Below are 115,343 nucleotides of genomic sequence, written 5' to 3' on the forward strand. Positions count from 1 at the left end.
ATGTCCAGTTCGGGAAACGAAGCGCTTAACTGATCGGCAAGATCGTTCAGGCTTGCCTCCCCATGGTGTTCCGGCACTCGTGCCTGTGCAACCGTGTTAAGAGCGCTGAGCTGCGTTTGCATCTGATCGCTTGCGCCCAATATCTGTTGCAGCAATGCGTGATCCTGCTCCGAGAGCGTTTCGGCCTCGGCCAACAACTCTCCTGCCGCACGGATCGCGGTGACAGGGGTTTTCAGCTCATGCGTGACATGATCTGCAAAGACGCGGATCGAAGCTTCGCGCCGTTGCAGTGTATCCGCCATGCTCAGAACCGAACCGGCGAGGCGCGACAGTTCTTGTGTGCCGTAGTGATCGGGCGGCTCGGCGCGTTGCCCTTGTTCAATGGCCCCTGAATAGGTCGCCAGCGACGTTATGGGGCGGAGCAGAAGCCGAACCATAAGGTATCCGAATACTCCGGTCGCACATCCGATCACGATCGCCAGCAAGCCCGCAGCGTTTCGAAACCCGATCTCAGGTCCAAGATACCGCAGCGCGATCAGACCCAGCAGAGACAGGGCGAGCGTACCCGCGAGACCTCCGCCAAGAACAAAACCCAGCGAAGGGCGCCATTTGCGTCTCAGCCCGGCCATGCACCCATCCGCAATCCGATCCCATGCACGGTTTCGATGGCACCGGCCCAGCCTTGATCCCCCAACTTGCGTCGTAAGTTCCGCAAATGACTATCCAGTGTCCTATCCGAGACCGGACTGCCTGCGCCATAAATCGCATCAACCAATTGTGGTCGCGAGACGATGGCGGCGGGCGTTTGCATCAGGCGACGCAAAATCGACAGCTCGGTTGCGGTTAAGGCAAGCGCATTGCCGTCGACCCGAACCAAATGCGCCGACACATCCATTTCAACCGGGCCATGCCGCAGGAGAAGCTCTGCAGCACCCGGTTTGCTGCGTTTCAGGATGGCTTTGATCCGTGCAACCAACTCACGGGGGCTGAAAGGTTTGGTCACGTAATCATCCGCTCCCAACTCGAGGCCCAAAATGCGATCAATCTCGTCATCACGCGCGGTCAGGAACAAGATTGGTACGTCCGAGCGTGCCCGCAAGCGGCGACAAACCTCAAGCCCATCGATCTCAGGCAGGCCGACATCCAGCACGACAAGATCAGGCGCTTCCCGCATCGCGTGGGTTAGAGCCATTTGGCCATCGCGGGCGGTAACCGTTTGGTAGCCCGCGCGCTCAAGCGTGATCGAGACCAGCTCTCGCAGGCGTGGATCATCATCCACGACGAGGATTTTCATCTACCTTCTCCGGCATGGGTTCGACGGCCAGATTACGGATCACCCGATCTGCGCGAAAGCCCCAATTCCTCCAATTGTCGACGACCGGAGGGGTTACGCAATTGCGTACCCGTTTGTCCTTCAGCAACTCTGCCGCCGCCATCTCATTGAGCTGACATGCGTAGTAGGCATCAAACCGTATCGGATTTTCCAGATTCCAACGGGCGATTAAGGCTGAAAAATTCACGAAGCAGCATGCATAGAGCACGCCAATCCCCAGGATCGCAGATCGCAGCAATAACCAACGGTTCGATTTACCCAGCAAAATTTGCCAACCGGTCAGACACAAGCCCACAGCAACCAGCGCCATCCATATTGCCGCATGAACACGCAAATAGGTCAGCCCGTAGAAATCAACGTAAAGCGACAGGCGCATCAGCGATGAGATCACCAGCAGTACATTCTGCGCCAGCCACAGCATCATCCATCTTGTCAGCCCCTGCCGCTCGTTCAGATAGGGTCGCGCGGCCAAGGCAAATGCGCCCGCCAGCAAAGCTGTGACCAAGAGTGGGTATGCCCCGCGATGAGCATATTCAGCATAGGTCATCCCCTCGGGCAACTTGGCATTGCCCCAGAGAAAGACCATGTCCATCCCAGTTTGCACCGCCAGCAGCAAGTTGAACACCATTAGCGCATTAGCAACGGATTGGGCATTCAGGCCAAAGGCAGGCAATGGGCGCTTGCGTCCGGGGCCAAATCGGGGGGTAAGCAAGTCAGGCCGCAAGGTGACCGCAAGAAAGGGCCAGATCGTGATTGCCGCCCCGATCCAGAATAGCAGTCGGTCGAACCGCATATCAAATCGCCAAATCCGATCGATCCAATCAGACAAGACCGGATTGGCCGCAACCATCAGCGAAGCAAGGATCAGTGCGCCTCCGATCGGGAAACTCCAGTTGCGCAGTGCACGAAGGGCAACCCCGTCAACGCGGGAAACCGAATGACCTTTCTGAACCGCCTCTATCCCGTGTCTGAGCGCCAATATTGGAAACAGAGACAGAAACCGGCGAACCGAAGCGACCTCATGATTGCCCAGCACGGCCCAACACAGCGCAATGGTCGATCCACCCAGCAAGAAAGCTACGGACAGGGCTTGAACATATTCCACCACCGGAAGAATGCTAAGCAGCAAAAGAAGGGCTGGCCCGACAAGTCCACCACGGCGGCGCAGCAAGGCAAACACGACAGCGGAAACCGCCAACACAAAGAAGGCGATTGAAAGGCCAGGAGAATGGTCGAAAAACAGAAAATCGGCGAGCGCAACCAGAAACACCAAACCCAAAAAAGCGTGGCGATTGCCGGGTTCCGCTAAGCCATCGGCTCGGTTTGTGCCTCGATCAGGGGTGTCCAACCACCAACTATCTTGTAAAACTGATGCCGGTACACCGCGCACGATGAACTGTCCCATTTAACTGCTCCTTGTTTGTGTTGGTTCTGTCTGGCCTAGGCAGGTGCAGATCACCGCGTAAGGGTCGTGCATTTTTTGTGCAGAGGTGCTTTTCGCAGCGCAGCCTCTTCCCCTTGTGCGTGCCGGTGGCTAAGACGATCTTCCAACCGCAAGTCAGGAGGCCCCTTTGGACCGTATCGCCCGCACCATCGCCACCGAGATTAACGCCCGCGCGGAACAGGTTGGGGCCGCGGTCAGGTTGTTGGATGAAGGTGCGACCGTGCCCTTTGTCGCCCGTTATCGGAAGGAAGTGACCGGCGGGCTGGATGATACCCAATTGCGCACCCTTTCCGACCGACTGAATTATCTGCGTGAGCTTGAGGCCCGGCGCGAGGCGATTCTGTCCTCGATCAAGGATCAGGGGAAACTGACGGACGATCTGGTGAAATCGATCGCCCAAGCCGAAACCAAGGCGCAGTTGGAAGACATTTATCTGCCGTACAAGCCCAAACGCCGGACCAAGGCGATGATTGCCCGCGAGAATGGTCTGGAGCCGCTGGCCGATGCGATTCTGTCGGACCGGTTGGCAGAACCAGAAGGGCTGGCTGAAGGGTATCTGATTGAGGCTGTTCCCACGACCAAAGACGCGCTGAATGGTGCACGGGACATCATCACAGAGCGGCTTACCGAAAACGCTGCTTTGCTGGGAGAGCTCCGAACCTTCATGCAACGTGAGGCGTTGCTGAGCGCAAAGGTCGTCGAGGGCAAGGAACAGGAAGGTGCCAAGTTCAGCGATTACTTTGATCATTCCGAGCTTTGGTCAAAAACCCCGTCACATCGAGCGCTGGCAATGTTGCGCGCCTCAAAGGAAGGGATCGTAACGCTCGACATTGCTCCCGAACCCGAAGCGGGCGCCGCGCGGGCCGAGGCCATGGTTGCGGCTCATCTGAACACGCGCGGTGATACTCCTGGTGACAAGTGGCTACGCAAGGTCGCGGGCTGGACATGGCGGGTCAAGCTATCGCTGTCGATGATGGTCGAGCTGATGGCCGACCTGCGCAGCCGCGCACAAGACGAGGCAATTCAAGTGTTTTCGCGCAACCTAAAGGATCTGCTATTCGCTGCTCCGGCGGGGGCACGTCCGACGCTTGGGTTGGATCCCGGCATTCGCACCGGGGTTAAAGCCGCCGTGGTGGATGCAACCGGCAAGGTGGTTGCAGCGGATACGCTATATCCGTTTCAGCCCAAGAATGATCTGCGTGGTGCACAAGCGGCAATCCTGAACCTTATCGCTACACATAAAATCGAGCTTATTGCCATCGGCAACGGCACAGCCAGCCGCGAGACTGAGCGTTTGGTGGCCGATACGCTGTCGCTTCTGCCCAAGACCGTCAAAGCACCGACCAAAGTCGTCGTTTCCGAGGCTGGAGCCTCGGTCTACTCGGCATCCGAGCTTGCCGCGCGCGAATTTCCCGACCTCGACGTCTCGCTACGTGGAGCGGTCTCGATTGCCCGCCGGCTACAGGATCCCTTGGCTGAACTGGTCAAGATAGAACCCAAGAGCATCGGCGTCGGCCAATATCAGCACGATGTGGATCAGCACCGCTTGTCACAGTCACTGGAATCGGTGATCGAAGATGTGGTGAACGCTGTGGGCGTGGATCTGAATACCGCTTCAGCCCCCTTGCTTTCTCACGTCTCGGGTCTGGGACCGGGATTGGCCGAGGCGATCGTCACGCACCGAGATATTCATGGTGCCTTTGCGTCTCGCAAGGATTTGCTGAAGGTGGCCCGCCTTGGTCCGCGCGCCTTCGAGCAGTGTGCAGGTTTCCTGCGAGTTCGTGACGGGTCGGAACCTTTGGACGCCTCCTCGGTTCACCCCGAGGCTTACGATGTCGCCCGTCGGGTAGTGGCAGCATGTGGGCGCGACATTCGCCAAATCATGGGGCATGAAGGCGCGCTGAAAGACCTGCGCGCCGAGCAGTTTGTGAGTGACACCTTCGGCTTGCCTACGGTTCGCGACATTTTCACCGAATTGGAGAAGCCCGGCCGAGACCCGCGACCCAGTTTCAAAACGGCGTCGTTTACGGACGGGGTTGAGGAAATCACGGACCTGAAGCCCGGCATGGTGCTGGAGGGTACCGTCACCAACGTCGCCGCCTTCGGCGCGTTTGTCGACATTGGCGTGCATCAGGACGGGTTGGTTCATGTCAGCCAACTGGCCGATCGGTTCGTGAAGGACCCGCATGAGGTGGTCAAAACCGGGCAAGTTGTCAAAGTGACGGTGGTCGAAGTCGACGTTCCACGTAAGCGCATTGGGCTGTCCATGCGCAAGGATGGTGGTGCTTCGGCACGCGAGGGCAATGCACTCCGTGGCAAGGGCAAACCGGCACGAACACCCAAGCCAGGGGAACAGCGGCGCAGCCATGGGGGTCAGAGCACCCAAAACGGGGCCTTTGGTGACGCTCTTAGAGACGCCTTCAATAAACGTTAGGCGGCAACCCTGTCATAGGGCTAAATACGAGGCGTGTTTCTGCAAGACCTACATTCACCTAAGCCCCGGCAGACAGAAAGAAAAGCAGGGCGCTAACATTCGGGTGTTGCAACTCGGACCATGATCTGGATGATGCTGGCCCATGATGGCCGAAAAATTCGGCCAACCGTATGAAAATGCGGCCACAACAAAAATGGGGAGACGACTTATGTCATTCAAAACTCTGATGCTTGCCGCCAGTGCAACGGCGATGATCGCGGCGGGCGCTTCGGCGGAGACGCTGCGATGGGCCCGTGCAGGTGATGCGCTGACGCTGGACCCGCATGCGCAAAACGAAGGCCCGACCTCGGCCATGGCGCACCAGATCATGGAAACGCTGGTGATGCGTGATCACTCAGGTGCACTGGTTCCATCGCTGGCGACCGAATGGGCACCATCGGAAGAGAATCCGAATGTCTGGGTGTTCAAACTGCGCGAGGGCGTTACCTTCCACGACGGTGCCGAGTTCGACAGCGAGGATGTCGTGTTTTCGCTGAACCGCGCGATGACGCCGGATTCGGATTACAAAGAACTGCTGGCGTCTGTGAAAGAGGTGCGTGCGCCCGACAAGTTCACGATCGAGATCGAAACTGACGGCCCGAACCCGATCATGCCCAACAACCTGACCAACATGTTCATGATGGACAAAGGTTGGGCCGAGGCAAACAACGCTGTCAAGGTTCAGGACTATGAGGGCGGCGAAGACACGTTTGCGGCCAAGAACGCCAATGGCACCGGTCCCTACAAGCTGGTCAGCCGCGAGCCGGACGTGAAAACCGTCCTGGCCGCCTATGACGGCTATTGGGGCAAGGATGAGTTCCCGCTGCAGGTGACCGAGATCATCTATACGCCGATCCAGAACGCCGCGACCCGTGTTGCCGCGCTGCTGTCGGGTGAGGTTGATTTCATTCAGGACGTGCCCGTACAGGACCTCGAGCGTGTAGCCGGAACCGATGGTCTGGACGTACGCACCGCGCCGCAGAACCGGGTGATTTTCTTTGGCATGAACATGGGCGATGCTGATCTGCCCTCGGACAATGTGGATGGTAAGAACCCGCTGGCTGATGTCCGCGTTCGACAGGCGATGTCAAAAGCGATCAATCGCGATGCGATCAAACAGGTCGTGATGCGTGGTCAGTCTGCTCCTGCTGGCATGATCTCACCTCCATTTGTGAATGGTTGGGATGCAGATATGGATGCGTCCTCGTCAACCGATATCGAAGGGGCCAAGGCGTTGATGGCCGAAGCAGGCTATCCTGATGGATTCTCGCTGACCCTGAACTGCCCGAATGATCGCTACATCAATGATGAGGCGATCTGTCAGGCAGCGGTTGGAATGCTGGCCCAGATCGGCGTCACAGTTAACCTGGACGCCAAACCGAAAGCCCAGCACTTCCCGTTGATCAACAACCTAGAAACAGATTTCTACATGCTGGGCTGGGGTGTTCCGACTTATGACTCGGAGTACATCTTCAACTTCCTCGTCCATTCGAAGGGCGAAAAGTACGGCTCGTGGAATGGCACACGCTATTCCAACCCGGATCTGGATGCCAAAATCGTGGCCCTTGCCTCTGAAACTGATCTGCCCGCACGTGATCAGCAGATCGGTGATATCTGGCAGGTTGTTCAGGACGAACAGCTTTATATCCCGATCCACCATCAGGTGCTGAACTGGGGCATGAAATCGGGCGTGGGTACCATCGTCGAGCCGGAAGATTCACCGAAGATCAAATACTTTGAGATGAACTAAACTATCCTCTGTGATGGTATGCAGGGCGCGGAAACGCGCCCTGTTCTTGTTTGCGCCGTCGGTAACGGACCTGTGATCTCGGCGCAGGAACGGCTTTACGTGGCAGCGAAAAAGCTGGATTGTTTCAGCGCTAACAGGGAGATTTCGCCATGATCCTCAGAAACAGTGCAATCGGCCTGACCATGTTGCTTGCAAGCGCCGCACAGGCGGCCGAATTTAAGTGGGCCTCGACCACCGATCCGCAGACGATGGACCCTCACGCGGTCAACTCGGCCCCAGTTCTCGGGTTCCTGAACAACGTCTACGAAGGGCTGGTCCGCCGCGGAAAGGATATGAGCGTTGAGCCCGCGTTGGCTGTCAGTTGGGAGCCGATCGGCGACGGCGAAGGATGGCGGTTCAATCTGCGTCAGGGCGTGACCTTTCACGACGGAAGCAGCTTTGACGCGCAAGATGTGCTGTTCAGCTACCAACGCGCCTCGGGTGAGGCGGCGGACACGCGCAGTTGGTTCGCTCCTGTCAGTGACGTCATTGTAGTTGATGACTACACCGTTGATATCATGACCACAGCACCTAACCCGCTGTTTCCGTCATCGATTGCCAACTGGATGATCATGGATCAAGACTGGACTGAGGCCAACGACGCCGTGGTCCCCGACAAAGAAACCGGAAACTACGCCACCATCAACGCCAACGGCACCGGCGCGTTCAAGGTGACCGAGCGCGAGCCGGGTCTTAAGACCGTGTTGGAACCTTATGAAGGCTGGTGGGGGGATGTTGAACACAACATCACCCGTGCAGAATTTAATCCGATCCAAAATCCTGCCACGGCCGTAGCGGCGCTGCTATCGGGCGATGTGGACATGATCAACCCGGTCCCCATTCAGGACGTCGCACGGCTGCAGCAGAACGCAGAGGTCGATGTCATCCAGGGCATTGAAGCGCGTGTGATCATGCTGGGCTTCGACCACGAGGCTGACACGCTGAAATACACAGACGATGCGGGCAAACCCAACCCGTTCCGTGACGCGCGCGTGCGGCAGGCAGTTGCGCAATCGGTGAATGTTGACGCCATTCTGGCCACGATCATGCGCGGAAATGCCGAGCCCGCATCGCAGCTTGTCAGCCCAGCCATGAGCGGGTTTTCCAAAGCGAACGCCGGGCGCCCCGCGTTCGATGTGGAATCGGCAAAGGCGCTGCTGGCCGAGGCCGGATATGCAGATGGTTTCTCATTTGGCCTGAAATGCCCCAATGACCGCTACCTTAATGACGAGGCCGTCTGTCAGGCCGTCGTTGGTATGCTGGCTCAGATCGGGATCACCGCCGAGCTGGACGCGATGCCAGTGCGGAACTATTGGCCGGAACTGCGCGAAGATAATTACGACATGTACCTGCTGGGCTGGAGCCCCGGTACGTTCGACGCCGAGCATCCGGTCCGGTTCCTTGTCGCAACCCCCAACGAAGAGAAAAAGCTGGGTAGCTGGAACTTCGGCGGCTTCTCGAATGCACGTGTCGATGAGCTGTTGCCGATGATCCAGTCAGAACTGGATGAGGCCAAGCGTCAGGCGATGCTGGACGAGGTTACCCAAATCTATCAGGACGAACACGTTTATGTGCCGATGTATGTCCAGCCGTTGGTTTGGGGCACGCGCAGCAATGTCGAGGTCACGCAGCGTCCGGACAACTTCTTCCTGCTGCGTTGGGTGAATGTGAATTGATCGGCGGCAACGTCGCGTTGGGTTGACAGCACTCTCTTGACCATCTGGTCAAGGTCGGCCTAGAGAGACCGATCTACGAGGGAAACATATGTTCGCATATATCGTCAGACGGATGTTCCAGTCCGTCATAGTGCTGTTGGTCGTGGGGTTGGTCGCCTTTTCGATGTTCCGATTTGTTGGCGACCCGATCGACAACATGCTGGGGCAGGAGCGCACGCAGGCCGACATTGACCGACTACGGACCGAACTTGGGTTGGACCAACCCTTTGTTGTGCAATACGCCAAGTTCCTGCAAGGCGCTGTTCAGGGCAATTTCGGTGTGTCTTATCGCCAGGGGCGACCGGTCTCGACCATCCTGGTGGAACGCGCCCCGGCGACGTTGGAATTGGCCTTTGTGTCCGGCTTTCTTGCGATCACGATGGGCATTGCCCTCGGTGTCTTTACTGCAATCCGACGACAAGGGATCGCTGCCAATGTGATCATGACCGTTTCCTTGATCGGGGTTTCGCTGCCGACGTTCCTCATAGGTATCCTGCTGATCTATGTTTTCTCGGTTGAACTTGACCTACTGCCCAGTTTCGGGAGGGGCGAGACGGTTATGATTGGCAGTTGGTCCACCGGGTTTCTGACGACCTCGGGGCTCAAGGCGTTGATATTGCCTGCAATCACGCTGGGCCTCTATCAAATGACACTGATTATGCGGCTTGTCCGGTCCGAGATGCTGGAGGTTCTGCGCGCTGACTATGTCCGCTTTGCCCGCGCCCGAGGGCTGTCGGACCGGGTGATCAATTTCCGCCACGCGCTGAAGAACACTCTTGTGCCGGTGATCACCATCACGGGCCTGCAGCTGGGGTCGATCATCGCTTTTGCCATCATCACCGAAACGGTGTTCCAATGGCCGGGCGTGGGACTGCTGTTCATCAACGCGATCCAGTTCGTGGATATCCCCGTTATGGCTGCCTATCTGATGCTGATCTCGGTGATGTTCGTGACAATCAACCTGATTGTCGACCTTCTGTACTATGCCATTGACCCGCGCCTGCGTGTCGACGCGAGGGCCACATGACCGAAACGATGGAAACCCCGAAAGTCGCGCCTAAATCGCGCACGGCCAAGTTCTGGGATAGCGATTTCGCTTGGTCGTTCCGGCACTCTCCCGTAGCCATGATCGCATCTTTGGTCGTGGTCATTCTGGTGCTGGCGGCGATCTTTGCCCCGCTGATCGCGCCATATAACCCGTTCGATCCAGCAACACTGAACCTAATGAACGGGTTCACACCACCAGGTACGCCCAATGCGTTTACGCAAGAGACCTTTTTGCTAGGCACAGATGACCAAGGGCGCGATGTGTTCTCGACCATCCTCTACGGGTTGCGCATTTCATTGTTCGTAGGTGCCTCTGCTGTGCTTCTTGCCTTGATCATCGGCGTGATCCTCGGTCTGATCGCTGCGTATTTCGGAGGTTGGATCGAGACGCTGATCATGCGTATCGCAGACGTGCAGCTGACGTTCCCGGCCATTCTGGTCGCAATGCTGATCTTTGGGATCGCCAAAGGGATCACTCCGCCGGAATACCGCGATGAGATGGCAATCTATGTTCTCATCATCGCGATTGCGTTGTCGGACTGGGTGCAGTTCGCACGCGTCGTCCGTGGTGCTGCTCTGGTTGAGAAAAACAAGGAATATGTACAAGCCGCGCGCCTGATCGGGCGTGGATCGTTCCCGATCATGTTCCGTCACATCCTACCCAATGTCCTCAGCCCTGTTCTTGTTATTGCGACCATCTCGCTGGCGCTGGCGATCATTGCTGAGGCCACATTGAGTTTTCTGGGTGTGGGCGCCCCCCCGACCCAGCCGTCGCTGGGAACACTAATCCGGATCGGGCAAGGTTTCTTGTTCTCGGGCGAATGGTGGATTTTGTTCTTCCCGGCCTGCACGCTTCTGGCCCTCGCCCTGTCGGTCAACTTGTTGGGCGACTGGCTGCGCGACGCGCTGAACCCAAAACTGCGGTGATTTCATGAGCCTTCTGACCATCCAAGACCTCACCGTCGAATTCCCGACCCGCCGCCAGCTGTTTACTGCAGTGGACCACGCCAGCCTTTCTGTCGAACCCGGTGAAATCCACGGACTTGTGGGCGAATCCGGGGCAGGTAAATCCACCATCGGCGCTGCGGTGATGGGCCTTCTGGAACGCCCAGGTCGCATTGCCAGCGGTCAGATTAAGCTGGGCGGCGATAAGATCAGCGGCATCGATGCCGATGCGATGCGCGGGCTGCGCGGCAAGAAGATCTCGATGATCTTTCAAGACCCGCTTACGTCGCTGAACCCGCTATTTACAGTGCGCGAGCAACTGGTCGAGACGATCCAGACCCATCTGGGTGGATCCGAGGCCGAGGCAAGCAAGCGCGCCCGTGATTTGATCGACCGCGTTGGCATCCCAGACCCGGATACTCGGCTGGATCAGTACCCGCACCAGTTCTCGGGCGGCATGCGGCAACGCGTGGTGATTGCTCTGGCACTTTGCACCGAACCGGATGTGATCATCGCCGATGAACCCACGACGGCTTTGGATGTTTCGGTTCAGGCCCAGATTCTGGACCTGATCAAGGAACTGGCACAAGAGCGTCAGGTGGGTGTCATCCTGATCACCCATGATATGGGCGTGATCGCCGATACAACTGACCGCGTGACCGTGATGTATGCGGGCAAGGTGGTTGAAAGCGGCACCACGGCACAGGTGATGGGCCAGCCGCAACACGAATACACCAAATCCCTGATCGCCGCGGTACCACGCCCGACGCTGAAACTGCATCGTTTCCCTCAGATCAGCTATGGCGGGCGTGAAACGCGTTTCGCGATCGAGGATATGGCACGCCACTGGCCCAAGGTGGATAACGACGCCAGCAAACCGATCTTTGAAATCCGCAACCTGACGAAGAAATTCCTGCAAAAGCGTGGATTACTGCCTTGGGATCGTACCTACTTCACCGCTGTCGACAACGTCAGCTTTGACATTCGTGCAGGTGAGGTCTTTGGGGTTGTCGGTGAGTCCGGATCGGGCAAGTCCACCGTCGCGCGGATGATTGCAGGGCTCTATCCTGTGGATGGTGGTACCATCACCTTTGACGGACAACTGGTAAGCGATCTGAGTAATCGTACGGTGCAGGAAGAGTACCGCAAGAACATCCAGATGATCTTTCAGGACCCCTACTCGTCTCTCAATCCGCGTATGCGGGTGGATGAAATTGTGGCGGAGCCGATCCGCCATCACCGCCTGATGGAAGGTGCCGACGTCAAGCGCCGCGTGGACGAATTGCTGGATCAAGTGGGGTTGGGGTCAGAGGCCGGGCTGAAATATCCACATGAGTTCTCGGGCGGTCAGCGCCAGCGTATTTCGATTGCCCGCGCATTGGCGACACAACCCCGGTTCCTGATCTGCGATGAGCCCACAAGCGCGCTCGACGTTTCGATCCAGGCGCAGATATTGAACATCCTGAAAGACCTGCAAGAGCATCTGGGCCTGACCATGCTGTTCATTAGCCACGACCTACCGGTGGTGCGCCAGATGTGTGACCGAGTTGCGGTCATGAAACAGGGACAAATCGTCGAGGTTCAGGACACCAGCGATCTGTTTGCCAGTCCGAATACCGAATACGCGCAAGAACTGTTGCGGTTGATGCCGAAACTCGATGACCTGTCGACTGACGGGCTTGGGGTCGAAGCAGAATAAGGCCGCGACACCCGTTGCAGGCGCTCCGTGACTAGAAGCCTTGTTCGAATGCCCGGAACTCGGCAGCGATAGCCGCAGCTGCTATCGCCAGCAGACGCTCGCCATCCTGAGGATTGGCCAAAGCTGAATGCGATCCAACGCGGCCATCCGGGAAGTCCGCGCGATGCTCGTCGGGTGGACCATGGCGATCCCCTGCGTGATCCCGGATGTATTCGGCGCTGAGTTTCTGGGGCGGCTCAGCGGCCTGATTGGCAGGCAATGGTCCAAGCAAAGACTGGGTTATGGCAATCTCCGAGGGGGTGGCGTGCATCCCTTCCCAATCTCCATAGAGCTGCTGTCGCAGAACATTCACTGCGTTCGGCTCCCACCAGCTACGGATCAGCAATTGACCACCGGCAATTTCGCTTTCGATCTGCCGAAGAGGCGCCAGATTGGCCCCGTGTCCGTTCACTATGAACACTCCAACGAAACCTTGCTTCAAAAGCCCCCGGATCACCTCATCTGCGATGGTGCGAAAGGTTTCGGCTGAAATAGACACCGTTCCGGGAAATCCCGTGTTAAAAGGCGCTGGCGTGTAGGCCAGCGCCGGAGCGACGATACCCTCGCATTGCCTAGCAGCAGCGAGCGCGACAGCCTCGGCGCAAATCGTGTCGGTGCCAATGCGACCCATCGGGCCGTGCTGCTCGGTCGATCCAACCGGCAGCAACACGGCCGCACCGGCATTGATACGAGTGTTAACCTCGTACCATGTCATGTGCTCAAGTTTCATGACTTTGAAAACTCTCGCAGGCGCTCCAGTTATTAGGGCCTCTGATCAGAGACCCCAGCGTTCCCGGTTTTCGTCAAAGAAGCCTTGGGCTTTTTTCACTTCAATCCAGTTGTTCACATAGTTGATCCAGACCTGATCACTTTGCGGCAACAGCATCGCGATGGGAGAAGGAGAACGTGGACCGGCATTCTTGACGCGGACGACCGGGAACTTTGCTTCAAGGGTCGATCCCTCGATATTCGAGGTTATGAACACATCTGCACGACCGGCCAAGACCTCCTGAAAACCACGCGCAGGAGCTTCGACCACTTTGATATCCGCATCGGGGAACCATTCGCGCACGCGCTTTTCAAAGGTGGTGCCCAGGGTAGTAGCAACCTTCACGTCTGGCTTGTTGATCGAGTCGTAGCCATCAAATTTGTCGGCCTTTTCCTTGGTTGTGTAGGGAAACAACTCAACCGCGATGTAACTGTCGGAAAACCCTGCAACTTTCATGCGCGGAGGTGAGATCGAAGCCGAACCGGTGATGTGGTACTTCCCCGCCACCACACCATTGACCAATGTTTTCCAGTCGGTGGGCACATATTCGACCTCAACACCCAGATCAGCGGCCAGCGCGTTCATGATGTCGATATCATAGCCTTTATAGCTGTTAGTCGCCGGGTCGCGCAGTGACATCGGATTCCAGTCACCGGTTGTCCCCACTTTCAGCACGCCGTCATCCAAAATTTCATTCAGAGCCGACTGTGCTTGCGCAGCGCCGCTGATCACAAGACCGAGCGCAGCCGCAGCCGCGACTTTAACAAAACGTTTCATGTGGTTCTCCCGTTGGTGGCGTTAGTCTTTTATCACGACATTGCTTCTTGATTTAAGCGTAAAGAAAAAGATAACCTCAAGCAACTAATTAACTCATAGTAATCACAAGTGGGCCAGCAGATGCCAAACGCAGCGATCGAGCTTGTCGACGTAGACAAGTGGTTTGGCACATTTCACGTGCTCAAGAACATCAACCTGACAGTCAACAGTGGTGAAAAGGTTGTGATCTGCGGCCCATCCGGATCGGGTAAATCAACGGTCGTAAGATGCATCAATCAGCTTGAGAAACATCAAAAGGGCACCATCCGCATCGATGGGGTCGAACTGAACGATGATGCCAAATCTGCAGCCACCATCCGGTCAGAAGTTGGCATGGTGTTCCAGCAATTCAATCTGTTCCCGCATCTAACAGTGCTGGAAAACCTGACCCTTGGCCCCATCAAGGCCCGCGGGTTGAGCCGAAAAGAAGCCGAGGACAAAGCGCGCCACTACCTTGAGCGTGTTCATATACCCGATCAGGCCGACAAGCGCCCGATACAGCTTTCAGGTGGACAGCAGCAGCGAGTGGCAATTGCCCGTTCGCTTTGCATGGAGCCCCGGGTCCTTTTGTTCGACGAACCCACCTCGGCGCTCGACCCTGAGATGATCTCCGAGGTGCTCGACGTGATGGTCGAACTTGCCGAGGAAGGCATGACCATGGTTGTGGTGACCCATGAGATGGGATTTGCCCGAAAAGTGGCCGACAACATGGTGTTCATGGATGCAGGCGAGATTGTCGAACAAGGTAAGCCCGAGCATTTCTTCACCAATCCAAAGTCTGAGCGGTGTCAGAAATTCCTGAGCCAAATTCTACAGCATTGAGTTGGGTCCGATGAAAAAATCACTTCTCTTCCTTCCCCTTTTCTTGCTGATCACGGGCTGTTCGTCCTCACAGACCTGGGGTTGGTACGTCATTGACCCAACCACGGCTTCAGGCTGGACCAATGTAAAATTCCTGATTTCGGGCATGGGTGCGACCATTCAGATTTCGCTGATTGCGGCGATTTTGTCGATTGTCATTGGATTGCTGGTTGCCCTGCCGGGTCTGTCGGAAAAGCGCGGCTGGCGGCTGGTAAACCGGGTATATGTCGAATTTGTCCGCTCGATCCCTCTGTTGCCTATGCTGTTTTGGGTGTTCTACGGGTTGCCGATTGTCTTTCAGTCGATGGGTATGGACATCCCAATCGATCCCTTCTGGGGCGCAATTATCACCCTTGCGATATCGGACAGCGCCTTTACCGCCGAGATCTACCGTGCCGGTATACAATCTATCGCAAAAGGGCAAAGCGAGGCGGCGCAAACGATTGGCCTGAACTATTTTCAGACCATGCGCTATGTGATCCTGCCGCAAGCAATCCGGCGTATACTGCCACCGCTCGCCAACCAATTTATCTACATTGTGAAGATGAGCGCATTCGCCAGCGTCATCGGCATGCAAGAACTGACACGCCGTGCGAATGAGCTGGTAGTGACGGAATACCGCCCGCTTGAGATCTATACCTTGTTGATCTTCGAGTATCTGGTGCTGGTACTGATCATCAGCGCCGGTGTGCGTTGGCTCGAACGCCGGATGGGTGCAGATGAGCGCGGATAAGGAGCATAAGATGAACTGGAAAGACTTCATGGCCGAGACCGAGGCCAATATTGGTGCATTCTCGAAAGAAGTGCCTGAAACCGTCCGTGGTTTTGGCATCATGGGTAAGGCCGCCAAAACAGATGGTGCGCTGAGTGAAAAGACAAAGGAATTCATGGCGTTGGGGATTGCCATCGCGACGCGCTGCGACAGCTGCATCGGTTTCCATGTCCGCTCATTGGTGCGGCTGGGTGCGACCCGCGAAGAGCTGTGCGAAGCGCTGGCTATGGCCACCTATATGGGCGGCGGCCCGTCTTACGCCTACAGCGCCAAGGCGTTGAAGGCGTTTGATGTGTTTTCAGAGTAATAGACCGGTACGCGGTCCGATTTCATTGGATGGTTCTTGCCATGGCAGTCACCGAAATCCGTGATGAAGGGATGCGAATTGGTGGCGAGATCATCTTTACCGCTGAGACCATCCCGGTTCACTACCCCTATACCAATGAGGTCGTGGGCCATGTGCCCGCAGGGCAGGCTGAACACGCGCGCCGCGCCTTCGAAATTGCGGCCCACTACAAGCCCGAACTGACCCGCTATGAACGCAGCCAAATCCTGCAACGGGCTGGAGAGCTGATTGGTGAACGTCGCGATTACCTCGCCAAATGGCTGGTGCTTGAGCTTGGCATCTGCCATCAACACGCGATCTACGAGACCAAGCGCGCGCAGGATGTCTTTCAATTTGCGGCGGCCGAGGCACTGAAAGATGACGGCGAAATCTTTGCGTGCGATCTGACCCAAAACGGTAAAGCCCGCAAGATTTTCACGATGCGCGAGCCTGTGACCGCAATCAGCGCGATCACTCCATTCAACCATCCACTCAACATGGTCAGCCACAAGGTTGCTCCGTCGATCGCCACCAATAACTGCATGGTCTGCAAACCGACCGAGTTGACGCCTCTGACCTGCCTGACGCTGGCCGATATCCTTTATGAGGCAGGCCTGCCGCCTGAGATGTTTCAGGTGGTCACTGGCTGGCCACAGGACATTGGGGATGAGATGATCGTCAATGAGAACATCGACATCATAACCTTCACCGGTAGTGTTACCGTGGGCAAGATGATCGCAGAAAAGGCGGTTTACAAACGTCAGGCGCTGGAGTTGGGCGGTAATGATCCACTGATTGTTCTGAATGACCTCAACGATGCCGATCTAGACAGGGCCGCAACGATCGCCGTAGCCGGGGCCACCGGCAATTCGGGACAACGCTGCACTGCGATCAAGCGAATACTGGTGCAAGAGAGTGTCGCGGACACCTTTGTGCCTTTGGTGCTGGAGAAGGCCAAAAAGATCAGGTTCGGAGATCCGCAGGATCCTGAGACCGAGCTGGGTTGCGTGATCCACGAGGAAGCGGCCAAGCTTTTCGAAGATCGTGTTCACTTGGCCCAGAAAGCGGGAGCAGAAGTCCTTTACCACCCCGGACGTCAGGGCGCGCTGCTGCCGCCGATCGTGGTCGACGACGTTCCCCACGACTCTGCGTTAGTGATGGAGGAAACTTTCGGCCCCATTATTCCCATCATTCGCGTGCCCGACGACGATGACGAGGTCATGCGCATCTCGAACTCTACTGTGTACGGCCTGTCGTCGGGGGTATGTACCAATGACCTGAACCGCGCAATTGCCTATATCAATGGGCTGAGCGTGGGCACCTGCAATATCTGGGAACAACCCGGATACCGTATCGAAATGTCCCCCTTTGGCGGCATCAAGGATTCGGGCAATGGTGTCAAAGAAGGGGTCATCGAGGCAATGAGGTTCTTTACGAATGTCAAAACCTACTCGCTTCCTTGGCCCGGTTGAAGACTTGTTGAAGATTGCAATGCACACCACCAGTGATGCATGCTCGCTCAGCCAAGAAATGACCGCTTGAGCCCTTCGGCTCTTGGCGTCATATGTGCCTTCGAACGCACGCGCGATGCCCCGAAACAAGGAAATACCTCATGCAAAAGGTTCTGATCACAGGTACTGCCGGATTTATCGGGTTCCATCTTGCCAAACTTTTGCTTGAGAACGGTTGCCGGGTTCATGGCTTTGACGGGATGACTGATTATTACGATGTCCGCCTCAAACAGAGCCGACATGCGCTGTTGCTGGAGAACCCAAATTTTTCGTGCGATGAAGGGATGCTGGAAGATACCGCCAAGTTCGACCAGATCACTGATGCTTTTGAACCGGACGTGATCATCCATCTCGCAGCGCAAGCTGGCGTCCGATATAGCCTGGAAAACCCGCGCGCCTATGTCGAAAGCAATGTTGTCGGGACGTTCAACGTGATGGAAGCTGCGCGGCGGCACAAAGTGCGGCATCTGCTGATGGCTTCGACTTCGTCGATCTACGGGGCAAATCCTGACATGCCCTTCGACGAGTGCGAAAAAGCAGATCATCAACTCACTATGTACGCAGCCACCAAAAAGGCAAATGAAGCGATGGGACACTCCTATGCCCATCTTTGGAATATTCCGACAACAATGTTCCGCTTCTTCACAGTCTACGGTCCTTGGGGGCGCCCGGACCTTGCGTTCTTCAAATTCACGGACGCGATCCTCAACGACCGCCCGATAGACATCTACAACCATGGCGACATGTATCGTGATTTCACCTATGTGGATGACCTGGTGCGCGCAATTTCTCTGCTGATCGACGTTGTGCCTGTTCGCCCCAAAGCCCCCGAAGACATCGCCGAAGGTGACAGCCTGAGCCCGGTCGCTCCCTATCGCATAGTGAACATTGGAAATTCGGACAAAGTGCGTTTGTTGGATTTCATCGACGCCATCGAAGAAAGCCTCGGCAAACCCGCTATCCGAAACTATATGGAGATGCAGTTGGGCGATGTGCCTGCAACTTGGGCCAATGCCGATCTGCTGCACCGCCTGACCGGTTATCGCCCAAAAACCGAAATCAGGGACGGCATTCAGGCCTTCGTGGACTGGTATCGCGCATATTACGGTAAATAGAACCTGCGAACCTGCCTAAACCTGAATTCGCCGGCCACAGCACCGATTAAACCGTCAGCGCGATCAGATCGCTTTTTTCAGTGCCGCGATTATCTGCTCTTGCGAATTCTCCTGCAGATACGGGTGCATCGGCAGGCTAATCACTGTTGCGGCGGCCTGATCGCCAACAGGCAAGTCGGCATTTGGGTCAGAAACAGCTGGTTGCTTGTTCAACGGCAGTGGATAATGCACGGCGGTCGGAACCCCGGCGTCTTTGAGCTTAGCTTGCACATCCTCACGATTGTCCACGCGTATCGTGTACTGCGCCCAGGCGCTGGTCGCCCCCTCCATCAGCGTCGGAGCGGCGATATTGGTTTCCTTCAGTAGCACTTTGTAACGGTCCGCGACGGTGTCTCGCAGGACCAGTTCATCCTCGAAAACATCCAGCTTGCACAGCAGGATCGCAGCCTGCAACGTGTCCAGACGGCTGTTAACGCCAACCCTGATATGGTGATAACGCCGGTCCTGCCCGTGCCGGGCAATCTGGCGAAGAATGACGCTCAGATCATCGTCCGAGGTGAAGATCGCACCACCATCGCCGTAGCAGCCAAGGGGTTTCGATGGGAAAAAGCTGGTGCAGGAAATCGTTGACAGGTTTCCTGACCGTTTGCCACGCAACGATCCGCCAAAGCTCTGAGCAGCATCCTCGATGACAGGTAAGCCGTTTGCCACAGCTACCTCGTTAATTCGTTCGAAATCAGCAGGTTGGCCATACAGCGACACCGGTATAATTGCCTTTGTCCGGGGTGTGATCGCAGCGTCAAGCTTGTTGGGATCAATGTTATAACTAGTCTGGTCAATATCGACATAAACCGGCTTTGCGCCCAGCAATCTGACGGCTTCAGCCGTGGCGATATATGAAAATCCGGGCGTGATGACCTCATCCCCCGGCCCGACCTCAAGCGCCATCAAGGCAATTTGCAATGCATCCGTTCCATTGGCGCAAGTGATGCAATGTTTGGCACCCGTAAAGGCAGTCAGCCGTGCCTCTAGTTCAGCCACTTCTGGGCCAAGAATGTACTTCCCATGCGCCAACACATTGGCAATGCCGGCATCAAGCTGATCCTTGATACGTTTCTGTTGTTCCGCCAGGTCAATAAATTGCATCGCTAAAACGCCCTATTGGTTCTTGAGGAATTTCTGCAAGCTGTACCTCTGCAGTTTCCCATACATAATCCGGCACCGCTCGACCATGTTTATTCGTCGGCAAAGACTTAATACAACGGGTCTGTTTGGCACGAATTACCGCAGTACTAATAACTGGGCGGACCGTTTCCCTGTATTGCCCAGTGCCCAAAACGTCATGGGTGGTGGGATAACATGCAGACGATCCGTTTGATCAGAGTACCTTGCTGCTCATCAGCTTCGGATGCTGCTCACCTTTGCTTGCTTCGATCGAGGCATTGCGGATATGGCTGACCATCGCAATTGCAGGCCGGTTTTCATTCAATCCAAACCCGTTCCCGTTCAGAATCTCTTCGTAGCTTCGCGTGTGCAAGTCGGCAAATCCGCCCGAGAATTCGATCTCTTCCCCATCAATAGTGATGGAGCGATAGGTTCTGGCTCCGGTTTCTCGCGCCTCTGCCGGAACGTCATTTACGTCCAGCGACAAGAACCAACGGCACCGGGCGTGTTCAAACTCAAGATAGCCCGCGGCCTTGGTCGGGGCATTGAGATGCACATGGTTCGCCTGAAGATCTCCGAAGAGGAAGTGCAGCATGTCAAAGAAATGCACGCCGATGTTGGTGGCAATACCGCCAGATTTGCGGACATCCCCCTTCCAGCTCTCCAGATACCAACGTCCACGGGACGTGATGTAAGTCAGATCGACCTCGTACTTGGTATCCTTGGGGCTGTTTCGAATCTTGTCCCTCAGAGCAATGATCGAGGGATGTACGCGCAACTGCAGGATCGTGTTTACGGTCTGTCCAGTCGCTTGCTCAATCGCTTCCAGGCCATCGATATCCTCTGGGTTCAACACCAGCGGCTTCTCACAGATCGCATCGGCGCCAGAACGCAATGCAAACCGCATGTGGCTGTCGTGGAGGTAATTCGGCGAGCAGATCGAGACATAATCAATTTTGCCCGCTTCGCTGCGACGTAACATGTCAACATAGCGATCAAAACGCTCAAACTCTGTGAAAAAATGTGCATCGGGGAAGTGGCTATCGATAATCCCAACGGAGTCGCTTGTGTCCAGAGCAGCCAACAACGTGTTTCCGGTATCCGTTATCGCCTTCATGTGGCGCGGCGCGATGTATCCTGCGGTTCCTATTAGTGCGAAGTTGCTCATTCGGTGCGTCCCAAGTGCTCAAATTGTGCTACAGCGCTTCCAAGAATTTCTTTGGGAAGTCAATAGACGCAGGCATTTCAAGCATCGCCAATCACGCTGGAAACCCCCATCAACCTCTGTTAGAGCGGTTCGGAATTGTCAGAGCTAGATTGATCTTCGACCGATGTCAGACACCCGCCCCAAATCTCAAAAAACCGTTTTCTGTCTTACCTACCACGAGATAACGGCGGATGCGCGCGTTCTTAAAGAAGCGCGCGCGCTTCAAGCAGCGGGCCATAACGTACATATCTTCTGCGACTGGCCAGGGGGCTTGCCGCAAGAAGACAGCATCGATGGCATTCGGATCACTCGATTCAACTGGCAGTCTTGTGAGAACATCACTGAAAAATTGCTTGAACGTTTCTCGTTTATGGAGCGCACGTCCGCTCAAGTCGAGCAGCGTGTCGTACCGTATGTCGAATCCGCTATTCAGCTGAATTCTTTGAAAACCTGGTTGAAGACTTTCCTCACGGACGAAGACGTCCAAAAGCTTGACCCGATGTACTACAAAAACTTCGGCGGCGATGAAAGGCGGGCTAGAAAACTCGTACACAAGCGGCTGCTTTGGAAAACACGTCTTGGACTTGGATTCGGAAAAGGCCCGAAAAACCTCAAGTCATTTATGCTGATGGCCCGAAAAGTCAGAGAGAATTTCTTTGAACTTTATCAGTTGGAATCATTGATTTACGCAGAAAACATTTGCCACCTCAAATTTGATGAGATCCCTGATGTCATCCACGCTCATGATATATATTGTCTCCCAGCAGGCGTCGTACTTGCCAGGCAGTTCAACGCAAAACTTGTTTATGACGCCCATGAGTATGAGCCCGCGCGCGCTACAAAGAACCCGTCGAATGGATCGAACTTCGCCGAAAGCCTAGAAGACGATTGCCTCCCCTTCGTCGACTATATGATCACCGTATCGTCGTCCATCGCAGATTTGTATGCCAAACGCTTCAAAGATAGTCCGACACTTATCCTCAATGCTCCAGAGATAGATGTCGATTACATGGAGAGTCGTAATAAACAGGAGTTGGATCAGCTTTCAATCCGTGCTCAGGCAAACGTTGCTGACGGGTCGCCCTTGATTATTTTTACTGGCGGCATTCAAACGTCGCATCGTGGGCTAGATAAAGTCCTTGAGGCTCTGGTTCAACTTCCTGAGGTCAAGTTAGCTACGATGGGGCCACGAAACCATAGAAACGACAAGTGGTTCATGAGTGTCGCTCATGACTTAGGAGTGGATGATCGCGTTACCTTGCTTCCACCAGTGGCTGCTCCAGATGTACCCATAGCGATTAGTACCGCAGATGTTGCCGTCATTCCGATTCAAGATGCGTCATTAAGCTATCGGTTTGCAATGCCCAATAAGCTATTCGAAGCCGCGTTTGCAGGATTGCCGATCTGCGTCTCCGATCTTCCCGACATGCGCCGTTTTACAGAATCGCTCGGTTTGGGGCGAGCAATGGATGAAACCGACCCCCAGAGCATTGCTGAAGCTATTCGGGATGTCCTTGATCATCCTGAACGCTTTACGTTGAGCGCCGACAACAGAATGAAGCTTTGGGAGTCCTACAGCTGGCCCGCGCAAGCCAAGAAGTTGGCGGCGCTCTATGACGGTATTTAAGCTCGCGCGGCCAATATCTGTGCGATTTGTTGTGATGCGGTTCCATCACCATAGATTTTCACCTGATTTCCGGTAGTCCCTATCGTACTGACGGTTCCACCTTCGATATTCCCTTCCATGGGCGAATCGATACGATTCCAGCCGCTTTCATCAAGCTCAATTGACCCTGTTTCCGTTCTAATAGTGACGCAGGGGACGCCGTAGAGATACGCTTCTTTCTGCATTCCGCTAGAGCCCGTAGAAACCAGCACCGCATTGCTTTCTAGAGCGACCATATCCAAGTACCCGACTGGGTTTATCGTTTAGACATGTTCGAATTTACGACCGATTCCATTTATCCTTGCGGCAGTATGTTAATGAAATAGCAAGACAACCGGATTTTGTTTCGCAACCGCCTCCAGACCATCCACAATGCTTGTCAACGTTTCTAGCGAACCCGTATTTTTAGCTCTAAGGATCGTCGCGAGTATGAATCCCTTTGCGTCAACCCCAATGTCAGTCGAGATCGTTGATTTCTGCTTGGACTCACCTCGCAGATCGCGGCTCTGATGCAAACCAGTTCAGGGAGTCTTCACAAGACAAGGGGATACGCGCTGGCATTCCAGGCCGAAAGCAACAAAGTACAACTTCAAATACGACAAACGCAGATGCAAGCGGCAAAACCTCGTTGAAATCATGTTCAGCAGGCTCAAGGGCTGTAGACGCGGCGCAACGCGCTATGAAGGCTGCCCAAAGGTCTTTCTCGCAGACATCGCTCTCGCGGAAACCGTCATCTATTGGTTGAGGATCATGACCCTACTGAAATGGCCAAAATCTCTTACCACAATACAAGCATTGCCAAACTTATCGATTCAGAATGGGTTCTATTAAACAGCATAAGGCCGGTGCGCCTTAGCGGCGACCGGCCTTCTCCAATCAGAAATGTGCCGAATTGGAATTTGCGGGCTTGGCGACCGGAGGTGCAAAGCGGGTCAGGTCGATCCCTTCGACAGCGGCCTTGTACTCCTCGATTTTCGGAGTTCGCCCAAGGATGGCAGACAGTACAACTACTGGTGTGGAAGCCAGAAGGGATTCACCTTTCTTATCTTCCGAGTCTTCGACAACACGCCCTTGGAACAAGCGGGTAGATGTCGCCAGAACAGTATCACCTTTCTCAGCCTTTTCCTGATTACCCATGCAAAGGTTGCAGCCCGGACGCTCAAGATACAGCGTATTTTCGTATTCGGTTCGCGCTGATGTCTTGGGGAAAAGATCGTCGAATTCGAAACCGGAATATTCCTGAAGAATGCTCCACTCACCTTCTTCCTTTAACTCATCAACGATGTTGTAGGTTGGCGCCGCGACGACCAGAGGGGCCTTGAATTCAATCTTGCCCTCCTTCTTCTCAAGGTTCTTAAGCATCTGCGATACGATGATCAGATCACCCTTGTGGACCATGCAAGACCCGACAAATCCCAGATCCACTTTCTTTTCCCCTTTGTAGTAGGAAACAGGCCGGATCGTATCGTGCGTATAACGCTTGGAGACATCCGCGTTGTTCACATCAGGGTCGGCGATCATGGGCTCGTTGATCTCGTCCAGATCAACGACCAGCTCGGCAAAATACTCGGCATTTTCATCCGGCCTCAGGGCTGGAACTGCGCCGGATCTGATCTCGGCTATACGTGCGTCGGCTTTGTCGATCAGGCCTTGCAGGGTCCGTGCCTCATTCTCCATTCCCTTGTCGATCATGATCTGAATCCGACCTTTGGCGATTTCCAGTGACTCGATCAGGGTCTCGTCTTCGGAAATACAGATCGAAGCCTTCGCCTTCATCTCGGCCGTCCAGTCGGTGAAGGTAAAAGCCTGATCCGCCAGCAGGGTTCCGATATGAACTTCGATAATACGCCCTTGGAACACGTTATCGCCGAACGCCTTCAGCATCTGCGCCTGTGTCGCGTGGACCACGTCGCGGAAATCCATGTGATCGGCCATTTTGCCTTTGAACGTCACCTTCACGGATTCCGGAATGGGCATGGTTGCTTCGCCCGTGGCCAGTGCCAAGGCAACGGTGCCCGAATCCGCCCCGAAAGCCACACCTTTGGACATGCGCGTGTGCGAGTCGCCCCCAATGATGATGGCGCGATCATCCACGGTGATATCGTTCAGAACCTTGTGGATCACGTCGGTCATCGAGTGATATTCACCCTTGGGATCGCGCCCTGTGATCAGGCCGAAATTGTTCATAAACGCCATCAGTTTGGGGATGTTGGCTTGCGCCTTCTTGTCCCAGACCGAGGCGGTGTGGCAACCGGACTGATACGCACCATCGACGGTTGGAGAAATCACGGTCGCCGCCATCGCCTCAAGCTCTTGCGAGGTCATCAGGCCAGTGGTGTCCTGCGATCCTACGATGTTGACCTTGACCCGTACGTCCGACCCGGCGTGCAAGACCGTGCCTTCCGCTACTCCCAAAGCGTTGCGGTTAAAGATCTTTTCAACCGCGGTCAGGCCCTGCCCATCTCGGCTGATCTCTTTCGACGGCGCAAATGCAGACTTCAGCTCGACTCCCAGTGTCTGTGCTGCAAATGTTTGCAACTTCTTGCCGAACACTATGGCGTAGGATCCGCCGGCCTTCATGAACTCCTGCTTTTGCGGAGTGAAGGACGAGGCAATATCAACAAGCTCATTGGCGCCATCGGCGTCATAAAGCTTTTTGTCTTTCGTATTGATCGTGAGCACTGTCCCGGTTTCGACCGAGTACTTTTGCTCCAGGATAGGGCTGTCGTCATTGTTGAGGATCGGATTCCCCTCGGAATCGACTTTTTTGACCCAGTTTTTCAGATCGATACCAATCCCGCCCGTCACACCAACGGTGGTCAGAAAGATCGGAGAGATACCGTTCGTGCCGGCCACGATCGGGGCAATGTTTACGAATGGCACATATGGGCTGGCCTGCTTGCCTGTCCAAAGCGCAACGTTGTTGACACCCGACATCCGGGACGAGCCAACGCCCATTGTCCCTTTCTCAGCAATCAGCATCACGCGTTTATCTGGGTGCTGGCGCTGTAATTCTTGAATCTCATCTTGCGCTTGCTGCGAGATTAAGCACTTGCCATGCAGCTCCCGATCCGAGCGCGAGTGTGCCTGGTTGCCCGGCGAAAGCAAGTCAGTCGAAATATCGCCCTCGGCAGCGATATACGTGACAACTTTGATCTCTTCCTCGATATCGGGCAGCTTGGTAAAGAACTCGGCCCGCGCATAGCTTTCAAGAATGTCGCGTGCGACCGGATTTCCGGCAGAAAACGCCTCCTTCAAACGATCCGTATCAGCCTCATACAGGAAGACCTGTGTTTTCAGCACTTCGGCAGCCTGCCTTGCGATCTCGGGATCACCACCCAATGCCAGATCAAGAAGAACCTCAACCGAAGGACCGCCTTTCATGTGCGACAGCAGTTCAAAGGCAAAGGGTACTGAAATTTCGTCAACCAGCGCTTCGCCCAGAATGATCTCTTTCAAAAAACGTGCCTTCTCGCCAGCGGCGCTGGTCGTGCCGGGCAGCGTATTATAGATGAAATAGTTTAGAGAATCCGCACGATGCGCATGATCAACGTCCTTGATCTGCGTAACAAGCTCTTTGACAAGCGCGCCGTCATCAATCGGTTTCGGATGCAGACCCTGCGCTTTGCGGGCTTCAATTTCGTCGAGGTAGTTGGTGTAAAGGCTCATGGCTCGTTCCGGTATATGTGGCTCGATTAGCAGGGGCTTAAAGACGTTATGAACGCCCGAGGATCCTAATTGTATGCGGCGGTATACTAAATGACCGGAACTTGCAAGCCTTGCACCTGTGGCGCGATGTCCCGTCTAAAAGCAACACTTCACAAAGGATTTTGTGCCGGCAAATGATTTTCGATAAGTCCGCTATGTCCTTATCTGAACCCTGTTCCCGGACGATATGCATATAGACCGCCGAGATAATGAATAGCCATAAGGCGTAAACCGCCCCTGCTTCGAATTGCGTCAGGCAGTTGCTCGGGTCAGATAATCCTGAACCATGTCGCCAAAACTCTGTTCAACCGCAAACTCAAAACCAGCCTCGCAGCGCATCACAAGTGCTTTTAGGCCAAACAACTCGGAATAGGTTACTGCGTCTTCATCAAAAGCAGTGACATGCAGATCAAGCGGGCAGGCAATAGCCATCACTTCAGCGGCTTGGGGTCCGGCGACACTAAAGAAGGTAAGGGTGTCCGATATCCGCACTATACTGATGTCCGCAGGGCAATCCGTTGGTTTGAGCTGTGCTTCCAGTGCCTCTTCCAGTTCCAGCGAAGCACGTACAATCCAGTGATTGCGTCCAATGTGATATACCTCAAACGCTTCCTGCATCGCCCTTGTGTTGGGGCGGTTTGGCAGAGAAAATTCGGCCCAATTTTGAACAACCTCGGGATCCCCTTTGAGGTCAAACAGCGCATTCAGGGTTTGGCGTTCGATCTTGACGTCGTAGCTCATCTCAGGACCTCAGGCGCTGACCCTCGGGGTCATGGAATACAGGCTTTGTGATGGTCACCGGGATCACCTCGTCTTTCAGCCGAACATGCGCGGTTTGCCCGTGTCGCTCCTGCCCGTTCTTCAGCAACGCCAGGCCAACCCAGCGATTGTTGACGACGCTCCAGACGCAGGCGGTAACCAATCCTTCGGTCGCTTCTTTGCGACCTTCAGGCGTCAGTGGCGCGCCTTCGGGCACTTGCTTGTCAGGGTCTTCGGGCAAGATGCCGACCAATTCCCGGCGTTCCCCTACCGCTTCACGGCGCAAGTGGACCGAGCGCTTGCCTAGGTAGTCGGGCTTTTTCTTCGACATTGCCCAGCCCATGCCCAGGTCATAGGCGTCCACGGTACCATCGACCTCGTGCCCCAGCGAAAGAAAGCCTTTTTCCACACGCAAGACATGGCTGGATTCCGATCCTACAGGCAGGATACCAAGGGGTGCACCAGCCTCCATCACCTTGTCCCACAAGGCGGCCATGTGGCGTGGGGCAACGTTGACCTCATAGGATAGCTCACCGGTGAAGCTGACGCGCACAACCCGCGCAGGGAACCCCGCAACCGTACCGTCCCGGAACGACATGAAGGGGAATGCCTCGGGCGACAGATCGATATCCGTACACAGCGCGAGCATGACATCGCGCGCGCGGGGTCCACAAATGGTGGCGTTGTTCCACTGGCTTGTCACAGTTGTGATCATGACTTGCCAGTCAGGAAACTCGGTCTGAAGCAGCTTTTCCATGTGCTGGTTGACGGCGTCCGCGTGACCTGTTGAGGTCGAGATTATCCAGCGGTGCTGATCCAGCCGAAAGGCCACCCCGTCATCTATGATCAGACCGTCATCCGACAACATAAGACCATAGCGACCATCGCCGGGCTTCAGGCTGGACATGATGTTCGAATACAGAAAATCCAGAAAGCGCGGAGCATCGCGCCCTTTAAGCTCGAACGTGCCGAGCGGCGAACCGTCGTATACGCCAACGCCTTCACGCACCGCGCGGCATTCCCGGTTCACCGCCTCTTGCAGGCCCTCACCGGGTTTGGGAAAAAACCCCGGACGGCGCCATCGGGCACCAGCCTCATACATCACTGCGCCATAATCCTTGTTCCATTGGGTCACCGGCGTGTGCCGGTAGGGGAACAACACCGAGTCCTCACGCAGCCCCCCAATCGCACCGAATGAGACCGGCGTGTAGGGAGAGCGGAATGTCGTCGTGCCAACATCTTGCAATAGAACGCCCTTTTGCAGAGCAACGGTGCCAATAATGTTGATATTGCCCGTCTTGCCCTGATCTATGCCCATCCCGCCAGTGGTGTAGCGTTTGACATGTTCCACGTTGTCATATCCTTCACGCAGCGCCAGATGCACATCGCTGACCGCAACATCGTTCTGAATATCCAGGAATGCCTTTCCACGTTGCCCTGGCACATTTACGCGCCATAGCGGTTCAATCGAACAAGGCAGCTCTGAACCGTCATCGATGATCCGATCCAGTGTGAGATCCCCCGCCGCCGCGCCGACGGCCCGACAGGATTGAATCGGTTGATCGGGCAAAAACGCAGCGAGTTCTTCATCAAACCGAAGTGTGCTGCGGGACTGAGACCACAGGTGCACCGTCGGATTCCAACCGCCGGAATGAGCCAGCAAGTCGCAGTCGATCCAGGTGCCTGCGCCCCCGGACTTGGGAACGGCCTTGACAGCACGGATGCTTTTGTACCCTCGGATATCGGCGGCTACTGTTCCGGCATGGACAGTTATCCCCAACACCAGATCAAGAGCTTCCCTTGGAACCGTGTCGCGGCTATCGAGGATCGCGTTAACCGTTACCTCAGCTGCGACCAGATCGGCGGCCACTGCGTAAGCGCTGTTGTTGTTGGTGAACAGAACCACACTCTGACCGGGTGTCACGCCCCAACGATTAACATAGGCCTGCACGGATGAGGCCAACATGACGCCCGGCCTGTCATTATTGGCAAACACCATCGACCGTTCCGTGGCCCCGGTGGCAATCACCACCTCAGCAACACGGACCCGCCAGTTGCGTTCTAGAATGCTGGCCTGATCCGGCTCGCGTTCATTGACGATCACTAGGTTGTGTTCGCGATAGGCCCATACGGTCGCGTTCTGAAGATGGGTGACGTTTGCCATTTGGCTTAGTTCTTCAACCGCTTCGTCTACCCAATCCATCGCCGAACGCCCGCCAATGGTCAGGGTGCGGTTCAGGAGGCTGCCGCCCGCTTCGGTTCCCTCGTCTGCGAGGAAGACTCGCTTGCCTGCCAGACCAGCCTCAAGTGCAGCTTGCAGGCCGGCGGGACCTGCACCTGCAATCAAGACATCTGCATGAGCGTAGCGCGCTTCGAAATGCCCCGATGAAGGCGGTTGCGCAGGCGCTGCTGCCAGCCCCGCCGCCTTGCGGATGTATGGTTCAAACAGATGCCAGTTAGGCCATTTGAAAGTTTTGTAGTAGAAGCCCGCAGGAATAAAACGGCCAATCAATTGATTGATCCCGCCCAGATCAAACTCGGGCGATGGCCAGCAATTGACCGAGCGTGCATTCAGCCCTTCGCGCAATGGAACCGTGGTCGCTGGACGGTTGCCCGAGGCGTCCTCGCCTTCCAGCTCCACAAGGGTTCCCGGCTCTTCAGGCCCGTGTCCGACAATGCCGCGTGGGCGGTGGTACTTGAAACTACGGGCTGTTACTCGCACCCCGTTCGCCAGCAGGGCCGAGGCCAGAGTGTCCCCTTCGAACCCTTCGTAAGTTTTCCCATTGAACTGGAACGTCAGAGGGCGGCTTCGATCAACACGACCACCCACCGCGCGGCGATTAATCTGAGCCATCGGGCACCTCCACAATGTCATGTGTCACGGTATCCCGCCAGATTGTCAGCCACTCGCCGCAGCCCCGTGCGTGCCACCACCGCTCTTGCACAGGCCCCATCGGGTTGGGCGTTATGGTCAGGTATTCGACCCAATCAGCATCGCTGACGGCGTTGGTATCGGGTCGAGCAGCTCCGACCGGGCCGCCATAGACGAACTCGCTTTCATTGCGCTTGCCACAGAATGGGCAGGGGATGAGCATCATGATCCTGTCCCTTCCTATCTCGCCGTTGTGGTGCCGGCTTCCATCACAAACTCTAGATGGCGGAAGCGGTCCAAAGTGAACGAGGCCATCAGCGGATGCGGCTCGCCTTTGGCGACCAGATGCGCAAGCGTCAGTCCGCCCGCAGGAATGGCTTTGTATCCGCCCCACCAGCCAGCGGTCACGAACAGCCCCGGTACCTCAGTCTGATCCATGATGGGCGAGGCATCATGGGCAATATCAAGATGCCCACCCCATTGGCGCATTAGTTTGAGTTTCTTGAAGCTCGGGAAAAGCGACAGCATCGCGGTCACAGTGTCTTCGAACACATGTTGCTTGATGTCGCGACGAAAGCTTTGCCCCATATCAGGAGCGCCGCCGATCACCATCTCGCCCTTGTCAGACTGGCTGAAATAGAACCCACTGTCCGGGCAATTTACAATGACATCCACCAAGGGCTTCACTGGTTCGGACACAAAGGCCGTCAGGTTCATCGTGCGCAATGGCAGCTTGAGCCCCGCTGTCTCGGTCAATGTCGTGGTATGGCCCGATACGGCCACCACAACCTTTTTCGCCCGCACGGTGCCGCGATTGGTCTCGACACCTTCGATGCGCCCATCAGCGCCACGGATCAATGCTTGCACGGCGGTCTGCTGGTGCATCTCGACCCCCATCGCATCCGCCGCGCGGGCGTAGCCCCAGGCCACCGCATCATGCCGGTTTACACCCGCATCTGTGTGGACCATGCCGCAGATGATCGGCAGTCGCGCATCTGGCCCACCGCCTGTCAGAGCAGGTATGCGTTTGCGCAATTCGTCTGTCGTGATCTGTTCATATGTCGAGCCATAGATGTCCATGACCAATTGCCGACGCCGCAACTCTCGCAGTTTGGGCCAGGTCTGCACCACATCCACCATGGTGCGATTGGAATGCATCATGTTGAAGTTCAACTCATGCGTCAGCCGTTCGTACATCTCGACGGATTTGACGTAGAACGGGATCGATTCGTCACGCATGTAATTTGACCGAATCGTAACCGTATTGCGCGCTATGTTTCCGCCACCCAACCAGCCCCGTTCCAGTACGGCGACGTCGGTTATGCCAAACTCTTTGGCCAGATAATAAGCCGTGGCCAGCCCGTGACCCCCTGCCCCGATCACCACGACTTCGTATTGATCTTTGAGCGGAGGGCTTCGCCAAGCCCGAGCCCAGTTTTTGTGGCCCGAAAGTGCGTTTCGCGCGAGTGAGAATGCCGAATATTTTTGCATAGCAATCATAATATTTACTAAAAATAATCTATCATCAATAAATATATTTACCGTTAAGCAAAAATTCTTGGGTAAACAATGATCTCGGGTACTATGGGACGTGTCCTTCTGAATTGAACAGTTTCATTGGAATCTTGCTGGCAAATGGTCGGCCCGTTCCCGTCAGCCATGCTTCATCTTAAACTGCCGTAGCCCACCCGTTCTCTAGCTCCAAGCAGACCTTGTCGCTTTACGCCTGATTTCGAAGCGGATCGCACCAAATATGACATATTCCACCATGAACAAATGGAACCCGGCGATGCCCTGGCCTTCGATGGAATGACTGTGCATTCGGCGATGGGCAACCGCACCTCGACCCGTCGCAGGCGTGGATGTGCGGTACGTTTTGCCGTTGAAGGTGCCACCTATGAACCGCGCGATAGCGTTACTGAATGGCTGCATGATGACGACCTGAAACCGGGTGCTCCCTTTGCCGGTGGGCGCTTCCCTGTCATCTATAGCAACACCTAAGATAAGGGGCCGGGAACTGGCCCATGTTCAGGTTTCAGGCTTGCCGAATTGCACCCTCTGGCACAGCGGCCTCGGCCTCGATGGCTCGGTCGAGCACGCGTCGGTATGTTTTTGCCCCGGCATCCAAACCTAGATCAATATGCGGTGTCTGAGCGTTTTTCATGCCCTTGTGCACTTTTTCCAGCACATCTTTGTCTTCAAGAAACGCCATCCGCGCACCATCATTCATGAATTTCGAAACCTCGGCATTGTCCGGATCAGAGTTGCGATGCTGGAACCAGAAATACCTGGTCTGATCCTCGTTGATTGGCGTCATGAAGTTGTAAGAGATGTTGATGAATGTCTCATCGACAGGATCTTTGTCATATCCACCCGTGCCAACCGGGGTATAGATGGACTTATTCAACCCGATTGCAGGCATGCACATTTCGTAATGCTGCAAGCGGTCGCAATCGCCGTCGAACGAGACCAGTTTGGCATAGTAAGGCGATGGTGGTTTGTTTTCGATCCAGCGCGAGACAATCACGCCGCGATCTGTCTTTTTGACGTCCAGAGGCTCTTCATCCGTTCCCGCGCCGGCGAATGACGAGACATGTACCCAGGCCACATGGCTGGGATCAAGCAGGTTGTCGCAAACCCAAAGATAATGGCAATCGATATCCATCACCCCGCCATCGGTCAGGCCCCAGCTCGTGTCATCAAAGTTTTCGATTGGGAAAATCAGGTCCGGATCAGCCAGTTCAGGATCGCCCATCCAGATCCAGAGCAGGCGATAGCGGTCGACAACTGGATAAGACTTCACCACCGCGCGCCGAGGCGTCATCCCCCGCTGCGTTGGGCTGTCCGTACATTTGCCCGAACAATCGAATGTCAGCCCGTGGTAGCCGCATTCGACCAGATCCCCTTTCAGATTGCCATCGGATAGCGGGAGCTTGCGATGCGGGCAGGCATTCTCAAGCGCAACGGGCGTCCCATCCTGCTGACGATAGAGCACAATGTTCTCACCCAGATATGTCTCAGCCTTCAGTTCACGCCCGATATCCTTGCTCCAGGCGGCAACATACCAGCAATTTCTGAGGTACATGGTTTGCTCTCCAATTTGATCAGTTGGCTTAGCGCCATTATGGCAGCGTCAGTGCAATACACCATTCTGGATTTGTAATGATACATATAAGGCAAGCTAATTCGGCAGCATTACCGACGGGGGCAGATCGGGCTGCGAAGCAACTTCGGCCTTGATCCAGTTCAGGAACTCGCTGACTTTTTGGCTGTCTTTGCTATCAGGGCGCCGGACGAGCCAATAGGAAAGTGGCGATTGGGTCAGTTGCTGAAACGGTCGCACCAGACGGCCATCGCACAACGCATCAATAACCAGCGGTTCGCGCCCAAGCGCCACCCCCAGCCCCTCAATCGCTGCCTGTATGACCATGTTTGATTGGCCCAATCGGCGCGTGCGCACTCCAGACGGCAATGTCAGATTGGTTTGCCGCGCCCAGAACTCCCATGTTGGGCTGGACGTACCATGGTGCAGATTTTCATCTACCAGCAGTGTGTGCTGTGACAAATCTTCAATGCGCTTCAGTTCAGGCAACAGCGCGGGCGCGCAAACGGGAAACAGCCTTTCCCGCATAAGCAAATCCACTTCAAACCCGGGATATTCACCAAGACCATATCGAATGCCGATATCGGAATCTGCGCCGGAAAACGGATAGTATCCCGTATCCGTCGCGATCGAAATAGACAGGTCCGGGTGGGCCAAATCAAAGTGCAGGAGCCTTGGAAACAGCCAGTTGAATGCAAACCCCGGCAAACATGAAATCACGATGGTCCGGTCCGCACGCGTTCGATCGCGAAGTTGCGCACACACATCTGAAATGCGCCCCAACCCATCCGAGATTGCCTGCGCCAATTGCTCACCTTCGCGGGTAGGTCGCGATTGCCGCGCACCGCGCACCAGCAAATCCCGCCCAAGCCATTCTTCGAGCGATCTGACGTGCTGGCTGACGGCACTTTGGCTGACCCCCAGTTCCTCGGCGGCGGGTGAAAAGCCGGAATGGCGTACAACTGCCTCAAAGGCTCGCAGCGCGGAGTATGGCAGATTCAAGATCATATTAGTCATCCTAATGTCAGCCATTATCACTTTCAAATGGATTGCCGGCGGCCTTAGGCCGTAAGTTGATAATGTCAAGTAATCAGGAGATGTCGATGTCCGACATGACGCCAGAGCGGGGCGCTTACAATCTGCTGGTCAATTGCGCCCGCGCGGCGGCGGGTGAAAGGCTGCTGATTGCCTATGAACCTGCAGAGTTTGGATATTTCGACGCCGACAGCGTGAATGTTGTCAGTCAGGCGGCCTGTCAACTTGGGCTGGGGGTCGACACGATTGATGTGGGCTTCAATCCGGACAATCCGCAATTATCGCCCGATCTGCTTGCCCGGTTCGAAGCGGCAGACATCATTCTATTTCTGGCCCGTCTTGGGGATCAGTTGCGGTTCTCGGACATGCCGCAGGGTAAGAAAGTCATCGTTAGCTTCGCTTTAACCAAAGAAATGCTGGGATCTGGTTTCTCCAACGGCCACCACGATGCGTTCATGGAGCTTAAGGCCGATATCAACGCGGTCTTGGACGCGGCCAGCGAGGTGCGGATCACTTGCCCTTTGGGCACTGACGTAAGCGGTCGGCCAGTGATGAACCTGCAACCCTCGGGCGACACCTCGATCCTGCGTTTTCCGATGTCAGTCTTTACCCCGGTTCCTGCCCACAGTTTCTCGGGCCGTGTCGCGATCAGTTTTCTGACGGGAACGGGGTCGAAGTATTACGATGACTACACCATCGAATTCGACCGCCCTGTCTTTGCGATGATGGAGAATGGACGGCTGCAGCGTTTTGACGGCGATCCCGCCAACGCCGCACGGGCCGAGGCGCATTATGACCGGGTAGCCAACCAGTTGGGAATTGATCGCAATTTCGTGCACTCTTGGCATGCAGGTATCCATCCGGGCTGCGGCTACCCCTGGGATATGCGCGAAAACTATGAACGCTGGGGCGGCTCCGCTTTCGGAAATCCACGCATCCTGCATTTCCACACCTGCGGGGCGTACGCCCCCGGTGAAATCAGCTGGAACGTTATTGATCCTTCCATCGAAATCGATGGCGTAACTTATTGGAACCACGGTACATTCCATGCCGAACGGTTGCCTTGCGGCCAATCAATCCTAGATCGGCACCCTTGCGCGGCCGCCCTGTTCGCCCATCCCGATCCGGATATCGGTCTGCGTGCAGTTGGCTGATCAATAGCGGCTTGATCGAATCACGAGCTGTGGAAATACTCTTAGATAATAGGGTCTGTTCGAGTTGGCCCTATGGTGCGGAGCACTCCCGTCTCCGGTGCCGGAATATGCGCAGAGGGCAAGACCCCCGCTCCGGCAAAATCATGGAAATCACATGTCAAAAGCTATCGTCACGCCGCTGACTCAGGCTCTGGCCGAAGGAAAACTGACACGCGAAGAGCTTAAAGGATTCATGCAACGCTCGAACGGGCCCGGATTGCGCCATTTGGCGCTTTGGTTTCTGGTTCTGGCCTGCACGACAACGCTGATCACTCTAGCCTGGAACAGCTGGCTGATCTGGCCCGCGATGTTCCTGCAAGGCACCGTTCTGGTGCACCATTTCTCACTGCAACATGAATGTGTGCACTATACTGTGTTTCGCACCCGTTGGCTGAATGATCTGGTTGGCCAGATTTGCGGGCTGATCATTATCCTGCCGCATCGGTTCTTTCGGTATGAGCATTGCGATCACCATACCTATACCCAACTGACTGGCGAAGACCCCGAACTGATCCCGCTACCCAAAACGCTTGGCGAGTATCTTCTGTATCTGTCCGCCTTGCCCTACTGGCGCGCCAAGTTTACCGAGCTGTTTCGCCATGCATTTGGCAAACTCAGTGCGGCAGAACTGCGCTTTATTCCCAAGGAAGAACACCAATCGGTCTATTGGGACGCGCGTCGTATGCTTGCCATCTACGCGGTTGTCTTTGTTGCTATGGCGATCACCGGGTGGTGGGGCCTGATCTGGTACTGGATCATACCATTGTTTCTGGGCGAGCCCGTGATGCGATTTGTGCGCATGACCGAACATGTTGGGCGGCCAACCGTGGCTCAGATGTCAGAGAATACACGCACCAATCTGGTGTCAAAGCCGATGTCATTTTTATGCTGGAATATGAACTATCATGCCGAACATCACTATGTCGCCTCAGTTCCCTTTCACGCTCTGCCCCGTCTGCATGAGAAGTTAAAGGATCATATCTTCGTCGAGAAAGGTGGATATCTGGCTGCGCATCGCGACATTCTGCGGCAGATCATGCAACGCAAAGCCGAGGCCTGAGAGATGGTGGCAGACAAATCTTGGCGCGATGTGATCGAGGCATCGAAGCTGGAAGAAAACTGGGTCACGCGGGTTCAGATCGGGCCGAGATTGATTGCAGTTTATGATACACCCAGCGGTGTCTATGCCTCGCTGGCATTGTGCAACCATGGTGGGGCTGATCTGTGTGACGGCTATTTTGATGGGCATGTTATCGAATGCCCATTGCACCAGGGCGCGTTCGATGTGCGTGATGGCAAGCCCGTTTCAGCGCCTGCGACCCGAGCAATGCGGGTCTTTGAGACACGGATTCAGGATGGAATGGTTCAGGTCCGAATGTGACCTGAACCTAGCGCTTGTCAGATCGTTTCTCTAGCCGCGCAAAGATGCGGCTGAGGCCGAAGCAGACGACAAAATAGAATGCAGCCGTTGTGATCCATGCCTCAAAAATCATCCGGGACGAAGCGACCAACTCGACGGTCTTGTAGGTCAGTTCCTGAACCGAGATCAGCGACAGGATTGAGCTGTCCTTGATCAATGAGATGAACTGGTTCGCTAACGGTGGCACAACCTTTTTCATCGCCTGCGGGAGAACGACATAGCGCAATTCCTGTATGCGGCTCATACCGATCGAGCGTGCAGCTTCGCGCTGACCTTTCGGGATCGACTGGATACCTGCTCGGACAATTTCGCCGACAAATGCGCTTTCAAACAGCGCCAGAACGATGACACCTGAGACAAGCGACGGAAAGCGCCGCATCTCACCAAAGAAAAATGTCCAGATCTGGTTGTCTTCCTGCCGCGCAATTCCACGCGCCCAGCGTTCAAGGTTTAGTGCGTCGATCAGTTGCTGCGAAAGGAAGAAAAAGAAAATAAAGACAACAACAACCGGTGGCACATTACGCAGAAATTCAAGATAAGTGCGTGCCAGCATGCGTATGGTCAGGTTCGCAGAACAGCGCGCGATCCCCAGAATCGTACCCAGAATGAGCGCCAAAATGCCGGAATAAATGCTGATACGAACCGTCGCCACCAAGCCTTGCAGCAATAGATTGGCAAAATACTCTTCTCGCCCAGTATGCCAGCCGACGATGTAGCTGGGGATCAATTCCCACCGCCACTTATAGTTCAGCGTGCCTTCGATCGACAGCCAGATATATCCGAAGAAGGCGATCAATACCGCCACGATCAGATAATCCGGCCATCTGAGTTTTCTAAGAAATTCAGGCACCTGGGCGCTCCGCTTCAGGCCCGAGGGCGGCTGATCCGCCCCCGGCTAATTGGTTATTGGGCAACCTGGTCTGCCCACTCTTCAGTTGCGAACCAATAGTTGTGACGCTCTTCCAACCAACCCGACCGCCAGTTCTGAGCGATCCAATTGTTGAAAAAGTTCATGGCATCCGGATCGCCCTTGCGTACTCCGAACGCTTCGCCACGCGGATCATACAGGTTATCGAACGGAACGGTCAGAGTTTCCGGATGGCGACCGGCCTCGCGGTTCGGCGTAGGTTGAGCCGCCATCGAAGCATGCGCGTTTCCGTTTAGCACTTCTTGCGTTGATGCACCGTCTTCATCAAACAACAGCAGCGTCGCGTTGGGGAAGTTTTCCGCGATCACCGTAGCTGGTGTCGCCCCGCGACGAGCGGCAAAGGTGACCTCAGGTTTATTGAAATCTTCCAAAGACATACCATCGGTCAACTGTTTGTTAGCCATAATAGCCAGGCCCGAATACGCGTAAGGATCGGTGAAGTTGATCGTCAAGTTTCGCTGCGCAGTCACCGACATGCCCGAGATGATCACGTCGAAATTGCCGGATACGAGCGCCGGGATGATGCCATCCCAGGCGGTCGGTACAAACTCGACCTCTACACCCATATCCTCGGCCAGCTTGCGACCGACATCCAGTTCGAACCCGATCAGATCACCATTCTTGTCGCGCATCGACCACGGCACGAACAGCGACAGACCAATCCGGATCACTCCATCCTGTTTGATCGTTTCAATCACACTTTCGCGGGACAGTTCCTGAGTCGCACTTTGCGCCCAGCCTGAGGTCGCCATGCCTGTTGCCACGACCGCGCCCAGGGCCGCCCCGAGCATTCTGCGAGATAGCTTCATCTTGGTTCTCCTTGTTGTCCGGTTAAGTTCTTGTGGTTATTGGTCGACGGCATATTTCTTCTCCAGATAGCTAACGCCAATCGACAGGATCAGGGTCACCACCAGATAGACCAGCGCGATAGTGAACCAGATTTCAAAACTCATATACGTGTCGGATATAATGTTGCGCCCGAAGGTGGTGAGTTCGGCCACGGCAATGACGCTGACAATAGCCGAGGATTTGATCAAGTGGACGACCTCGCCCGTCATGGGCGGTAGCATAAAGCGAACAGATTGCGGCAGAATTATATATCTGTAGGTCTGATAGGGGGTCATACCGATAGACTTGGCCGCCTCCCACTGACCAGATGGGATGGCGTTGATCCCCGCCCGTAGGATTTCTGAAATCAAGGCTGAATGAAACACCGCCAAAGTCAGGATGCTGGCGGTATATCGATCAAATCCAAAGATAGGACCCAGGACATAATAGAACAGGTAAAGCAGAACCAGCAGAGGGATATTGCGGATCAGTTCAAGGTAGGCAACCGCGACAGCAGTGCCAACTACCAAGCCGGACAAGCGCAGTAACGCCACTAGCAACCCGATAGCTGTGGCCAGCAGAAACGAGGTAACTGACAGCTTGATCGTGGCAACCAGTCCGATGGGGATTTCGCCCCACTCGAACCCAATCTCGGTGTTGCGGTACAGGAATTGGGGCACGCGATACCACTGCCAATTATAGCCCATACCCTGCGCGCCAACATATGACCCGTAGGCGATCAACCCGACAATAACCGCATAGATCACGACGGACACTAACACCGAGCCAAAGAACCGCTTGTATAGTGGCGGCTTCGGCAGCGCTTGCCCGCGTCCCTGTGATATGCCCAGATCGGTCACGTTAGTGTTCCAATATCTGGTTCAGGAATAGACGGCAGCGCTCGCTTGACGGGTTGGTGAAGAACTGATCGGGCGGCGAGATTTCAACGATCTGCCCCGCCTCCATAAAGACCATCGTGTCGGCGACCTTGCGCGCAAACCCCATCTCATGCGTGACAACCACCATGGTCATGCCCGTATCGGCCAGTTCAACCATCACATCCAGCACCTCGTTGATCATTTCGGGATCAAGCGCGGATGTTGGTTCATCAAATAGCATGATCCGTGTTTCCATGCACAAGGACCGCGCGATAGCGACGCGCTGTTGCTGCCCCCCCGACAATTGCGCCGGGTACTTATCGGCCTGCTCAGGAATATGAACGCGGTCGAGATAATTGCGCGCGGTTTCCTCGGCCTGCGCCTTGGATAGCTTGCGCACCTTCATCGGTCCGATCATCAGGTTTTCAAGCACAGTCAGGTGCGGAAACAAGTTGAACTGCTGGAAGACCATGCCGACTTCCTGTCGCAGTTCACGGATTTCCTTGGCACCTTCATAGACTTCGATCCCATCGATCACGAGACGCCCGGAATTATGCCACTCTAACCCGTTGAAACAGCGGATCAGGGTGGACTTTCCCGATCCGGACGGGCCGCAGATTACCACCTTCTCACCTTGATGAACGGTCAGATCGATGTTCTTGAGCGCATGGAAAGTCCCATAGAACTTATCCAGATTGGTCACTTCGATCATGGGGGAGAGCTGTGTCATACCGAACCTGTCAAGATGCGGATCAGCTGGCGCCGCTGATCTATGACGCTGTGGTAGTGCGATCGCAACATGAGGTCATGCACGCATGCGCACGAAGTCATTCGCGGCGATTCAGGCAGAGTGGAGAGATCTGGCAAAGCTTCAGAATCCTCAAATTCGTTGCGCGCTGTTCAATATGGTTGCTTAATGTGCAATATTCGTCAATAAAAAACTCAGCCGAACGGCACACGCCGCGAAAATAGAAACAGAAAACACGAGAGGAAACGTGAATGTCCGCCTGGATTCGGATGATATCTGACGAAGATGCCGACGAGCACCTGAGAGCGACTCTGGATCTGGCGCGCACACCACACGGGACCGTGGACAACGTGATGCGCGTGCATTCACTGCGTCCCAACACCATGAAAGGTCACGTCATTCTGTATCGCGCGTGCCTGCACGATGAAGCCAATTCCATACCCATGTGGTTTCAGGAAGTCATCAGCTCTTACGTATCGACGTTGAACACCTGCCCCTATTCTTATGCCAACCATTGGGCAAACGCCCGACATCTGATCGGTGACGACCCACGCGCCGACGCAATCGAGGCCGCGTTAAAGGCCCATCGTCCGCAGGACGCATTTGAAGGTGCGCAGTTGGCCGCGCTGATCTATGCGCAAAAGCTGACCCTGTCGCCGGGTGCAATGGAGGAATCCGAAGTTCGCGCATTGAAAGATGCCGGCTGGGAAGACGGAGAGATTCTCGAGATCAACCAGATCGTCGGATATTTCAATTATGCCAACCGATTGCTGAATGGTCTGGGTGTCACAACGGAAGGGGACGTGGTGGGCTACTACGCCGAGGATTGACGGATTGAATCATGCACGATGACACGCCGGGAAGACAGATTGATCGCGCTATTGGTGCCTCGCTCAGGGAGCTGCGCCAAAGCCGCAAGCAATCCGCCCGTCGGTTGGCAGAACAGTCTGGTATCTCAGCTGCTATGGTCAGCCGTATCGAAAACGGGTTGGTCTCTCCGTCAATCGATACGCTGGCTGCACTTGCCGAGGCGTTGGAAGTGCCAATCGTATCGCTGTTTCGCGAAGCGCGAACAGACCACACCGACTATACGCTGGTTCGCCATGGCGAAGGACTAAAGTCTACGCGGCTGGCGGGTGGTCATTCGCACGAATACGTCAACCTTGCGCTGCATTCCCGGAAGGACCTGCGCTTTCAGGCCCGTCGTGTCACGTTGTTGCGCGACGAGGGGCAGCCACCCACTTATGTCGGCCATGGCGTCGTGTTTGTTCAGGTTCTCGAAGGGCAGGCCATCTATCGGTATGGCGAGGCCCGATTTACTCTTTCAGCAGGAGACAGCATCAGCGTCGATGCAGAGCTGAATCACGGCTTCGAAGAAGTCCTAACGCCAGAGTTCGTATTCCTGACCGTTCAGGCCGAACGTCCGTAGTGGCCAGTTGATATGGCCATCCCAACTGAAATTGATCTGACGCGCGGGCCAATCTCGACCCATTTCCGAACCCTGGCGATCCCGGGCGCAATCGGGATGTTGTTCAACACTCTCTACAACGTTGTCGACATGTTCTTCGCCGGCCTTCTCTCGACCAGCGCACAGGCTGGATTGGCATTAGGGTTTCAGGCTTTTTTCATTGCCATTTCGGTCGGGGTCGGGTTGGGTGCCGCGATGAGCGCGCTGGTCGGCAACGCGTTAGGCGCTGGAGACACTCGCGCAGCGCGGCGTTTTGCAGCACAGGGAATGATCTATGGTTTCATTGCAGCCTGTGTCCTGGCGGCGGCGGGTCTCTGGTACGGCCCTGCGCTGATAAATCTGGTTTCGGAACCGGGACCTTATCGCGATGCAGGTTTACGTTATTTCCACTGGCTCCTATTGGCCTTGCCCGGATTTCTACTGGCCTTCGGTTGCAATGGCATTCTTCAGGCACATGGTGACGCGGTATCGATGCAACGCGCCCTCATGGTGGCGTTTTTTGCCAATATCGGTCTGAACCCCCTCTTGATCTACGGCATTCCGGGTATGATCCCGGGCATCGGATTTGATGGCCTCGCTGTATCGACGGTGATCAGCCAGACCGGTGTGATGGTGTTTCTGATCCGTCAGGTCCTCAGACGCCGCAGGATGAGGCGCATGCGCCCCCGAAACTTCATTCCGCGCCTACAGAAGTTCAAGGAGATCTCGGTTCAGGTACTTCCCACAGCGACATCTTTCTTCGTGATGCTGCTGTCAGGTTTCGTCATGCAGTTCGCCCTGAAAATCTTTGGAGAGCACGCAATCGCTGGCTTTGGCATTGCCATTCGGCTTGAGCAGATTTTGCTTTTGCCGGTGCTGGGGGTCACGGGGGCACTGCTACCCATCGCGTCCCAGAATTTCGGTGCCCGCGACTATGAAAGGGTACGCGAGGCACTGTTTTATTGCTGGAAAGTCGGGTTCATCATGACCGCCATCGCAGCCCCCATATTGTGGATTTTTGGCCGCCTTATGATGGGCTTTTTCACCGACGATCCCGAAGTGATCCGCGTCGGACTTAGCTATCTACGTGTCGATAGTCTGATCCTCCCGGTCTACATGATGCTTTTTTCCATCAACTCGCTATTGCAAGCCTTGAAGCGACCGATCTGGACCGTGTGGATCAGCCTATATCGTCAAGGATTTGGCGTCGCCTTTTTTGTCTGGATTTTCGTCGGCCTGCTCGGTTTTAACGAAATTGGTGTCTGGTTCGGCACCGCAGGTGCCGTGGTGACTGGCTGGATGATCGCATTGCTGATGACGTCCCATGTGGCTCAAAAAGAGCTGGGCGGGCTTTGGCTCAGGACGAGAACCGATCTGGGCTGAAGGCTTCTATATCGATGTCCGGTGATCTGCCAGCAATTACATCTGCGATTATCCGCGCCGTCGTCGCGCCTAGTGTCAGGCCAAGCTGTCCGTGACCCGTCGCAAAGGCGACGTTAGCCAGTCGCCTGCTGCGGCCAATGATCGGACGTGTGTCCGGTGTAAACGGGCGGCGACCCATCCGGCGTTCCGCACTATCGGTCTTCAAACCCGGTAATACGCGGCATGCACGCCTGACCAGCACATCGGCTCGGTTCCAATTCGGCTGCGCGTTCAGGTCGGCAAATTCTGCGGTACCGGCCACTGCCAGCGCCTGCTGATACGGTGTAATGCCAAACCCGCCTTTGGCATAAAACACTGTATGGCGGAGCTCGACCCCGCTATCTTTCAACGCAGTCGAATATCCGATCACCCCTTCCATCCTCAGTTGAACGCCCAGCGTCTTGGCCAAGATTCTAGACGGCGTTCCCGCAGCGATGACGAAATCATCTGCGCTGATCGATCGCCCATCGCTCAGCTTCACGCTTTTCACATGTTGTCCGTCCTGCGTAAAACCGATTGCTCTTCCTGCCACGACAGCCCCGCCGCGGCTGCTAAAACTCTGCGTCAGCGTTTCAACCAATACCTTAGGGTCCGTCACAAAACTCCAGTCTCTAAGCAAAGCTGCATGTTTGAAATCAGATGCTATTGCAGGATCGATTTCATGCGCTTCCTGACCTGTAACTTGATCAATCGTGCAGCCCAACTCACGCGCCAACTCAAAAGCTGGGCGCATGGTCGCAAGGTCATTGTCGTCGTCAAACAACTTGATTACCGGCCGTTCGACCAAAACCTCAGGATGGCCTACATCTAAAAGCTGAGCCTTGAAATCCGCTGTTGCAGCAAACGTAAGTCTTGCCAGATCGGAGGCGATTGCACGCATTTTCGAGCGACGCGCATTGGCGGTAAACCGTGCAAACCACGGCAGCAGCTTCACTGCTGAAGCCGGGCGCAGTGTCAACGGGGCCTCGGCATCCAGCAACCAGCCCGGCACTTTCATCAGCATCCCCGGCTGCGACAACGGCACGATCTCACCCACTGCGATACACCCGCAGGAAGCCCAACTCGCGCCCTCACCAACCGGACCCGGTTCTACGACGGTGACCTCGTGGCCCTGCGACTGCAATGTCAGCGCACAGGATATTCCGACGATGCCGCCGCCAATTACAACCACCCGTGCCATTACTGGGACCCCTACAGAAGTTCGCGAAGTTGCTTCATCAAGTCCGCCGTGACGCGAACACCATCCGCTTCGGCGGCAGCACGGTTCTTCAAGCGGCCATCTCCGGGAACGCGGGCATCCCCGTTACCTTCAATCTCAGCGCAGATGCGTTGGACATAGCCTTCAAATGCGGCATTCCCGAAACGCGCCGGATCAATCGCGATCAACGTTGAGCCGCCCTTGATATTCAAGGCACCGTGCGCTTCGCGGTTGGCATTGTCCACGGACAATGTTCCACCGGCCAGTGCCGCGCCAAGAACTTCGATCAGGAAGGCGATCGCCGCGCCTTTGTGCTCGCCAAACGGCAACAGACTGCGGGTCTCCAAAATCGCGTTGGGATCGCTGGTTGGCTGACCGTTCGGGTCAAGCCCCGCAGGGCGCGGCAATTCGTGCCCTTCAGCCGCGGCCATCCGGATGTCCATCAGCGCAACCATTGACGAGGCCTGATCCCATACAACCGGCGCACGACCCGGTCGCGGGCAAGCAAAGGACATCGGATTGGTGCCAAAAACAGGGCGGGTGCCGCCTTGCGGCACCACCATCGAGAGCGAGTTCACAACACCTAGCGCTACCAGCCCAGCGTCCGCCAGCGGACCTGTATCGAAACGTAGTGCCCCCAGATGGTGGCAATTGGCACAAGTAAACGCGGCAATACCATTCGCGCGCGCCATTTCAATAAGCTCGTCTCGAGCTTTGGCGGCCACGATCTGGTAATAGCCATTGTCACCATCTCCGCGCAGAACCCCCGGTGCGATCCGTTCGACACTCGGGTCGGCCTCGGGGTTGGCATATCCCGAAGAAAAGCTCTGCGCATAAACAGGTAACATCCTTAACCCATGGCTACGCGGGCCGTCGCGCTCGCTCATCCGCACAAGCCCGGCCAGAACCGTGCTGCCATGTTCATCCATGCCTGCAGCCACAAGGACAGATTTTGCCAATTCCTCTACATCGTCGAGTGAGAGAGCGATCGTCGAGTTATCGGCCATGTGCCTAATCCTGTCGTTGGTTGAGGAAACGGGCACATAAGTGCCCGCTTGCAGATCTGTTTAGGCGCTGTATTCCACCCGCTTCTTAGCGACGAATTCATCCAACGCCCCGCGCTGATCGTCCGGCATTGGTGGCTGGACGTAGGTGTTCAGCATACGCTGCGCCTCTTCCGTGCCAACGGTTTCTGCGGTTTTAGCACCTTCTGCTTCCCACTGTTCAAAACTGTCATTGTTTTGCAAGTGGTTCATATGCATTGGGTTTTCGCGCGTGTGGTCAGTACCAAGGAAGTGCCCACCCGGTCCGATTTTGTCAATGTCGCCCAGCAACGTGTCCAGATTTTCCTCTTGCAGGCCGCTGAAGAAACGGTGGAAGTTTTCCAACTGCAACGCGTCCTGCACCCATTTTGAGTAGCTGACCCCAAGCGCGCCTTCAAGGAAGCCTGCTGAGTGTACGATGTAGTTTGCGCCACCCAGCAGCACCGGCCACATGGTGTTTGCGGTGTCGAACGCAGCCTGCATATCCGGGGATTTCGATCCGGTCCACATGGTACAGGTCCGCCATGGCACACCATAAAACCGAGCCATCTGACCCACCAGAAGGTTCATCAGCCCTGGTTCGGGCGAACCCATCATCGGTGCACCTGTCTTCATCGAAACGCCCATGATTGCTACCCCCAGCACCATCGGGGCTCCGCGCCGGATGATCTGGCTGTAGGCCATACCGGCCAGAGATTCTGCAATCAGCAGCGCGACACCACCCTGCGGGCTTGCAGGTGTGCTCGCCCCGGCAAGAACAAAGGGCGACAGCAGGCAGGGCTGGTTGGCGGCGGCATAGACGCGTAGGCTCTGCAACATGGTCTCATCCCAGACCAACGGTGTGTTGCAGTTCAGCAGGGCTGCCATCACCACATTGTTGTCAACAAACTCCTCACCAAACACGATGCGAGTCATCTCTACCGAGTCCAACGCTGCCTGTTCGGATAGAACTGAACCCTTGATAGGTTTGTCGGTCAGCGTCAGTGCGGCATGAACCAGCTCCAGGTGGCGTTGCGGGACGGGTACGTCCTGCGGCTCGACCGGCAAAATACCCGGCACCATCATCGACTGACTCATCTGACTGAGTTTGAAGAAGTTATGCGCATCCTCCAGCATCGAAGGGCGGCGCACACCATCCAGACCATAGACAAATGGCGCGCCATACGCATTGGCAAAGACCGAATGCCGATTGCCCACCCGCAGCGAGCGTTCCGGGTTGCGCGCGGCATAGCCCCATTCCGAGGGAACGGCCGAGATCAGGTCCATCAGCATCTCGCGTCCGATGCGCACCCGCTCACCCTGCACATCCGCACCGTACTTCTTCCAATCCGCTAATGCCACCGGATCGCGGAACTCAATCCCTGTGGTTTCAAGTATAGTCATGGCCGCATTGTGGATTTTCTCAACGCCTTCGGGACCAAGCAGATCAATCGGGCCAACTTTGCGGTTCAGCGTCGACAAGTAGACAGGGGGCGGGTTGGTACGAGCCTTGACCCGCGCGGCACGTCCACCGCCACGGCCCGAGCGTGCTTTGACTTCTGCCATCTCAAATCCTCCGGATCAGGCGCGCGCGCGGGCGCTGGTGGGATCAACGGCGCAGGTATCGATCACTTCGGCCTCGCGCATTTCATTGTGGATGAGCACCTGCATTTTGGTGCCGGGTGCCGTCATCTCGTGTGGAACCAGCGCCATCGCAATGTCGTGGTTGCAGTAATACGAGAATCCGCCCGAAGTGACGCGTCCGATCAGCTTGCCATCGGCATAGACGCCTTCGTCAAACATCACCGAGGTGTCGCAGAACGGCAGCTTCAGTGTGACCAGTGTGTTGTATCCACCCTGCTCCTGCTGCTGTTGCAACGCGGCTTTGCCGATGAAATCACGTTCGGCCACCTGCCCGCCGATCTTCTCGGTCATTGCAACGAAACGGCCCAAATCGGCCTCATATGGGGTCAGGTCCTTGCAGATTTCGCGGTTGATCGCGCGATAGGATTTCTCAAGCCGCATCGACTCCAACGCTTCAAGCCCGAAGGGTTTCACACCCGATTTCAGCAGCAGATCAACGAGGTGGCGATTGTACCCGACCGGGTGGTGCAGTTCCCATCCCAACTCACCGGTGTAGGAGACGCGCAACAAGTGCACACCTTTGGCATAGCCCACCTCGCCCATCTGTGCTGACAGCCATGGGAATGCTTCGTTCGACAAATCATTATCGGTCAATGGTTGCAGGATGTCCCGTGCCTTGGGCCCGGCCAGTGCGATCACGCCCAGCTGTTCTGAGATATCCTCGATCACCACCGAGCCATCACCTGGCAGCACGCGCTGTAACTGATCCCAATTGTAGGCTCGCCAGTTCGGCGTCGATATCAGGTAGAAATCGTCGTCGGCATAGCGCACGATTGTGTACTCCGCATCCATGCCGCCCTTGTCGTTCAACATCAGCGACAAGGTCATGCGGCCCACCTTGGGCAGCTTGTTGGCCATCAGGCTATCCAGCCATTTGGCGGCACCCGGCCCGCGCACTGTGAACTTGGTCATCGGCGACATTTCGATGAAGCCAGCCTCTTCACGGGTGGTGCGCACCTCTTCCTGAACACGCTCCATATGGTTGGTGCGGCGGAAACTGTGTTCGGGGATCGCCTCTTCGGGCGATTTGGCAAACCAGCGAGGAAATTCGTAGCCGTTAAAGCTGGTCCAAACCGCGCCCTGAGCAGTCAAAAGATCATATGACCCCATGGTCTTCATCGGGCGCGCATCCGGGAAGTCCTCACCCGGAACATGCGCATCCATATGGGTGCCCCATGTCTCGCGCACCTTATCCATGGTCCAACGTTTTGAGGCGTAGTCCGAGAATCGACGCGGGTCGAGCTCCGACATATCCATGCCCGGATCGCCATCGACGATCCATTTGGCCAAACGGTTACCAACGGTGCCGCCCCAGAGGATGCCACCAGGCATGCCTTCGGCCAGCCAAAGGTTCTCATGCCCCGGTGCGGGTCCGGCCAGAGGCAGCTCGTCCGGGGTCATCTGGAACGGGCCACGGGTGTTGGCCTTGATCCCAACTTCACCCAAGGTCGGCACACGTTCGATGGCGCGTTCCCATTGGGTTTCCACGGCATCAAAATCCTCGGGCAACAGATCGGCCCCGAACTCGGGCGGGACACGATCCTCGGCAAACAGTTTGAGGTCTTTGGTGAATTCATACGGCCCGAACTGGATCCCGCCCACATCTTCGCGCAGATAAGCGCCGTAGTCCTCATCCCGCAGGATTGGGAATTCGGGCAAGCCTTGCGCCCGGCGCTCTTTCAACAGCGGCACCGTCTCGGTCGTCCAATACTGGTGAACGATCGGGATACATGGCAGGTCCAGCCCCACGCGGCGCGCGTTTTCGCGGGCGTAGTTGCCGGTGGCAAAGATCAGATGCTCGCAGGTGATCTCACCCTGATTGGTGGTCACTTTCCAGTGGCCATTGTCCAGCTTCTCATAAGCCTGCGCTTCGGTGTTCTGGTATACCTTGGCGCCGGCATCCCGCGCGAGCTTGGCCAATGCCATAGTAATGTCGGCGGGATTCACATAGCCGTCTTCCGTGTGCAGAATACCACCCCGAATATCTGGACTTTGGTTCAGCAAGGGATGAATCTCGGCAATCTCCTCCGGCGTCAGCAGTTGGCAGGGCACGCCCGCAGCTTCGGCAATCGAGATATAGGACTGGAACTCATCCCAGCGCTTTTCGGTATTGGCGACCCGCAGCTGTCCTACCTTACGCAGTCCGACCGAACTGCCCATCTTCTCTTCCACCTCGGTGTAGATGCGGATGGTTTCCATCGTCATCTTCGACACGTTGTGCGACCGCACAAAGGTTACTAGCAAACCAGCCGCATGCCAGGTGGAACCCGAGGTCAGTGTGGTGCGTTCCAGCATAACGGCATCAGAGCATCCATGTTCGGTCAGCCCATATAGAATTGACGCCCCGACGCATCCGCCACCGACAACCACGACTTTTGCATGTGACTGCATACTGCAACTCCTTCAAATTGTGCACGACCAACCGGGGATCGAATTGCATGAGGAAAGATCGATATGATGTCCAAGGGGCTTGAGGACCCTTGGCACATCCCTTGATCATGTCTCAAACGGTTGTGGCGAATTTTCACATTGAACTGCTGGCGGGCAATTGCAAAAAGATTCACTCTGCATAAGATGAACTAAGCCAAATCGCTGCTGATTGCGTTCTTATTATCGGGTTTTCAACTTGTCACAGGTCAAAACATCTTGCCCAACCGCCCATATGATCTTCCGCCCCTAAGCTCTCTGATCAGCTTTGAAACCGCAGCGCGGCATGTGAGTTTCAAAACTGCTGCTGAAGAGCTGAATGTTACGCCCGCAGCGATCAGCCATCAGGTCAAAGCGCTTGAGAACGAGCTGCAATGCGCGCTGTTTCTGCGCCATCATCGCGGCGTCGAACTTACCGAAAGCGGAGCCTATTTGCTGGTCGCCCTTCAACGTGGCCTTGAAGGGATCAGCGAGGCCCTTGGGCAGTTGCGCCGACAGTATGACCACAAAGGCGTGACGATCCGTTCCTCTACGGCGGTCAGCTCGCTTTGGCTTACACCACGGCTTGCCCAGTTTTGGAAAACGCATGGCCATGTTTCTGTGACACAAGTTGTGACCGATCTCGGGGTCGATACCTCAAAATGTGATCTAAGCATTCACTACGGTGATACACGCCGCGATTCAGGGATTATCAAGACCTTGTTTCACGACAACATCATGGCCTTATGCAGCCCTCGGTTTGCGAAACAGAACCCAATCGAGCATGTCGGCGAGATCGCCAAAGTGCCGCTCATCCATCTTGATGCACCAGATACCGGTTGGACCGATTGGCGGGCCTGGACCCGTAAACTGGGCTATGAAGGCCCGCTGAATTCCGCGCATCGGGTCAACAATTACACGATCGCGCTTCAGGCCGCTCAGGACGATATGGGCGCAGTGCTGGGATGGGAGGGACTGACCTCGGAGCTGACCGCATCCGGAAAACTGGTCAGACTGTTGCCGCAAACCATCTCATCGCAACTGGATTTCTACGTGAAACTACACAACACCTCATCCGACCGCGCCAAGCTTGTGTTCAAATGGCTCGGCCAAGCGGCTGACGGAAAGGTTTAAACTCGGCTCAGACCTGATCAGGACGAAATATCTTGGGAGCGAAGATCGAGGGCCTTACCGTTGATTTCTCGCTGTCCTGAATAAAAGCAAGAACACAAACACCGATCCGATTGAAGTTGTGACGATCCCCACCGGCAATTCCTGCGGAGCCAGCAGAAGCCTGCTGAGAATGTCAGAGCCGGTCAACAAGGCAGCACCAACCATAGCGGCGGTAGGTAGAAGGTTTTTGTGCAGGGGACCTGCGATCCCGCGCGCAATATGCGGCACCATCAGACCGACAAAACCAATCACTCCGGCTACGGAAACAAACACGGCCGTTGCCAAGGCTGCGGTGAAAAACATGCTGAACCGCAGACCCCGAACCGGCACACCCAGAGTAGCGGCAGTCAAATCCCCGGTCAGCAGCGCATCCAACCAGCGGCTGCGATAAAGCGAATAGCTCAGGATCAGCAGCAGACCGATGCACACCAGCGGGAACGTCTCCCAACGGGCCAGGCCCAGCCCCCCCAGCATCCAGAAGATGACAGAATGGGCGGCGCGGCTATCACCGGCGAAGATCAGATAGTTGGTGATGGCCGAAAACAAAAACGACACAGCCAGACCCGCAAGGATCAGCTTCTCCGGTGCGCTGGTGCGAAGCCCATGAACCAGCGCCAGCACGATGCCCGACGCCACAAGACCGCCGCAAAAGGCAGCCAGAGGCAGAGTCCAGAAACCCAGAATATCTCCGGTCACGGTAATTACAAACACCGCCCCCGCTGCCGCGCCCGAGGACAGGCCGAACAGAAATGGATCGGCAAGGTCATTACGTGTGGTCGTTTGCAGCACCACGCCAACGATGCCCAGCCCGGCACCGATCACGGCTGCAAACAACGCGCGGGGCAATCGCAGGTCGAATACGATCCTATGCAGCGGCGACATCTCTCCGTCCTGCAACCCGGTACCTCGCAATATCGCGGTGAAGGTGTCGGACAAAGGAATCGAGGTTGTGCCGTAGATCGTGGAAATCAGCAAAAGGGCGGTCAGAACGACCGCCCCCAGCAACAACGTCAGGCCCAGTCGGCCCATATTAGCTCTGACCCGGATGCATCGCGCGCGCCATCTTCGAGATCGCTTCGATATTTGCCGGTCCGGGCGTCAGCTCTTCGTAGCGCAATCCGATCCAGCGTTCGTTCTTGACGGCATCAGTCTGCGACATGACGGGATGTTCCTGCAGGAACTTGAAGGTGTCCTCGGCGCCATTGCCGGTCTGATAATCCAACAAAACCAGGAATTCCGGGTTCGATGCGGCAACGGCCTCCCACGAAGTGCGGCCCCAGCTCGTGTCCATGTCATGAGTGACGTTTTCACCACCAGCGGCTGTGATCATCGCATCGGGAATCGCGAATTTACCGGCGGTAAACGGAGCATCTGCAGGACCATCCAGAAGAAAGACGCGGGGCTTGGGCAGTTCAGCAGTCTTGGCTTCGATCGCTGCCAGCTGCTCTTTCCAGCCCGAGACCAGAACCTCGGCCTTGTCTTCGACTTGCATCACCTTGCCCAAGCGCAACACATCGCCAAACAGAAGATCCATGCTGGCTTCGGGGCGATCCTTGTCCAGATGGACACAGCTTTCCGTTAGAACCAAGGTCTTGATTCCGAACGGTTCCAATGTATCTGGGGTCACATCACCACCCGGCTTCATGCCATAGTACCAACCTGCAAAGAACAGGTCGGGTTCAACCGCCACCAGGTTTTCGACGGTCGGATATTTCGGCGCAAGCTCGGGGATGTCGCCGCGCAGGGCATCAAAATCAGGGCTGGTCTTGTACCAGCCGGTGATGCCGGTCAGGCCGACGATCTTGTCCTGCAGACCCAACGCAAAGGCCATATCGGTCATGTTCATGTCATGCACAACCAGGCGCTCGGGCGCGGTATCAAAAACCAGCGGTTCGCCGCAGTTGTCTACGGTGACTTCTTGCGCAGCAGCACCGCTTGCCATGGCGGTGGCCAACGCCACGGGCCAGATGTATTTCATCTCAGTGTGTTCCTTCGACTAAGTTGAGACTGTGGTTCTTCGAATATCAAGCGCCGGGATCACGCGGCCTTCGTGGAGAAAGCAGAGGAAATCAACGCCAAAAGTTTCGCGGACTCTTTCGGGTGTCAGCACCTTGTCCACCGACCCAAACTCGATCATGCGGGTCGATTTCATCAGCGCCACGTGTGTGGCGAATTCGGGGATCATGACCAGATCGTGTACGATCATGACCACGGTGATCCCAAGCTCGGCGACCAAAGACAGCATCCGCCCTTTTGCATCAGGATCCAGATGGTTGGTCGGTTCGTCCAGAAACAGCAACGAAGGGTTTTGCGCCAAAGCGCGCGCGATATGGGCACGCTGACGTTCGCCTCCGGACAGTTGGGCCATGCGCTTGTCCGCGAGATTGGCGAGACCGGTCAGGTCTAAAATCCGGTCCAGCTCTTGCGCGTGGCCTTCGGCAGAGCGGTCCGCACGGATGGGTATTTGCCCCAGCGCAACATAATCGCGTAACGCCAAGCGTCCATCGGGCAGTTCCTGCTGACCTACCACTGCAATCATGCGCGCACGCTCTTTGGCAGAGAGCTGTTTCAGACTGCGTCCTTTGATCCGAACATCGCCAAGTGCCAGCGGCTCAGCGCCGCACAACAGATTGAGAAGCGTCGTTTTCCCCGCCCCGTTCGGGCCGGCGATGGCTAGAATGGAACCCTCGTCCAACTCGAACGAGACGCCCTGCAACAGGACATCTCCGTTAAGGGCATAATACTCAAGGTTTTCGGCAATCAGAAAGGGTGGCAACGTCATTGCGATGCCCCCTGTTCGATCCGCGGCATGCGCGAGAGGGTTTTATTGGACAACGCCTGCGGGCGATCAGTGGCATTTGTCCAGCCATCCGGGCTTTCACGATACTGCGCTGCAAACTCAGCCAGCGACTGCACCTCATCCGCGGTCTGAATGCCACCAAAAAGGTATTGCGCCTTTCCTACGGCCTGGAACCCAACCGTTCTGGGACTATCGCAGCCTGCCATGCAAGACGACGCGCGGATCGCAAAACTGCGAGGTAATTTCCCAGTCAACGCATCGCAAATTTCATCAAGGGGCAGCCCTTCAGCGCAGCTTTCGCAGACTAGAATGAAATGATCAGGCGTATCTGGCATGGTCCACTCCACTTGTTTCCAAGCGCATGCGGAAGCTGCCGACAATGTAAACACGCGATTGACGCGCCATCAAAGCCTCCTTCCAGGACGCCCCGCCCCGGGTTGGTTAAACATCTGATGGCAGGTCTCCTGACTTGCGGGTCCGCGCTCGGCCAACCTTCCCGATCCTGTGGACCAGTGGCTGTTTGGCCTTGCTCACCGCTTACAGTTGCGGGGGCAGTTACGGAATTGGCACCTTTTGGCAAGCCTCACCGTATTCCCTTTTCATCCCGCGGCAACGCCACCGGGAACCATCAATCGATTGAGTGCCCGAGAACACCGGACACGTCAATGATAAAGTCGAAGGCACCCAACTCTGGTCGAGGATCGAGCGCCGCCAACCACGTGTCCGAAGCACCAACCGAATAGCTTGGGCTGCGCGCCGAATTTGTCTGGCCACGGTTGTCCATAGTTGGTGTGTTTGGAAATTAGACAATCTGAGGTAAGCTGAACAAATTTAGAGGTTTAGCTTTGTCAGCACCTTACCCCTGTTTGATCATTGCCTGGGTTTATCCAAGGAGACGGTTCTTTGACACATGTTTCGCAAAACGCATTGCCGCCGGATATTGTTGATGATGTCATTGACCACAATCTCGAGGCCGTAGCACGGTGGAAAGGCCATCGCTTAAGGGCTCAGCATGGGCGCAGTCACGGGTGTGTAGCTGCAATATTCACCGTCAGAAACGATCTACCAGAACAGTTCCGTCACGGCCTGTTTGAACAGCCCGCAGCCTATTCAGCCGCACTTCGCTTTTCCAACGGCGCGCATCTGGATGACCGGAAATCGGATGCCCACGGGATGGCGATCAAGCTTTTTGATGTGCCTGGCCCCAAGCTGATCGACGCCGAAGCACTTGCGCATCTGGGGACCACACAACTTAGCGACGAGTTCGATTTTGTATTGGTCGATCAGGATGTGTTTCCCAGCTACGTCCCCGATGAATATGAGCGATTGGGCAGGCTTGTCGCCACATTACAAGCGGTCCAGCACGCGATCAAAGGGCGACGAAAATGGAGTCTTAGGTTGATCACCAAAGGGCTGCGCGCAGGATTTCGCGCCTTCCTCACTCGTGAAGGCAAGCGTCAGTTTCGCGTCGCGAGTGATTTTGCCTCGAACTATATGCACTCGCCTTTTGAGGTCCATTTCTGGTCGACAACACCGTATCGGCTGGGCCCCGATCTAACGGTCAGATACTTGGCCCGCAGCGCGAAACCAAAAATTCCGGCACATCCGGTAGACGACCCAGATGGGATCGGGCAATGTTTGCGGCAAAACGTGGCCGATGGAGATAATCACTTCGAGCTGTGTGTGATTGAGCCCCCGCGCCCGGCCGACGAATTCGATGTGCTCGACAATCGCATCCGGTGGGCATGCGATCCGCAACCAGATGCACCTCTTGATCCGTACCATCATACCGTCACGCCCGTGGCGGATATCACGATTCCCAAAGGTGCAGAATTTGATCCGCAGAATGGCGACGCGATGAGCTTCTCGCCCTGGCGTGTCACGGCAGATCACGAACCTTTAGGACCGATTAATGCGATCCGGCTCAGAACCTATCTGAGCCTGGCCCGCGCCCGGTTCCCGAACCGATGACCAAACGGAGATGTATTGATGCTGGACGTTGATGATCTGATCAAACTCGGATTCAAGATCTCCCCACCCGTTACGAGTTATTTGGCCGCGATCAGGCTTGCAAACGCCGCGAAGATCCACCGACCGCGGCCCTATACAATGGGCGCAGACTACACGACATGGCCCGGCGTGTTTTCCCATCGCTGGATCGGTCGGCATACGACGCCAGAAGACCTCTCACCCGTCCTGCCGTCGGAAAGCGAAGTTGCTGATCTCTTTCGCCGACGGACACAAATGGATGGCAACCCGCTTACCTTGATGTGCCCGCAAGGATCGACACTTTTGTTTATCTCAGCCGCACAATGGTTTACCGACAGTTTCCTTCGCACCTTTGGGGCGAAAGGACCGGTTGATCAGACGGATTCGAACCACGAGGTCGATCTGTGCCAAATCTACGGGCTGAACGATTTTCAGACCGACATGCTGCGCGAACGCGATCCCGATACCACTGAACTAACCCACCGGCTGGCCTTTCGTCTGGATACACAGGGCGAGATGTGGGCTCCGAAGCTGTTTCAAAAAAACCAATCCGGTGGTGTTAAGCTTGCGCCCCCCTTTGATGGCAGTCTTGCCACTGGCGAGAATTGCGGAAAGCCCCTGCACGATCCATGCAAGTTGTGGAATGCGGTGAAACGGGCACATCCGGGTCTCAGCGATCACGCGATTGACCAGCTACTGCTCGATTTTCATGCAACCGGGCTCGATAATGGCAATGGTACCATAGGCTATATCACGATCAATACACTGATGTTGCGCGCCCATAACACCTTTGCCGATCTGTTGTGGCGCGAAAAGCGCGGCATATCAGGCTGGGACAAAGAGCGTGTGTTCCAGACCACACGCTGCACCTTGATCGCATTGCTGATCAAGCTTGTGCTTGAGGACTACATCGCCCACATCGCCAATATGCCATTCAAACTGCCTGTTGGCGTCAATCGCTGGCAACCGTGGCATCATTCCAACCAGATCGCGATTGAGTTCAATTTGCTCTACCGCTGGCATTCGATGATCCCTGAGCGATTCATAATCGACGGCGCACAGGTTGGCCCGGAGGGGTTCAGATTCAATCCACGACTGGTCGAACAAACGGGCTTGGCGGAAATGATCCGATCATTGTCGCGCCAACCTGCGGCCCGCATGTCGCTGCGCAACACGCCCGATTTCCTGTTCCAAAGGCCTGCGCCCGGTGCTCCTGCCCCTGTCGAAGCTACAATTGCCCTGACGCGTAAGGCGCGTCTTCCGTCGCTGAACACTTATCGTCATCATTTCTGCCGCAAACCGCATTCAAGCTTTACTGAGATGGTTGGTGATCAGCCGTTTGCGGACGAATTGATTGCCGACCTGAGCCGGCTTTATTGCGACGTCAATAGGGTCGAGTTGTTCCCTGGTCTCTTTGCGGAACAGCACAAGGGCGATGTGATCATGGGCGATCTGATGACATCGATGGTGGCGTATGACGCAATCACGCAGCTTATGAACAACCCGATGGTGTCCAAAAACTTGTACTCGGCTGAGACTTTTTCAGAGAAAGGTTTTCAGTTGTTGAAGAAAACTTCGTCATTCTCGCAGGTGGCGCGTTTTGTTGGCTTGGACCTGCAACCCGAAGACTGCACTTTAGGTCGACGTCCCGGCGGGACCTAAGACGCGACCGCGCTCTTCCAGCTCAGTAATCCGCGCGGCAACTTCCGTATCGGCTGGCCGGATGCAGGCAAGATCACTCAGCGCGCGCAATTCATACAGCGCCGCGCCCTGATTATTTGCCACGGCAATAGCTTCACGCAAAGCCGCCTCAGCCGCGTCGAACGGACCACCTTGTTCCAGTAGAAGAGCCGCCTTTATCCGGTAGATTTCAGCTTCATAGTTCCGCTCGTCAGTGTTTTCTGCACATGTCAGACCAGCCCCCACCGCATCCAACCCTTTTTGAATCTCACCCAGAGCAAGATAGCCCCGTGCGAGCTCGGCGTTGACGAGCACGCCAGCCGCCTCGGCACCCGTTGCGTGCATCCTTCCCCAAGCGGCCTGCAGCATGGCCACGCCCTCTGTGGCCTCGCCGGTTCTGATGGCAGCCCCGGCAAGATGGGCCGTCGCAACAGCTTGGTAATAAGGGCCGCCCTTGTCCTGAACAGCCGCGCTCAGCGCCTTGGCCATACGCGCATAATCCGGGTGGTCCATCTGCATGTGGATTTCGGTCAACCAATGCATTGCATTTGCGATGATCAAGGGCTGGCCCGATGCAATCGCGGCGTCAACTGCCCGCTTGGCTTTGGCGAGTGCCGCCTCAGTTTTGCCCTGAAAGCTGTCAACCAGCGCGCTCATACTCTCGATTTGTATCACGGCTGCAATATCGGGGCTGTTTCCAGCTTCGGCGCGATGCGCATCCGCATGAGACGCCGCTTGTTCCAGAGCTGCTGCCGCATCCTGAAACCGACCGCGCGGGGATAGCGCGGCCCCACAGATGTAGTTTCCGACCATTCGGGTGTGGTGATCGTCATACGCATCGATGATCGCTTGCCCCCATTGCTCGGCGTTCTGGTAATCACCTTTGACCATTGCAGCGGTAAAGAGACCCCTGCCCGCGCGAACAAGAGTACGTCTGTCGCCCAGCTTTTCAGCCAGTTCAAAACTGCGCCCAAAGGCATCGATTGCGGGCTCGGCACCATAACCGACATGCACGCGTTCGGCAGCGGCCAGAAGGAATTGCAAGTTCAATTCAGCTTCATCGCGTTGGTCTGCTGGCAACTCGTCCAACAGCCGCAATCCGTTTCGGGCATGCTGAGCCCCTTCGCGATTTGCGTGGCGCCTCAGGTTCAGCCGCGCGGCCTCCGACCAGGCGGCCACCGCCTTCGTTGTTTCACCGGCCAGTTCCCAGTGCCGCGCTATTTGTTCAGGCTGTCGGGCGGCTTCCGGTTGGGCGGCAAGGGCTTCTGCCGTGCGTCGATGCAAATGAATGCGACGGTCCCGCACAAGGCTTTGATATGCCGCCTCACGCACCAATTCATGGCGGAACCGCCAGATCATTTCTGCGTCGTCATTCGCGCCGGGCAGATGTTGCAAAATACCCGTGGCGGCGAGCCCAAAGATAGCGTCTTCGGACTCGTCTTCAGTCAGTCCACTGATCTGAGCCAGCAAAGGTGCCCCAAAGGCACCACCAATAACAGCGGCCTCGATCGCGGCGCGTCGGAGTTCTCCGACCTCGTCCACCTGTTGCGCCAGGAGGTCATGCAACGTGGCGGGAATGTTGTCCACGATACGTTCAGGCGACGCAGCGATGGCGGCAGAGCACTCCTTGATGAAAAGGGGCACACCATTGCCGCGCGCCAAAATCTGCGCCGTGGTGCGGTCGTCAAGGCGCTCACCCGAGGCCGCCTTGGCCAGTTCTGACGAAGTCGCATCATCGAGCGGTGGAAGCGACAATTGCTCAAGAGACGGTATGCTCTCTTTGATCGCTGATGGCGCCGGCATCCGCGAAACCATCAACATCAGGACGGGAAGTGATGTCAGATGCTCGGCCACGTCGCGCAGCACCGAAAGGGTCGATGGGTCGACCCATTGCATATCCTCAACCACGACAAGCACCGGCCCCTCTCGGCTGAGTTTTTGGTAGACGCGGATGAATATGTCACTCAGCTGCGCGCGCAGTTCGTCCTCACTGGTCGTCCCGCTGTCGCCGGGGCCCGGGGCAAGAATGAAATACAGCGTGCGAAGTTGCGCGTCGTCCAGAATATCGCTCAGATGTTCTGACAACCGGTTGCGACGCGCGGCAATATCGTCCTGATTGTGGATGCCGCACCACCGTTCGACCTGTGATATGAAGGGAAAGAACGGTGTGCTGACATGGAACGGGCTGCAGTGATAGGTCACCCATGCCTGCGGCCCGACCGACGAACGCAGATCACGGATCAGGTGCGATTTGCCAATCCCTGCCTCACCCAATATGTGAATCACCCGCCCTCTTCCAGCGTCCACATCTTTCCACGCGCGGCGGAGTTGTCCGCGTTCGGCTTTGCGGCCAAGCAACGGGGTGCGGTTATGGCGGCGTGCCTGATCCTTGCCTTCACCGGTCAATCGATAAACTGGAACAGGCCGGTCGAACCCCGCGAGGTTCTGAACGCCTTGCGGCTCGAACTCCATTTGTTCGGCCCCAAGCGCTCGTGTTGCCGCAGAAACCATTGTTCCACCGGGGGTTGCCAACGACTGAAGACGTGCCGCAAGATTTAGCGTCGATCCAAAAATCGCGTCGGGCTGAATATTGGTCCCAAGCGCGATGTCCCCGACAAGAACTACGCCGGATGCGATCCCAATCCGGCACCTGAGATCGAGCGGACCCGCCATTGCGGGCAGATCAGTATGGATGCGCAGCGCCGCGCGTAGGGCGCGCTCGGCATTATTTTCAGACGCAGCAGGCCAACCAAAGGCGACGAGGATACCGTCGCCCACGATCTGCAGCACCCTGCCCCCGAACTCATCGGCAATTTGTTCGACCAGTTTATGATAACGTAATGTCGTAGACAGCAAATCTTCGGGCTCAAGCATTTGAGCCAATACCGTGGACTCGACAAGATCCACCATCATGACAGTCAGATGGCGGTGCTCCATCGCGCCAAGATCAGTTTCCGGGCCGGTGGGGTGCAGCACCATCAGCGCGCTCCGCGACCGGCGCTCATGCGGCGTGGAGATTTAAGGCCAACGCCTTCCCCGGAACCCAAAAACGAGAACATGCCCCCCATCGCGAAGCCTTAAAATAATTAACAGATTGCTCGCACCGCCGCTCGACACCACGAAAACTGATTGTGAGACTATATGAAGCTTCGCATTCTGGCTATGCCCAACGCCTGCTGAAGCGAAGAAGTGCCTGATATTACATGTAGGATTGAGAATGCGCGCCAGCGGTCGAACGAATGCCATCGTCGGAAATCCGATCTGGCAACGAATCTTGATCGCAACACGCCGTTCTTCGCCGAGACCAGATAGCCAGTTCAACTCAAGCCACGAACAGTACTTGAACAATTCACCACAACAAGCATATTCGGTCGCCAAGAGACAGTCTGATGATTTTGCCCTATCGCCCGCAACACCTCAGAAGTGCCGAGCTGTTGTCGAAAGCAAGCCGGCAATGCCTAGGCGGTTGTAATTATCGAGCCCCAAGAGCTCTTAGTTCAGCGGTTGAAAGAGACCAGGAAATGCGCCATTGGCGAAACCCAAAAGAAGGAATTCGATAAATGCGCATTGCGATGATTGGCACCGGATATGTCGGTTTGGTGTCCGGGGTTTGCTTTTCGGACTTTGGCCATGATGTGATTTGCGTCGATAAATCCGATCGCAAGATCAAGATGCTTCAGAATGGAGAGGTGCCGATTTACGAGCCGGGCCTTGATGTGCTCATGGCCAAGAACGTGGCTGCTGGCCGCCTGACCTTTACCACCGACCTGGCCGCTGCGGTCGACGGCGCGGACGCGGTGTTCATCGCGGTGGGCACACCTACGAGACGCGGGGACGGGCACGCTGATCTGACTTATGTGATGGCCGCCGCCGAAGAAATCGCTCATGCCATCACCGGCTATACGGTTGTCGTAACCAAATCGACTGTCCCGGTCGGCACCAACCGCAAGGTTCATGAAGTTGTCTCGGGTGCAAATCCGAAGGCGGAATTCGACGTCGCATCAAACCCCGAATTCCTGCGCGAGGGCGCTGCAATTGATGATTTTATGCGCCCGGATCGTGTTGTCGTAGGGGTCGAAAGCGAACGAGCGGCGGATGTCATGGCCGAGATTTACCGCCCGCTTTATCTGCGTGACTTTCCGATCCTGACCACTGATCTAGAAAGCGCCGAGATGATCAAATACGCGGCGAACGCATTCCTGGCGACCAAAATCACGTTCATCAATGAAATCGCCGGTCTTTGCGAGCGGGCAGGCGGCGATGTCAAAGAGGTGGCGCGCGGTATTGGTCTGGATGGGCGGATCGGCAACAAGTTTCTGCACGCAGGCCCTGGCTATGGCGGCTCGTGTTTTCCGAAAGACACCGCTGCACTTGCCCGGATCGGACAGGATTTTGCCCACCCGATGCAGATCACCGAAACCGTCATTCGTGTAAACGATGAGGTCAAGAAGCGGATGATCGAGAAGATCCGGGATGCCTGCGATGACAGCTTCAATGGCAAGACCGTGGCGGTTCTGGGTGTGACTTTCAAGCCCAACACCGATGACATGCGCGACGCACCTTCCCTGACCATCGTTCCCGCCCTGATCGGTGGCGGTGCCCAGGTCCGCGTTGTCGATCCGCAAGGCCGTGCCGAGGGGGAAGCGCTGCTTCCTGGCGTCGAGTGGATGGATGATCCCTACGCCGCGGCCAAAGATGCGGACGTTGTTGTCTTGCTGACAGAATGGAACGAGTTCCGCGCCCTGAACCTGAGCGAGCTGGCAGAGACTATGAGATCCCCCCGAATGGTCGACTTGCGTAATATCTACTCGTCCACGATGGTTCTGGGATCGGGATTTGAAACCTATGTCGGCGTCGGGGTTGGGGATCAGCGTTAGGGCTGGCACCGCCAATGCCTCTGGCCCAAATCAACTGGTTGTGGCAGCCGTCTGATACAGTCGGCGCATGATCAGCGGCGTCAGATACATCGGTATCTGATAGGCCCCGATGAACACCATGATCGGCGCGGTCACTTCAGGTGGCAGTGCCACGAAGAATATCGCGATGTTCCGGTTTCCGGCGATCAGAGACACCGCCGTAGCCTCAGCACCGGGCATTCGAGTTCGTGTGAATTGGAATGAGACAACCTGAGCCCCAAAGTTGATCAGACAGGCAAACGCGATCCAGAACAGCGCGAAACGTGGGTCCACAAGTGCGGTTGCGCTCAATGATGGCATCAGGCCAACAACGAAAACGGACAGAGTAATCGTTGCCGCACCTTCCACGTTCAAAAGCGTAGACTTTGAAGGTTGGCGCAGCACCGTGCGGCGCAATATGACAGCCGCGAGAATTGCTATTGTGATGGTAAGAAAAAGCCGAAGCGCGGTCATCAGGACCGCCCTGAGATCACCCAATTCCGGCATCAGCCAAAAGATCGGTAACGCGGTCAGTGGCAAAACAGCCGTTCCAACCACGACTAGTCGCATCGCCGGTTCCGCAGAATAGCCCATCATCAGGCACATATTGGGGCTGCCGGATATTGATGGGGCTGCAGCCATGACAAACAATGCCAAAAAAACTGGCGAACCGGTCCATCCGCAGGCAATTCCAATCCCAACGACAGACAACGGCAAAACCAATTGAAAGGCGGCAATCGTTCCCGCAACTTTTCGCAGGTCAACCAGCGAACCCACAATGGCCCCCGGCTGCATTCGCAGCAGCGTCAAAAACAGCAGGAGCATGACCAAGGGCGGCAATAGAGGCCGCATCGGTGCGGCCAGCCCCGGCAGCAGAAGGCCTGCGGCAAGGCCCGATACCAACACATATGGGCCGTGACGCGCCGCAAGGTGAAGCGGGTTCAACGGCGTCTACCCACCGGGGCTTTGACGCAGGTTTTCGGGCAGCCACGTCGCCAACTCGGGGAACCAGATCAGAACGAACACCATCAGCACCATGATCAGGAACATCGGGATCGCAGCGCGGGCGATATAGCTCATTTCATGGTTAGTCATGCCCTGCATCACGAACAGGTTGAAACCAATAGGAGGTGTGATCTGCGCCATCTCGACAACGACCACGATGAAGATCCCGAACCAGATCAGATCGATCCCGGCGTCCCGGATCATAGGCTCGACAACAGCCATAGTCAGCACAACCGAAGAAATCCCATCAAGGAAGCAGCCCAGAATGACGTAGAAAACCAGCAGAACCATGAGCAGTTCGAACCGGGTCAGTTCCCAGCCCGCGATCAAATCCGCAAGCCCGCGCGGCAGGCCGGTAAAGCCCATCGACAATGACAGGAACGCAGCACCCGCTAGGATCAGCGCAATCATCGCACTGGTGCGGGTTGCGCCCATCAAACTTTCAGTGAAGGTCTTCCAGTTCAACGATCCCTGCCCTGCTGCCAGTAGCAGTCCGCCAATCACACCGAAAGCCGCCGCCTCGGTCGCCGTAGCATAACCCAGATACATCGATCCGATTACCACCATGATCAGCAGGATCACTGGCAACAGAAAGCGAGAGTTCTTAACCTTTTCGGAAAAGGTCAGCTTGCTCTCATCGTTGGGGTTCCAGTCTTTGCCAACTTTGGAATAGATGGCGACATAGCCCATGAACATTGCGGCAAGCACAAGACCGGGTAGGATGCCTGCAAAGAACAGCTTGGTGATGGACTCGTTGATCGTAACGCCGTACACGATCAACGTCAGTGACGGTGGGATCATTAGCCCAAGTGTTGCCGCGCCGGTCAGCGTGCCGATGACCATGCGTTCGGGATAGTTGCGCTTTCGCAGTTCCGGGATCGACATCTTGCCAACCGTGGTCAACGTCGCGGCAGATGACCCCGATACCGCGGCAAAAACCGTACAGCCTACGATATTCGTGTGAACCAGCCCTCCGGGCAAAGGTGCCATCCACGGCGACAGGCCTTTGAACATGTCTTCGGACAATCGCGTTCGGTAGAGGATCTCGCCCATCCAAATGAACATAGGCAAGGCGGTCAGGGTCCAGGAGGAGGACGCCGACCAGATCGTGGTGATCATGACATCGCCTACGGGGCGCGTCGTGAACAGCTCCATCCCGACCCAGGCGACGCCCATCAGGGCCAGCCCGACCCAGACACCGGTGCCCAGCAAGGTGAAAAGGACAAAGAGGAAGAGGATAATAACGGATATATTTTCCATGCTCTTACTCTCCGTGGCTCTGATCGGCCAGATCACGGGTGATGCGGTGATCACCCTTGAACAGGACATGGAACAGGTGATCGGTCAGCGCGATGGCCAGAATGACCGCTCCGATCAGCATGGTAGATTGCGGTATCCAAAGGGCGGTTTTATCTTGCCCCTGGCTGATATCGTTGAACTTCCAGCTCCAGTACACAAAGCGATAGGCATACCAGCAGAAATACCACATGACCGCCGAACCAATCGCAAAGCACCAGATTTCCAGAATTCTGCGAAAGCCATCGGGAACCGCGTTCAGGAGAATGGAGACTCTAATATGGCTGCCTCGGTTCAGGGCGTTGGCGAAGGCCAGAAAAGACGCAGCGGCCATCGCATATCCAGCATAGTCTGGCGCGCCGGGAAACACCTCACCGGTCCAACGGGCCAGCATTTGCACAACAATCAACACCAGAATGGCAATCAGGCTGAGCGCCGCCAGAACCCCTGCTGCCAGATAAATGAAATCCAGTACGGACCTGAGCCCTCGCATTGCCGCCATGCTGTCCCCCTGTGCTTTTTGTGGATTGGGAGCAGGCGGCAGGATGAACTGCCGCCCGCATTCGAACGATTATTGAGAGTTAAACGCGTCGACGATGGCTTTGCCTTCGTCACCGGCGGCCTCAAGCCATTCGTTGGTCATGGTGACACCGATTTCTTTAAGCTCATTCGTCATCTGTTCGGATGCAGGACCAACTGTCATGCCGCCATCGCGCAGACCCTGAAGCGTAAAGCCGGTATATTCCTTGGCACGCCAGTTACCTGCATACTCGGCCAGTTCCGCACAGCCTTTGATGACGTTCTTGTTCGCATCCGAGACACCGGCCCAGACGTCTGAGTTGACCATCACGTAGTTGCGCGGCAGCCAGGCATCCACTTCATAGAAGTAGTTCAGACTTTCCCAGACCTTCCGGTCATAGCCGGTCGACCCGGACGACACCATGGAATCCGCTACTCCGGTGGCAAAGGCCTGGCTGATCTCAGCCGCCTCGATGGTGACGGGCAGCATACCAGTCAGTTCGGCCAGGCGTGAGGTGGCGTTGTTATAGGAGCGGAACTTGATCCCCTCCATATCCGCAACCGAGTTCACTTCGTTCTTGAAATAAAGCCCTTGCGGAGGCCACGGCACTGCATAAAGCAGGGTCAGGTTCTGTTCAGCCAACAGCTTTTCAATCGAAGGTTTGGCGGCATCCCAAAGCTTGGCGCTATCATCGAATGACGTGGCCAGGAACGGGATGGAATCAAAGCCGAACAGCGCGTTTTCGTTCTGGTGCCCAGACAGCAGACGCTCACCAATCGGGGCTTGCCCGGTCTGGATCGCACGCTTGATGTCGGCACCTTTGAACAGCGAGCCGGAAGGGTGCGTGACAATCTCAATCTCACCACCGGTTCCTGTGGTGACACATTTGGCGAACTCCGCGCCCGTGGCCGAGTGGAAGTTTGATGCTGAATAGGCCATCGGCATATCCCATTTCTCGGCCATTGCAGGTGCGGCCGCGGTAGCGGTCAGAGCGGTTGCCGCCAGAAGGCTTGTCAGTTTTTTCATCATGTTTCTCCCTGTTGAGTTTTGAGGTGCCGGCGTTCTTCGCCAGTCATTTCTATGTTGCGAAACGCGAGGGCGCGTAGACGCTCATGTCAGTGTTCGGTGTTCTGCCCGCAATCATCTGGGCCAGAAGTCGCCCCGTTTTCGGCCCGCCTGTCAGGCCAATGTGATGGTGCCCAAAGCCCATATACGCACCGCTGATCCCCGGAGCCTCACCGATAATCGGGATCGAGTCGGTTGGTGCTGGGCGGTGCCCCATCCATTCCACTTCCTCCTTCCATGTCAAACCCGGGAAGGCCATCCGGGCATTCTTGCGCATCAATTCAAACGGCGCGCGTGAGGGTGGCGCATCAAGACCGCCAAATTCCACGATGCCAGCCAAACGAATGCGGCCATCCATCGGTGTGGCGACAAATTTGCCGGAAACCACCATGACCGGACTGCGCGGCATGGCAGAAGGCTCCACCAATTCAAGATGATAGCCGCGTTCGGTTTCAAGGGGAACAGAAATGCCTAAACGCTTGGCCAAAGGCCCCGACCAAACGCCCGCAGTTACAATTGCCGTATCACACGCGATGGTTTCGCCTGCCGCCCGTATACCGGTTACACGACCGTTTTTCTGAACCACGTCATCGACCGCTGCACGCAGGATTGTGCCCCCATGTGCCTCGACATACGCCGCCAGATCTTTGACGTACCGGCCCGGGTCCGTGATATGGCCATGATCCGAAAGCTTCGCCGCAAATCCAATGTCTTCACTATAGACCGGATCATAGGCGTGAAAGGCAGGGCCTTCCAATTCGTCCCATGTGAATCCGTTCCTGCGCCGAATGTCCCAGCCAAACGCATCATCTTTGAAATGCGCGCGGTCGTTGTACAGGAACAGATAGTCAGAGGGCACGATCCATTTTTCAGCGCCTGTGCCCTCGGCCAACGCTTTGTGGTCGTTCAGGCTATCGCCAACAATTGGCGTCAAAGCTGAAGCTATGCGTTCCACATCTGATGCATTCGCATGACTCAAATAGCGGGTTAGCCAAGGGATCAGCTTTGGAAGATACCCCCATCTCAGAAACAACGGCTGAGACGGGCTGAGCAGCATTTTGGGCGCCTTCCGGAGCAGCCCTGGAACAGTCACCGGAACAATCGAGCATGACGCCAGCACGCCCCCATTGCCATGTGAGGTACCCTCTCCCGGTCCGACCTTGTCGATCAGGATTACCTCGTGACCATCCCGCTGCAGCCATACCGCAGCAGACACGCCAACAATCCCAGCGCCGATGATCGCTATGGTCTTCTTCTCGCTCATGCCCCCACCGCCTTGGCCACTGCATAATGCTCAAGCTTGGTTACATCAGGCCTGTTGCCGAGGCCGGGTGCGTCAGGAACTACAACTTCGCCGCTGCTTACTTGGAAGGGGCTTTCAAGAATGTCTTCTTTCAGGAAGTAGGAGGCTTGATAGAACTCGCAGCCCAACGTGATCTCAGGTGTTGCAGCAATCATATGTGTGCCTGCCAGATGCGCCAATCCGGCCTCGAACATATCACCGCCATAGGCTGTCAGACCATGTGCTGCAGCGATACGGGCCACAGTCTGGCCTCGCGTCGGGCCACCGGATTTCATGATTTTCACTGAAACCCCGTCACAGATACCGTCACGCGCTGCCCGTTCCATGTCTTCGGGGCCAAAGACGCTCTCATCAGCTAGAAGTGGGACGTCAATCATCTGTCGCAACTTGCCCATCATGCTGAATTGATGAGCGCGGACAGGTTGCTCAATGAAATCCGGAGCGAATTGCGCAACATCGCGAACCTGTGCCGGTGCATCCTCGATACTTAGCCCCTGATTGTAATCAACACGAACCCTGAAATCCGGATGGTTCTGCGCGAGATACTCCAACCGCATGATATCGAAGGCGTGATCCTTGAACCCGGTCTTGAGCTTTACAATCCGAACGCCATCGGCCTGCAATTGTGACAGCAGCTCAACATCCTGAGCAAAATCCGGGTTCGCAATTGAGCAACTGAGTGGAATGGTTCCACGGCACTTCCCGCCCAGCAGAGACCAAACAGGAACCTTGCTGATTCTGCCCGCAAGATCCAGCAAAGCGGTTTCCAATGCAGCCTTTGCCTCGGTGCAATGAGCCACGGCATAAGCTGCCTGTGCCATGATCGCTGAACGGTCGCCCACTCTGGCCCCAACCACAAGTGGGCGCAAATAGCGATCAAGGGCTGCATAAGTGGCCTCTGGGGTGCCCGTGAAGACAGACCAGGGAGAGGCCTCACCAAATCCTTCACTGCCGTCCTCGGATCTCAGCCGCAGGACGACGACTTCGCATGTTCCTTCGACGGACCCGATGCCATGATCACGGCGAGACGTCACGGGCAACTCAAGGTGCCAGAGATCATAGCCGATGATTTTCTGTGTCAGATCGCCCATTGCACCCCCTGCCAATGGCCGAAGCCTGCCTTGACGAGGATATCATTTCAAATACTATATTATCTAGAGGTCATCAGGAAAAATGATACTATAGCGATGTCCCTGCGATTTCGTCAGCTACAGGCTTTTCACGCCATCATGGAAACCGGCACTGTCACGGGTGCGGCCTCGGTGCTTGGGATTTCACAGCCCGGGATCAGCAATCTGTTGGCACAGCTAGAGCGCGAAGCGCGTTTGCCGCTGTTTGAACGCAACAAAGGCCGGTTGCTGCCTACGCCAGAAGCTGAACTTCTATACCGCGAGGTTGATACGGTTGTTCGGGGGCTGGATCACGTAGCGCAGGCGGTCACGGATCTGCAGAACAAGCATCCGGGTCAATTGCAGATCGCCGCACCACATCTGCTATCCTTCGGCTTCATGCCGCGTGAGATCGCTCGCTTCGCAGAAAGCCGCCCGAACCTGTCGGTAAGCTTTCAGTCGCAGTATTCCTCGAAGATTCAAGAATGGGTAATCTCTGGCCTGTTTGAGATCGGCATTGTCGAGATGCCCATTCTGCATGACACACTGAACTATCAGGTCTTTGAGTTCGAAACGCTGGCGACCTTTCCGGAAACCAGCCCTTTGGCAGATTATGATGTACTCACACCTGAAATTCTTGAAAACGAACCATTCATCGTGATGGGGCCAGAGCATCAAACCCACCGACGAACTCGGGACATCTTCCAATCAGCGGGGCGCAACTGGCGGACCCAGATTCACACCCATCTGTCAGAAAACCTGCTAAGTTTCGTCAAGCAGGGCATGGGGGTCGCGATGATCGATCCCTTCACTGTCACCTTTGACGACGAGAGCGGGTATCAAACCCGCCACTTCCGACCGGCTGTGATGCTTGATCTGGCCATTATCACCGCGAAAGGGCGACCCCTATCAACGATTGCACAGGATTTTCTGGCTCAGCTAACCCCTTCGATCGCCTCTTATGCCACCCATTCCGAAACCGGTGCAGCGGCCTCGTGAAGCGGTTGTGAGTAAATGTCGACCAATGTCGGGCCATCATGCTCGATAGCCTGTTTCAGAACTTTGGACAGGTCTTCGGGATCTTTGACAGTCCATGATTTCACACCAAAGGCGCTTGCAACAGCGGCGTGGTCGGTGCGGTTGAAATCAACATTGTAGTATCTCTGCCCAAACCCTGCGTCCTGTCCGGCCTTGATCCAGCCAAAGACCGAGTTCGAGAATACAATTGAGGTGATCGGCATGTTGTGCCGCACCATGGTTTCGAACTCACCACAGGCAAAGCCGAATGAGCCGTCACCCATCACCGACAAGGTTTTGACCGAAGGCCGCCCAATATGCGCACCCATTGCAGCACCCAATGAATACCCCAACGCCCCATGCGCCCGGTTAGTGATGAAATGCCGCCCCGGTGTCCGCCAGCGGTAATGCGCGCTGAAATATGGGCATGGCGTGCCGGGATCAGCGACAACAATCGCATCATCATCCAGGATATCCATTAGCGAAGCCATGACAGCCTCGGGCCGGATCGGCGTTTCTCGGCTGGCTGCAAGCGGGGCGAACGCAGCCAATTTGGCCGCCCATGCCGCGTTTGATTTGGCCGCCCCGCCCAGCCTGGGCAGGTCTTGGCGTGCCGCCAATGCGTCCGCCAATGCTTCCAGCGCGAGACGCGCGTCGGCACAAATAGCGACTTCGGTCGGATAGTTGGCTCCGATCACCATCGGGTCACTGTCGATATGAATGATGGTGGCATCGCGCGCAGGGCTTCTCCAGCGCTCGGTCGTGACGGATCCTGCGCGACATCCGATGAACAGAACGACATCCGCCGCATCTACCACAGCGCGGGTGGCAGGCACCCCGCCATTCGATCCGACAACACCAAGCGCGAGCGGGTCTGTCTCGGCAATCGAGCCCTGCCCCGACACAGTCGTGGCGACGGGCATGTCCAACAGACCCGCGACCCGGCGCAGTGCGTCGCTTGCCCCTGACAGAACAGGTCCACCGCCACAAACGGCAACCGCAGACTTTGATTTTGCCAGTATCTCTGCCGCCGCCTCTATTGCATCCAGATCGGGACCTGCGCGTTCCGCCGGATAGCTGCGGTGCCGCGCATCCGCCCAGATCTCAGCCTCATCCACCTGCGCCTTCTGAGTGTCGAAGGGTAAGGCAAGATGTGTGGCCCCAGGTGTTCCGGTGGTCATAGCCCGGAATGCCGCACGTACCATGGCCGGCAATCGTGTGGCGTCATCCAGCGACGCATTCCACTTGGCCAGCGGCTTGAACAGCGCGGGTTGGTCCAATTCGGTCAGCGGGTACTTTCCCCGGCTGGTTGTCGCCACATCCGAGGTGATCGCAAGAATAGGAACCGAGCTTTCGTTGGCTTCGACCACGCCAGGTAGAATATAGGTCGCCCCGCCCCCAGACGGGCCTTCGCAGACACCCGGCTTACCTGTCACCCTTGCATAACCATCCGCCATGTAGGCCGCATGACGTTCATCCCGCGTCAGAATGTGCTGAATACCGTGATCCATCCGAGATAGCGCATCATAGAATGGCAAGGTTGTATCACCACATAGGCCGAACATGTGCTTCACGCCATGCGCCTCAAGCATACGGACCATTGCCTCGGCTCCGGTCAGGTAATTCGTTCCTGTCATGGTGGGCGACTCCCTCAATCTAATCTGCACACAGACCTGTATACAGTTTTGTATATTGATTTCAAGACTGGCCTGTGGCACCTGTGGGGCAACGACCAAAAGGCAGTACCAATGGCAGGTCCACGCGTTGATGATATCTACGATCAGGTGAAGGCCATGGCGGTTTCATTCCGCCTGCGTCCCGGCGATCGTTTGAACGAGGTCGCCCTGTCGAAAGAGCTGGGCGTCAGCCGCACCCCTTTGCGCGAAGCACTGAACCGGCTGGTCGCCGAACGTTTGTTCGACTTCCGCCCGGGACAGGGTTTCTTTTGCCGCCCATTGGATGCCCAAAGCATTTTTGAGCTGTTCGAGCTGCGCCAAATCATCGAAACCGCCGCCGTCCGCGCAGCGTGCACCAAGGCCACCACAGAACAACTGCAGGCGCTTCACGACGAACTTTATGCGATGGGTATCGATATCACCGGGCTTACCGTTGAAGAGGCCGTCACGCGAGATGAAGCGTTTCATCTGGGCATCGCCCGGCTGTCTGGCAACATGGAATTGCTGCAAACCCTGATGCGGATTAATGAGCGCATTCGCTATATCCGATGGATTTCCATGAGTCTGGACCGGGTCCAACGCTCAAAAGACGAACATAAGCGCGTCATGCAGGCCTTGATGAACCGCGACGCTGATGAGGCCGCGCAGGCTTTGGGCACCCATATCAACAAACGGATGGATCAGGTGCAGGACGCGGTGCGCCATGGGATATCAAGCATCTATATGGAAGGGTCGGACGATATCTCGACCCGCATCATTCAGGAGGCGCAGTCATGATCGCGCAGGGCGGAAAATCCATATACGGCGCATCTGTCGGCATCCTGATGTTGGACGCACAGTTTCCACGTATTCCCGGTGATATGGGCAACGCTCGGACATGGCCGTTTCCCGTGCTCTATCGCATCGTGCGCAACGCCTCGCCTGATCTTGTGGTCCGACAAGGTGCTGAAGGAATGCTTGGAGCGTTCATCGATGCCGCACGGGAACTTGTCAAAGACGGGGTAGACGGGATCACCACCAATTGCGGCTTTCTTTCGCTGTTTCAGGATGAACTGGCCGAGGCGGTTCCTGTTCCGGTCGCGACGTCCTCGATGATGCAGGTCGATATGGTGAACCGTATCCTTCCTGCAGGAAAGCGCGCCGGCATTCTAACCATCTCCGCCTCAACACTTACGGATGAGCACCTGCGAAAGGCACAGGTCCCCGACGGAACTCCAATTGGCACCACCGAAGGCGGCAGCGAATTCACAACCGCTATTCTCGAAAACGCATTGACGCTGGATGTGGACAAAGCCCGCGACGACAATGTCGAAGCAGCGCTTGCGCTGCAAGCGGGCAATCCCGACCTTGGTGCAATTGTACTGGAATGTACAAACATGTGCCCTTACGCGGCGGACATACAGCAGGCGACTGGTTTGCCAGTGTTTTCTATTGTTACTTTCATCAACTGGTTTCAGGCCGGACTAAACCCGCCAAGGTTCTGATCAAGTGAACAGTAAGTCCAGAGTAGCCGCCGCCTATAGCCAGATGGCGATTCTGGACCTATCGGCAACAGCTTGACGGTGAACCAGAACCAAGCAATCAAGAAACGAAATCGGAACAGCGCCAAAACGATCATCGTTAACCTCAAGGCACCTGTTCCGACACCGATTAACAACAGTTCAGGAACCGAGACGCATGACGAAAACACCGATCGAGCTGTTGGCGGCCAGTGCCTCGGAAACCCGCCCAATTGTAGCGCTGAGCGAAGGCACCGATCCCCGCATTGTTGCCGGAGGATTAGCCGCCCATAAGGCTGGTCTGGCCAATATTATTCTCGTTGGACCTGAGGCCGACGTTAAAGCGGCGCTCGCGGCAGAGGGTGGCTCAACCGGGGACGGTATTGCCATCCATGATCCTGCGCATTCGGAACTGACTGACGCTTTTGCGGCCGAGTATTATTCTCTGCGCAAACACAAAGGTGTCGATGAAGCCAAGGCACGCAAAGCCGCAGAATCGCCGCTGGTCTATGCCGCGATGCTGGTGCGAATGGGGCACGCAACAGGAACCGTGGGCGGGGCGGTCCATACCACAGGCGATGTGGTCAGAACTGCCATCCAGGTTATTGGAATGAAGCCCGATGTTGGAATGGTATCCTCGTTCTTCCTGATGTACCCACCCGAGGCCGCCGCTGAGGGCGCTCGCGCCATGCTCTATTCAGATTGCGGCTTGGTGATCGATCCGACATCCGAAGAACTGGCAAACATTGCGGCCGCTTCAGCGGTGTCCGCGCGGGCATTGCTGCAGGAAGAGCCAAAGATCGCGATGTTGAGTTTCTCAACAAAAGGCAGCGCCCAACACCCAGCGGTGGACAAGGTCGTCAACGCGACAGAAATTCTGCGGGCGAAACACCCAGAGTTGAATGTGGATGGAGAGCTGCAATTTGATGCCGCCTTCGTGCCGTCGATTGGTGAGCGAAAATCCCCCGGGTCCTCGGTCGCGGGTCAGTCGAACGTCAAGATTTTCCCAAATCTGGATGCCGGAAATATCGGGTACAAGATGACTCAACGGCTGGGCGGTTATCTGGCGATCGGTCCGGTTTTGCAGGGGCTCGCCAAACCGGCCAATGATCTATCGCGCGGATGCAGCGCGGAAGATGTGACGCAGATCATCGCGGTGACCATCCTGCAGGCGCGCGAACCCTAAACTCGGCAGCCCGCCTGCTTTATCGCGCAGGCCCGCGACCCATTCATTACAAACAAAGGACCATCCGTTATGGCGTCCGCCGATCCTTCAGCCCTATCCCTCACCGAGCGGAGCAAGGAGCGTGTTCGCACGCTCTTTCCCGGCGTCATGATCGCCGTAACCGTTGCCGTCGCCGCCAAGTTCCTGTCCGAGCATTATGCTACCCCGGCCATGCTGCTTGCCCTTCTTTTGGGGATTGCGGTCAGCTTTCTGGGCGAAGAAGGAAAAACCGTTGAGGGGATCGGATTCGCCGCACGCACACTTCTGCGCCTTGGCGTGGCCTTGCTGGGTGTGCGCGTGTCGATGACCCTGATGCTGGGTCTGGGCTGGGACCTGATTGCCCTTGTGATCGTCGGAGTGCTGTTGACCATAGGATTTGGCCTGTCCGTAGCTCGTTTTTTTGGCCACAAATGGCGCTTTGCCTTTCTGACCGCCGGTTCGGTTGCAATTTGCGGTGCATCGGCGGCAATGGCGATCAGTGCAATCCTGCCCAAGGACGAACGCTCGGAAGAGCGTCTGATTTTTACGGTCATGGGCGTGACCGTTTTGTCCACCATCGCCATGATCGCCTATCCGATCCTGGTACGCACATTGGGGATGAACGAGATTGCGGGCGGTGTGTTTCTGGGTGGCACCATCCATGATGTGGCTCAGGTTGTCGGCGCGGGATTTTCGATCTCGGAACAAACCGGAGATACAGCGACGCTGGTAAAATTGTTCCGCGTGGCGATGCTGGCACCGGTGGTTTTGGTCGCTTCACTGATTATTCGTGGCTTTGCTGAAATGGACGAAGACGGGAAACGTCCACCGCTGTTGCCGGGATTCGTGTTAGGATTTCTGGTTCTCGCTGCGGCATCCTCATTCGGATTGATCCCGCCAGCGATTTCAGAATTTCTAAGCCAATGCTCTCGATGGTTGTTGCTTGTTGCGATCGCAGCTGTGGGGATGAAGACAAACCTTAAGCAAATCCTGTCGGTCGGTGCAGCCGCAATCGCCCTCATCATAGTGGAGACGTTGTTCATCGCCGTGGTAATTCTGGCCGGGATCAACCTATTAACCTGAAGCAGTTACCAAGAGTTTTCCGCCAACTGCGACGGCTGAACGGCAACCCCTGATAGTCCGGTGCGGGTTTGCCGATTGCCTTCGTGCGCGGTGTTTGGTTCATTGGCGACTGGCGCTTTGCAGCGCTTTTTCGTTCGATTCCGAATGATTCCTCAAGCGAGATGAAGAATATGGACAACACCTTGCCTCTGCCACCTGGCCCGCATTCCGAACCGGGTTTTTGGCTTGATACATCTGAACACCGCACGTGGTTGAAAGATCAGGCTATGCGACAGTTGGCGTTTTTCAGCGCAAGTTGTCGGACCGAGCCAGGATTTTTCATCCTCGACCATGATGGCAGCCCGCTGCCAAACACATTGCAGGAACTGCACACGACTACACGCCTAGTGCATTCTTACGCTCTGGGGCATCTGATTGAATTTCAAGGCGCAGAGCGGATCATCGATCACGGTATGGCCTACCTCAACAGCCACCACAAAGACCGGGATCACGCCGGTTACCTTTGGGCTTTGGATGGCGACAACATCAAGGATGATCGCAAACTTGCCTACGGGCATGTCTTTGTTCTGCTCGCTGCCTCAAGCGCAAAACAAATAGGGCACCCGGAAGCTGACAAACTGCTGACCGAAATCCGGGATATCCTTGATACACATTTCTGGGATGATGAGACCGGGTTGTTCCGCGACGAATGGAACCGCGATTGGACGCCGTTTTCCACATATCGCGGAATGAACGCGAATATGCACGGAGTTGAGGCACTGCTTGCAGCTTTTGAGGCGACAGGCGACGAAATCTATCTTACCCACGCCGGTCGTATTCTGGATTTCTTTATCGGCCGGATCGCTCCTGCTGAAAACTGGCGCTTGCCCGAGCATTTCACCTCAGATTGGCAGATTGACCGGGGCTATGCCGGTGACCCGATGTTCCGTCCCGCAGGCACGACCCCGGGCCATTCGTTCGAGCTTGGGCGACTTCAGCTGCAGCATTGGGATTTATCAGGCCGACCAAACTCGGGCGCGCCCGAGTCATCGCGACGATTGATTGAGCAGGCCCTCAAGGATGCATGGCTGCCCGGCGGCGGCATGGCATATACGCTGGATTTTGGGGGTCGGGTCGCAAATGCGTCGCGGTTCTGGTGGCCAGTAGCTGAAGCCATTGGTGCGGTTGGAGCCCTGATCGCACTGGATAAAAGGCAAGAGGATGAAATTTGGTACAGAAAACTCTGGACCTTTGCGAATGAAACGTTCGTGGATCACCAACATGGCGGCTGGTTCCCGGCGGTGGATGAATCCGGTGACATCGTGACATCCATCTTTGACGGCAAACCGGATATCTATCATTCATTGCAGGCTTGCCTGTTCCCGCTATCGGGGCGCTTATCTCGGATGGTGCCGCTTTAGCGCGCGCGAATTCAAGCAGAGCGAGACCCGCATCGAGCCGGCTCAATTGAAGAGTCGGGGCAAATCTGCTATGTTAAATACATTCAACACCATCCGACGACCTGCGAATTCGGATGCGTTTCTTGACGAATGGATAGGAGAGTTGAATGGCAAATCAAGCACGTGGAAAGCGAACGACCCGAAAGGGCACACTTGAGGTGAGACCACAACCATCGGCCCATTCCGCCCTGAGCGAACGGGCCGGGGCGTCAGGCCTCATGACCCCGCAAATGCTGAGCGAACGCGATGAGCGCGTCTCAAAAACTCGCAAAAAGGGCGGGCCTGCTTTGGAAGAAGATAATTCGGATCAATCCGGCAATGACGCTGATCCGACGGAACTGGATTACTAATCAATTACGCACATTTTTTTGACATGAATAGATTACGGAGGCTGCTATGCCCTCGACCCATCAGCCAAGGATTTTCAACACAATAAACCTTACGGATTTCGATACTAACGGCCAAACCTCTACTGTGGGCGAGCCGACAGTTTCCAGCAATGGAGGCCAGATTCTGGCCACTGGCAACTGGTATGCAAGTCGGTCACTGGACGGCGGCCAAAGCTGGTCTCACATGAGTCCTTTCACGTTGTTCCCACCTGTTGACGGGGGGTTTTGCTGTGACCAGACCACGATTTACGACCCAAGCCGGGATCTGCTTATCTGGCTGCTTCAATATATCGAACAGGGGGGCACCAACACACTGCGGGTTGCGGTCAAACAAGGGCGCACCTTGGGGAACGACACATGGAACATTTGGGATTTCACCCCCGCCGGGCTTGATCCCGCGTGGAACAATGAGTGGTTCGACTATAATCACGTTTCGTTGTCCGAAAACTATATGTATGCGGGCACCAATGTGTTCTCGGCCGGGGCTAACCAGTTTACCCGCTCGGTCATTCTGCGGATTTCACTGGACGAACTGGCGACCGCGGCAACGCTATCATTCGACATATTCGAAACAGAAGACAACTTCTCTCTGCGCTGCGTACAGGGCGCACGCGGCGCGATGTACTTTGCCAGCCACAACACGAACTCGCAGATCCGCGTATTCAGATGGGCCGAGAACGCCTCGGACGTAGATGAATTCGACATCGATGTCACGCCTTGGTCCGCAGGCAATTATTCCGCGCAGACCACCGGTGGCGACTGGATGTCGCGCACTGATCCACGCATTATGGCTGGTTGGCTGGGACGCGGCGTTCTGGGCTTTATGTGGACAGCTAATCGTCAGACCAACAGGCCACTCCCTTTCGTCAGGACCGTCCGCATTGACGAAGCAACCATGTCATTGATTGACGAACCGGATATCTGGAACAGTCAGATCGCGTTCGCCTACCCCTCAACAGCTGTAAACCGGGTTGGTGATGTAGGGCTTTCGGTCTTTGCGGGTGGTGGGAATTTGCATCCGAGCCATGTTGTTGGCTCATACGACGATATCGATTTGACTTGGCGGCTGGCCCTCGCTCGACGTGGCACCGACACTCCGGGTCTGGGAAAATGGGGCGACTACACCAACTGTGCCGAGGTTGCCGATGATGGCTTCACCTGGCTGGCAGCCGGGTACACGCTGCAGGGCGGGAACACCCAAACTGACATCGAACCAACCATGACCTGGTTCGCACAGCAGCGCTATGACGCACCACGTCGCCATCCGCCCGTTATCGTCTAAAACATTATAACCATTTATAATTCAGGGATCTACATCATGCACAGAGCGATTAAATCACAAGGCGTAAAGTCATTCTTGCGGCAGGAAGCCCCCTGGCTACTTATCGCCTTTGTTATTGCTGACCTATTCTACAAATGGGGGTCATTCGCCCTGGAATGCGTCGGCTTTCTGCTGACTTGGTACGTCCTGAGCCTTCTAGCCAGCCTGGTATCACGTATGCTGTGGGGGGAAAACTCAGCTGTCGGAGATTGAACCATCGATCAATCTTTTTAAGCTTGCGGACTGTTGGTTTGCATCCCGCCCTGGGACATTACGAATTTGTTGCGCGTAGGTCTGAAATCACTTCGGACAACAGCTCAATCCCTTTTCGGATAGAACCGGGTTGGATTGACGAGACGCCAAGACGAAAGTGGTATCTCCCTGCGGTTTTATTTGAAAAACAGGGCCCGATCGGCTCCACAATAACACCGCGTTTTAGGGCGGCTTGACATATCGTCATGGCATCCAACCGGGCCTCGGGATCAGAAAGCACAAAAACCGTTCCGCCAAATTCGCCCGTTTTCAGGAAATGGGGTAGCTTTTCACGGATCGTCGTATCAGCCAGATGCCAGCGCAGCTCATAATTCTGGCGAACCCTGCGCAACAAGCCATCATAGTACCCCAAGTTAATAAACGCGGCAGCAGTGTGCTGAAGAATCATCGGCGGATGGCGCATCATCATTCCCCGGCAATCGCGCGCGGCGTCAATAAATTCTGGCGCAGCCGCCAGATACCCCAGGCGCAAACCTGGTGAAAGACCTTTGGAAAGGCTGCCCAAATAGATCAGTCGATCCGTGTCATCCAGACTGCGCAGCGGCAGCAAAGTAGAATGCCGGTAATCCACATCGCATTCGTAATCGTCTTCGACGATGTAAAAATCATACTCTTCAGCGGCCTGCAGCAAGGCCTTGCGGCGGCGCTCGGACATCGTAACGGTGGTTGGGTGCTGGCGGTTAGGGGTTACGAATACCAGGTCAGCCTCGCGCAGACGTTCATCGACGATCAGACCCTCGCTATCAATGGGTTGAAACCTTACATTCCCAAAATTTGCCTGAAGGATCTTGCGTGCATCCGGATATCCCGGATCCTCCATAACCGCAGTTTTATCGCGCCCACCGAACAACAGGCTGGTGATAAACAACCCGTTTTGCGAACCCAATGTGATCAGGATTGAATCGCTGGGTTCAAAAATACCGCGACGGGGCAGGATGCGCTGCCGGACCTGCTCGATAAGTTCAAAGCAATCCTCGTACAGCCCGTCCGCAGACCAGATTTTCAGGTGCTTTCGATTCATGGCCAACCGAGTGCATTCGCGCCAATCCGCAACTGGGAATGCGCCATCATCGATTTGGTTGCACACAAACGGATAGTCGTACTTGTACCAGTCATTCGGGCGCTGGATGGTTTCGATCTCTTCGGTGCGGCGCAGTTTGTTCAGTTTCTGGCCAATCGATGTGCGCTGTCTGGTGTTGGTTCGCCCAATCGCATCACCGTCCGTGCGAATCCCCACGTCAGAGCAGACATAATAACCCGAGCGGGGCCGGGCCTCGATCAGTTGCTCTTCTTCAAGCTTTCGATAAGCCGCGACGACCGTATTGATCGAAACATCGAGATCCCGCGCCAACCCCCGACATGAGGCAAGCTTTAGTCCAGACGGCATCAAACCTTCAAAAATGAGTCGTGAAATCTGCGAGACGATCTGATCTCGCAAACCGCTGGACTGAGATTTGTCGATGCTCAACCGTTGTGTCATGTCCTGTCAGGCTCTAGTCGCAAATTCTGCGACGCGATTTGCAAACTGTATCCATGTTTTCAAGTGCTCCATGCAAAGTGGAAACGACGCCAAATTCCCAAATTCTGTGCTGGCAATGCTGAAAGCAATAGCGCTCTTACTAAAAGCGGGTTGATGATAACTCAAAAAAGAGGCTTCAGCCAACGCTATGTTTTTAAAGTACTTATACCGACCTGAGATGTGCTTAAGCAACCTGCGCTGCCATTGTTGAACTTGTAACATCTTAACGCTCGGGACTGAATCGCGGCATCGAACAGTCACTTGGCGCGATGAAATCTGTACCCATTATTACAAACAACTGTATCTTTCTCAGTCGAACTCCTTCGCGTTTGCTGTAGCGATCCGGGAAGTTCCATGTCGAAATTAGGGATCACCCGGGCCGTTCGATGCGACTAGGGAGGGAGACCGTTCGCATGGTTTTGCAGGAGTGGGATATGCGTCGACTCTGTGAACAGCGATTCAGCAGACGTTTCTCTGATGTCCGTCCGAACCCCGACGCGAAGGGTCCGGTACATCAATTCAGCGCACAGATTTTTTGAGGGAGAACCAGATCCATGAAAAACACAACGAGGTTGGCATGCTGATGCGCGGTCTGGAAAAGCTGACAAGCGCAATCTCAGAAGTCATGGGCCGCATCGGCTGGTTTCTCATCTTGTATTGCATGGCGTTTGGCGTGTCGGACGTATTCATGCGCTATGTACTGAATGCGCCCTCCCAGTGGATCGGCACCACATTGCAAGCTGCGATGGTGTTGTTGGCCTGCACCGGCGGCGTCTATGCATTGCAGCATGACAGTTTCGTCAAACTCGACCTGTTTTATGCAAACGCCAGCAAGCGGTCAAAGGCGATTTTGGATGTCCTGACGGCACCGATTGCAATCCTGTTTCTGGTCGCATTGATCTGGAAGGGTTACGAAGCCGCATCGCTGTCTCTGATGCTTAATCAGAAGACCCCGACATCCATTCCGATCCCGATTTATCCGATCAAATTTGCGATCCCACTCAGCGGTGCAATGGTTCTCTTGGTAGTCCTGAAACACTTGCTCCGCGATCTGCAAACGATCTTCGGGCGCAGTTAGACACGCTGTTCTGGGCGCCTGCAAATACAAACGAAAATAGACTGATCCACTAACGAGGAGGAATTAACATGAAACCAAACAGGTTTGTGCACACAACCATTTGGGCAGGCGCCATAGCCGTGACCGCAAGCATTGCCGTCGCACAAGATGGGCCGCCGGATGAAGTAACCGAGTGGACCTTCCAGCCCGCATTTGACCAGACCGATGCCGGCTGGGACAATGGCCTGATCCCTTGGGTTGAAGCAGTTGAAAAAGCGACTGAAGGCACGGTCAAAATCCGTGTTGAGCCCGCAGGGGCGCTGGTCAGTGGTGCAGAGGCCTTTGGCGCAGCGGCTGCTGGTCTGACCGATGGCTACGCGGGCTGGGGTTCAGTCTATGGTGGCGACATGCCCGAAGGCATGCTGGCGTTTGGCATGGCCATGGGTGCCGACAACACCGAAGAAGCGTGGGAAGTGATGTGGGGCAACCCCGACTACCGCGTTGGTGACATCGTGCAAGAGGCCGCCAACGCGCGGAACCTGCAGTGGGCAGGCTGGACCAACCAGGGACCGAACGCAATGTTCACCAAGTTCCGTGTCGAAAAACTGGAAGATCTGGAAGGCCGCAAGATGCGCGCCGGTGGACCCCAGGCCATCTTCCACTCGACCATGGGCGGCGCGCCGGTCTCGATGAACGGTGGTGAGATTTACACCGCAATCAAACTGGGCACCATCGAAGGCACCTACTGGGATACAGGCGGCATCGATGACATGTCGTTCCAGGAAGTTATCGACTATGCGATCATGCCCGGCTGGAACCCTGCTCAGCACCAGGAGATCTTCATCAACCTGCAGAGCTGGAACGCCCTGACCGACTGGCAGCGCGAAAAGATCAACGGAGTTTTTGAAGAAACCTATTTCGAAACCAGCCGCATGCATGCGGAAGGTGTCGAAGAAGCGCTTCAAATCCTGCGCGATGCCGGTGGTGAAGTAATCGAGCTGAGCGATGAAGAAGTTGCTCGTATGCGCGAGAAATCCATTGCCGAAGTTTGGCCGCAGGTTGCAGCCGCATCCGAGGGCAACGCCAAAGGCGTGGAAATCTTCAAGAGGTTCCTGGAAGACAAGGCGAACGCGCAATAATCCCGCGCAATGTCATCTTTCCAACATAGCTAAAACTCTTTCGCTGGCCCGATCGTCGGGCCAGCGCACCAGACGAGCGCATGTCAGTGTTAAAAGCACTGCTGACACGCAACCCGGCAAAGACCGCGCGAACGGCCACTAGGTAGGGAAACTAAAGATCATGAGCCTCGAACTAATTACAGCGCTGTATTTCTTAATACTGTTTGGGATCCTTTTCATGGGGCTGCCGGTTGCGTTCGGCTTGGGCGGAACAGCGGTTCTATTTGCCCTGGTTTTCGAACCTCGCGCGCTGTTGTCCGTGCCCAGTGCATTCTATTCAACGCCTTGGAATTCGGTACTGGTCACAGTGCCTTTGTTCCTGTTCATGGGCTCACTCATAAGATTTTCGGGGATAGCCGAAACGGCCTATGACGCCGTTTACAAGCTGATCGGCCACATTCATGGTGGTCTCGCGATGGGTACAGTTCAGGTCTGTACTGTTTTTGCTGCAATCACCGGCATCACACCACCGGCGACCACCACGATGGGTCAGATCGCCTATCCTTCGATGATGCGCTACAAATATGATCGCCGTATCGCGATCGGTTGTATCGCGGCAGGCGGTGCGTTGGGTGCTCTGATCCCACCAAGCGTTCCGTTCATCTTCTATGGATTGCTGGCCAAGGTTTCGATCGGTGACCTGTTCATGGCGGGGTTGCTGCCCGGCCTGATGCTGGCCACGTTCTACACGATCTACATCGGCGTACGTTGTAAAATCCAGCCCGAGCTGGGCCCCGCCCTGCCCGCTGATCAGAAATTCACCCGCACCGAAAAACTGACCGCCGTTCTCAGCATCTGGCCGTTTGCCTTACTCATCATCATCGTTCTGGGCGTCATCTGGGGCGGTATCGCAACACCGGCGGAAGCTGCCGCATTTGGTGCCGCAGGCGCCTTTGTCATCAACCTGATCTACGGCAAACTGACCTGGGAGGTGCTGAGGGAATCGTTGGTGTCCACCTTGAAGCTCAGCGGTATGGGGCTTTGGATTCTGATTGGTGCCACCGTCTATCTTAATGTGTTCAACACGCTTGGCAGCCAGGACCTGCTGACCAATCTGGTTCTTTCCATGCCCGGCGGTGCAACCGGCATCCTGCTGATGATGATGCTGATCATCCTCGTCCTGGGTATGGTGATGGATGATTGGGCCATCATCATGCTGTGCACACCACTGTTCATCCCGATTATCGACGAATTGGGGATCGACAAGCTGTGGTTTGGCGCGCTGTTCATCGTGAACATCCAAATCGCTTACCTGACACCTCCGTTCGGTTTTGTGCTGTTCTGGATCAAAGGGGTTCTGCCCAAGGATGTCAGCATGGGGGATGTCTACAATTCGGTTGGCCCGTTTGTGGCACTCCAGTTCGTTGGCCTGACACTGATCTTCATCTTCCCGCAGATCGCCACCTGGTTGCCCAACATCCTGAAATAATCCGGAGGTACAGATGTATAACCATATCCTCGTTCCAGTCGCCCCTGATCACATCAACGACTGTGCCAAATCTCTGGATGCAGCAAGCCGCTTGCTGTCGGATGGCGGGACAGTATCGGTGCTGTCCGTTCTCGAAGAACTACCTTCGTATATCGGGTCGTACTTTCCACCCGAGCAGGTTCAGAAAAGCGTTTCTGATTTTGAGGACAAACTGAACGCATCGATGGAGTCTCCGAAGATCGGCACTCATGTTGTTACAGGTCATCCAACAAATTCCATTCTGGATTGGGCCGAAGAACACAAAGTGGACTGCATAGTGGTGGCGTCACACCAACCGGGCCTTTCGGACTATCTGATCGGTTCAACGGCTGCACGTGTGGTCCGTCATGCACATTGCAGTGTCGTGGTACTGCGCGACAAGTAGAGCAGAAGCATAACACCTGACAGGTGTTATGCGTGCAAGATGGCTGGCCAATGAGGCCAGCCATTGTCGTTCAGAAACCTTGCATCAACATGTCTACGGCCACGGTGATCTGCTCGAAATCATCTTTCAGATGACCCACGGGTGATTTGAGGAGTCCCACAGGAACAGCAGCCATGAACTGGGTCACCATTACAACCTGCTCACCATCTATCAGGAACTCAGGGTTGAGGCGGGTCGCTGGTTTCGGCGCACGTGCTTTTGACAAAAGCGGCACCACTATGCGGGTATTCAGATCGCTCAGAAGATCGGTTTGCACATCCAGAAGATAGCCATCGCCGGATGGGTTGGGGAATACATCGTATTTTGGCATCAGAACTGACGAAAGCGGTCCAAGGGCAACCCGTGCCGTTCAACATACGAGTTTGAGCTTTGCAGTGCCTCCGCGTTTTCGGCCCTCCACTGTGCTGCCTTCGCAGCGGCAACGGCGGCACGCACTCCTTCTTCGGCGGCACGCGACAGGTTCACGTTCAGCGCTCTGGCCTCGGTGAGTAAAGCGCTATCAAGTGATAGATTGGTCGGTTTGCGTGGTTGAGCGTTCATTCTGTCTTAGCCTCCATGTGCCCGAGAATATCAATATACTATATGCGCGTCAAATATGCGCATATCTCCTAAAGGACTTCTCTGGCTTCGTGGCTCGTTCTTATGGTATTTCATTCAATGCTTATTGAACGAGAACCTAACGATTTCGGTTGAAATCGTCCTCTCATCCCCCTAATCACGACCCTACCTCGGGGTGCGCTAAAGACCGCGCTGAGATGCCAATTGGCAAACCCGTTGAACCTGAACCGGCTAGAACCGGCGGAGGGAAAGGTACAGGTTTCATCCATCCTTACCCTCTCGCCGCATTGGAGGATGATATGAAACATCTGGCAATTGCTGCGGGAATACTGACTGCGACTTCGGCTGTGGCAGCCGATAAGCCCACGTTGACCGTATATACTTACGACAGCTTCGTTTCGGACTGGGGGCCCGGCCCGAAGGTCGAAGAGGCGTTTGAAGCGCAATGCGAATGCGACCTGAACCTTGTCGGCGTCGAAGATGGCGCGGCACTGCTGTCACGCATCCGGCTGGAAGGCGAAAACAGCGACGCCGATATTGTATTGGGTTTGGATACCAACTTGATATCGGCAGCTAAAGAAACCGGCCTGTTTGCACCTCATTCAGTCACTGCCGAGTATGCACTGCCCATCGAGTGGACCGACACAGTTTTTGCCCCCTACGACTGGGGTTACTTTGCATTTGTTCACAATGCAGATTTTGCCGCTCCTAACAGCTTCCGCGAGTTGGCAGATAGTGACATCAAGATCATCATTCAGGATCCGCGTTCATCGACGCCGGGGCTGGGTCTTCTGCTGTGGGTCAAGGCCGCGTATGGCGATGAAGCCCAAGAAATCTGGGCTGACCTTGCCGACAATATCGTGACGGTGACCAAGGGCTGGTCCGAGTCATATGGCTTGTTCCTTGAAGGTGAGGCCGACATGGTTCTAAGCTATACGACCTCGCCAGCCTATCACCTGATTGCCGAGGAAGATGCCAGCAAAGCAGCGGCAGCCTTTGACGAAGGCCATTATATGCAAGTCGAGGTTGCGGCCAAGCTAGCCAATTCCAATCAGCCCGAGCTGGCAGATCAGTTTCTGAACTTCATGGTGTCTGACGCGTTTCAGACGATCATTCCAACGACCAACTGGATGTACCCGGCCGTAACCCCATCTTCCGGTCTGCCCGAAGGTTTTGAAACTCTAACGATCCCTCAGAAGTCCTTGCTGTTTGATCAGGACCAAGCCGCCATCGCGCGGGAACAGGCGCTTTCGGAATGGTTGGGCGCACTCAGCCAGTAAACCCGCTTCCTGGTGTCAGTGCTGCAGCGATCGTTGCCGCGCTGATATTGGGCACACTGTTCATGGTGGCGGTGCGCGCTGATTCTGGCGGTGGGTTTGGTCCAGCCGACTGGGCAGCCTTACGCTTCACCCTGTTGCAAGCAACACTCTCTGCAGTGTTCAGCGCTGGTCTGGCTATTCCGGTCGCCCGCGCGCTGGCCCGCCGCCGATTCACCGGTAGGCGCGTCCTGATCACGCTGTTGGGTGCACCTTTCATCCTGCCGGTCATCGTCGCCATTCTGGGATTGCTTCAGGTCTTTGGCAGGGCAGGATGGATTTCGGACGCGTTGGGCTATTTCGGTCTGCCGCCCATTCGAATCTATGGGCTGCACGGTGTCGTTCTGGCCCACGTATTTTTTAATCTACCTCTGGCAACACGCCTGATCTTGCAGGGTTGGCAGGAGATCCCTGCCGAGCGTTTCCGGCTGGCGGCGCAACTTGGGTGCGAAGGAATGGCAATGTTCCGTTTGATCGAACTGCCAATGCTTCGCCGCATTCTCCCCGGAGTGCTGGCCGTGATCTTCGCCATTTGCCTGACCAGTTTTGCGGTGGCCCTGACGCTGGGTGGAGGGCCGCGCGCCACCACGATTGAACTCGCGATCTATCAGGCCTTTACATATGATTTTGACTTAGGGCGCGCCGCCTTATTATCCGCTTTGCAACTTGTCCTGACTGCAGCGGCTGCGTTGGCAGCCTTGAAGTTCTCGCGCGGCGACGGGTTCGGTACCGGCCTGAATCGTGAGATCCGGCGCTGGGATGGCCGAGGACCACTGCTGGATGCGTTTTGGATTATCATCGCCGCCGCGTTCCTGCTGCTACCTCTGGCATCCGTCACGATTTCGGGTATCGCTGGGCTGTTTGAGATGCCGGTTTTGGTGTTCCGTGCCGCTATAATTTCAATCTGTGTTGCCGCCGCCAGTACCATGCTCCTATTACTGCTGGCACTGCCCATGGCGACAGCCGTCGCGACAGGCCGGTTCGGCATCGTCGAACTTGGCGGACTTCTTGGCCTCGCCGCCTCGCCCTTGGTCATTGGTACGGGTCTCTTTATTCTGATCCGCCCGCTGGCCAATCCGACAACTCTTGCGTTGCCGGTAACCGCGCTTGTGAACGCGGTCATGGCCTTGCCCTTCGCCCTTCGAATTTTGGTTCCCGCAGCGCGTGATGTATTGGAACGGCACGGGCGGTTGGCACTGGCCCTGAACATGAACAACTGGTCCTTTTTCTTGCGTGTCATGCTTCCACGCCTGCGCCCCCAGGTCGGTTTTGCCGCGGGCCTGACGGCGGCACTGTCCATGGGTGATCTGGGTGTGATCGCCCTGTTTGCAGATGCGCAGATCGCAACGCTGCCCCTGCAAATCTACCGCCTGATGGGCGCCTACCAGATGCAGGCCGCAGCAGGAGGCGCGCTGCTGCTGCTTATACTATCGATGGGTGTTTTCTGGGTTCTGGATCGAGGGGGTCGCTGGCATGCTGAAGCTTGACAATTGCATCATCGCAAATGGCGATTTCCAATTAAGCGCTGACTTTGAGGTCAAGGCCGGATCCAGCGTTGCGATCATCGGTCCGTCGGGGGCAGGAAAATCAACACTTCTTGAAACTATCGCCGGTTTTCGAGACCTGAGAAGTGGGCACATCCACTGGAAGGATCATGACCTATCGACATTACCACCAGGCAGTCGACCGATGGCAATGCTGTTTCAGGACGGAAACCTGTTTCCTCACCTGAGCGCCGAACAGAATGTCGCCCTGGGCCTAAGGCCCAATGGAGGTTTGACTGCAGACGACCAACACCACATTCAATCGGCCCTCGGCCGCGTTGGCCTGCAGGGAATGGCGGCCAGAAAGCCCGCTGAATTATCAGGTGGTCAGCAAAGCCGCGTGGCGCTGGCCAGAATCCTCGTGCAAAAGCGTCAGGTGTTATTGCTCGACGAACCTTTCGCCGCCCTTGGCCCTGCCCTGAAAACAGAGATGCTCGATCTGGTCGCTGAATTAGTCGCCGAGACCAAAACCACCCTGCTTATGGTCAGCCACGACCCACGGGATGCGCTTCGGATAACCGACCAAACCGTATTGGTTGCGGATCAAATCGCACATCCACCTGCTGAGACCGAGACACTCTTCAACAATCCTCCGCCAGCGCTGCGCGATTATTTGGGCTGAATGAACTGATCCAGACAAGCGTCCAGCACCTCGTGCACACGCGGACCAATCTCGGGGGCCTCCGAAGCGCGCGGGCCTGCAATGTTCAGAACTGTTACAGGGTTGGCGCTCAGCCAAGCACGTATCTGTTGCGCGCAATCGGCCTTTCCTTTTCTGATATCCACCACCAGATGCGGTTTTTCAGCATCAACTGCAAACTCAACCGTTTTCCGCGTGCCGGGACTGTCTGACCCGTCGATAAAAACAAGCGTGGCGTCACTGGCAAAGACGTTGAGCCTTGTCCGTTCAGCGACATCTTCAGACTTCGTTTCAACAAGCCCGCTGAGATGAGCCGGGATCAGCCCATCCTCATTTGTTCGACCCTTCGGCACCCAGCCGCCATAGGGGATGCCATTTGCACGGGCAAACTCCAATGCGGCAGTGTCTACGCCGGTTTGTCCACCTGATACGATTTTCTGAACACGACGCCCGAATGGGATTCCGTCTTGCTCGTCTCCCTGCGTCAACGCGCAATACCAAATTGAAACGGATCATTCTGCGCAAAGAAGAGCTTACCCTCTGCCATCACATGCGCCTGGCCAGTTAGCTGAGGGACAATGCCCCCGCCATGCCCCGGCTGATAGGACAGCCTGTACGAACTTCCGATGATGCTTTCCTGAACGATTTCTTCTCCAGCGGACAAGCGCCGACTAGCCGCGAGGCAGGCCAGCCGGGCCGAGCTGCCGGTGCCGCAAGGCGAACGGTCATAGTCATCGTCGGGGCACAGAACAAAGTTTCTGCTATGAATACCTGCATTCGGTGAGGTGCCCTGAAAGATCACATGATCAACCGGCTCGCCATTTTCGCCACCAACTTCTTGCGCAATGCAGGCTTCGCGAATTGCGATAGCCATATCGGTCAGCGGGCGAATGTTCTCAGGCGTAACCGGGATCGGGCCTGGCTCGACAATGAAGAACCAATTGCCGCCATAAGCGACATCGCCGGTGACGGGGCCATACCCTGCAGTCTCGACCGTCACGGAATGATGTACGCGGCGGCTTTCAATGTTGGTGACCTGCACGGTGTTGGCGTCCAGCAGATCAATCTTAACCTCACCTACCGGAGTTTCGATTCGGTGCGCGCCAACCTCGATCTGTCCAAGATGCGCCAATGTTACGCCTAACCCGATCGTCCCATGGCCGCACATGCCCAGTACCGCATCCGCGTCAAAGTAGATCACGCCCGCTTTGCAACCAGCAATGACCGGTTCGACAAGGAGCGCCCCGACCATGCCGGGCTGGCCGCGCGGCTCCAGTAGAACAGACTTGTAGAACCGCTCATGTTCCGTTGCCAGTCGCTTGGCGCGTTCAGCCAGTGATCCTGAACCCAGATCAGGCCCCCCGTCCAGAATGACCCGTGTGGGCATTCCACCGGTATGGCTGTCAATCACATGCATTCCGCAATGACCCCACCCTGACGAACCCAATCGGTAAACCACGACTTAAACAAATTGTACTGTTGCTCGCAGTAATTTCGCTGGGCGTCAGATAACACGTCGGTTTCATTGAAATGCAGGCGGTATTCTTCTTCGCCGTTCAGCACCAGCAGATGCTTGTAGTAAAGAACAAGATCCGTGCCTTCGTCAAAACTTGCCAGAACGCCAAATGCCTCGTCCAGTTCGCGCGCACGCAACCGTGCTTCGGCATGTCCCTCTGCTGCCTTTTTCGAAAGCGCCGCAAGCAACAATGCCTCTTTGGGCAGCGCCGTTCCTATCCCGGTGATCGATCCGGTGGCGCCGCAATTCACAAACCCATGGTAGACTTCAGTATCGACGCCTACCATCAAAGTGACCTGATCGTCCTGCGATGTGATATGTTCTGCGGCATAGCGCAGGTCGCTCTTGCCCCCGAACTCCTTAAAGCCAACCAAATTCGGATGCTCGGCCCGCAGTGCAAAAAACAAATCCGCACGGGTGGCAAACCCATAGACAGGGCTGTTGTAGATGATCGCAGGCACGTCCGCTGCCGCAGAAAGAATAGCCTTGAAGTGGTTCTTTTGCGCGGCAACCGATGAGCCTCGTGACAGAACCCGAGGGATAACCATCAACCCTGCCGCGCCGACCTTCTGTGCATGTGCTGCGTGCGCCACAGCGGAATTCGAGTTGATGGCACCCGTCCCCACGACAACCGGCAAGCCAGCGTCGACCAGTCGTTCCACGCCCTCCATCCGTTGGGCATCCGTCAGAAGCGGCCAATCCCCCATCGAGCCACAATAGACGACAGCGGACATGCCGGCCGCGATCATCTCTTTGCCCTTTTTGACCAGCGCGTCAAAGTCAGGTGTCCTGTCGGCCTTACACGGCGTCATAAGGGCAGGCATAGTTCCAGTGAAAATAGTCCGGTCCATGAGATATCCGTTTGCTCAGGTTGGTATTGGTATTCTGCGCGAAAGCGCCGTGGCCTAACGTGTCATTCCAGCGAAACCCACAGGACCCTGGCGTCTTCCTTACTCGTAGAAATACAGCCATGCCCCATACCGCTATCGTAGTACAGAGAATCTCCGGGTTTCATCGGTAAGGGGCGGTAATGCTCGGATACGAATATCAACTCGCCACTGATAACGTACATGAATTCTTCGCCTGTGTGCCTGATCCAGTTCTCATATTCTGATATGTCACGCGCTTTTATCGTCGCGATATAAGGAAGCATTCGCTTACTGGTCAGGTCCGAGCACAGCAATTCGTGCATGTAGGTCGGCGTATTTCTTATCTCGCCTTGCCCTTTCGGCGTAAAATCACGTCGCCCCGAAATTCCCGATTGAGCGGACTGCAAGAACAGCTGTGGCGTGTTCATGTCCAAGGCCTGTGTCAGCCGCCGCACGATCTCGAAACTTGGACGTGTCTGGTTGTTTTCGATCTTTGAAAGTGTTGATCGACCGATTCCCGCTTCGCGCCCGGCCTCCTCCAATGTCCAGCCTTTTGCGCGGCGTGCATCCCGGATCGACCGACCCAAAGCCGCCCCCTCGTCCTGTTCTTCCGGTCCGGCACCATCTTTCAGGTTGTCCTCAGACATGGGAATCTCCTTATTTTATCAAAGCTTACTCATTTCCCCCGAGCCAAACAACTTTACTGTGATGAAATTTTTGTTGCCTTGCGTGCACTAATTCCACTATAGGAAACAAAATTTCGTACACTGGAAACGAGATTACAGGAGGAGATCATGTTCACAAAACCGCTCACCGAGGCTGATCCCGTCATCGCAGCATCGATCGCACGCGAGGGCATACGCCAGGCTGAACAAATCGAACTGATCGCTTCCGAGAACATCGTCTCTCAGGCAGTGATCGATGCGCAGGGTTCCGTACTTACAAACAAATACGCCGAGGGCTATCCGGGTCGCCGCTATTATGGCGGGTGTGAATATGTGGATGAGGTTGAGGCCGAAGCCATTGACCGATTGAAGAAGCTGTTTGGCTGCGAATATGCAAACGTGCAGCCGCACTCGGGCGCGCAAGCCAACGGGGCGGTTAAGCTGGCACTACTCAGCCCGGGTGACACGATTCTTGGTATGTCGTTGGATGCTGGGGGTCACCTGACCCATGGCGCAAAACCTGCCCAGTCCGGCAAGTGGTTCCGTCCGGTTCAATATGGCCTGACCCAGGCCGGGCTGATTGACTATGATCAGGTTGAAGAATTGGCGAAAGCCGAAAAGCCCAAACTGATCATTGCAGGCGCATCGGCCTATTCGCAAAAGATCGATTTCGCACGCTTCCGCGCCATTGCCGACGAAGTTGGCGCATGGCTTCTGGCAGACATGGCCCACATCGCCGGCTTGGTTGCGACCGGCCTGCATCCCTCGCCCATCGGGCACGCACACATTGTTACGTCGACTACGCACAAGACGCTACGCGGTCCGCGCGGTGGGATTATTCTTACAAACGATGAAGCGCTGACAAAAAAGATCAACTCGGCTGTTTTCCCGGGTCTGCAGGGCGGCCCCCTGATGCATGTGATCGCAGGCAAGGCAGTCGCATTTGGTGAAGCGCTGCAGCCTGAATTCAAAGAATATATGCAGCGCGTTGTCGACAGTGCCTCGGCACTGGCCAACGTGATGATGGCGCGCGGGTGCGACATCGTTTCGGGCGGCACTGAAAACCACCTTATGCTGGTTGATCTGCGCCCAGTCGGCGTAACCGGCAAAGACGCCGAAGCCGCGCTAGAGCGTGCAGGATTCACCTGCAACAAAAACAGCGTTCCGGGTGATCCCGAAAAGCCCACTGTCACCAGCGGCATCCGTCTTGGTACGGCCGCAGGCTGCAGCCGTGGGTTTGGACCAGAAGAGTTCAAACAGATTGGCCACATGATCGGTGATGTGTTGGACGCGCTGGCACAATCGTTTGACGGTGACGAGACCGTCGAAAAGGAAACCCGTGAAAAGGTCCGCGCGCTCTGCGCAAGCCACCCGATCTACTGAAAGAAGACCAAATGACTTACGATCTTATTGTCATCGGGGGCGGTCCGGGCGGCTATGTCGCCGCGATCCGCGCGGCACAACTGGGCCTGAAAGTTGCCTGCGTCGAAGGACGTGGCGCACTTGGCGGGACCTGTTTGAATGTGGGGTGCATACCCTCCAAAGCGTTGCTGACCTCCTCGGCCAAATATGCCGAACTTGCACATCTCTCCTCCCACGGTATTGCGGTCGAGGGGGCCAGCATCGATGTGCCCGCAATGATGGGACGCAAGGACAAGATCGTAGGCGACCTGACCAAGGGCATTACGTTTTTGTTCAAAAAAAACGGCGTAGATCTGATCGAAGGGTGGGCCAGAATTCCGGCCGCTGGTCAGGTCAAGGTGGGTGACGAAGTCCATGAGGCCAAGAACATCCTCATTGCCTCTGGTTCCGAACCTACCCCGTTGCCAGGGATTGAGATTGACGAGCAAGATATCCTCAGTTCGACGGGCGCGATTGCGCTGGAGAGTGTGCCCGAGCATCTGGTGGTGATCGGTGCCGGTGTCATCGGGCTGGAACTTGGGCAAGTTTGGGCGCGTCTCGGAGCCAAAGTTACGGTCGTCGAATATCTGGACCGCGTGCTGCCCGGCATGGATGGTGAAATTGCCAAACTGGCGCAACGCGCGCTGTCAAAACGTGGCCTGAAATTCCAGCTGGGCCGGGCACTGAAATCCGTCGACAAAACGGATACCGGCCTGACACTAACTGTGGACCGCGTCGGCAAGGACAAAGAAGAGGTGATCGAGGCCGACAAGGTGTTGATCGCCGTGGGTCGCCGCCCAGTCACACGTGGCATTGGCTTGGAAGAGCTGGGCGTGGCCGTGAACCAACGCGGTTTCATTGAAGTTGATGGCGCATTTCAGACATCTGTCCCGGGCATCTACGCCATAGGTGATTGCGTTCCCGGACCTATGCTGGCGCACAAGGCCGAAGAAGATGGTGTCGCCTGTGTAGAAATGCTGGCAGGCGAAGCTGGTCACGTCGATTACAACACTGTTCCCGGCGTGGTGTACACCGACCCCGAAGTCGCCTCGGTTGGTTTGACCGAAGAAGCACTGAAAGAATCCGGTGCCGAGTATTCGGTCGGCAAATTCGCCTTCATGGCGAACTCGCGCGCGCGTTCGACCGGTGAAACAGACGGTGCAGTGAAGGTTCTGGCAGACCCGAACGGCCAGATCCTGGGTGCGCATATTTGCGGAGCCCATGGCGGCGATCTGATCGCTGAACTGGTTCTGGCGATGACAAAGGGCGCAACGGTGTCCGAAGTCGCTGCAACCTGCCATGCGCACCCGGCCATGGGCGAGGCCGTCAAAGAAGCCTGCCTCGACGCCCTGGGCCGCGCGATCCACGCATAAGGGAGACCAGCCAGATGACCATCCAGCTTCGTCCTCGCCACCCGGAAAAAGCCAAAAAGGCCGACAGTGTCATCCCGCGCAAGCCCAAGTGGATTCGCAAGAAAAAGGGCGACAGCGCTGAATACTATGAAACACGACGCCTCATGCGCGAGTATGATCTGGCGACGGTCTGCGAAGAAGCCGCCTGCCCAAATATCGGCGAATGCTGGTCCAAGCGCCACGCCACCATGATGATCATGGGTGAGGTTTGCACGCGGGGTTGTTCGTTCTGCAATGTCTCAACGGGTCGCCCGGATGCTCTGGATGTGTTTGAACCTGGCCGTGTTGCGGCAGCGGTCAAGAAGCTAGACCTGCGCCATGTGGTCATCACATCGGTCGACCGTGATGATCTGGCAGATGGCGGGGCCGAGCATATCGCTCAGACCATCCGTGCCGTGCGCCATCAGAACCCCGGTACGACTGTCGAGGTTCTGACACCCGATTTTCTTGGAAAAGGCACTGCCTCAGAGGTCGTATTTGAAGCGGCGCCGGACGTTTTCAACCACAATCTGGAAACTGTGCCGCACCTTTATCCAACTGTGCGACCTGGTGCACGCTATTACACCTCGCTGCGTCTGCTGGATGATGCCAAACGCGCGAACCCGGAGCTTTTTACCAAATCTGGCCTGATGGTCGGGCTTGGCGAAAGTCTGGACGATGTCCGTCAGGTCATGGACGACCTGCGCGCGGCCAATGTCGATTTCCTAACCGTCGGCCAATATCTGCAACCGACCCCTAAACACCATCCGATTGACCGGTTCTGGACACCGGAAGAATTTGCCCAACTGGAACAGATCGCGCGTTCCAAGGGCTTTTTGCACGTGTCGGCAACGCCGCTGACCCGATCATCGTTCCACGCGGACGAAGACTTTGCCGCCCTCAAGCAGGCCCGCCAGCGGGCTTTGGCGAACAGGGCATAAACCTAACGCAAATGGGAGGGAAACCATGGAAGCGTTAAATTCAATCGTAGGGGCCATCAATGGCGTCGTGTGGGGGCCGCTGATGCTGGTTCTCATTCTCGGCGTTGGCTTCTTCCTGCAGGTCGGCCTGAAGTTCATGCCGATCCTGCGCATTGGCACGGGCTTCAGCCTGCTGTTCAAAGGCCGCGAAGGTCAGGGCGAGGGCCAGATCAGCCCGTTCAACGCGCTGATGACCTCGCTATCTGCGACTATCGGTACGGGCAACATCGCTGGTGTGGCCACTGCTGTCTTCCTGGGCGGTCCGGGTGCCTTGTTCTGGATGTGGATGACCGCCCTGGTGGGCATGGCCACCAAATATGCCGAAGCTGTCTGCGCGGTGAAATACCGCGAAAAAGACGAGCTTGGTAACTATGTCGGCGGCCCGATGTACTACATCAAAAATGGCCTCGGCGCGAAATGGGCCTGGCTGGGTGTTGCATTTGCCCTGTTCGGCGCAATCGCGGCGTTCGGCATCGGCAACGGTGTACAGGCCAATGGTGTTGCACAGGTTCTGGAGTCGAACTTCGGCCTGAACACTTCGGTTACCGGCGTTGTCCTGATGGTTCTGACCGCGGCCGTGATCCTGGGCGGCATCACCCGCATCGGTGCGGTTGCAGGTAAACTGGTTCCGTTCATGGCGATTGCCTACATCGTCGCAGGCCTGCTGGTTCTACTGATCAACATCGGTAACATCGGCTCCGCTCTGTCGCTTGTTTTCACCTACGCCTTCACCCCGTCGGCCGCCGAAGGTGGTTTCGCGGGTGCTGCCGTTTGGGCCGCGATCCGCTTTGGTGTGGCACGTGGTGTCTTCTCGAACGAAGCCGGTCTGGGTTCCGCTCCGATCGCACACGCCGCAGCCGAGACCAAAGGTCCGGTCAACCAGGGCCTGATCGCGATGTTGGGTACGTTCATCGACACGATCATCGTCTGCACCATCACCGGTCTTGCTATCATCTCGTCGGGTGCCTGGACATCGGGTGAATCCGGTGCAGCATTAACCAGTCACGCGTTCGAACTGTCGCTGCCGGGTATCGGTGGGTATCTGATCGCCATCGCTCTGTCGATCTTTGCCTTTACCACCATTCTGGGCTGGTCCTTCTATGGCGAGAAATGTGTTGAGTTCCTGCTGGGCGTGAAATCCCTGATGCCCTACCGCGTCCTGTGGATCGTCATGATCTATTTTGGCGCAACAGCGGATCTGGGCTTCATCTGGCTGCTGGCCGATACGCTGAACGCGATGATGGCCATTCCGAACCTGATCGCCCTGGCGCTGCTGAGCCCGATCGTCTTCAAACTGACGAAAGAGTTCTTTGCCTCAGGTGGCAAGTCCGAAGAGCCAGGCGGCACACCCGCCGAATAATCTCGGATGAAAATACGGGGGGCCATCCCGGCCCCCCGGCTTCAAACAGAATTCCATTTCTCGAGGAGAGACGTGATGGCCACGAAAATCCTGCTGCCGATTGATCACACCGACGACCGTTCGTGGAAGAACGCCCTGCCGCTCGCACAAGAACAAGCAAAGTTCTACAGTGCCGAATTGCACGCGATTGCCGTCATTCCTGAGATCATCCAGTTGCCGAACCTGCCCGCCAACTATGGCGCAGGCGCAAAAGACCACGTGCGCAATGCGGTGCAGGCCATACTGGATCACAACGGTGCATCTGATGTGGCGATCCATATCGAAGAAGGCAGCGTCTATCGTGAGATACTGAAGCTCGCCTACAAAGAGGGTTTTGATCTGATCGTCATGGCTTCGACCAAAGGCGATTTTCCGAACTATGAGATTGGCCCGAACCTGGCCCGTGTCGTGCGCAACGCGCATTGCACCGTCACGGTTGTTCGCGACCAGTCCCGCTGATTGAAAGGTTAAGTTGATGACCGAATTAAAACGCACGCCTCTTTACGCTTTGCATGTTGAGTTGGGAGGTAAGTTGGTTGATTTTGCGGGTTGGGAGATGCCTGTTCAGTATCCTTTGGGGATCATGGGAGAGCATAAGCAGTGTCGTGAGAAGGCGGCGGTGTTTGATGTGTCTCATATGGGTCAGGTGATTTTGCGGGGCGAGAATGTGGGTGAGAAGCTGGAAGCGCTTTGCCCGCAGGCCTATGCGACGCTGAAGGACGGCAAGGCGCGGTACGGGTTCTTTACGAACGCAGAAGGCGGGATCATGGATGACCTGATCGTGTCGAATGCGGGCGATCATTACTTTGTGGTGGTGAACGCGGCGCTGCGGCATCAGGACATTCCGCATATGCGTGAGCACCTTGAAGGCGTTGAAGTGATCGAGATTTTCGACCGCGCGCTGGTGGCGGTTCAGGGCCCTGCGGCGGAAAACGTTGTGGGCGAACTGTGCCCCGCCGCGCGTGATCTAAAGTTCATGGAAACCACGGTTGCCGATATCAACGGTGTTGAGTGCCGTATCTCGCGGCTGGGCTATACCGGCGAGGATGGCTACGAGATCTCGATCCCCGAGGACAAGGCGATCGAGATCACCAAGGCGTTTCTGGCGCATGAGGATTGCGAGCCGGCCGGTCTGGGCGCGCGCGACAGCCTGCGGCTGGAGGCAGGTCTGTGCCTTTATGGCAATGACATCGACCAGAGCACCTCACCGATTGAGGCCTCGCTGGCTTGGGCGATCCAGAAACGCCGCAAGGAAGAGGGCGGCTTTCCGGGGGCGGACCGCGTGCAGAAGGAACTGGCCGAAGGTCCCGCGCGCAAGCTGGTGGGCATCAAGCCCGAAGGCCGTGCGCCAGCGCGTCAGGGCGTTGAGATCCAGTGCCTTGAGGGCAACAGCATCGGTCAGATCACCTCGGGCGTGTTTGGCCCCACGGTGGGTGGACCGGTGGCGATGGGCTATGTGAGCAAAGGCCATGGCGAGCCGGGCGAGAAGGTGAACCTGATCATCCGGGGCAAGCCGCAACCGGCTGAGATCGTGGCGCTGCCCTTCGTCAAACAGAATTACAAGCGTTGAAGTCAGGAGAGAGAGACATGGCAACCTATTATTCCGAAGAGCATGAATGGCTGAGCGTTGACGGCGACACCGCCACGCTGGGCATCACCAAACACGCCGCCGAGCAATTGGGTGACGTGGTGTTCGTGGAACAGCAGGAAGCAGGCGACGAGTTCGAAAAAGGCGGCGAGATCGGCGTGATTGAATCCGTCAAGGCGGCGTCCGAGCTTTACGCACCGGTCGACGGCGAGATCACCGAGGTGAACGAGGCACTGGCCGACAATCCCGGCGCGCTGAACGAAGACCCCGAAGGCGAGGCCTGGATCTACAAGATCAAGATCGCGGACGCCTCGCAGCTCGAAGACCTGATGGACGAGGCCGGCTACAAGGCCTTCATCGGTTAACTCAGGCGGCGGGTCCGTGCGCGGACCCGCCCCTTCATCTGTTTCCAAATACTTCCGCCGGAGGCTCCTGCCGTCTCCGCCGGGCCTGACCTATCCTTGAGGAGCGCACACATGGCCTTCAAACTGACCGATTACGAAGCCTATGACTTCGCCAACCGCCGCCATATCGGGCCCAGCCCGACCGAGATGCGCGACATGCTCAAGGTGATCGGCTTCAAGACGCTGGACGAGCTGATCGACGCCACCGTCCCGCCCGCGATCCGGCAGAAAGAGCCGCTGGACTGGGGTCCGGCGATGACCGAGCGCGATGCGCTCTTTCACATGAAAGAGGTGGCGAGCAAGAACAAGGTTCTGACCTCGCTGATCGGTCAGGGCTATTATGGCACCACCACGCCGGCGCCGATCCTGCGCAACATTCTGGAAAACCCGGCCTGGTACACGGCCTACACGCCCTACCAGCCCGAGATCAGCCAGGGCCGACTTGAGGCGCTCTTGAACTTCCAGACCATGGTCAGCGACCTGACCGGGCTGGACGTGGCCAACGCGTCCTTGCTGGACGAAGCGACTGCTGCGGCGGAAGCCATGGCGATGGCCAAGCGCGGCGGCCGGTCCAAGGCCAACAATGCAGCCTTCTTTGTCGACAAGAACTGCCACCCGCAGACCATCGCGGTGATTAAAACGCGCGCCGAGCCTCTGGGCATCGAGGTGCAGGTGGCTGATCCGGACACGCTGGATGCGGGCGCGGTCTTTGGCGCCATCTTCCAGTACCCCGGCACCCATGGCCATGTGCGCGACTTCACCGCCGAGATTGCGGCCCTGCATGAACACAAGGCGATTGCCATCGTCGCCGCCGATATCCTGTCGCTGGCGCTGCTGAAGTCGCCCGGTGAGATGGGCGCGGATATCGCCATCGGCTCGACCCAGCGCTTTGGTGTGCCGATGGGCTATGGTGGCCCGCACGCCGCGTATATGGCGACCACCGACAAGCTGAAGCGCTCGATGCCGGGCCGGATCATCGGTGTCAGCATCGACAGCCGGGGCAACAAGGCTTACCGCCTGGCGCTGCAGACCCGCGAACAGCACATCCGGCGTGAGAAAGCCAACTCGAATGTCTGCACCGCGCAGGCGCTGCTGGCGGTGATTGCCTCGATGTATGCCGTGTATCACGGCCCCGACGGCATCAAGGCCATCGCGCAATCGGTGCACCGCAAGACCTCGCGTTTGGCCGCCGGTCTGGAAGAGGCAGGCTTTGCTGTGGAGCCGGAAGTGTTCTTCGACACGATCACGGTTGAGGTTGGCCATCTGCAGAAAACGGTCATGGAGGCCGCTGTGGCCCGGGGCGTCAACCTGCGTAAGGTCGGCGACACGAAAGTGGGCATCAGCCTGGACGAACAGACCCGGCCCGAGACCATCGAGGCGGTCTGGGGGGCCTTCGGCATCGACCGCAAGGATGACAGCTCGAACGTGGCCTATCGCCTGCCGGATTACGCGCTGCGCGAAAGCGAGTACCTGACCCACCCGATCTTCCACAAGAACCGGGCCGAGGCCGAGATCACGCGCTACATGCGCCGTCTGGCCGACCGCGACCTGGCGCTGGACCGGGCGATGATCCCGCTGGGCTCGTGCACCATGAAGCTGAACGCCACGATCGAGATGATCCCGGTCACCTGGCCCGAGTTCGGCAACCTGCACCCGTTCTGCCCCGAAGATCAGGCGCAGGGCTATCATGAGATGATCGATGATCTGAACGACAAGTTGTGCCAGATCACCGGCTATGACGCGATCAGCCAGCAGCCCAACTCGGGCGCGCAGGGTGAGTACGCAGGCCTCTTGACCATCCGCAACTATCACTTCGCCCGGGGCGAAGGGCAGCGCAATGTCTGCCTGATCCCGACCTCGGCGCATGGGACCAACCCGGCCTCGGCCCAGATGGTGGGCTGGCAGGTTGTGCCTGTGCAGGCGGATGAGAAGGGCAACATTGATCTGAATGATTTCCGCGCCAAGGCCGAAAAGCACTCGGACCATCTGGCCGCCTGCATGATCACCTACCCCTCGACCCATGGCGTGTTTGAGACCACCGTGCAGGAGGTCTGCCAGATCACCCATGATCATGGCGGTCAGGTTTATATCGACGGCGCCAACATGAACGCCATGGTGGGTCTGTCGCGTCCCGGAGACATCGGCGGTGACGTCAGCCACCTGAACCTGCACAAGACCTTCTGCATCCCCCATGGCGGCGGCGGCCCCGGCATGGGTCCGATCGGCGTCAAAGCGCATCTGACCGAGCATCTGCCCGGCCACCCGGAATACGGCACTGCCGTGGGTCCGGTCTCGGCGGCGCCCTTTGGGTCGCCCTCGATCTTGCCGGTTAGCTGGGCCTATGTGCTGCTGATGGGCGGCGCGGGTCTGACGCAGGCCACGAAAGTGGCGATCCTGAACGCCAACTACATCGCGGCGCGGCTCAAGGATGCCTACCCGATCCTCTACACCTCGGAAACGGGTCGCGTGGCGCATGAATGCATCCTCGACACCCGCCCGCTGGACGAAGCGGCCCATGTCAGCGTCGATGACATCGCCAAACGTCTGGTGGACAGCGGCTTCCACGCGCCCACCATGTCCTGGCCGGTGGCCGGCACCCTGATGGTCGAGCCTACGGAATCGGAACCCATGGACGAGCTGGACCGCTTCTGCGACGCCATGCTGTCCATCCGCTCCGAGGCACAGGACATCATCGACGGCAAGATCGACGCGGAAAACAACCCGCTGAAAAACGCTCCCCACACGGTGCGCGATCTGGTCGGCGACTGGGACCGTCCCTACACCCGTGAACAGGCCTGCTTCCCCCCAGGCTCCATGGGCGTCGACAAATACTGGTCCCCCGTCAACCGCGTCGACAACGCATACGGAGACCGAAACCTAATCTGCACATGCCCGCCAATGACCGAATACATGGACGCAGCTGAATAAACCTCAATCAATAAACCCCCGCCAACTGGCGGGGGTTTTCGCCCATCGGAAACCTGTGTTCCGATCTGAGCCCATTTCCAGTGTCGTTTTCCGCTGATGAAGCGTCTTTTATGCTTGCTGCAGGTGCAAACGACCCATACCTCTGTGCGTGGGACACCCCTCCCCAACGAGGGGCGTGTATCTGGAAGGGTAATACACATGACTATCGAACAACCGGCGACGCGGCCGGCCAACCCGCGTTTTTCCTCGGGCCCCTGTGCCAAACCCCCCACATTTGATCTGACCAAACTGGCGGATGCCGCCTTGGGCCGCTCGCATCGGGCTGCTGTCGGCAAGGACAAGCTGAAGGCGGCGATTGAAGGCACGCGAGAGATTCTAGGCATTCCAGCGGATTATCGCATCGGCATTGTACCAGCCTCGGACACCGGTGCGGTTGAGATGGCGCTTTGGTCTTTGCTGGGTAAGCGCAAAGTTGAAATGCTGGCCTGGGAAAGCTTTGGCGCGGGTTGGGTGACTGATGTGATCAAGCAACTGAAAATCGACGCTGAAGTGAAAACCGCCGAGTACGGGCAAATCGTTGATCTCGCGTCCGTCGATTTCGCCAACGATGTGGTGTTCACATGGAACGGAACGACTTCGGGTGTGCGGGTCCCAGATGGCGACTGGATTGCTGATGATCGTCAAGGTCTGACGATCTGTGACGCGACATCCGCTGCGTTCGCGATGGACTTGCCATGGGACAAGTTGGATGTGACAACGTTCAGCTGGCAGAAGGTTCTAGGCGGAGAGGCGGCTCATGGGATACTGATCCTGTCTCCGCGCGCGGTCGAGCGCTTGGAGAGTTACACCCCGTCATGGCCATTGCCGAAGATCTTCCGCCTGACCAAAGGTGGCAAGCTGATTGATGGGATATTCACCGGCGCGACGATCAACACACCCTCAATGCTCGCGGTTGAGGATTACCTTTTCGCGTTGGACTGGGCGCGTTCAGTCGGAGGCTTGCAGGGGCTGATTGCTCGTGCGAATGCCAATGCTGGCGCGGTTCATGCGTTCTGCGACCAAAATGACTGGATCGCCAATCTGGCCGAAGACTCGACAACTCAATCAAATACGTCGGTCTGTCTGAAGTTCACCGATACGCGCATTCAAGATGGTGCCGTTTTTGCCAAAGCCGTCGCCAAACGGCTTGAGGCCGAAAACATTGCGCTTGATATCGGTGCCTATCGCGACGCCCCTGCGGGTCTGCGCATCTGGTGCGGCGGCACGGTTGAGACATCAGATATCGAGGCGATGCTGCCCTGGCTTGTATGGGCTTTTGAAGCCGAGATTGCAGCGCAAACCGAAGCTGCCTGACCTTTTCTACTGGGCCGCATCCGGCCCGGACCTTCCACAATGTTCAAGGACCAAAAATATGGCTCCCAAAGTACTCGTCTCTGACAAGCTGAGCGAAACCGCCGTTCAAATCTTCCGCGACCGTGGCATCGACGTGGATTTCATGCCCGATCTGGGAAAGGACAAAGACAAGCTGGCCGAGGTGATCGGTCAGTATGACGGCCTCGCCATCCGTTCTGCCACCAAAGTCACGCCAACCATTCTGGAGAAGGCAGACAAGTTAAAAGTCATTGGTCGTGCCGGGATCGGCACCGACAATATCGACAAGGATGCGGCCTCAAAAAAAGGCGTGATCGTGATGAACACACCGTTCGGCAACATGATCACCACCGCCGAGCATGCCATCGCGATGATGTTTGCCGTGGCGCGGCAGATCCCCGAAGCCAGCACCTCGACCCATGCGGGTAAGTGGGAAAAGTCCAAGTTCATGGGGATTGAGCTGACCAACAAGACCCTGGGCGTGATCGGCGCGGGCAACATTGGTGGCATCGTATGCGAGCGTGCTTTGGGTCTGAAGATGAAGGTCGTCGCCTATGATCCCTACCTTGGCGAAGAGAAAGCCGCGCAGATGGGTGTGGAAAAGGTCGAATTGGATGAGCTGCTGTCGCGGGCGGATTTCATCACTCTGCACGTGCCGCTGACCGATCAGACGCGCAATATCCTGAGCCGTGAGAACCTGGCCAAGACCAAGAAAGGCGTGCGCATTGTCAACTGCGCCCGTGGCGGTCTGGTCGACGAGGACGCGCTGGCCGAGGCGTTGCAATCGGGTCATGTCGCCGGTGCGGCCTTTGACGTGTTCAGTGAGGAACCGGCCAAGGAGAACGCCCTGTTCAACCTACCCAATGTGGTTTGCACACCGCACTTGGGTGCGGCCACGACTGAGGCGCAGGAGAACGTGGCGCTGCAAGTGGCCGAGCAGATCTCGAATTACCTGCTGACCGGAGCGGTCGAGAACGCACTGAACATGCCCAGTGTGACGGCAGAGGAGGCCAAGGTCATGGGGCCGTGGATCAAGCTGGCCGGGCATCTGGGCAGCTTCATTGGTCAGATGACGGATGAGCCGATCAAGGCAATCAACATCCTCTATGACGGTGTCGCTGCGAACATGAATCTGGCTGCGTTGAATTGTTCGGTCGTTGCCGGAATCATGAAGAAATTCAATCCCGAGGTGAACATGGTCTCGGCCCCGGTTGTCGCGAGAGAGCGTGGCATCCAGATCTCGACGACCAATCAGGACAAATCCGGTGCGTTCGAAGGCTATATCAAGGTCACTGTGGTGACTGAAAAGCGTGAACGCTCAATCGGTGGCACGGTGTTCAGTGACGGCAAGCCGCGGTTTATTCAGATCAAGGGCATCAATATCGATGCCGAGATCGGGGCGCATATGCTCTATACGACTAACGAAGACGTGCCGGGCATCATTGGTGCTTTAGGACAGACCATGGGCGAGAACGATGTGAACATCGCGAACTTTACTCTTGGACGATCCGAAGCTGGCGGTGAGGCGATTGCGTTGCTTTATGTTGATGAACCGGTACCAGCCGAGGCGCGCGCCAAACTCGCCGAGACAGGTCTGTTTACTCAGATCAAACCGTTGGAGTTTGACGTGGCCTGAAGGTCGCTGTTGAACTTCTGTGACAGATTGATGCCCGCGCTTGTCCAAAGCGTGGGCATCGCCTTTTCAAAGTGCTGATTTTGCGCCAGAAGTGCGGCAATCACCATTGCCCGAGGGGAAGCTGATGACCAATCCGATCTACGCAATTGGAGATTTGCACGGCCGCGTGGATGAGTTCGAGCGCTCCTTGGCGCTGATCGAACGCGATGGCGGCGCCGATGCCGAGATCGTGTATCTGGGCGATTACGTTGATCGGGGCCCCGACAGCCGGGGCGTTCTGGATCGGCTGATCGCTGGTCGCGATGCGGGCAAGCGGTGGATCACTCTGCTGGGCAACCATGACCGGATGTTTTCATGGTTCCTCGAAGATGTCCCGCGTCACGATCCGCACATGTTGGTCGGGTATCATTGGCTGCACGAGCGGTTGGGTGGTGTAGAAACACTACAAAGCTATGGCGTGTTCTTCGATCAGCAGACACGGCTCGAGGATCTGCATGCAACAGCGCGGGGTGCGGTTCCCGATGCGCATCGGATATTTCTGCAAGGGCTCATCGCCATGCATCAAACGCGCGAGATTGCTTTTGTCCATGCGGGCATTCGGCCCGGTATTCCGCTGAGCGAACAACGGGAAAATGATCTGGTCTGGATCAGGCAAACCTTTCACAACCACCGAGGTCCGCATCCGAAACTGATCGTCCATGGGCATACGCCGGTGGATCAATCAACGCATTACGGCAATCGCATCAACCTGGATAGCGGCGCAGGGTATGGCCGTCCGGTTGGCGTTGCGGTGCTCGAAGGACAGGATTGCTGGTTGTTGACGGACAAGGGTCGCGTTGCGCTTTTGCCTTGAAGATCAGGTCTTGGTGAAAAGGTCTTTGCAGCGGTCACGCAGGATGTTCTTTTGCACCTTGCCCATTGTGTTGCGGGGGAGCTCGTCCAGCAGGATCAACTGGAGGGGATGTTTGAACCGGGCGAGCGCGTCCCGAACCGCACCCATGATGGCCTCGATATCTGGCGTGTGACCGGGGGTAGGGACCAGAATGCCAACCGGGGTTTCTCCGAAATCCGGATGCGGGACGCCAATTACCGCGCTTTCCAGCACGCCGGGTTGTTCGTCTAGCAGCAGCTCGATCTCTTTGGGGTAGATATTATACCCGCCCGAGATGATCAGGTCTTTGCCACGCCCGACGATATGGACATAGCCATCTTCATCGATCCGCCCTAGATCACCGGTGATGAAGAACCCGTCTTCGCGCAGTTCTGCGGCGGTTTTGTCGGGCATTTGCCAGTAGCCCTGAAACACATTGGGACCGCGCACCTCGATGATGCCGATCTCACCATCTGCTAGGGTTTGACCTGTTTTGGGGTCTGTGACCTTCAGTTCAACATCCGGCAGGGGAAATCCGACCGTTCCCGCCCGGCGTTCGCCGTCATAGGGGTTAGAAGTGTTCATGTTCGTCTCGGTCATGCCATAGCGTTCCAGAATGCGATGACCTGTACGGTCTTCAAATTGAACGTGGGTATCTGCCAGCAAAGGCGCTGAACCTGAGATGAACAGCCGCATATCCTGAGTCAGATCTTGGGCGAAGCGGTCGTCGCTTAGCAGGCGGGTGTAAAACGTCGGCACCCCCATCATCGCCGTTGCCTGTGGCATCAGGCGCAACATATCTTCCAGGTCGAACTTCGGCAGAAATATCATCGACCCGCCCGATGCGAGGACGACATTTGTCGCAACAAACAGTCCATGCGTGTGAAAGATCGGCAGCGCGTGCAACAGCACGTCATCATCTGTGAATCGCCATTCCTGCACAAGGGTCTCCGCGTTCGACAGCAGATTCGCCTGCGTCAGCATTGCCCCTTTCGAACGCCCCGTCGTGCCTGAAGTATATAGGAACGCAGCCAGATCATCTTCGGATCGGTGGGCCGGCTGAAAGGCCGGAAGCATCCCCAGAGCACGCCGCATCAGGCTGCCTGAACCGTCGGCGTTCAGCGTTTCAAGCCGGGCATTGTTCTTTTGCGCGATCTCGGCAAGCCCTGCCTCGTTTGCCTCATCGCACACCACCAGTGAAGCGCCGCTGTTTTCGATGAAATAGCTTAGCTCTTGCGTCGTATAGCCCGTATTGAGAGGTAGAAAGATCAGCCCCGCTTGGGCACAGGCGGCATAAAGCGCCAGTGCCTCAACGGATTTCTCCACCTGCACCGCCACGCGGTCGCCCGGTTCCATTTCCAGTCCTGTCATGGTGTTGGACAGACGGGCCGCCGTGTCCAGAAACGCGGCATGGGTCAAAGTCTGACCATCCGGAAGGTGCAAAAATGGCGTATCCTTGCCTGCATGGATGCCCAGCAAACGATCATAAAGCGGGTTGCCCATCCCGATATCCTTTCCAGCAGACGCGCACATTCTGCAGCAAATCTGTCGTGGAATTGGGGAAGCGTAAAGCCCGGACAATCAGAACTCGGTCGTCATCCGATATCCGGCCGCAAAATACATCTTGGCAAACGTTACCGGCTGACCCTGCAGCCATGTGATACGCTCGGCCGTAAAAACGGGTTCACCCTCGGGAACGTCCAGAAAACCGGCCAAAGTGGTATCGGCGCGGCTGGCCAGAAAGGTCAACTCGACATTGGTGAACGGGACAGTTTGCACCAGCCAGTCATTGGGTCCGACGCTAGAGAAATCTGCCTGCGTGACCTGAGGTACGCTGTCTATCACGATCCAGCGGTCTTCGAACTGAAAAGGTGAATTGCCGGAGAAATGCATGCAACGCACGTGCATCACACTTTGATCAGCACGTAGGGCCAACCGGGCCGCCAGCCAGTCTGGGGCGATCTGCGTTTCACATGACACAAGAGCGTAGCGATAGGTTCCGCCCGCCGCTTCGATTTCATCTCGGACCAGAGGAATTGTGAAGCGCGCCTGTCGCTGCGGTGCGCTAAGGACCCGAGTGCCTGCCTTTCGGCGCCGTTCAAGAAACCCTTCATCCGCCAGTTCCCGCAGTGCTCTGTTGACTGTGGTGCGGGTGCACGAAAACTCGACCGCTAATTCTTGCTCATTGGGAAGCAGAGCGTCGGGCTGCAATTCGCCCGAGCGGATTCGGCGCAGGACGGTTTGCTTAATGTCTTTGTAGCTGGTTGTGTCGCTGGTTTGGGTCATATCAGTTCAGATGTCTTCCAAAAGGTCATTCATCGCGGCACGATAATTGTTCAGGATCGCATCGCGGGCGATATGCCGCCCGCCGCGCACCTGATGTCGCCCGGCAGACCAAAGGTCGGTCACTGTTCCGTCAGGCGCGGCAAAGCTCAGGCCGTCAATCAATTGATCGTCGCGCAAAGTACACAGGGTGGGGTGACTTCGATCGATCGCAACCAGATCGGCCAGATGACCTATTGCGATCTCTCCGGCGTCGCGCCCCAGCGCCTGTGCGCCACCGCGGGCGGCTCCGGTATACAGCGTTTGACCGACCGAGCCTTCGCCACGTACCAGCACAGTGCGGGCCTTGTCGCGCAGACGTTGAGAATACTCCAGCGTACGCAATTCCTCGGGCAGTGAAATACGCACATTCGAGTCTGAACCGACACCAAAGGCACCGCCCTGCTCGATGTAGACGGCACCATTGAAAATACCATCCCCCAGATTGGCCTCTGTGATCGGGCACAGACCGGCCACAGCCCCGGATCGGGCAAGAGCGCGGGTTTCATCGTCTGTCATATGAGTTGCATGGATCAGGCACCATCGTTCGTTCACATCCACGTTGCTCAGCAGCCAATCTACCGGTCGTTGACCCAGAGCGGCTTCTACATCCGTGACCTCCTTCTCTTGTTCAGAGATGTGGATGTGCACAGGGCCACGCGGGGTAGCGTTCAGCACTTGCCGTAGGTCATCAGGCGAGGTCGCACGCAGAGAGTGCGGTGCGATGCCGATCTGGCTGTCTGCATAAGGCATCAGCGGCTTACAGTCCTCGACAAGCTGCAGGAACCTTTCCACCTCATTGCCGAACCGCAATTGACCGCCGGTTAGAGGCTCTTGCGCGACGCCGCCATAGGTGTAGAGCACCGGTAGATGTGTCAATCCAATCCCGGTTTGGCTGGCCGCCGAGAAGATGCGCTGACTCAGCTCAGACAACTGCGCATAAGGCGTGCCGCCGGGTTGGTGGTGGACGTAGTGGAATTCCCCGACCGCAGCATACCCGGCCTCCTGCATCTCCATATAGACCAATGCGGCAATGGACTCGATCTGTGCAGGAGTGAGGCGGTCCAGAAATCGGTACATCAAGGTACGCCAGGTCCAGAAGCTTTCGCGCCCTGCTACGCGCGTTTCGGTCATGCCCGCCATGGCGCGTTGAAAGGCATGGCTGTGCAGGTTCGCCAAAGCGGGCAGCAACACGTCGACCCGAGTGTCTTCGGGATTTGGCTCGGTCCCTGATTTCAGCGCAGCGATCCGACCGTCTTCGATTTCGACTCGTAGGTTGTGCACCCACTCAGAGCCTAACAGGGCCGTTTTGGCATGAACCGTCATCGTAATTCCATTTTGTGTAGACTTTATATTTTTAGCCGTATACGAAAAAATCAAGCGCAGGGGGAGCCCAAAAGAATCGCCATGACGAAAAAAACTGTTCTTCGTAGCAAACATGTAGCCACCATGGGGGGCGACCAACCTTATGGGATGATCGAGGATGGTGCGATTGCCATCGATGGGTCGGAAATCGTTTGGGTTGGCGCTCGGTCGGCAATGCCGCCGTCATATGCCGAGTGGCCGCAGAACGACTATGGTGACCGCTTGATCACGCCTGCTCTGATTGACGCTCATACTCATGTTGTGTTTGGCGGCAACCGCGCGGTTGAGTTCGAAATGCGCCTGAAGGGCGCGACCTACGAAGAAATTGCCCGCGCGGGTGGAGGCATCCTGTCGACCGTACACGGCACGCGGGCAGCAACAGAAGAAGAGCTGCTTGCAGGCGCGCTTTCGCGCGTGGACGCATTGCTGGCCGAAGGTGTGTCCTGCATCGAGGTGAAGTCGGGTTATGGGCTCGATGCCGAAACCGAACTGCGTATGTTGCGCGCGGCGCGCCGTATTGCGCGGGAGCGCCCTATTCGGGTCAATACCAGTTTTCTTGGCGCACATGCCGTTCCGCCAGAATATGCGGGTCGGGATGACGCCTATATTGACGAGGTCTGCATTCCGACACTGCGCGCGGCCCATGCCGAAGGGCTGGTGGACGCGGTGGATGGGTTCTGCGAAGGCATTGCATTTGATCCCACACAGATCGAACGGGTTTTTGTTGTCGCGCAAGAGCTTGGCCTACCGGTGAAGCTGCATGCTGAGCAACTTTCGAATCTAGGTGGGGCTAAGCTGGCGGCAGCTTACGGAGCGCTATCCGCTGATCATATCGAATATTTGGACGCCGACGGCGTTACCGCCATGGCTGGGGCCGGAACGGTCGCGGTCCTGCTGCCCGGCGCGTTTTATACGCTGCATGAAACGCAAGCTCCGCCGATTGAATTGTTGCGCCAGAAGAATGTTCCCATGGCACTGGCGACCGATTGCAATCCGGGGTCCTCACCCCTGACTTCTCTGCTGCTAACAATGAACATGGGGTGCACTTTGTTTCGCATGACGCCTGAAGAAGCATTGGCAGGTGTTACCCACGTCGCGGCCCGCGCTTTGGGTCTGGATGATACCGGCGTGATCGCGCCCGGATTGCGCGCTGATCTGGCCGTCTGGGATGCTACTCACCCTGCAGAACTGTCCTATCGCATCGGTTTCAACCCTCTGCATAAACGTATTTTTGGAGGTCTGGAATGACACCTCTGTTGCTTGTCCCCGGTCAGGTTTCGCTGGATCAGCTTGCCCAGATCTACTGGACCGAAGCCGCCATTTCGCTTGACGCCACCTGCCAACCCAAGGTTGAGGTCGCTGCTGCCCGCATTGCGCAGGCTGCCGAAGGGACCGAGCCCGTCTATGGCGTCAACACCGGCTTTGGCAAACTGGCGAGTCACAAGATTGCGGCCAAAGATACCTCAACCCTGCAGCGCAACCTGATCCTCAGCCATTGTTGCGGGGTGGGTCCGGCAGTGCCGCGTCGTCTGGCGCGGCTGATGATGTCACTGAAGTTGCTGTCATTCGGCCGAGGTGCTTCGGGTGTCCGCTGGGAACTTGTCGAATTGCTGCAACAGATGCTGGCGTGTGGTGTGACACCTGTGATCCCGGCACAGGGTTCGGTCGGCGCGTCTGGCGATCTTGCGCCACTGGCCCATATGACCGCTGTGGTGATCGGTGAGGGCGAGGCAGAGGTGAACGGTGTTGTTATGCCGGGTGCAGAGGCTCTGAAAACAGCTGGGCTAGAGCCGATTCAACTTGGTCCAAAGGAGGGCCTTGCGTTCATCAACGGGACGCAATTTTCGACTGCCTTTGCTCTGGCCGGATTGTTCGAAGGTTGGCGTTCAGCACAAAATGCGCTGGTGATTTCGGCGGCTTCAACTGATGCGATCATGGGATCCACCGCCCCTCTGCAACCCGAGATTCACACGCTGCGCGGGCATCGTGGGCAGATTGAAGCGGCGGCGGCGATGCGGGCCACTCTGGAGGGCTCTGAGATCCGCGAAAGTCACCGTGATGGGGATACGCGAGTGCAGGATCCATATTGCATCCGCTGCCAACCACAGGTGACCGGCGCAGCGATGGATGTGATCCGGCAGGCGTCTGCAACTCTTGTAACTGAGGCCAACGCGGCCACTGATAATCCGCTGGTTCTGACCGATCCGGATGCAATTGTTTCGGGCGGGAATTTCCACGCCGAGCCGGTAGGCTTTGCCGCCGATATGATTGCTTTGGCCCTGTCAGAGATCGGGGCGATCGCACAGCGTCGGATCGCATTAATGGTCGACCCGGCGCTTAGCTTTGATCTGCCGCCCTTCCTGACGCCCGAGCCGGGGCTGAACTCGGGTCTGATGATCGCCGAGGTCACGACGGCTGCGTTGATGAGCGAGAACAAACATCTGGCCAACCCATGTGTGACCGACAGCACACCTACATCGGCCAATCAGGAAGACCACGTCTCGATGGCGGCGCACGGGGCGCGGCGTTTAGGCCGGATGGTTGATAATTTGAACTATATTCTGGGGATCGAACTGCTCTGCGCCGCGCAAGGCATCGAATTCCGCGCACCTCTTGCGACCAGCAAAGCGCTGACCAGCGTGGTTGGGCGTTTGCGCAACGATATCCCGTCGCTAGGCGATGATCGCTATCTGGCGCCCGAATTGGAAACCGCGAAGTCCCTAGTCGAAAGCGGAACTATTCTGCAGGCAGCTGCAATGCCCATGCCGGAGCTGTCGTGATGCAGGTTTTCAGTGTTCAGCGTGGCGATGGGCCCATCGTGCTGGGGCAGCCGCATGGCGGCACGTATGTGCCCGACGACATTGCCGAGCGACTGAATGCGAATGGGCAGGTTCTGGCGGATACGGATTGGCATATCAATCAGCTCTACGATGGGCTTGTTGCCAACGCGACGGTCGTGCAATCCCATATCCACCGCTATGTCATTGACGCTAATCGAGACCCTGCGGGTGTATCATTGTATCCTGGGCAGAACACAACAACTCTGGTGCCGTTGACCGATTTTGACGGTCAGCCGATCTGGGCCGAGGGGCAGGAGCCCTCAGTCGATGAGATCGAGGTACGTCGAACCGCCTACCACGCGCCCTATCACAACGCGCTTGAGCAAGAGCTTGAAAGGGTGCGGGCAATACACGGTGTTGCGATCCTGTTTGACTGCCACTCGATCCGAAGCAAGATTCCGTTCCTCTTTGAAGGCACCCTGCCAGATATGAACATCGGCACCGATGGTGGCGCGACCTGTGCCCCCGGCATTGAGGCCGCGGCCCATGAATTTTCGCATTCCTCCCCTTACAGCACCGTCCTGAACGGGCGATTCCGAGGGGGTTGGACGACCCGCCACTATGGCCGTCCTGATGAAGGCCAACACGCGATCCAGATGGAGTTGGCGCAATCTACCTATCTGTCCGCCGAAACCCCTCCGTGGGCGTTTGACGAGGCGAAAGCCAAGCGCCTGCGTCGCTGGTTGGTGGATATTCTCGACGCCATCCAAGACACTGCATTGGAGCTTTGACATGACCGATCCTCGCAAGAATACCCGCGATATCTATCCGCCCACCGGCCCCGAACTGAACGCAAAAAGCTGGGTGACCGAAGCGCCGTTGCGGATGATGATGAATAACCTGCACCCGGACGTGGCCGAAAACCCGCACGAGCTGGTGGTTTATGGCGGCATCGGTCGCGCGGCGCGGACATGGAACGATTTCGACCGGATCGTCGCAGGGCTGAAAGATCTGGAAGAGGATGAAACCCTGATCGTCCAGTCGGGCAAACCGGTGGCGATCATCCGCACCCATAAGGATGCGCCTCGGGTTCTGATCGCCAACTCAAACATCGTGCCTCATTGGGCCAATTGGGATCACTTCAACGAGCTCGATAAGAAGGGGCTGATGATGTACGGCCAGATGACGGCCGGTTCGTGGATCTATATCGGTACGCAGGGCATCGTACAGGGCACCTACGAAACCTTTGCCGAGGCTGGCCGTCAGCACTATGGCGGCGACTTGACTGGCAAGTGGATTCTGACCGGCGGTCTGGGCGGCATGGGTGGCGCACAGCCTCTGGCGGCAGTGTTCGCCGGGGCCAGTTGTTTGGCGGTCGAGTGCAATCCGGATTCTATCGATTTCCGCCTGCGCACCAAGTATCTGGACGAAAAAGCCGAGACTCTCGACGAAGCGCTTGAGATGATCGACCGCTGGACCAAGGCGGGCGAGGCGAAATCTGTGGGTCTGCTAGGCAATGCGGCTGAGGTGTTCCCCGAAATTTATGCGCGGATGCAGGCCGGTGGCATGCGCCCCGATATCGTCACTGACCAAACCAGCGCCCATGACCCGATCAATGGGTATCTGCCGATTGGCTGGAGCATGGCGCAGTGGAAGGACAAGCGCGAAACTGATCCTAAAGCGGTTGAAAAGGCCGCCCGTGCCTCGATGAAACAGCATGTCGCTGCAATGGTCGATTTCTGGAACGCGGGCGTTCCGACGCTGGATTACGGCAACAACATCCGTCAGGTGGCGCAGGATGAAGGCTTGGAGAATGCCTTTGCCTTCCCCGGCTTTGTGCCCGCCTATATCCGGCCGCTGTTCTGCAAGGGCATCGGCCCGTTCCGCTGGTGTGCATTGTCGGGTGACCCCGAGGATATCTACAAGACCGACGCCAAGATGAAGGAGCTGTTCCCTGAGAACGAGCATCTGCATCGTTGGCTGGATATGGCGCAGGAACGCATTGCGTTTCAGGGTCTGCCCGCACGTATATGCTGGATCGGCCTTGGAGATCGCCACCGCGCGGGGTTGGCCTTCAACGAAATGGTTGCCAATGGCGAGTTGAAAGCGCCTGTTGTCATTGGGCGTGATCATTTGGACTCGGGCTCGGTCGCCAGCCCGAACCGCGAGACCGAGGCGATGCTGGACGGCTCGGACGCAGTATCGGATTGGCCGCTGTTGAACGCTCTGATCAATACGGCCAGCGGTGCGACCTGGGTCTCGCTGCATCATGGCGGCGGCGTGGGCATGGGCTTTAGTCAGCACGCGGGTGTTGTGATCTGCGCCGATGGGACCGATGATGCCGCGCGGCGATTGGAGCGCGTTCTGTGGAACGACCCTGCCTCAGGCGTCTGGCGTCACGCAGATGCGGGGTATGAGATCGCGAAAGACTGCGCTCGCGAACATGGGCTGCGCCTGCCTGGTATTCTCGGTTAGATCAATCTGCCTCTGGTGAAAATGCTGCACCTGCGATATCCCGCAGGTGCGCTAATCGGAGGCCTGACATGTATGTAGCTACTCTGCTGACCAACCCTGCGGCCCCTTCTTTAGAGGCGACGCTGGTTGAGTCGTTGCGGAATGCATGGGGCGGGGGTGATGCGAACTGGCTGAGCCTCGATGAGGCGGCCGAGTTTTCCCTGCCAGAAACTCCCGACAATCGCTGGGACGTCTGGGACGAGTTGCAACAGATGGGCGTGGACCTGGTCGTGCAAAAAGCCGACGGTCGCCGGAAAAAGATGCTGCTGGCCGATATGGACAGCACCATGATCCAACAGGAATGCATCGATGAACTGGCTGATGAGGCTGGTGTCGGTGATCGGGTCAAGGATATCACCGCGCGTGCAATGAACGGCGAGCTGGATTTCGAAGGTGCGCTGACTGAGCGTGTGGGCTTATTGAAAGGGCTGGATGAAAGCGTGATCGGCAAGGTTCTGGATGAACGGATCACATTGATGCCCGGTGGTATGGTGCTACTTGCCACGATGCGCGCGAATGGGGCCTATGCAGCGCTGGTGTCGGGTGGGTTCACGGCTTTTACGGCTAAGGTCGCCGAAGCGCTTGGGTTTGATGAGAACCGGGCGAATACATTGCTGGCTGAGGATGGCAAGCTTACCGGCGACGTGAAGCGGCCCATTCTTGGGCGACAGGCCAAAATAGAGGCATTGGAGCAGATCACAACACGCCTAGGTATCTCCGAGGTTGACGTGATTGCCGTCGGCGATGGAGCAAATGATCTGGGAATGTTGGGTCGGGCGGGGACGGGTGTCGCGTTGCACGCCAAGCCTTCGGTCGCTGCCGAATGTGATGTCCGCATAAATCACGGCGATCTGACAGCGTTGTTGTATCTGCAGGGCTATGGCAGGTCAGAATTTCAAGGCCTCTAAGGGGCTTCCTTTAATTTAACTATTGTGTTAAATAAAGCCATGAATACGCTTCTGGTCACATTCTCCGCTTTGTCTGATGCCACTCGGTTCTCGATTGTCGAGCAACTGATGGACGAAGGCGAACTGCCCGTCGGTAATTTGATAGAAGGCAAGGGCATGTCAGGGGCCGCGATCTCGCGCCATTTGAAGGTTTTGCGCGAGGCCGGGTTGGTGCAGCAGCGGGTACACGGCACGCAACGGATGTATTCGGTGCAGCCCGAGGGGCTGCGCGCGATAGCCGAATGGACGATTTCGAAACGACATTTCTGGGAAAGCAGCCTCGACCGTTTGGAAGAGTTTATTGAAAGGGAAAATTCATGGCCGACCTGAAACTGGAACGAGATTTTCCCGTTAGTCCCGAGGTCCTGTTCGCATGGGTCAGCGATGGTGCGAAACTTCTGCAGTGGTGGGGGCCCGAAGGGTTGCATGTACCGGAACATGATCTCGACTTTTCGCGCATTGGTCCCTGGTATTCGGTTATGCAGAATGGCGAGGGTCAGCAGTTCAAAGTCTCGGGTCATGTTACCCATATCGATCGACCAAAATCTGTTGGATTTACGTGGGCTTGGCATGACGATCAGGACCAGCGCGGTGCGGAAAGCCATGTGACCTTTTCGGTTACCGCGACCAACAG

At 56.5% G+C, this 115,343-nt stretch carries 102 protein-coding genes, 1 pseudogene and 2 riboswitches (2 of these 105 cut by a window edge); of the genes and pseudogenes, 57 read left to right on the plus strand and 46 right to left on the minus strand.

Annotated features, from left to right (window positions below; all coding sequences use genetic code 11):
• The 3 genes in view from ACR0BT_RS08235 to ACR0BT_RS08245 are tightly spaced (each overlapping or abutting the next) and all read right to left on the minus strand, a layout consistent with a single transcriptional unit that may run on beyond the window.
• On the minus strand, window positions 1-629 hold the 5' portion of the coding sequence (locus ACR0BT_RS08235) for an ATP-binding protein (protein WP_170736048.1). It extends 337 nt beyond the left edge of the window; only the first 629 of its 966 coding nucleotides appear in the window; the start codon lies at window positions 627-629; its stop codon lies beyond the left edge, outside the window.
• Window positions 617-1,294 (minus strand): response regulator transcription factor, encoded by a 678-nt coding sequence (locus ACR0BT_RS08240; RefSeq protein ID WP_170393903.1) that lies wholly within the window; start codon window positions 1,292-1,294, stop codon window positions 617-619. Before ACR0BT_RS08240 ends, ACR0BT_RS08235 begins: the two co-directional genes overlap by 13 nt.
• Window positions 1,272-2,738: a DUF4153 domain-containing protein gene (locus tag ACR0BT_RS08245; protein WP_480762916.1), complete on the minus strand. Its 1,467-nt coding sequence runs from the start codon at window positions 2,736-2,738 to the stop codon at window positions 1,272-1,274. Before ACR0BT_RS08245 ends, ACR0BT_RS08240 begins: the two co-directional genes overlap by 23 nt.
• Before the next feature lie 166 nt (window positions 2,739-2,904).
• Between ACR0BT_RS08245 and ACR0BT_RS08250 the strand changes: the two genes are divergently transcribed.
• The 6 genes from ACR0BT_RS08250 (at window position 2,905) to ACR0BT_RS08275 (ending at window position 12,445) form a co-directional block, all read left to right on the plus strand.
• Window positions 2,905-5,211, plus strand: coding sequence for a Tex family protein (locus ACR0BT_RS08250; protein WP_480762917.1), 2,307 nt, complete (start codon window positions 2,905-2,907; stop codon window positions 5,209-5,211).
• A gap of 208 nt (window positions 5,212-5,419) precedes the next feature.
• Window positions 5,420-7,000 (plus strand): ABC transporter substrate-binding protein, encoded by a 1,581-nt coding sequence (locus ACR0BT_RS08255; protein ID WP_480762918.1) that lies wholly within the window; start codon window positions 5,420-5,422, stop codon window positions 6,998-7,000.
• Between the two features lie 149 nt (window positions 7,001-7,149).
• Window positions 7,150-8,715: an ABC transporter substrate-binding protein gene (locus tag ACR0BT_RS08260; RefSeq protein ID WP_480762919.1), complete on the plus strand. Its 1,566-nt coding sequence runs from the start codon at window positions 7,150-7,152 to the stop codon at window positions 8,713-8,715.
• Between the two features lie 88 nt (window positions 8,716-8,803).
• Entirely contained in the window at window positions 8,804-9,781 is a 978-nt protein-coding gene (locus ACR0BT_RS08265) for an ABC transporter permease (RefSeq protein ID WP_170393893.1), read from the plus strand.
• The gene (locus ACR0BT_RS08270; protein WP_170393891.1) at window positions 9,778-10,728 is read left to right on the plus strand and encodes an ABC transporter permease; all 951 of its coding nucleotides are present in this window, start codon (window positions 9,778-9,780) and stop codon (window positions 10,726-10,728) included. The genes ACR0BT_RS08265 and ACR0BT_RS08270 overlap by 4 nt, the downstream gene beginning before the upstream one ends.
• A 4-nt stretch (window positions 10,729-10,732) precedes the next feature.
• Entirely contained in the window at window positions 10,733-12,445 is a 1,713-nt protein-coding gene (locus ACR0BT_RS08275) for an ABC transporter ATP-binding protein (protein ID WP_480762920.1), read from the plus strand.
• 31 nt (window positions 12,446-12,476) lie between these two features.
• Here the strand turns inward: ACR0BT_RS08275 and ACR0BT_RS08280 are convergent, their stop codons facing one another.
• Complete coding sequence (locus tag ACR0BT_RS08280) at window positions 12,477-13,214, minus strand: creatininase family protein (RefSeq protein WP_480762921.1); 738 nt, start codon at window positions 13,212-13,214, stop codon at window positions 12,477-12,479.
• A 45-nt stretch (window positions 13,215-13,259) separates the two neighbouring features.
• The gene (locus ACR0BT_RS08285) at window positions 13,260-14,030 is read right to left on the minus strand and encodes a transporter substrate-binding domain-containing protein (RefSeq protein WP_170393886.1); all 771 of its coding nucleotides are present in this window, start codon (window positions 14,028-14,030) and stop codon (window positions 13,260-13,262) included.
• A gap of 120 nt (window positions 14,031-14,150) precedes the next feature.
• Here ACR0BT_RS08285 and ACR0BT_RS08290 point away from each other — a divergent pair, with 120 nt between their 5' ends.
• From ACR0BT_RS08290 to ACR0BT_RS08310, 5 genes are all read left to right on the plus strand, one after another.
• Window positions 14,151-14,891, plus strand: a complete 741-nt coding sequence (locus ACR0BT_RS08290; protein WP_170407352.1) for an amino acid ABC transporter ATP-binding protein — start codon at window positions 14,151-14,153, stop codon at window positions 14,889-14,891.
• Between the two features lie 10 nt (window positions 14,892-14,901).
• Window positions 14,902-15,663, plus strand: coding sequence for an amino acid ABC transporter permease (locus ACR0BT_RS08295; protein ID WP_170407354.1), 762 nt, complete (start codon window positions 14,902-14,904; stop codon window positions 15,661-15,663).
• Window positions 15,664-15,673: 10 nt separating this feature from the next.
• A complete protein-coding gene (locus ACR0BT_RS08300) occupies window positions 15,674-16,009 on the plus strand; it encodes a carboxymuconolactone decarboxylase family protein (protein WP_170663478.1) in 336 nt (111 codons plus the stop codon).
• A 41-nt stretch (window positions 16,010-16,050) separates the two neighbouring features.
• Entirely contained in the window at window positions 16,051-17,499 is a 1,449-nt protein-coding gene (gene phnY, locus ACR0BT_RS08305; RefSeq protein ID WP_170663479.1) for a phosphonoacetaldehyde dehydrogenase, read from the plus strand.
• Between the two features lie 140 nt (window positions 17,500-17,639).
• A complete protein-coding gene (locus ACR0BT_RS08310) occupies window positions 17,640-18,653 on the plus strand; it encodes an NAD-dependent epimerase/dehydratase family protein (protein ID WP_480762922.1) in 1,014 nt (337 codons plus the stop codon).
• A gap of 63 nt (window positions 18,654-18,716) precedes the next feature.
• Here ACR0BT_RS08310 and ACR0BT_RS08315 read toward each other — a convergent pair whose 3' ends face one another.
• Together ACR0BT_RS08315 and ACR0BT_RS08320 are read right to left on the minus strand one after the other, a co-directional pair.
• Complete coding sequence (locus ACR0BT_RS08315) at window positions 18,717-19,799, minus strand: DegT/DnrJ/EryC1/StrS family aminotransferase (RefSeq protein ID WP_480562242.1); 1,083 nt, start codon at window positions 19,797-19,799, stop codon at window positions 18,717-18,719.
• 232 nt (window positions 19,800-20,031) lie between these two features.
• Window positions 20,032-20,985: a Gfo/Idh/MocA family protein gene (locus ACR0BT_RS08320; protein ID WP_170393871.1), complete on the minus strand. Its 954-nt coding sequence runs from the start codon at window positions 20,983-20,985 to the stop codon at window positions 20,032-20,034.
• A gap of 163 nt (window positions 20,986-21,148) precedes the next feature.
• On the opposite strand from ACR0BT_RS08320, the gene ACR0BT_RS08325 reads away from it, so the two are divergent.
• Window positions 21,149-22,651 (plus strand): glycosyltransferase family 4 protein, encoded by a 1,503-nt coding sequence (locus ACR0BT_RS08325; protein ID WP_480762923.1) that lies wholly within the window; start codon window positions 21,149-21,151, stop codon window positions 22,649-22,651.
• On the opposite strand, the gene ACR0BT_RS08330 is transcribed toward ACR0BT_RS08325, so the two are convergent.
• On the minus strand, window positions 22,648-22,950 hold the full coding sequence (locus ACR0BT_RS08330) for a UDP-N-acetylglucosamine 2-epimerase (protein WP_480763038.1): 303 nt from the start codon (window positions 22,948-22,950) through the stop codon (window positions 22,648-22,650). The two genes, ACR0BT_RS08325 and ACR0BT_RS08330, sit on opposite strands and share 4 nt — an antisense overlap.
• A gap of 230 nt (window positions 22,951-23,180) precedes the next feature.
• Between ACR0BT_RS08330 and ACR0BT_RS08335 the strand changes: the two are divergent.
• A pseudogene (locus ACR0BT_RS08335) lies at window positions 23,181-23,434 on the plus strand (transposase); the annotation flags it as partial.
• Between the two features lie 132 nt (window positions 23,435-23,566).
• Here ACR0BT_RS08335 and ACR0BT_RS08340 read toward each other — a convergent pair.
• The 5 genes from ACR0BT_RS08340 to ACR0BT_RS08360 form a co-directional block, all read right to left on the minus strand.
• Window positions 23,567-26,359 carry a bifunctional aconitate hydratase 2/2-methylisocitrate dehydratase gene (locus ACR0BT_RS08340; RefSeq protein WP_480762924.1) on the minus strand — a complete coding sequence of 931 codons (2,793 nt, stop codon included), beginning with the start codon at window positions 26,357-26,359 and terminating at the stop codon, window positions 23,567-23,569.
• A 291-nt stretch (window positions 26,360-26,650) separates the two neighbouring features.
• Window positions 26,651-27,139, minus strand: a complete 489-nt coding sequence (locus ACR0BT_RS08345; protein WP_170393861.1) for an aminomethyltransferase family protein — start codon at window positions 27,137-27,139, stop codon at window positions 26,651-26,653.
• Window position 27,140: 1 nt separating this feature from the next.
• Window positions 27,141-30,011 (minus strand): 2Fe-2S iron-sulfur cluster-binding protein, encoded by a 2,871-nt coding sequence (locus ACR0BT_RS08350; RefSeq protein WP_480762925.1) that lies wholly within the window; start codon window positions 30,009-30,011, stop codon window positions 27,141-27,143.
• Complete coding sequence (locus ACR0BT_RS08355; protein WP_170393857.1) at window positions 29,998-30,255, minus strand: sarcosine oxidase subunit delta; 258 nt, start codon at window positions 30,253-30,255, stop codon at window positions 29,998-30,000. Before ACR0BT_RS08355 ends, ACR0BT_RS08350 begins: the two co-directional genes overlap by 14 nt.
• A 14-nt stretch (window positions 30,256-30,269) precedes the next feature.
• On the minus strand, window positions 30,270-31,520 hold the full coding sequence (locus ACR0BT_RS08360) for an FAD-dependent oxidoreductase (protein ID WP_480762926.1): 1,251 nt from the start codon (window positions 31,518-31,520) through the stop codon (window positions 30,270-30,272).
• A 267-nt stretch (window positions 31,521-31,787) separates the two neighbouring features.
• Here ACR0BT_RS08360 and ACR0BT_RS08365 point away from each other — a divergent pair, with 267 nt between their 5' ends.
• Window positions 31,788-32,030 (plus strand): phytanoyl-CoA dioxygenase family protein, encoded by a 243-nt coding sequence (locus ACR0BT_RS08365; protein WP_480763039.1) that lies wholly within the window; start codon window positions 31,788-31,790, stop codon window positions 32,028-32,030.
• A 34-nt stretch (window positions 32,031-32,064) separates the two neighbouring features.
• Here ACR0BT_RS08365 and ACR0BT_RS08370 read toward each other — a convergent pair whose 3' ends face one another.
• Window positions 32,065-33,114 carry an aromatic ring-hydroxylating dioxygenase subunit alpha gene (locus tag ACR0BT_RS08370; protein WP_170422580.1) on the minus strand — a complete coding sequence of 350 codons (1,050 nt, stop codon included), beginning with the start codon at window positions 33,112-33,114 and terminating at the stop codon, window positions 32,065-32,067.
• Between the two features lie 96 nt (window positions 33,115-33,210).
• Window positions 33,211-34,140: a LysR substrate-binding domain-containing protein gene (locus ACR0BT_RS08375; RefSeq protein WP_170407021.1), complete on the minus strand. Its 930-nt coding sequence runs from the start codon at window positions 34,138-34,140 to the stop codon at window positions 33,211-33,213.
• Between the two features lie 71 nt (window positions 34,141-34,211).
• On the opposite strand from ACR0BT_RS08375, the gene ACR0BT_RS08380 reads away from it, so the two are divergent.
• The 3 genes from ACR0BT_RS08380 to ACR0BT_RS08390 all read left to right on the plus strand — a co-directional run bounded on the left by ACR0BT_RS08380 (window position 34,212) and on the right by ACR0BT_RS08390 (window position 36,741).
• Window positions 34,212-35,321 carry a hypothetical protein gene (locus ACR0BT_RS08380; protein ID WP_480762927.1) on the plus strand — a complete coding sequence of 370 codons (1,110 nt, stop codon included), beginning with the start codon at window positions 34,212-34,214 and terminating at the stop codon, window positions 35,319-35,321.
• Window positions 35,322-35,475: 154 nt separating this feature from the next.
• Window positions 35,476-36,420 carry a fatty acid desaturase family protein gene (locus ACR0BT_RS08385; RefSeq protein ID WP_480762928.1) on the plus strand — a complete coding sequence of 315 codons (945 nt, stop codon included), beginning with the start codon at window positions 35,476-35,478 and terminating at the stop codon, window positions 36,418-36,420.
• A gap of 3 nt (window positions 36,421-36,423) precedes the next feature.
• Window positions 36,424-36,741: a non-heme iron oxygenase ferredoxin subunit gene (locus tag ACR0BT_RS08390; protein ID WP_170407016.1), complete on the plus strand. Its 318-nt coding sequence runs from the start codon at window positions 36,424-36,426 to the stop codon at window positions 36,739-36,741.
• Between the two features lie 7 nt (window positions 36,742-36,748).
• Here ACR0BT_RS08390 and ACR0BT_RS08395 read toward each other — a convergent pair whose 3' ends face one another.
• Genes ACR0BT_RS08395 through ACR0BT_RS08410 form a run of 4 tightly spaced genes read right to left on the minus strand, consistent with a single transcriptional unit; the run spans window position 36,749 to window position 40,144 of the window.
• Window positions 36,749-37,630, minus strand: coding sequence for an amino acid ABC transporter permease (locus ACR0BT_RS08395; RefSeq protein WP_170646825.1), 882 nt, complete (start codon window positions 37,628-37,630; stop codon window positions 36,749-36,751).
• Window positions 37,631-37,683: 53 nt separating this feature from the next.
• Window positions 37,684-38,517, minus strand: coding sequence for a transporter substrate-binding domain-containing protein (locus ACR0BT_RS08400; RefSeq protein WP_170393843.1), 834 nt, complete (start codon window positions 38,515-38,517; stop codon window positions 37,684-37,686).
• 36 nt (window positions 38,518-38,553) lie between these two features.
• Complete coding sequence (locus ACR0BT_RS08405) at window positions 38,554-39,396, minus strand: amino acid ABC transporter permease (protein WP_170393841.1); 843 nt, start codon at window positions 39,394-39,396, stop codon at window positions 38,554-38,556.
• A 1-nt stretch (window position 39,397) separates the two neighbouring features.
• Complete coding sequence (locus ACR0BT_RS08410; RefSeq protein WP_304621969.1) at window positions 39,398-40,144, minus strand: amino acid ABC transporter ATP-binding protein; 747 nt, start codon at window positions 40,142-40,144, stop codon at window positions 39,398-39,400.
• A gap of 269 nt (window positions 40,145-40,413) precedes the next feature.
• Between ACR0BT_RS08410 and ACR0BT_RS08415 the strand changes: the two genes are divergently transcribed.
• From ACR0BT_RS08415 to ACR0BT_RS08425, 3 genes are read left to right on the plus strand one after another with little or no spacing between them, the layout of a single operon-like run.
• Window positions 40,414-40,992 (plus strand): carboxymuconolactone decarboxylase family protein, encoded by a 579-nt coding sequence (locus tag ACR0BT_RS08415; RefSeq protein ID WP_480762929.1) that lies wholly within the window; start codon window positions 40,414-40,416, stop codon window positions 40,990-40,992.
• A gap of 11 nt (window positions 40,993-41,003) precedes the next feature.
• Window positions 41,004-41,591 carry a helix-turn-helix transcriptional regulator gene (locus ACR0BT_RS08420; RefSeq protein WP_170393837.1) on the plus strand — a complete coding sequence of 196 codons (588 nt, stop codon included), beginning with the start codon at window positions 41,004-41,006 and terminating at the stop codon, window positions 41,589-41,591.
• Between the two features lie 12 nt (window positions 41,592-41,603).
• Window positions 41,604-42,992 (plus strand): MATE family efflux transporter, encoded by a 1,389-nt coding sequence (locus ACR0BT_RS08425; RefSeq protein ID WP_480762930.1) that lies wholly within the window; start codon window positions 41,604-41,606, stop codon window positions 42,990-42,992.
• Here the strand turns inward: ACR0BT_RS08425 and ACR0BT_RS08430 are convergent.
• Genes ACR0BT_RS08430 through ACR0BT_RS08445 form a run of 4 tightly spaced genes read right to left on the minus strand, consistent with a single transcriptional unit; the run spans window position 42,967 to window position 49,286 of the window.
• On the minus strand, window positions 42,967-44,211 hold the full coding sequence (locus ACR0BT_RS08430) for an NAD(P)/FAD-dependent oxidoreductase (protein ID WP_480762931.1): 1,245 nt from the start codon (window positions 44,209-44,211) through the stop codon (window positions 42,967-42,969). The genes ACR0BT_RS08425 and ACR0BT_RS08430 overlap by 26 nt on opposite strands.
• Window positions 44,212-44,222: 11 nt before the next feature.
• Window positions 44,223-45,236 (minus strand): Ldh family oxidoreductase, encoded by a 1,014-nt coding sequence (locus ACR0BT_RS08435; RefSeq protein ID WP_480762932.1) that lies wholly within the window; start codon window positions 45,234-45,236, stop codon window positions 44,223-44,225.
• A 60-nt stretch (window positions 45,237-45,296) separates the two neighbouring features.
• The gene (locus tag ACR0BT_RS08440; RefSeq protein WP_170393827.1) at window positions 45,297-46,817 is read right to left on the minus strand and encodes a trimethylamine methyltransferase family protein; all 1,521 of its coding nucleotides are present in this window, start codon (window positions 46,815-46,817) and stop codon (window positions 45,297-45,299) included.
• A 15-nt stretch (window positions 46,818-46,832) separates the two neighbouring features.
• Window positions 46,833-49,286 carry a GcvT family protein gene (locus tag ACR0BT_RS08445; protein ID WP_170422564.1) on the minus strand — a complete coding sequence of 818 codons (2,454 nt, stop codon included), beginning with the start codon at window positions 49,284-49,286 and terminating at the stop codon, window positions 46,833-46,835.
• A 255-nt stretch (window positions 49,287-49,541) separates the two neighbouring features.
• Here ACR0BT_RS08445 and ACR0BT_RS08450 point away from each other — a divergent pair, with 255 nt between their 5' ends.
• On the plus strand, window positions 49,542-50,435 hold the full coding sequence (locus ACR0BT_RS08450) for a LysR substrate-binding domain-containing protein (protein WP_170422562.1): 894 nt from the start codon (window positions 49,542-49,544) through the stop codon (window positions 50,433-50,435).
• Between the two features lie 54 nt (window positions 50,436-50,489).
• Here ACR0BT_RS08450 and ACR0BT_RS08455 read toward each other — a convergent pair whose 3' ends face one another.
• From ACR0BT_RS08455 to ACR0BT_RS08475, 5 genes are all read right to left on the minus strand, one after another.
• Entirely contained in the window at window positions 50,490-51,503 is a 1,014-nt protein-coding gene (locus tag ACR0BT_RS08455; RefSeq protein WP_170509083.1) for an iron ABC transporter permease, read from the minus strand.
• Between the two features lies 1 nt (window position 51,504).
• Window positions 51,505-52,452, minus strand: a complete 948-nt coding sequence (locus ACR0BT_RS08460; RefSeq protein ID WP_480762933.1) for an ABC transporter substrate-binding protein — start codon at window positions 52,450-52,452, stop codon at window positions 51,505-51,507.
• Between the two features lie 18 nt (window positions 52,453-52,470).
• Window positions 52,471-53,256, minus strand: a complete 786-nt coding sequence (locus tag ACR0BT_RS08465) for an ABC transporter ATP-binding protein (protein WP_170562123.1) — start codon at window positions 53,254-53,256, stop codon at window positions 52,471-52,473.
• Window positions 53,253-53,609, minus strand: a complete 357-nt coding sequence (locus tag ACR0BT_RS08470; RefSeq protein WP_480762935.1) for a DUF1636 family protein — start codon at window positions 53,607-53,609, stop codon at window positions 53,253-53,255. The genes ACR0BT_RS08465 and ACR0BT_RS08470 overlap by 4 nt, the downstream gene beginning before the upstream one ends.
• A gap of 102 nt (window positions 53,610-53,711) precedes the next feature.
• Window positions 53,712-53,919, minus strand: a riboswitch (cobalamin riboswitch).
• Complete coding sequence (locus ACR0BT_RS08475; protein ID WP_170422553.1) at window positions 53,903-54,058, minus strand: hypothetical protein; 156 nt, start codon at window positions 54,056-54,058, stop codon at window positions 53,903-53,905. Its footprint overlaps the riboswitch before it by 17 nt.
• 119 nt (window positions 54,059-54,177) lie before the next feature.
• Between ACR0BT_RS08475 and ACR0BT_RS08480 the strand changes: the two genes are divergently transcribed.
• Window positions 54,178-55,245, plus strand: coding sequence for a catalase family protein (locus ACR0BT_RS08480; RefSeq protein ID WP_170663359.1), 1,068 nt, complete (start codon window positions 54,178-54,180; stop codon window positions 55,243-55,245).
• Between the two features lie 18 nt (window positions 55,246-55,263).
• Complete coding sequence (locus ACR0BT_RS08485; protein WP_480762936.1) at window positions 55,264-56,925, plus strand: peroxidase family protein; 1,662 nt, start codon at window positions 55,264-55,266, stop codon at window positions 56,923-56,925.
• On the opposite strand, the gene ACR0BT_RS08490 is transcribed toward ACR0BT_RS08485, so the two are convergent.
• Window positions 56,899-59,922: an ATP-binding protein gene (locus ACR0BT_RS08490; protein ID WP_480762937.1), complete on the minus strand. Its 3,024-nt coding sequence runs from the start codon at window positions 59,920-59,922 to the stop codon at window positions 56,899-56,901. The genes ACR0BT_RS08485 and ACR0BT_RS08490 overlap by 27 nt on opposite strands.
• 581 nt (window positions 59,923-60,503) lie before the next feature.
• Between ACR0BT_RS08490 and ACR0BT_RS08495 the strand changes: the two genes are divergently transcribed.
• Window positions 60,504-61,820 (plus strand): UDP-glucose dehydrogenase family protein, encoded by a 1,317-nt coding sequence (locus tag ACR0BT_RS08495; RefSeq protein ID WP_170393807.1) that lies wholly within the window; start codon window positions 60,504-60,506, stop codon window positions 61,818-61,820.
• 30 nt (window positions 61,821-61,850) lie between these two features.
• Here ACR0BT_RS08495 and ACR0BT_RS08500 read toward each other — a convergent pair whose 3' ends face one another.
• From ACR0BT_RS08500 to ACR0BT_RS08525, 6 genes are all read right to left on the minus strand, one after another.
• Window positions 61,851-62,783, minus strand: a complete 933-nt coding sequence (locus ACR0BT_RS08500) for a hypothetical protein (protein WP_480762938.1) — start codon at window positions 62,781-62,783, stop codon at window positions 61,851-61,853.
• A 6-nt stretch (window positions 62,784-62,789) separates the two neighbouring features.
• On the minus strand, window positions 62,790-64,103 hold the full coding sequence (locus tag ACR0BT_RS08505; protein ID WP_170393803.1) for a TRAP transporter large permease subunit: 1,314 nt from the start codon (window positions 64,101-64,103) through the stop codon (window positions 62,790-62,792).
• 4 nt (window positions 64,104-64,107) lie between these two features.
• Complete coding sequence (locus ACR0BT_RS08510; RefSeq protein ID WP_170406962.1) at window positions 64,108-64,641, minus strand: TRAP transporter small permease; 534 nt, start codon at window positions 64,639-64,641, stop codon at window positions 64,108-64,110.
• A 69-nt stretch (window positions 64,642-64,710) separates the two neighbouring features.
• A complete protein-coding gene (locus ACR0BT_RS08515) occupies window positions 64,711-65,685 on the minus strand; it encodes a TRAP transporter substrate-binding protein (protein WP_170663349.1) in 975 nt (324 codons plus the stop codon).
• A gap of 52 nt (window positions 65,686-65,737) precedes the next feature.
• Window positions 65,738-66,988: an NAD(P)/FAD-dependent oxidoreductase gene (locus ACR0BT_RS08520; protein ID WP_480562259.1), complete on the minus strand. Its 1,251-nt coding sequence runs from the start codon at window positions 66,986-66,988 to the stop codon at window positions 65,738-65,740.
• A complete protein-coding gene (locus ACR0BT_RS08525) occupies window positions 66,985-68,118 on the minus strand; it encodes an enolase C-terminal domain-like protein (RefSeq protein ID WP_480762939.1) in 1,134 nt (377 codons plus the stop codon). Before ACR0BT_RS08525 ends, ACR0BT_RS08520 begins: the two co-directional genes overlap by 4 nt.
• A gap of 96 nt (window positions 68,119-68,214) precedes the next feature.
• Here ACR0BT_RS08525 and ACR0BT_RS08530 point away from each other — a divergent pair, with 96 nt between their 5' ends.
• Window positions 68,215-69,135: a LysR family transcriptional regulator gene (locus tag ACR0BT_RS08530; RefSeq protein WP_170818364.1), complete on the plus strand. Its 921-nt coding sequence runs from the start codon at window positions 68,215-68,217 to the stop codon at window positions 69,133-69,135.
• Here the strand turns inward: ACR0BT_RS08530 and ACR0BT_RS08535 are convergent.
• Entirely contained in the window at window positions 69,096-70,790 is a 1,695-nt protein-coding gene (locus ACR0BT_RS08535; RefSeq protein ID WP_480751700.1) for a thiamine pyrophosphate-binding protein, read from the minus strand. The two genes, ACR0BT_RS08530 and ACR0BT_RS08535, sit on opposite strands and share 40 nt — an antisense overlap.
• Before the next feature lie 111 nt (window positions 70,791-70,901).
• On the opposite strand from ACR0BT_RS08535, the gene ACR0BT_RS08540 reads away from it, so the two are divergent.
• The 7 genes from ACR0BT_RS08540 to ACR0BT_RS08570 all read left to right on the plus strand — a co-directional run bounded on the left by ACR0BT_RS08540 (window position 70,902) and on the right by ACR0BT_RS08570 (window position 77,725).
• Entirely contained in the window at window positions 70,902-71,606 is a 705-nt protein-coding gene (locus tag ACR0BT_RS08540; RefSeq protein ID WP_480762940.1) for a GntR family transcriptional regulator, read from the plus strand.
• Window positions 71,603-72,313 carry an aspartate/glutamate racemase family protein gene (locus tag ACR0BT_RS08545; protein ID WP_170509055.1) on the plus strand — a complete coding sequence of 237 codons (711 nt, stop codon included), beginning with the start codon at window positions 71,603-71,605 and terminating at the stop codon, window positions 72,311-72,313. The genes ACR0BT_RS08540 and ACR0BT_RS08545 overlap by 4 nt, the downstream gene beginning before the upstream one ends.
• A 193-nt stretch (window positions 72,314-72,506) precedes the next feature.
• The gene (pta, locus tag ACR0BT_RS08550) at window positions 72,507-73,514 is read left to right on the plus strand and encodes a phosphate acetyltransferase (RefSeq protein ID WP_480562262.1); all 1,008 of its coding nucleotides are present in this window, start codon (window positions 72,507-72,509) and stop codon (window positions 73,512-73,514) included.
• 69 nt (window positions 73,515-73,583) lie between these two features.
• The gene (locus ACR0BT_RS08555) at window positions 73,584-74,615 is read left to right on the plus strand and encodes a putative sulfate exporter family transporter (protein ID WP_170596697.1); all 1,032 of its coding nucleotides are present in this window, start codon (window positions 73,584-73,586) and stop codon (window positions 74,613-74,615) included.
• Window positions 74,616-74,776: 161 nt separating this feature from the next.
• On the plus strand, window positions 74,777-76,015 hold the full coding sequence (locus ACR0BT_RS08560) for an AGE family epimerase/isomerase (RefSeq protein WP_480762941.1): 1,239 nt from the start codon (window positions 74,777-74,779) through the stop codon (window positions 76,013-76,015).
• Window positions 76,016-76,161: 146 nt separating this feature from the next.
• Window positions 76,162-76,404, plus strand: a complete 243-nt coding sequence (locus ACR0BT_RS08565; RefSeq protein ID WP_170393778.1) for a hypothetical protein — start codon at window positions 76,162-76,164, stop codon at window positions 76,402-76,404.
• A gap of 46 nt (window positions 76,405-76,450) precedes the next feature.
• Window positions 76,451-77,725, plus strand: a complete 1,275-nt coding sequence (locus ACR0BT_RS08570; protein ID WP_170406931.1) for a hypothetical protein — start codon at window positions 76,451-76,453, stop codon at window positions 77,723-77,725.
• 310 nt (window positions 77,726-78,035) lie between these two features.
• On the opposite strand, the gene ACR0BT_RS08575 is transcribed toward ACR0BT_RS08570, so the two are convergent.
• Complete coding sequence (locus ACR0BT_RS08575; RefSeq protein ID WP_170562173.1) at window positions 78,036-79,517, minus strand: aminotransferase-like domain-containing protein; 1,482 nt, start codon at window positions 79,515-79,517, stop codon at window positions 78,036-78,038.
• A 616-nt stretch (window positions 79,518-80,133) separates the two neighbouring features.
• Between ACR0BT_RS08575 and ACR0BT_RS08580 the strand changes: the two genes are divergently transcribed.
• The 4 genes from ACR0BT_RS08580 (at window position 80,134) to ACR0BT_RS08595 (ending at window position 83,644) form a co-directional block, all read left to right on the plus strand.
• Window positions 80,134-80,634, plus strand: coding sequence for a TRAP transporter small permease subunit (locus ACR0BT_RS08580; RefSeq protein WP_170393772.1), 501 nt, complete (start codon window positions 80,134-80,136; stop codon window positions 80,632-80,634).
• Between the two features lie 119 nt (window positions 80,635-80,753).
• On the plus strand, window positions 80,754-81,752 hold the full coding sequence (locus ACR0BT_RS08585; RefSeq protein ID WP_170625728.1) for a TRAP transporter substrate-binding protein DctP: 999 nt from the start codon (window positions 80,754-80,756) through the stop codon (window positions 81,750-81,752).
• A 160-nt stretch (window positions 81,753-81,912) separates the two neighbouring features.
• Window positions 81,913-83,220, plus strand: a complete 1,308-nt coding sequence (locus ACR0BT_RS08590) for a TRAP transporter large permease (protein ID WP_170393768.1) — start codon at window positions 81,913-81,915, stop codon at window positions 83,218-83,220.
• Window positions 83,221-83,233: 13 nt separating this feature from the next.
• The gene (locus ACR0BT_RS08595) at window positions 83,234-83,644 is read left to right on the plus strand and encodes a universal stress protein (RefSeq protein ID WP_170393765.1); all 411 of its coding nucleotides are present in this window, start codon (window positions 83,234-83,236) and stop codon (window positions 83,642-83,644) included.
• 70 nt (window positions 83,645-83,714) lie between these two features.
• On the opposite strand, the gene ACR0BT_RS08600 is transcribed toward ACR0BT_RS08595, so the two are convergent.
• Both ACR0BT_RS08600 and ACR0BT_RS08605 read right to left on the minus strand, forming a co-directional pair.
• The gene (locus tag ACR0BT_RS08600; RefSeq protein WP_170509040.1) at window positions 83,715-84,014 is read right to left on the minus strand and encodes a CcdB family protein; all 300 of its coding nucleotides are present in this window, start codon (window positions 84,012-84,014) and stop codon (window positions 83,715-83,717) included.
• Complete coding sequence (locus ACR0BT_RS08605) at window positions 84,014-84,244, minus strand: type II toxin-antitoxin system CcdA family antitoxin (protein ID WP_170406922.1); 231 nt, start codon at window positions 84,242-84,244, stop codon at window positions 84,014-84,016. Before ACR0BT_RS08605 ends, ACR0BT_RS08600 begins: the two co-directional genes overlap by 1 nt.
• A gap of 179 nt (window positions 84,245-84,423) precedes the next feature.
• A riboswitch (TPP riboswitch) is annotated at window positions 84,424-84,529 on the plus strand.
• 32 nt (window positions 84,530-84,561) lie between these two features.
• On the opposite strand from ACR0BT_RS08605, the gene thiB reads away from it, so the two are divergent.
• The 3 genes from thiB to ACR0BT_RS08620 are packed head-to-tail and all read left to right on the plus strand — an operon-like array spanning window position 84,562 to window position 87,744.
• Complete coding sequence (thiB, locus tag ACR0BT_RS08610) at window positions 84,562-85,542, plus strand: thiamine ABC transporter substrate binding subunit (protein ID WP_170393759.1); 981 nt, start codon at window positions 84,562-84,564, stop codon at window positions 85,540-85,542.
• Window positions 85,518-87,065: a thiamine/thiamine pyrophosphate ABC transporter permease ThiP gene (locus ACR0BT_RS08615; protein ID WP_170635730.1), complete on the plus strand. Its 1,548-nt coding sequence runs from the start codon at window positions 85,518-85,520 to the stop codon at window positions 87,063-87,065. Before thiB ends, ACR0BT_RS08615 begins: the two co-directional genes overlap by 25 nt.
• Window positions 87,052-87,744, plus strand: coding sequence for a thiamine ABC transporter ATP-binding protein (locus tag ACR0BT_RS08620; RefSeq protein WP_170393755.1), 693 nt, complete (start codon window positions 87,052-87,054; stop codon window positions 87,742-87,744). Before ACR0BT_RS08615 ends, ACR0BT_RS08620 begins: the two co-directional genes overlap by 14 nt.
• On the opposite strand, the gene ACR0BT_RS08625 is transcribed toward ACR0BT_RS08620, so the two are convergent.
• The 4 genes from ACR0BT_RS08625 to ACR0BT_RS08640 form a co-directional block, all read right to left on the minus strand.
• Window positions 87,732-88,250, minus strand: coding sequence for a putative molybdenum carrier protein (locus tag ACR0BT_RS08625; RefSeq protein WP_170422505.1), 519 nt, complete (start codon window positions 88,248-88,250; stop codon window positions 87,732-87,734). The genes ACR0BT_RS08620 and ACR0BT_RS08625 overlap by 13 nt on opposite strands.
• Window positions 88,247-89,179, minus strand: a complete 933-nt coding sequence (locus ACR0BT_RS08630) for a 4-hydroxyproline epimerase (protein WP_480762942.1) — start codon at window positions 89,177-89,179, stop codon at window positions 88,247-88,249. The genes ACR0BT_RS08625 and ACR0BT_RS08630 overlap by 4 nt, the downstream gene beginning before the upstream one ends.
• The gene (locus ACR0BT_RS08635; RefSeq protein WP_480762943.1) at window positions 89,170-90,129 is read right to left on the minus strand and encodes a dihydrodipicolinate synthase family protein; all 960 of its coding nucleotides are present in this window, start codon (window positions 90,127-90,129) and stop codon (window positions 89,170-89,172) included. Before ACR0BT_RS08635 ends, ACR0BT_RS08630 begins: the two co-directional genes overlap by 10 nt.
• Window positions 90,130-90,191: 62 nt before the next feature.
• Window positions 90,192-90,794, minus strand: coding sequence for a helix-turn-helix domain-containing protein (locus tag ACR0BT_RS08640; RefSeq protein WP_170393747.1), 603 nt, complete (start codon window positions 90,792-90,794; stop codon window positions 90,192-90,194).
• A 147-nt stretch (window positions 90,795-90,941) separates the two neighbouring features.
• Between ACR0BT_RS08640 and glyA the strand changes: the two genes are divergently transcribed.
• From glyA to ACR0BT_RS08695, 11 genes are all read left to right on the plus strand, one after another.
• Entirely contained in the window at window positions 90,942-92,195 is a 1,254-nt protein-coding gene (gene glyA, locus ACR0BT_RS08645) for a serine hydroxymethyltransferase (protein ID WP_480762944.1), read from the plus strand.
• A gap of 11 nt (window positions 92,196-92,206) precedes the next feature.
• A complete protein-coding gene (lpdA, locus tag ACR0BT_RS08650) occupies window positions 92,207-93,586 on the plus strand; it encodes a dihydrolipoyl dehydrogenase (RefSeq protein ID WP_480762945.1) in 1,380 nt (459 codons plus the stop codon).
• A gap of 14 nt (window positions 93,587-93,600) precedes the next feature.
• On the plus strand, window positions 93,601-94,545 hold the full coding sequence (lipA, locus tag ACR0BT_RS08655) for a lipoyl synthase (RefSeq protein ID WP_480762946.1): 945 nt from the start codon (window positions 93,601-93,603) through the stop codon (window positions 94,543-94,545).
• A gap of 25 nt (window positions 94,546-94,570) precedes the next feature.
• Window positions 94,571-95,944: an alanine/glycine:cation symporter family protein gene (locus tag ACR0BT_RS08660; RefSeq protein WP_170393738.1), complete on the plus strand. Its 1,374-nt coding sequence runs from the start codon at window positions 94,571-94,573 to the stop codon at window positions 95,942-95,944.
• 75 nt (window positions 95,945-96,019) lie between these two features.
• Entirely contained in the window at window positions 96,020-96,442 is a 423-nt protein-coding gene (locus tag ACR0BT_RS08665; protein WP_170776276.1) for a universal stress protein, read from the plus strand.
• Window positions 96,443-96,458: 16 nt separating this feature from the next.
• Window positions 96,459-97,553 (plus strand): glycine cleavage system aminomethyltransferase GcvT, encoded by a 1,095-nt coding sequence (gene gcvT, locus ACR0BT_RS08670; protein WP_480762947.1) that lies wholly within the window; start codon window positions 96,459-96,461, stop codon window positions 97,551-97,553.
• A 17-nt stretch (window positions 97,554-97,570) separates the two neighbouring features.
• Window positions 97,571-97,936, plus strand: coding sequence for a glycine cleavage system protein GcvH (gene gcvH, locus ACR0BT_RS08675; protein ID WP_170393732.1), 366 nt, complete (start codon window positions 97,571-97,573; stop codon window positions 97,934-97,936).
• Window positions 97,937-98,047: 111 nt separating this feature from the next.
• Complete coding sequence (gcvP, locus tag ACR0BT_RS08680) at window positions 98,048-100,903, plus strand: aminomethyl-transferring glycine dehydrogenase (protein ID WP_170393730.1); 2,856 nt, start codon at window positions 98,048-98,050, stop codon at window positions 100,901-100,903.
• Window positions 100,904-101,101: 198 nt separating this feature from the next.
• On the plus strand, window positions 101,102-102,256 hold the full coding sequence (locus ACR0BT_RS08685; protein ID WP_480762948.1) for a phosphoserine transaminase: 1,155 nt from the start codon (window positions 101,102-101,104) through the stop codon (window positions 102,254-102,256).
• Between the two features lie 58 nt (window positions 102,257-102,314).
• Window positions 102,315-103,910: a phosphoglycerate dehydrogenase gene (gene serA, locus ACR0BT_RS08690; protein WP_480762949.1), complete on the plus strand. Its 1,596-nt coding sequence runs from the start codon at window positions 102,315-102,317 to the stop codon at window positions 103,908-103,910.
• Between the two features lie 124 nt (window positions 103,911-104,034).
• A complete protein-coding gene (locus ACR0BT_RS08695; RefSeq protein WP_170399105.1) occupies window positions 104,035-104,763 on the plus strand; it encodes a metallophosphoesterase family protein in 729 nt (242 codons plus the stop codon).
• A gap of 3 nt (window positions 104,764-104,766) precedes the next feature.
• Here the strand turns inward: ACR0BT_RS08695 and ACR0BT_RS08700 are convergent, their stop codons facing one another.
• The 3 genes from ACR0BT_RS08700 to ACR0BT_RS08710 form a co-directional block, all read right to left on the minus strand.
• Window positions 104,767-106,284 carry a malonate--CoA ligase gene (locus ACR0BT_RS08700; RefSeq protein ID WP_480762950.1) on the minus strand — a complete coding sequence of 506 codons (1,518 nt, stop codon included), beginning with the start codon at window positions 106,282-106,284 and terminating at the stop codon, window positions 104,767-104,769.
• A gap of 78 nt (window positions 106,285-106,362) precedes the next feature.
• Window positions 106,363-107,067: a GntR family transcriptional regulator gene (locus ACR0BT_RS08705; protein WP_170399103.1), complete on the minus strand. Its 705-nt coding sequence runs from the start codon at window positions 107,065-107,067 to the stop codon at window positions 106,363-106,365.
• Between the two features lie 6 nt (window positions 107,068-107,073).
• Entirely contained in the window at window positions 107,074-108,429 is a 1,356-nt protein-coding gene (locus ACR0BT_RS08710; protein WP_480762951.1) for a formimidoylglutamate deiminase, read from the minus strand.
• A gap of 81 nt (window positions 108,430-108,510) precedes the next feature.
• Here ACR0BT_RS08710 and hutI point away from each other — a divergent pair, with 81 nt between their 5' ends.
• The 7 genes from hutI to ACR0BT_RS08745 all read left to right on the plus strand — a co-directional run.
• Window positions 108,511-109,716 (plus strand): imidazolonepropionase, encoded by a 1,206-nt coding sequence (gene hutI, locus ACR0BT_RS08715; RefSeq protein ID WP_480762952.1) that lies wholly within the window; start codon window positions 108,511-108,513, stop codon window positions 109,714-109,716.
• Entirely contained in the window at window positions 109,713-111,248 is a 1,536-nt protein-coding gene (gene hutH / locus ACR0BT_RS08720; RefSeq protein WP_480762953.1) for a histidine ammonia-lyase, read from the plus strand. Before hutI ends, hutH begins: the two co-directional genes overlap by 4 nt.
• Window positions 111,248-112,039, plus strand: a complete 792-nt coding sequence (gene hutG / locus ACR0BT_RS08725) for an N-formylglutamate deformylase (RefSeq protein WP_480762954.1) — start codon at window positions 111,248-111,250, stop codon at window positions 112,037-112,039. Before hutH ends, hutG begins: the two co-directional genes overlap by 1 nt.
• A gap of 1 nt (window position 112,040) precedes the next feature.
• Window positions 112,041-113,723, plus strand: coding sequence for a urocanate hydratase (hutU, locus tag ACR0BT_RS08730; protein ID WP_170399092.1), 1,683 nt, complete (start codon window positions 112,041-112,043; stop codon window positions 113,721-113,723).
• 68 nt (window positions 113,724-113,791) lie between these two features.
• On the plus strand, window positions 113,792-114,670 hold the full coding sequence (gene serB / locus ACR0BT_RS08735) for a phosphoserine phosphatase SerB (protein WP_480762955.1): 879 nt from the start codon (window positions 113,792-113,794) through the stop codon (window positions 114,668-114,670).
• A 39-nt stretch (window positions 114,671-114,709) separates the two neighbouring features.
• Entirely contained in the window at window positions 114,710-115,039 is a 330-nt protein-coding gene (locus ACR0BT_RS08740) for an ArsR/SmtB family transcription factor (protein ID WP_480762956.1), read from the plus strand.
• Window positions 115,027-115,343, plus strand: the 5' portion of a protein-coding gene (locus ACR0BT_RS08745) for an SRPBCC family protein (protein ID WP_170399086.1). The gene runs 112 nt beyond the window's last position; the window shows 317 of its 429 coding nt (coding positions 1-317); the start codon lies at window positions 115,027-115,029; its stop codon lies beyond the right edge, outside the window. The genes ACR0BT_RS08740 and ACR0BT_RS08745 overlap by 13 nt, the downstream gene beginning before the upstream one ends.

It is taken from the genome of Ruegeria sp. CJ6 (assembly GCF_056536665.1).

Bases quoted from the DNA above. Each gene is read 5' to 3' on its own strand.
- ACR0BT_RS08310 (WP_480762922.1), top strand. From the start codon at position 17,640: ATGCAAAAGGTTCTGATCACAGGTACTGCCGGATTTATCGGGTTCCAT.
- ACR0BT_RS08300 (WP_170663478.1), top strand. From the start codon at position 15,674: ATGAACTGGAAAGACTTCATGGCCGAGACCGAGGCCAATATTGGTGCA.
- ACR0BT_RS08425 (WP_480762930.1), top strand. From the start codon at position 41,604: ATGGCCATCCCAACTGAAATTGATCTGACGCGCGGGCCAATCTCGACC.
- ACR0BT_RS08430 (WP_480762931.1), bottom strand. From the start codon at position 44,211: ATGGCACGGGTGGTTGTAATTGGCGGCGGCATCGTCGGAATATCCTGT.
- ACR0BT_RS08600 (WP_170509040.1), bottom strand. From the start codon at position 84,014: ATGCCAAAATACGATGTATTCCCCAACCCATCCGGCGATGGCTATCTT.
- ACR0BT_RS08485 (WP_480762936.1), top strand. From the start codon at position 55,264: ATGCTGGACGTTGATGATCTGATCAAACTCGGATTCAAGATCTCCCCA.
- ACR0BT_RS08740 (WP_480762956.1), top strand. From the start codon at position 114,710: ATGAATACGCTTCTGGTCACATTCTCCGCTTTGTCTGATGCCACTCGG.
- ACR0BT_RS08705 (WP_170399103.1), bottom strand. From the start codon at position 107,067: ATGACCCAAACCAGCGACACAACCAGCTACAAAGACATTAAGCAAACC.
- ACR0BT_RS08565 (WP_170393778.1), top strand. From the start codon at position 76,162: ATGGCAAATCAAGCACGTGGAAAGCGAACGACCCGAAAGGGCACACTT.
- ACR0BT_RS08240 (WP_170393903.1), bottom strand. From the start codon at position 1,294: ATGAAAATCCTCGTCGTGGATGATGATCCACGCCTGCGAGAGCTGGTC.
- ACR0BT_RS08635 (WP_480762943.1), bottom strand. From the start codon at position 90,129: ATGGACCGGACTATTTTCACTGGAACTATGCCTGCCCTTATGACGCCG.
- ACR0BT_RS08510 (WP_170406962.1), bottom strand. From the start codon at position 64,641: ATGGCGGCAATGCGAGGGCTCAGGTCCGTACTGGATTTCATTTATCTG.
- ACR0BT_RS08540 (WP_480762940.1), top strand. From the start codon at position 70,902: ATGGCAGGTCCACGCGTTGATGATATCTACGATCAGGTGAAGGCCATG.
- ACR0BT_RS08575 (WP_170562173.1), bottom strand. From the start codon at position 79,517: ATGACACAACGGTTGAGCATCGACAAATCTCAGTCCAGCGGTTTGCGA.
- ACR0BT_RS08390 (WP_170407016.1), top strand. From the start codon at position 36,424: ATGGTGGCAGACAAATCTTGGCGCGATGTGATCGAGGCATCGAAGCTG.
- ACR0BT_RS08665 (WP_170776276.1), top strand. From the start codon at position 96,020: ATGGCCACGAAAATCCTGCTGCCGATTGATCACACCGACGACCGTTCG.
- hutH (WP_480762953.1), top strand. From the start codon at position 109,713: ATGACACCTCTGTTGCTTGTCCCCGGTCAGGTTTCGCTGGATCAGCTT.
- ACR0BT_RS08370 (WP_170422580.1), bottom strand. From the start codon at position 33,114: ATGTACCTCAGAAATTGCTGGTATGTTGCCGCCTGGAGCAAGGATATC.
- lipA (WP_480762946.1), top strand. From the start codon at position 93,601: ATGACCATCCAGCTTCGTCCTCGCCACCCGGAAAAAGCCAAAAAGGCC.
- ACR0BT_RS08360 (WP_480762926.1), bottom strand. From the start codon at position 31,520: ATGCAAAAATATTCGGCATTCTCACTCGCGCGAAACGCACTTTCGGGC.
- lpdA (WP_480762945.1), top strand. From the start codon at position 92,207: ATGACTTACGATCTTATTGTCATCGGGGGCGGTCCGGGCGGCTATGTC.
- ACR0BT_RS08320 (WP_170393871.1), bottom strand. From the start codon at position 20,985: ATGAGCAACTTCGCACTAATAGGAACCGCAGGATACATCGCGCCGCGC.
- ACR0BT_RS08385 (WP_480762928.1), top strand. From the start codon at position 35,476: ATGTCAAAAGCTATCGTCACGCCGCTGACTCAGGCTCTGGCCGAAGGA.
- ACR0BT_RS08280 (WP_480762921.1), bottom strand. From the start codon at position 13,214: ATGAAACTTGAGCACATGACATGGTACGAGGTTAACACTCGTATCAAT.
- ACR0BT_RS08520 (WP_480562259.1), bottom strand. From the start codon at position 66,988: ATGAGCGAGAAGAAGACCATAGCGATCATCGGCGCTGGGATTGTTGGC.
- ACR0BT_RS08295 (WP_170407354.1), top strand. From the start codon at position 14,902: ATGAAAAAATCACTTCTCTTCCTTCCCCTTTTCTTGCTGATCACGGGC.
- ACR0BT_RS08420 (WP_170393837.1), top strand. From the start codon at position 41,004: ATGCACGATGACACGCCGGGAAGACAGATTGATCGCGCTATTGGTGCC.
- ACR0BT_RS08325 (WP_480762923.1), top strand. From the start codon at position 21,149: ATGTCAGACACCCGCCCCAAATCTCAAAAAACCGTTTTCTGTCTTACC.
- ACR0BT_RS08270 (WP_170393891.1), top strand. From the start codon at position 9,778: ATGACCGAAACGATGGAAACCCCGAAAGTCGCGCCTAAATCGCGCACG.
- ACR0BT_RS08475 (WP_170422553.1), bottom strand. From the start codon at position 54,058: ATGGACAACCGTGGCCAGACAAATTCGGCGCGCAGCCCAAGCTATTCG.
- ACR0BT_RS08605 (WP_170406922.1), bottom strand. From the start codon at position 84,244: ATGAACGCTCAACCACGCAAACCGACCAATCTATCACTTGATAGCGCT.
- ACR0BT_RS08255 (WP_480762918.1), top strand. From the start codon at position 5,420: ATGTCATTCAAAACTCTGATGCTTGCCGCCAGTGCAACGGCGATGATC.
- ACR0BT_RS08710 (WP_480762951.1), bottom strand. From the start codon at position 108,429: ATGACGGTTCATGCCAAAACGGCCCTGTTAGGCTCTGAGTGGGTGCAC.
- phnY (WP_170663479.1), top strand. From the start codon at position 16,051: ATGGCAGTCACCGAAATCCGTGATGAAGGGATGCGAATTGGTGGCGAG.
- ACR0BT_RS08570 (WP_170406931.1), top strand. From the start codon at position 76,451: ATGCCCTCGACCCATCAGCCAAGGATTTTCAACACAATAAACCTTACG.
- serA (WP_480762949.1), top strand. From the start codon at position 102,315: ATGGCTCCCAAAGTACTCGTCTCTGACAAGCTGAGCGAAACCGCCGTT.
- ACR0BT_RS08590 (WP_170393768.1), top strand. From the start codon at position 81,913: ATGAGCCTCGAACTAATTACAGCGCTGTATTTCTTAATACTGTTTGGG.
- gcvH (WP_170393732.1), top strand. From the start codon at position 97,571: ATGGCAACCTATTATTCCGAAGAGCATGAATGGCTGAGCGTTGACGGC.
- ACR0BT_RS08555 (WP_170596697.1), top strand. From the start codon at position 73,584: ATGGCGTCCGCCGATCCTTCAGCCCTATCCCTCACCGAGCGGAGCAAG.
- glyA (WP_480762944.1), top strand. From the start codon at position 90,942: ATGTTCACAAAACCGCTCACCGAGGCTGATCCCGTCATCGCAGCATCG.
- ACR0BT_RS08275 (WP_480762920.1), top strand. From the start codon at position 10,733: ATGAGCCTTCTGACCATCCAAGACCTCACCGTCGAATTCCCGACCCGC.
- ACR0BT_RS08640 (WP_170393747.1), bottom strand. From the start codon at position 90,794: ATGTCTGAGGACAACCTGAAAGATGGTGCCGGACCGGAAGAACAGGAC.
- ACR0BT_RS08515 (WP_170663349.1), bottom strand. From the start codon at position 65,685: ATGAAAAAACTGACAAGCCTTCTGGCGGCAACCGCTCTGACCGCTACC.
- ACR0BT_RS08545 (WP_170509055.1), top strand. From the start codon at position 71,603: ATGATCGCGCAGGGCGGAAAATCCATATACGGCGCATCTGTCGGCATC.
- ACR0BT_RS08375 (WP_170407021.1), bottom strand. From the start codon at position 34,140: ATGATCTTGAATCTGCCATACTCCGCGCTGCGAGCCTTTGAGGCAGTT.
- ACR0BT_RS08340 (WP_480762924.1), bottom strand. From the start codon at position 26,359: ATGAGCCTTTACACCAACTACCTCGACGAAATTGAAGCCCGCAAAGCG.
- ACR0BT_RS08440 (WP_170393827.1), bottom strand. From the start codon at position 46,817: ATGGCAGAAGTCAAAGCACGCTCGGGCCGTGGCGGTGGACGTGCCGCG.
- hutU (WP_170399092.1), top strand. From the start codon at position 112,041: ATGACCGATCCTCGCAAGAATACCCGCGATATCTATCCGCCCACCGGC.
- ACR0BT_RS08490 (WP_480762937.1), bottom strand. From the start codon at position 59,922: ATGGTGCTGCACCCCACCGGCCCGGAAACTGATCTTGGCGCGATGGAG.
- ACR0BT_RS08660 (WP_170393738.1), top strand. From the start codon at position 94,571: ATGGAAGCGTTAAATTCAATCGTAGGGGCCATCAATGGCGTCGTGTGG.
- hutG (WP_480762954.1), top strand. From the start codon at position 111,248: ATGCAGGTTTTCAGTGTTCAGCGTGGCGATGGGCCCATCGTGCTGGGG.
- ACR0BT_RS08685 (WP_480762948.1), top strand. From the start codon at position 101,102: ATGACTATCGAACAACCGGCGACGCGGCCGGCCAACCCGCGTTTTTCC.
- ACR0BT_RS08350 (WP_480762925.1), bottom strand. From the start codon at position 30,011: ATGGCTCAGATTAATCGCCGCGCGGTGGGTGGTCGTGTTGATCGAAGC.
- ACR0BT_RS08470 (WP_480762935.1), bottom strand. From the start codon at position 53,609: ATGCCAGATACGCCTGATCATTTCATTCTAGTCTGCGAAAGCTGCGCT.
- ACR0BT_RS08410 (WP_304621969.1), bottom strand. From the start codon at position 40,144: ATGACACAGCTCTCCCCCATGATCGAAGTGACCAATCTGGATAAGTTC.
- ACR0BT_RS08465 (WP_170562123.1), bottom strand. From the start codon at position 53,256: ATGACGTTGCCACCCTTTCTGATTGCCGAAAACCTTGAGTATTATGCC.
- ACR0BT_RS08260 (WP_480762919.1), top strand. From the start codon at position 7,150: ATGATCCTCAGAAACAGTGCAATCGGCCTGACCATGTTGCTTGCAAGC.
- ACR0BT_RS08445 (WP_170422564.1), bottom strand. From the start codon at position 49,286: ATGCAGTCACATGCAAAAGTCGTGGTTGTCGGTGGCGGATGCGTCGGG.
- ACR0BT_RS08580 (WP_170393772.1), top strand. From the start codon at position 80,134: ATGCTGATGCGCGGTCTGGAAAAGCTGACAAGCGCAATCTCAGAAGTC.
- ACR0BT_RS08285 (WP_170393886.1), bottom strand. From the start codon at position 14,030: ATGAAACGTTTTGTTAAAGTCGCGGCTGCGGCTGCGCTCGGTCTTGTG.
- ACR0BT_RS08455 (WP_170509083.1), bottom strand. From the start codon at position 51,503: ATGGGCCGACTGGGCCTGACGTTGTTGCTGGGGGCGGTCGTTCTGACC.
- ACR0BT_RS08620 (WP_170393755.1), top strand. From the start codon at position 87,052: ATGCTGAAGCTTGACAATTGCATCATCGCAAATGGCGATTTCCAATTA.
- ACR0BT_RS08415 (WP_480762929.1), top strand. From the start codon at position 40,414: ATGTCCGCCTGGATTCGGATGATATCTGACGAAGATGCCGACGAGCAC.
- ACR0BT_RS08535 (WP_480751700.1), bottom strand. From the start codon at position 70,790: ATGACAGGAACGAATTACCTGACCGGAGCCGAGGCAATGGTCCGTATG.
- ACR0BT_RS08315 (WP_480562242.1), bottom strand. From the start codon at position 19,799: ATGCAATTTATTGACCTGGCGGAACAACAGAAACGTATCAAGGATCAG.
- serB (WP_480762955.1), top strand. From the start codon at position 113,792: ATGTATGTAGCTACTCTGCTGACCAACCCTGCGGCCCCTTCTTTAGAG.
- ACR0BT_RS08695 (WP_170399105.1), top strand. From the start codon at position 104,035: ATGACCAATCCGATCTACGCAATTGGAGATTTGCACGGCCGCGTGGAT.
- ACR0BT_RS08380 (WP_480762927.1), top strand. From the start codon at position 34,212: ATGTCAAGTAATCAGGAGATGTCGATGTCCGACATGACGCCAGAGCGG.
- ACR0BT_RS08560 (WP_480762941.1), top strand. From the start codon at position 74,777: ATGAAGAATATGGACAACACCTTGCCTCTGCCACCTGGCCCGCATTCC.
- ACR0BT_RS08630 (WP_480762942.1), bottom strand. From the start codon at position 89,179: ATGCATGTGATTGACAGCCATACCGGTGGAATGCCCACACGGGTCATT.
- pta (WP_480562262.1), top strand. From the start codon at position 72,507: ATGACGAAAACACCGATCGAGCTGTTGGCGGCCAGTGCCTCGGAAACC.
- ACR0BT_RS08400 (WP_170393843.1), bottom strand. From the start codon at position 38,517: ATGAAGCTATCTCGCAGAATGCTCGGGGCGGCCCTGGGCGCGGTCGTG.
- gcvT (WP_480762947.1), top strand. From the start codon at position 96,459: ATGACCGAATTAAAACGCACGCCTCTTTACGCTTTGCATGTTGAGTTG.
- thiB (WP_170393759.1), top strand. From the start codon at position 84,562: ATGAAACATCTGGCAATTGCTGCGGGAATACTGACTGCGACTTCGGCT.
- ACR0BT_RS08245 (WP_480762916.1), bottom strand. From the start codon at position 2,738: ATGGGACAGTTCATCGTGCGCGGTGTACCGGCATCAGTTTTACAAGAT.
- hutI (WP_480762952.1), top strand. From the start codon at position 108,511: ATGACGAAAAAAACTGTTCTTCGTAGCAAACATGTAGCCACCATGGGG.
- ACR0BT_RS08615 (WP_170635730.1), top strand. From the start codon at position 85,518: ATGGTTGGGCGCACTCAGCCAGTAAACCCGCTTCCTGGTGTCAGTGCT.
- ACR0BT_RS08460 (WP_480762933.1), bottom strand. From the start codon at position 52,452: ATGAAATACATCTGGCCCGTGGCGTTGGCCACCGCCATGGCAAGCGGT.
- ACR0BT_RS08700 (WP_480762950.1), bottom strand. From the start codon at position 106,284: ATGGGCAACCCGCTTTATGATCGTTTGCTGGGCATCCATGCAGGCAAG.
- ACR0BT_RS08505 (WP_170393803.1), bottom strand. From the start codon at position 64,103: ATGGAAAATATATCCGTTATTATCCTCTTCCTCTTTGTCCTTTTCACC.
- ACR0BT_RS08345 (WP_170393861.1), bottom strand. From the start codon at position 27,139: ATGAGCTACGACGTCAAGATCGAACGCCAAACCCTGAATGCGCTGTTT.
- ACR0BT_RS08355 (WP_170393857.1), bottom strand. From the start codon at position 30,255: ATGATGCTCATCCCCTGCCCATTCTGTGGCAAGCGCAATGAAAGCGAG.
- ACR0BT_RS08290 (WP_170407352.1), top strand. From the start codon at position 14,151: ATGCCAAACGCAGCGATCGAGCTTGTCGACGTAGACAAGTGGTTTGGC.
- ACR0BT_RS08495 (WP_170393807.1), top strand. From the start codon at position 60,504: ATGCGCATTGCGATGATTGGCACCGGATATGTCGGTTTGGTGTCCGGG.
- ACR0BT_RS08525 (WP_480762939.1), bottom strand. From the start codon at position 68,118: ATGGGCGATCTGACACAGAAAATCATCGGCTATGATCTCTGGCACCTT.
- ACR0BT_RS08265 (WP_170393893.1), top strand. From the start codon at position 8,804: ATGTTCGCATATATCGTCAGACGGATGTTCCAGTCCGTCATAGTGCTG.
- ACR0BT_RS08530 (WP_170818364.1), top strand. From the start codon at position 68,215: ATGTCCCTGCGATTTCGTCAGCTACAGGCTTTTCACGCCATCATGGAA.
- ACR0BT_RS08595 (WP_170393765.1), top strand. From the start codon at position 83,234: ATGTATAACCATATCCTCGTTCCAGTCGCCCCTGATCACATCAACGAC.
- gcvP (WP_170393730.1), top strand. From the start codon at position 98,048: ATGGCCTTCAAACTGACCGATTACGAAGCCTATGACTTCGCCAACCGC.
- ACR0BT_RS08435 (WP_480762932.1), bottom strand. From the start codon at position 45,236: ATGGCCGATAACTCGACGATCGCTCTCTCACTCGACGATGTAGAGGAA.